116 protein-coding genes and 1 tRNA gene (2 of these 117 cut by a window edge) are annotated in these 115,343 nt (G+C 35.8%); 53 read left to right on the forward strand and 64 right to left on the reverse strand.

Annotated elements, in window-relative coordinates; translation table 11 throughout:
- From ACY2RT_RS04010 to ACY2RT_RS04085, 16 genes are all read right to left on the reverse strand, one after another.
- On the reverse strand, nt 1–157 hold the beginning of the coding sequence (locus ACY2RT_RS04010) for an ABC transporter substrate-binding protein (RefSeq protein ID WP_490154587.1). 551 nt of this gene lie to the left of the window's left edge; 157 of the gene's 708 nt are visible here — the first part of the coding sequence; the start codon lies at nt 155–157; the stop codon falls past the left edge of the window.
- A gap of 301 nt (nt 158–458) precedes the next feature.
- The gene (locus tag ACY2RT_RS04015) at nt 459–1,772 is read right to left on the reverse strand and encodes a serine hydrolase domain-containing protein (RefSeq protein WP_490154588.1); all 1,314 of its coding nucleotides are present in this window, start codon (nt 1,770–1,772) and stop codon (nt 459–461) included.
- A 1-nt stretch (nt 1,773) separates the two neighbouring features.
- Nucleotides 1,774–2,214: a MarR family winged helix-turn-helix transcriptional regulator gene (locus tag ACY2RT_RS04020; RefSeq protein WP_490154589.1), complete on the reverse strand. Its 441-nt coding sequence runs from the start codon at nt 2,212–2,214 to the stop codon at nt 1,774–1,776.
- 189 nt (nt 2,215–2,403) lie between these two features.
- On the reverse strand, nt 2,404–3,309 hold the full coding sequence (locus ACY2RT_RS04025) for an alpha/beta hydrolase family protein (protein WP_490154590.1): 906 nt from the start codon (nt 3,307–3,309) through the stop codon (nt 2,404–2,406).
- A gap of 103 nt (nt 3,310–3,412) precedes the next feature.
- Entirely contained in the window at nt 3,413–3,637 is a 225-nt protein-coding gene (locus ACY2RT_RS04030) for a hypothetical protein (RefSeq protein WP_490154591.1), read from the reverse strand.
- Between the two features lie 160 nt (nt 3,638–3,797).
- Nucleotides 3,798–4,619, reverse strand: coding sequence for an orotidine-5'-phosphate decarboxylase (pyrF, locus tag ACY2RT_RS04035; protein ID WP_490154592.1), 822 nt, complete (start codon nt 4,617–4,619; stop codon nt 3,798–3,800).
- Nucleotides 4,620–4,652: 33 nt separating this feature from the next.
- Nucleotides 4,653–5,729 carry a peptide chain release factor 1 gene (prfA, locus tag ACY2RT_RS04040; RefSeq protein WP_490154593.1) on the reverse strand — a complete coding sequence of 359 codons (1,077 nt, stop codon included), beginning with the start codon at nt 5,727–5,729 and terminating at the stop codon, nt 4,653–4,655.
- Nucleotides 5,730–5,795: 66 nt separating this feature from the next.
- Nucleotides 5,796–6,995 carry an AIR synthase related protein gene (locus tag ACY2RT_RS04045; RefSeq protein ID WP_490154594.1) on the reverse strand — a complete coding sequence of 400 codons (1,200 nt, stop codon included), beginning with the start codon at nt 6,993–6,995 and terminating at the stop codon, nt 5,796–5,798.
- An 83-nt stretch (nt 6,996–7,078) separates the two neighbouring features.
- On the reverse strand, nt 7,079–8,578 hold the full coding sequence (locus ACY2RT_RS04050) for a carboxypeptidase regulatory-like domain-containing protein (RefSeq protein ID WP_490154595.1): 1,500 nt from the start codon (nt 8,576–8,578) through the stop codon (nt 7,079–7,081).
- A 4-nt stretch (nt 8,579–8,582) separates the two neighbouring features.
- Nucleotides 8,583–9,995: a CsgG/HfaB family protein gene (locus ACY2RT_RS04055; protein WP_490154596.1), complete on the reverse strand. Its 1,413-nt coding sequence runs from the start codon at nt 9,993–9,995 to the stop codon at nt 8,583–8,585.
- 10 nt (nt 9,996–10,005) lie between these two features.
- Nucleotides 10,006–10,377 (reverse strand): curli assembly protein CsgF, encoded by a 372-nt coding sequence (locus ACY2RT_RS04060; RefSeq protein WP_490154597.1) that lies wholly within the window; start codon nt 10,375–10,377, stop codon nt 10,006–10,008.
- 9 nt (nt 10,378–10,386) lie between these two features.
- A complete protein-coding gene (locus tag ACY2RT_RS04065) occupies nt 10,387–11,130 on the reverse strand; it encodes a CsgE family curli-type amyloid fiber assembly protein (protein ID WP_490154598.1) in 744 nt (247 codons plus the stop codon).
- A 45-nt stretch (nt 11,131–11,175) separates the two neighbouring features.
- A complete protein-coding gene (locus ACY2RT_RS04070; protein WP_490154599.1) occupies nt 11,176–11,691 on the reverse strand; it encodes a hypothetical protein in 516 nt (171 codons plus the stop codon).
- A gap of 151 nt (nt 11,692–11,842) precedes the next feature.
- Complete coding sequence (locus ACY2RT_RS04075; protein ID WP_490154600.1) at nt 11,843–12,631, reverse strand: hypothetical protein; 789 nt, start codon at nt 12,629–12,631, stop codon at nt 11,843–11,845.
- Between the two features lie 617 nt (nt 12,632–13,248).
- Nucleotides 13,249–15,435: a glutamine synthetase III family protein gene (locus tag ACY2RT_RS04080; RefSeq protein ID WP_490154601.1), complete on the reverse strand. Its 2,187-nt coding sequence runs from the start codon at nt 15,433–15,435 to the stop codon at nt 13,249–13,251.
- Between the two features lie 204 nt (nt 15,436–15,639).
- Complete coding sequence (locus ACY2RT_RS04085; protein WP_490154602.1) at nt 15,640–16,590, reverse strand: calcium/sodium antiporter; 951 nt, start codon at nt 16,588–16,590, stop codon at nt 15,640–15,642.
- Nucleotides 16,591–16,726: 136 nt separating this feature from the next.
- On the opposite strand from ACY2RT_RS04085, the gene ACY2RT_RS04090 reads away from it, so the two are divergent.
- The 3 genes from ACY2RT_RS04090 (at nt 16,727) to ACY2RT_RS04100 (ending at nt 19,275) form a co-directional block, all read left to right on the forward strand.
- A complete protein-coding gene (locus tag ACY2RT_RS04090; protein ID WP_490154603.1) occupies nt 16,727–17,083 on the forward strand; it encodes a BlaI/MecI/CopY family transcriptional regulator in 357 nt (118 codons plus the stop codon).
- Nucleotide 17,084: 1 nt separating this feature from the next.
- The gene (locus ACY2RT_RS04095) at nt 17,085–19,052 is read left to right on the forward strand and encodes a M56 family metallopeptidase (RefSeq protein ID WP_490154604.1); all 1,968 of its coding nucleotides are present in this window, start codon (nt 17,085–17,087) and stop codon (nt 19,050–19,052) included.
- A 70-nt stretch (nt 19,053–19,122) separates the two neighbouring features.
- Nucleotides 19,123–19,275 carry an SsrA-binding protein gene (locus ACY2RT_RS04100; protein WP_490154605.1) on the forward strand — a complete coding sequence of 51 codons (153 nt, stop codon included), beginning with the start codon at nt 19,123–19,125 and terminating at the stop codon, nt 19,273–19,275.
- Here ACY2RT_RS04100 and ACY2RT_RS04105 read toward each other — a convergent pair.
- On the reverse strand, nt 19,272–19,787 hold the full coding sequence (locus ACY2RT_RS04105; RefSeq protein ID WP_490154606.1) for an adenine phosphoribosyltransferase: 516 nt from the start codon (nt 19,785–19,787) through the stop codon (nt 19,272–19,274). The genes ACY2RT_RS04100 and ACY2RT_RS04105 overlap by 4 nt on opposite strands.
- Before the next feature lie 132 nt (nt 19,788–19,919).
- Between ACY2RT_RS04105 and ACY2RT_RS04110 the strand changes: the two genes are divergently transcribed.
- Entirely contained in the window at nt 19,920–20,444 is a 525-nt protein-coding gene (locus tag ACY2RT_RS04110; protein ID WP_490154607.1) for a GNAT family N-acetyltransferase, read from the forward strand.
- A gap of 132 nt (nt 20,445–20,576) precedes the next feature.
- Here the strand turns inward: ACY2RT_RS04110 and ACY2RT_RS04115 are convergent, their stop codons facing one another.
- From ACY2RT_RS04115 to ACY2RT_RS04130, 4 genes are all read right to left on the reverse strand, one after another.
- A complete protein-coding gene (locus tag ACY2RT_RS04115) occupies nt 20,577–21,731 on the reverse strand; it encodes an alpha/beta hydrolase-fold protein (RefSeq protein ID WP_490154608.1) in 1,155 nt (384 codons plus the stop codon).
- 88 nt (nt 21,732–21,819) lie between these two features.
- The gene (locus ACY2RT_RS04120; RefSeq protein WP_490154609.1) at nt 21,820–23,352 is read right to left on the reverse strand and encodes a tetratricopeptide repeat protein; all 1,533 of its coding nucleotides are present in this window, start codon (nt 23,350–23,352) and stop codon (nt 21,820–21,822) included.
- Nucleotides 23,349–25,148 carry a serine hydrolase gene (locus ACY2RT_RS04125; protein WP_490154610.1) on the reverse strand — a complete coding sequence of 600 codons (1,800 nt, stop codon included), beginning with the start codon at nt 25,146–25,148 and terminating at the stop codon, nt 23,349–23,351. The genes ACY2RT_RS04120 and ACY2RT_RS04125 overlap by 4 nt, the downstream gene beginning before the upstream one ends.
- 76 nt (nt 25,149–25,224) lie before the next feature.
- The gene (locus ACY2RT_RS04130) at nt 25,225–26,118 is read right to left on the reverse strand and encodes a helix-turn-helix domain-containing protein (RefSeq protein WP_490154611.1); all 894 of its coding nucleotides are present in this window, start codon (nt 26,116–26,118) and stop codon (nt 25,225–25,227) included.
- Nucleotides 26,119–26,365: 247 nt separating this feature from the next.
- On the opposite strand from ACY2RT_RS04130, the gene ACY2RT_RS04135 reads away from it, so the two are divergent.
- The 3 genes from ACY2RT_RS04135 to ACY2RT_RS04145 are packed head-to-tail and all read left to right on the forward strand — an operon-like array spanning nt 26,366 to nt 28,659.
- Nucleotides 26,366–27,493 (forward strand): bactofilin family protein, encoded by a 1,128-nt coding sequence (locus ACY2RT_RS04135; RefSeq protein ID WP_490154612.1) that lies wholly within the window; start codon nt 26,366–26,368, stop codon nt 27,491–27,493.
- 4 nt (nt 27,494–27,497) lie between these two features.
- Nucleotides 27,498–27,884: a nuclear transport factor 2 family protein gene (locus ACY2RT_RS04140; RefSeq protein ID WP_490154613.1), complete on the forward strand. Its 387-nt coding sequence runs from the start codon at nt 27,498–27,500 to the stop codon at nt 27,882–27,884.
- A 13-nt stretch (nt 27,885–27,897) separates the two neighbouring features.
- Complete coding sequence (locus ACY2RT_RS04145; protein ID WP_490154614.1) at nt 27,898–28,659, forward strand: GNAT family N-acetyltransferase; 762 nt, start codon at nt 27,898–27,900, stop codon at nt 28,657–28,659.
- A gap of 320 nt (nt 28,660–28,979) precedes the next feature.
- Here ACY2RT_RS04145 and ACY2RT_RS04150 read toward each other — a convergent pair.
- From ACY2RT_RS04150 to ACY2RT_RS04180, 7 genes are all read right to left on the reverse strand, one after another.
- Nucleotides 28,980–29,053, reverse strand: a tRNA-Arg gene (locus ACY2RT_RS04150).
- Nucleotides 29,054–29,116: 63 nt separating this feature from the next.
- The gene (locus ACY2RT_RS04155; RefSeq protein ID WP_490154615.1) at nt 29,117–29,392 is read right to left on the reverse strand and encodes an ATP-dependent Clp protease adaptor ClpS; all 276 of its coding nucleotides are present in this window, start codon (nt 29,390–29,392) and stop codon (nt 29,117–29,119) included.
- Nucleotides 29,393–29,406: 14 nt separating this feature from the next.
- Complete coding sequence (gene prmA, locus ACY2RT_RS04160; RefSeq protein WP_490154616.1) at nt 29,407–30,240, reverse strand: 50S ribosomal protein L11 methyltransferase; 834 nt, start codon at nt 30,238–30,240, stop codon at nt 29,407–29,409.
- A complete protein-coding gene (gene tpiA / locus ACY2RT_RS04165) occupies nt 30,240–30,989 on the reverse strand; it encodes a triose-phosphate isomerase (protein ID WP_490154617.1) in 750 nt (249 codons plus the stop codon). Before tpiA ends, prmA begins: the two co-directional genes overlap by 1 nt.
- Nucleotides 30,990–30,998: 9 nt before the next feature.
- Nucleotides 30,999–32,072, reverse strand: coding sequence for an ABC transporter permease (locus tag ACY2RT_RS04170; protein WP_490154618.1), 1,074 nt, complete (start codon nt 32,070–32,072; stop codon nt 30,999–31,001).
- Between the two features lies 1 nt (nt 32,073).
- Nucleotides 32,074–33,171, reverse strand: a complete 1,098-nt coding sequence (locus ACY2RT_RS04175) for a BT_3928 family protein (protein ID WP_490154619.1) — start codon at nt 33,169–33,171, stop codon at nt 32,074–32,076.
- On the reverse strand, nt 33,168–33,710 hold the full coding sequence (locus ACY2RT_RS04180) for a DUF1599 domain-containing protein (protein WP_490154620.1): 543 nt from the start codon (nt 33,708–33,710) through the stop codon (nt 33,168–33,170). Before ACY2RT_RS04180 ends, ACY2RT_RS04175 begins: the two co-directional genes overlap by 4 nt.
- 53 nt (nt 33,711–33,763) lie before the next feature.
- Here ACY2RT_RS04180 and folP point away from each other — a divergent pair, with 53 nt between their 5' ends.
- Genes folP through ACY2RT_RS04195 form a run of 3 tightly spaced genes read left to right on the forward strand, consistent with a single transcriptional unit; the run spans nt 33,764 to nt 36,254 of the window.
- On the forward strand, nt 33,764–34,597 hold the full coding sequence (gene folP / locus ACY2RT_RS04185; RefSeq protein ID WP_490154621.1) for a dihydropteroate synthase: 834 nt from the start codon (nt 33,764–33,766) through the stop codon (nt 34,595–34,597).
- 43 nt (nt 34,598–34,640) lie between these two features.
- Nucleotides 34,641–35,426, forward strand: a complete 786-nt coding sequence (locus ACY2RT_RS04190) for a diadenylate cyclase (protein WP_490154622.1) — start codon at nt 34,641–34,643, stop codon at nt 35,424–35,426.
- A 3-nt stretch (nt 35,427–35,429) separates the two neighbouring features.
- The gene (locus ACY2RT_RS04195) at nt 35,430–36,254 is read left to right on the forward strand and encodes a DUF3667 domain-containing protein (protein ID WP_490154623.1); all 825 of its coding nucleotides are present in this window, start codon (nt 35,430–35,432) and stop codon (nt 36,252–36,254) included.
- Here the strand turns inward: ACY2RT_RS04195 and ACY2RT_RS04200 are convergent.
- The gene (locus ACY2RT_RS04200) at nt 36,218–37,981 is read right to left on the reverse strand and encodes an ABC transporter ATP-binding protein (RefSeq protein WP_490154624.1); all 1,764 of its coding nucleotides are present in this window, start codon (nt 37,979–37,981) and stop codon (nt 36,218–36,220) included. The genes ACY2RT_RS04195 and ACY2RT_RS04200 overlap by 37 nt on opposite strands.
- Nucleotides 37,982–38,725 (reverse strand): tRNA pseudouridine(38-40) synthase TruA, encoded by a 744-nt coding sequence (gene truA, locus ACY2RT_RS04205; protein WP_490154625.1) that lies wholly within the window; start codon nt 38,723–38,725, stop codon nt 37,982–37,984. It abuts the gene before it with no gap.
- 77 nt (nt 38,726–38,802) lie between these two features.
- On the opposite strand from truA, the gene ACY2RT_RS04210 reads away from it, so the two are divergent.
- Nucleotides 38,803–39,294 (forward strand): metallophosphoesterase family protein, encoded by a 492-nt coding sequence (locus tag ACY2RT_RS04210; RefSeq protein ID WP_490154626.1) that lies wholly within the window; start codon nt 38,803–38,805, stop codon nt 39,292–39,294.
- A gap of 57 nt (nt 39,295–39,351) precedes the next feature.
- On the opposite strand, the gene ACY2RT_RS04215 is transcribed toward ACY2RT_RS04210, so the two are convergent.
- Nucleotides 39,352–39,762, reverse strand: coding sequence for a DUF4293 domain-containing protein (locus tag ACY2RT_RS04215; protein ID WP_490154627.1), 411 nt, complete (start codon nt 39,760–39,762; stop codon nt 39,352–39,354).
- A 198-nt stretch (nt 39,763–39,960) separates the two neighbouring features.
- Here ACY2RT_RS04215 and rho point away from each other — a divergent pair, with 198 nt between their 5' ends.
- Complete coding sequence (gene rho / locus ACY2RT_RS04220) at nt 39,961–41,604, forward strand: transcription termination factor Rho (RefSeq protein ID WP_490154628.1); 1,644 nt, start codon at nt 39,961–39,963, stop codon at nt 41,602–41,604.
- Between the two features lie 93 nt (nt 41,605–41,697).
- On the opposite strand, the gene ACY2RT_RS04225 is transcribed toward rho, so the two are convergent.
- From ACY2RT_RS04225 to ACY2RT_RS04235, 3 genes are all read right to left on the reverse strand, one after another.
- On the reverse strand, nt 41,698–42,669 hold the full coding sequence (locus ACY2RT_RS04225) for a T9SS type A sorting domain-containing protein (RefSeq protein ID WP_490154629.1): 972 nt from the start codon (nt 42,667–42,669) through the stop codon (nt 41,698–41,700).
- Between the two features lie 182 nt (nt 42,670–42,851).
- The gene (locus ACY2RT_RS04230; RefSeq protein ID WP_490154630.1) at nt 42,852–43,781 is read right to left on the reverse strand and encodes a T9SS type A sorting domain-containing protein; all 930 of its coding nucleotides are present in this window, start codon (nt 43,779–43,781) and stop codon (nt 42,852–42,854) included.
- Between the two features lie 179 nt (nt 43,782–43,960).
- The gene (locus ACY2RT_RS04235) at nt 43,961–44,812 is read right to left on the reverse strand and encodes a T9SS type A sorting domain-containing protein (protein WP_490154631.1); all 852 of its coding nucleotides are present in this window, start codon (nt 44,810–44,812) and stop codon (nt 43,961–43,963) included.
- 149 nt (nt 44,813–44,961) lie between these two features.
- On the opposite strand from ACY2RT_RS04235, the gene ACY2RT_RS04240 reads away from it, so the two are divergent.
- A complete protein-coding gene (locus ACY2RT_RS04240; RefSeq protein WP_490154632.1) occupies nt 44,962–46,707 on the forward strand; it encodes a M14 family metallopeptidase in 1,746 nt (581 codons plus the stop codon).
- Here ACY2RT_RS04240 and ACY2RT_RS04245 read toward each other — a convergent pair.
- The gene (locus ACY2RT_RS04245; protein WP_490154633.1) at nt 46,669–47,298 is read right to left on the reverse strand and encodes an NUDIX hydrolase; all 630 of its coding nucleotides are present in this window, start codon (nt 47,296–47,298) and stop codon (nt 46,669–46,671) included. The genes ACY2RT_RS04240 and ACY2RT_RS04245 overlap by 39 nt on opposite strands.
- A 7-nt stretch (nt 47,299–47,305) precedes the next feature.
- Between ACY2RT_RS04245 and pyrE the strand changes: the two genes are divergently transcribed.
- Nucleotides 47,306–47,974 (forward strand): orotate phosphoribosyltransferase, encoded by a 669-nt coding sequence (gene pyrE / locus ACY2RT_RS04250; protein ID WP_490154634.1) that lies wholly within the window; start codon nt 47,306–47,308, stop codon nt 47,972–47,974.
- Nucleotides 47,975–48,013: 39 nt separating this feature from the next.
- Nucleotides 48,014–48,406, forward strand: a complete 393-nt coding sequence (locus ACY2RT_RS04255; protein ID WP_490154635.1) for an SRPBCC family protein — start codon at nt 48,014–48,016, stop codon at nt 48,404–48,406.
- On the opposite strand, the gene ACY2RT_RS04260 is transcribed toward ACY2RT_RS04255, so the two are convergent.
- The gene (locus ACY2RT_RS04260; protein ID WP_490154636.1) at nt 48,403–49,134 is read right to left on the reverse strand and encodes a biotin--[acetyl-CoA-carboxylase] ligase; all 732 of its coding nucleotides are present in this window, start codon (nt 49,132–49,134) and stop codon (nt 48,403–48,405) included. The two genes, ACY2RT_RS04255 and ACY2RT_RS04260, sit on opposite strands and share 4 nt — an antisense overlap.
- 85 nt (nt 49,135–49,219) lie before the next feature.
- On the opposite strand from ACY2RT_RS04260, the gene rsfS reads away from it, so the two are divergent.
- The 6 genes from rsfS to ACY2RT_RS04290 all read left to right on the forward strand — a co-directional run bounded on the left by rsfS (nt 49,220) and on the right by ACY2RT_RS04290 (nt 53,978).
- Nucleotides 49,220–49,591, forward strand: coding sequence for a ribosome silencing factor (gene rsfS / locus ACY2RT_RS04265; protein WP_490154637.1), 372 nt, complete (start codon nt 49,220–49,222; stop codon nt 49,589–49,591).
- Between the two features lie 15 nt (nt 49,592–49,606).
- Complete coding sequence (gene ftsH, locus ACY2RT_RS04270) at nt 49,607–51,550, forward strand: ATP-dependent zinc metalloprotease FtsH (RefSeq protein ID WP_490154638.1); 1,944 nt, start codon at nt 49,607–49,609, stop codon at nt 51,548–51,550.
- A 115-nt stretch (nt 51,551–51,665) separates the two neighbouring features.
- On the forward strand, nt 51,666–52,268 hold the full coding sequence (locus ACY2RT_RS04275) for an LUD domain-containing protein (protein ID WP_490154639.1): 603 nt from the start codon (nt 51,666–51,668) through the stop codon (nt 52,266–52,268).
- 3 nt (nt 52,269–52,271) lie between these two features.
- On the forward strand, nt 52,272–53,075 hold the full coding sequence (locus ACY2RT_RS04280) for a phosphatidate cytidylyltransferase (RefSeq protein WP_490154640.1): 804 nt from the start codon (nt 52,272–52,274) through the stop codon (nt 53,073–53,075).
- Complete coding sequence (locus ACY2RT_RS04285; protein ID WP_490154641.1) at nt 53,065–53,715, forward strand: phosphatidylserine decarboxylase family protein; 651 nt, start codon at nt 53,065–53,067, stop codon at nt 53,713–53,715. Before ACY2RT_RS04280 ends, ACY2RT_RS04285 begins: the two co-directional genes overlap by 11 nt.
- On the forward strand, nt 53,712–53,978 hold the full coding sequence (locus ACY2RT_RS04290) for an acyl-CoA-binding protein (protein ID WP_490154642.1): 267 nt from the start codon (nt 53,712–53,714) through the stop codon (nt 53,976–53,978). The genes ACY2RT_RS04285 and ACY2RT_RS04290 overlap by 4 nt, the downstream gene beginning before the upstream one ends.
- Nucleotides 53,979–53,981: 3 nt before the next feature.
- On the opposite strand, the gene ACY2RT_RS04295 is transcribed toward ACY2RT_RS04290, so the two are convergent.
- Nucleotides 53,982–56,612, reverse strand: a complete 2,631-nt coding sequence (locus ACY2RT_RS04295; protein WP_490154643.1) for a valine--tRNA ligase — start codon at nt 56,610–56,612, stop codon at nt 53,982–53,984.
- 126 nt (nt 56,613–56,738) lie between these two features.
- On the opposite strand from ACY2RT_RS04295, the gene ACY2RT_RS04300 reads away from it, so the two are divergent.
- On the forward strand, nt 56,739–57,134 hold the full coding sequence (locus tag ACY2RT_RS04300) for a DUF1573 domain-containing protein (protein ID WP_490154644.1): 396 nt from the start codon (nt 56,739–56,741) through the stop codon (nt 57,132–57,134).
- 47 nt (nt 57,135–57,181) lie between these two features.
- Here ACY2RT_RS04300 and ACY2RT_RS04305 read toward each other — a convergent pair whose 3' ends face one another.
- A complete protein-coding gene (locus tag ACY2RT_RS04305; protein ID WP_490154645.1) occupies nt 57,182–58,516 on the reverse strand; it encodes a pepsin/retropepsin-like aspartic protease family protein in 1,335 nt (444 codons plus the stop codon).
- 115 nt (nt 58,517–58,631) lie between these two features.
- Here ACY2RT_RS04305 and ACY2RT_RS04310 point away from each other — a divergent pair, with 115 nt between their 5' ends.
- Both ACY2RT_RS04310 and murB read left to right on the forward strand, forming a co-directional pair.
- Nucleotides 58,632–59,822: a pyridoxal phosphate-dependent aminotransferase gene (locus ACY2RT_RS04310; protein ID WP_490154646.1), complete on the forward strand. Its 1,191-nt coding sequence runs from the start codon at nt 58,632–58,634 to the stop codon at nt 59,820–59,822.
- The gene (murB, locus tag ACY2RT_RS04315; protein ID WP_490154647.1) at nt 59,822–60,835 is read left to right on the forward strand and encodes a UDP-N-acetylmuramate dehydrogenase; all 1,014 of its coding nucleotides are present in this window, start codon (nt 59,822–59,824) and stop codon (nt 60,833–60,835) included. Before ACY2RT_RS04310 ends, murB begins: the two co-directional genes overlap by 1 nt.
- On the opposite strand, the gene ACY2RT_RS04320 is transcribed toward murB, so the two are convergent.
- Complete coding sequence (locus ACY2RT_RS04320) at nt 60,832–61,443, reverse strand: fasciclin domain-containing protein (RefSeq protein ID WP_490154648.1); 612 nt, start codon at nt 61,441–61,443, stop codon at nt 60,832–60,834. The genes murB and ACY2RT_RS04320 overlap by 4 nt on opposite strands.
- 90 nt (nt 61,444–61,533) lie before the next feature.
- Here ACY2RT_RS04320 and ACY2RT_RS04325 point away from each other — a divergent pair, with 90 nt between their 5' ends.
- The 7 genes from ACY2RT_RS04325 to ACY2RT_RS04355 all read left to right on the forward strand — a co-directional run bounded on the left by ACY2RT_RS04325 (nt 61,534) and on the right by ACY2RT_RS04355 (nt 68,846).
- On the forward strand, nt 61,534–61,737 hold the full coding sequence (locus ACY2RT_RS04325; protein ID WP_490154649.1) for a membrane or secreted protein: 204 nt from the start codon (nt 61,534–61,536) through the stop codon (nt 61,735–61,737).
- A gap of 20 nt (nt 61,738–61,757) precedes the next feature.
- Nucleotides 61,758–62,852, forward strand: a complete 1,095-nt coding sequence (locus ACY2RT_RS04330) for a glycosyltransferase (RefSeq protein WP_490154650.1) — start codon at nt 61,758–61,760, stop codon at nt 62,850–62,852.
- Nucleotides 62,843–63,415 (forward strand): RNA polymerase sigma factor, encoded by a 573-nt coding sequence (locus tag ACY2RT_RS04335; protein ID WP_490154651.1) that lies wholly within the window; start codon nt 62,843–62,845, stop codon nt 63,413–63,415. The genes ACY2RT_RS04330 and ACY2RT_RS04335 overlap by 10 nt, the downstream gene beginning before the upstream one ends.
- Nucleotides 63,412–64,620: an Nramp family divalent metal transporter gene (locus tag ACY2RT_RS04340; RefSeq protein WP_490154652.1), complete on the forward strand. Its 1,209-nt coding sequence runs from the start codon at nt 63,412–63,414 to the stop codon at nt 64,618–64,620. The genes ACY2RT_RS04335 and ACY2RT_RS04340 overlap by 4 nt, the downstream gene beginning before the upstream one ends.
- Nucleotides 64,621–64,661: 41 nt before the next feature.
- The gene (gene lipA / locus ACY2RT_RS04345; protein WP_490154653.1) at nt 64,662–65,534 is read left to right on the forward strand and encodes a lipoyl synthase; all 873 of its coding nucleotides are present in this window, start codon (nt 64,662–64,664) and stop codon (nt 65,532–65,534) included.
- Nucleotides 65,535–65,543: 9 nt separating this feature from the next.
- Entirely contained in the window at nt 65,544–66,542 is a 999-nt protein-coding gene (gene gap / locus ACY2RT_RS04350) for a type I glyceraldehyde-3-phosphate dehydrogenase (RefSeq protein ID WP_490154654.1), read from the forward strand.
- A gap of 111 nt (nt 66,543–66,653) precedes the next feature.
- Nucleotides 66,654–68,846, forward strand: a complete 2,193-nt coding sequence (locus ACY2RT_RS04355) for a response regulator (protein ID WP_490154655.1) — start codon at nt 66,654–66,656, stop codon at nt 68,844–68,846.
- Here ACY2RT_RS04355 and lpxK read toward each other — a convergent pair.
- Nucleotides 68,843–69,856 (reverse strand): tetraacyldisaccharide 4'-kinase, encoded by a 1,014-nt coding sequence (gene lpxK / locus ACY2RT_RS04360; protein ID WP_490154656.1) that lies wholly within the window; start codon nt 69,854–69,856, stop codon nt 68,843–68,845. The two genes, ACY2RT_RS04355 and lpxK, sit on opposite strands and share 4 nt — an antisense overlap.
- A 44-nt stretch (nt 69,857–69,900) precedes the next feature.
- On the opposite strand from lpxK, the gene ACY2RT_RS04365 reads away from it, so the two are divergent.
- From ACY2RT_RS04365 to msrA, 3 genes are all read left to right on the forward strand, one after another.
- A complete protein-coding gene (locus tag ACY2RT_RS04365; protein WP_490154657.1) occupies nt 69,901–70,995 on the forward strand; it encodes a Nif3-like dinuclear metal center hexameric protein in 1,095 nt (364 codons plus the stop codon).
- A 3-nt stretch (nt 70,996–70,998) separates the two neighbouring features.
- Nucleotides 70,999–71,781, forward strand: a complete 783-nt coding sequence (locus tag ACY2RT_RS04370) for a zinc ribbon domain-containing protein (RefSeq protein WP_490154658.1) — start codon at nt 70,999–71,001, stop codon at nt 71,779–71,781.
- A gap of 106 nt (nt 71,782–71,887) precedes the next feature.
- Complete coding sequence (gene msrA, locus ACY2RT_RS04375; RefSeq protein ID WP_490154659.1) at nt 71,888–72,571, forward strand: peptide-methionine (S)-S-oxide reductase MsrA; 684 nt, start codon at nt 71,888–71,890, stop codon at nt 72,569–72,571.
- 6 nt (nt 72,572–72,577) lie between these two features.
- Here the strand turns inward: msrA and ACY2RT_RS04380 are convergent, their stop codons facing one another.
- Genes ACY2RT_RS04380 through ACY2RT_RS04390 form a run of 3 tightly spaced genes read right to left on the reverse strand, consistent with a single transcriptional unit; the run spans nt 72,578 to nt 74,097 of the window.
- On the reverse strand, nt 72,578–73,375 hold the full coding sequence (locus ACY2RT_RS04380) for a class I SAM-dependent methyltransferase (protein WP_490154660.1): 798 nt from the start codon (nt 73,373–73,375) through the stop codon (nt 72,578–72,580).
- Nucleotides 73,376–73,387: 12 nt separating this feature from the next.
- Complete coding sequence (locus ACY2RT_RS04385) at nt 73,388–73,678, reverse strand: GNAT family N-acetyltransferase (protein ID WP_490154661.1); 291 nt, start codon at nt 73,676–73,678, stop codon at nt 73,388–73,390.
- A gap of 2 nt (nt 73,679–73,680) precedes the next feature.
- A complete protein-coding gene (locus tag ACY2RT_RS04390; protein WP_490154662.1) occupies nt 73,681–74,097 on the reverse strand; it encodes a (4Fe-4S)-binding protein in 417 nt (138 codons plus the stop codon).
- A gap of 159 nt (nt 74,098–74,256) precedes the next feature.
- Here ACY2RT_RS04390 and ACY2RT_RS04395 point away from each other — a divergent pair, with 159 nt between their 5' ends.
- The gene (locus ACY2RT_RS04395) at nt 74,257–74,601 is read left to right on the forward strand and encodes a hypothetical protein (RefSeq protein WP_490154663.1); all 345 of its coding nucleotides are present in this window, start codon (nt 74,257–74,259) and stop codon (nt 74,599–74,601) included.
- 2 nt (nt 74,602–74,603) lie between these two features.
- On the opposite strand, the gene ACY2RT_RS04400 is transcribed toward ACY2RT_RS04395, so the two are convergent.
- Nucleotides 74,604–76,760 (reverse strand): T9SS type A sorting domain-containing protein, encoded by a 2,157-nt coding sequence (locus tag ACY2RT_RS04400; RefSeq protein ID WP_490154664.1) that lies wholly within the window; start codon nt 76,758–76,760, stop codon nt 74,604–74,606.
- A gap of 115 nt (nt 76,761–76,875) precedes the next feature.
- Between ACY2RT_RS04400 and kynU the strand changes: the two genes are divergently transcribed.
- From kynU to ACY2RT_RS04445, 9 genes are all read left to right on the forward strand, one after another.
- Complete coding sequence (kynU, locus tag ACY2RT_RS04405; protein ID WP_490154665.1) at nt 76,876–78,138, forward strand: kynureninase; 1,263 nt, start codon at nt 76,876–76,878, stop codon at nt 78,136–78,138.
- A 41-nt stretch (nt 78,139–78,179) separates the two neighbouring features.
- Nucleotides 78,180–79,580 (forward strand): FAD-dependent oxidoreductase, encoded by a 1,401-nt coding sequence (locus tag ACY2RT_RS04410; RefSeq protein ID WP_490154666.1) that lies wholly within the window; start codon nt 78,180–78,182, stop codon nt 79,578–79,580.
- 3 nt (nt 79,581–79,583) lie between these two features.
- A complete protein-coding gene (locus ACY2RT_RS04415; protein WP_490154667.1) occupies nt 79,584–80,000 on the forward strand; it encodes a RidA family protein in 417 nt (138 codons plus the stop codon).
- Between the two features lies 1 nt (nt 80,001).
- Nucleotides 80,002–81,447, forward strand: a complete 1,446-nt coding sequence (locus ACY2RT_RS04420) for an aldehyde dehydrogenase (RefSeq protein ID WP_490154668.1) — start codon at nt 80,002–80,004, stop codon at nt 81,445–81,447.
- Between the two features lie 16 nt (nt 81,448–81,463).
- Nucleotides 81,464–82,249 (forward strand): SDR family oxidoreductase, encoded by a 786-nt coding sequence (locus ACY2RT_RS04425; protein ID WP_490154669.1) that lies wholly within the window; start codon nt 81,464–81,466, stop codon nt 82,247–82,249.
- Nucleotides 82,250–82,258: 9 nt separating this feature from the next.
- Nucleotides 82,259–83,341: an amidohydrolase family protein gene (locus tag ACY2RT_RS04430; protein WP_490154670.1), complete on the forward strand. Its 1,083-nt coding sequence runs from the start codon at nt 82,259–82,261 to the stop codon at nt 83,339–83,341.
- Between the two features lies 1 nt (nt 83,342).
- Nucleotides 83,343–84,482: a hypothetical protein gene (locus ACY2RT_RS04435; protein WP_490154671.1), complete on the forward strand. Its 1,140-nt coding sequence runs from the start codon at nt 83,343–83,345 to the stop codon at nt 84,480–84,482.
- Nucleotides 84,483–84,593: 111 nt separating this feature from the next.
- Entirely contained in the window at nt 84,594–86,150 is a 1,557-nt protein-coding gene (locus ACY2RT_RS04440; RefSeq protein ID WP_490154672.1) for a peptide MFS transporter, read from the forward strand.
- 10 nt (nt 86,151–86,160) lie between these two features.
- Nucleotides 86,161–86,802: an O-methyltransferase gene (locus ACY2RT_RS04445; protein WP_490154673.1), complete on the forward strand. Its 642-nt coding sequence runs from the start codon at nt 86,161–86,163 to the stop codon at nt 86,800–86,802.
- Here the strand turns inward: ACY2RT_RS04445 and ACY2RT_RS04450 are convergent, their stop codons facing one another.
- From ACY2RT_RS04450 to ACY2RT_RS04465, 4 genes are read right to left on the reverse strand one after another with little or no spacing between them, the layout of a single operon-like run.
- Nucleotides 86,803–87,441 (reverse strand): response regulator, encoded by a 639-nt coding sequence (locus ACY2RT_RS04450; protein ID WP_490154674.1) that lies wholly within the window; start codon nt 87,439–87,441, stop codon nt 86,803–86,805.
- 2 nt (nt 87,442–87,443) lie between these two features.
- Nucleotides 87,444–88,208, reverse strand: a complete 765-nt coding sequence (locus tag ACY2RT_RS04455) for a sensor histidine kinase (RefSeq protein WP_490154675.1) — start codon at nt 88,206–88,208, stop codon at nt 87,444–87,446.
- The gene (locus tag ACY2RT_RS04460; RefSeq protein WP_490154676.1) at nt 88,178–88,819 is read right to left on the reverse strand and encodes a hypothetical protein; all 642 of its coding nucleotides are present in this window, start codon (nt 88,817–88,819) and stop codon (nt 88,178–88,180) included. The genes ACY2RT_RS04455 and ACY2RT_RS04460 overlap by 31 nt, the downstream gene beginning before the upstream one ends.
- An 8-nt stretch (nt 88,820–88,827) precedes the next feature.
- The gene (locus ACY2RT_RS04465; RefSeq protein WP_490154677.1) at nt 88,828–89,313 is read right to left on the reverse strand and encodes a hypothetical protein; all 486 of its coding nucleotides are present in this window, start codon (nt 89,311–89,313) and stop codon (nt 88,828–88,830) included.
- A gap of 366 nt (nt 89,314–89,679) precedes the next feature.
- On the opposite strand from ACY2RT_RS04465, the gene ACY2RT_RS04470 reads away from it, so the two are divergent.
- Both ACY2RT_RS04470 and ACY2RT_RS04475 read left to right on the forward strand, forming a co-directional pair.
- Nucleotides 89,680–90,174 (forward strand): T9SS type A sorting domain-containing protein, encoded by a 495-nt coding sequence (locus tag ACY2RT_RS04470; RefSeq protein ID WP_490154678.1) that lies wholly within the window; start codon nt 89,680–89,682, stop codon nt 90,172–90,174.
- A 12-nt stretch (nt 90,175–90,186) separates the two neighbouring features.
- A complete protein-coding gene (locus ACY2RT_RS04475) occupies nt 90,187–91,224 on the forward strand; it encodes a DUF8740 domain-containing protein (protein ID WP_490154679.1) in 1,038 nt (345 codons plus the stop codon).
- Nucleotides 91,225–91,355: 131 nt separating this feature from the next.
- Here the strand turns inward: ACY2RT_RS04475 and ACY2RT_RS04480 are convergent, their stop codons facing one another.
- The 5 genes from ACY2RT_RS04480 to ACY2RT_RS04500 form a co-directional block, all read right to left on the reverse strand.
- Nucleotides 91,356–91,910 carry a phosphatase PAP2 family protein gene (locus ACY2RT_RS04480; protein ID WP_490154680.1) on the reverse strand — a complete coding sequence of 185 codons (555 nt, stop codon included), beginning with the start codon at nt 91,908–91,910 and terminating at the stop codon, nt 91,356–91,358.
- Entirely contained in the window at nt 91,911–92,198 is a 288-nt protein-coding gene (locus tag ACY2RT_RS04485; RefSeq protein WP_490154681.1) for a Sec-independent protein translocase subunit TatA/TatB, read from the reverse strand. It lies immediately after the preceding gene.
- Nucleotides 92,199–92,280: 82 nt separating this feature from the next.
- Nucleotides 92,281–94,584, reverse strand: coding sequence for a M1 family metallopeptidase (locus ACY2RT_RS04490; RefSeq protein WP_490154682.1), 2,304 nt, complete (start codon nt 94,582–94,584; stop codon nt 92,281–92,283).
- Between the two features lie 58 nt (nt 94,585–94,642).
- Nucleotides 94,643–95,185: a DUF6702 family protein gene (locus ACY2RT_RS04495; protein WP_490154683.1), complete on the reverse strand. Its 543-nt coding sequence runs from the start codon at nt 95,183–95,185 to the stop codon at nt 94,643–94,645.
- A gap of 118 nt (nt 95,186–95,303) precedes the next feature.
- On the reverse strand, nt 95,304–96,113 hold the full coding sequence (locus ACY2RT_RS04500; RefSeq protein WP_490154684.1) for a carboxypeptidase-like regulatory domain-containing protein: 810 nt from the start codon (nt 96,111–96,113) through the stop codon (nt 95,304–95,306).
- Nucleotides 96,114–96,196: 83 nt separating this feature from the next.
- Between ACY2RT_RS04500 and pepE the strand changes: the two genes are divergently transcribed.
- Entirely contained in the window at nt 96,197–96,907 is a 711-nt protein-coding gene (gene pepE, locus ACY2RT_RS04505) for a dipeptidase PepE (RefSeq protein ID WP_490154685.1), read from the forward strand.
- Here pepE and ACY2RT_RS04510 read toward each other — a convergent pair.
- Nucleotides 96,904–97,329 (reverse strand): GNAT family N-acetyltransferase, encoded by a 426-nt coding sequence (locus ACY2RT_RS04510; RefSeq protein WP_490154686.1) that lies wholly within the window; start codon nt 97,327–97,329, stop codon nt 96,904–96,906. The genes pepE and ACY2RT_RS04510 overlap by 4 nt on opposite strands.
- A gap of 198 nt (nt 97,330–97,527) precedes the next feature.
- Here ACY2RT_RS04510 and ACY2RT_RS04515 point away from each other — a divergent pair, with 198 nt between their 5' ends.
- The 6 genes from ACY2RT_RS04515 (at nt 97,528) to ACY2RT_RS04540 (ending at nt 102,702) form a co-directional block, all read left to right on the forward strand.
- On the forward strand, nt 97,528–98,235 hold the full coding sequence (locus ACY2RT_RS04515; RefSeq protein ID WP_490154687.1) for a M15 family metallopeptidase: 708 nt from the start codon (nt 97,528–97,530) through the stop codon (nt 98,233–98,235).
- 26 nt (nt 98,236–98,261) lie between these two features.
- A complete protein-coding gene (locus ACY2RT_RS04520; RefSeq protein ID WP_490154688.1) occupies nt 98,262–99,026 on the forward strand; it encodes a M48 family metalloprotease in 765 nt (254 codons plus the stop codon).
- Nucleotides 99,027–99,088: 62 nt separating this feature from the next.
- Complete coding sequence (gene gpmI / locus ACY2RT_RS04525; protein ID WP_490154689.1) at nt 99,089–100,603, forward strand: 2,3-bisphosphoglycerate-independent phosphoglycerate mutase; 1,515 nt, start codon at nt 99,089–99,091, stop codon at nt 100,601–100,603.
- A 78-nt stretch (nt 100,604–100,681) separates the two neighbouring features.
- On the forward strand, nt 100,682–101,089 hold the full coding sequence (locus ACY2RT_RS04530; protein ID WP_490154690.1) for a BT0820 family HAD-type phosphatase: 408 nt from the start codon (nt 100,682–100,684) through the stop codon (nt 101,087–101,089).
- A gap of 9 nt (nt 101,090–101,098) precedes the next feature.
- The gene (map, locus tag ACY2RT_RS04535; protein ID WP_490154691.1) at nt 101,099–101,917 is read left to right on the forward strand and encodes a type I methionyl aminopeptidase; all 819 of its coding nucleotides are present in this window, start codon (nt 101,099–101,101) and stop codon (nt 101,915–101,917) included.
- An 11-nt stretch (nt 101,918–101,928) separates the two neighbouring features.
- Nucleotides 101,929–102,702, forward strand: coding sequence for a methyltransferase domain-containing protein (locus tag ACY2RT_RS04540; RefSeq protein WP_490154692.1), 774 nt, complete (start codon nt 101,929–101,931; stop codon nt 102,700–102,702).
- Here the strand turns inward: ACY2RT_RS04540 and ACY2RT_RS04545 are convergent.
- The 10 genes from ACY2RT_RS04545 to ACY2RT_RS04590 form a co-directional block, all read right to left on the reverse strand.
- Nucleotides 102,691–103,698 (reverse strand): FAD:protein FMN transferase, encoded by a 1,008-nt coding sequence (locus ACY2RT_RS04545; RefSeq protein WP_490154693.1) that lies wholly within the window; start codon nt 103,696–103,698, stop codon nt 102,691–102,693. The genes ACY2RT_RS04540 and ACY2RT_RS04545 overlap by 12 nt on opposite strands.
- A 39-nt stretch (nt 103,699–103,737) precedes the next feature.
- The gene (locus ACY2RT_RS04550) at nt 103,738–104,100 is read right to left on the reverse strand and encodes a DUF8840 domain-containing protein (RefSeq protein WP_490154694.1); all 363 of its coding nucleotides are present in this window, start codon (nt 104,098–104,100) and stop codon (nt 103,738–103,740) included.
- Complete coding sequence (locus tag ACY2RT_RS04555; protein WP_490154695.1) at nt 104,097–104,969, reverse strand: DUF4846 domain-containing protein; 873 nt, start codon at nt 104,967–104,969, stop codon at nt 104,097–104,099. Before ACY2RT_RS04555 ends, ACY2RT_RS04550 begins: the two co-directional genes overlap by 4 nt.
- 103 nt (nt 104,970–105,072) lie before the next feature.
- Nucleotides 105,073–109,800, reverse strand: coding sequence for a DUF8693 domain-containing protein (locus tag ACY2RT_RS04560; protein ID WP_490154696.1), 4,728 nt, complete (start codon nt 109,798–109,800; stop codon nt 105,073–105,075).
- 205 nt (nt 109,801–110,005) lie between these two features.
- Nucleotides 110,006–111,313 carry an NADH:ubiquinone reductase (Na(+)-transporting) subunit F gene (gene nqrF, locus ACY2RT_RS04565; protein WP_490154697.1) on the reverse strand — a complete coding sequence of 436 codons (1,308 nt, stop codon included), beginning with the start codon at nt 111,311–111,313 and terminating at the stop codon, nt 110,006–110,008.
- A gap of 1 nt (nt 111,314) precedes the next feature.
- A complete protein-coding gene (gene nqrE, locus ACY2RT_RS04570) occupies nt 111,315–112,052 on the reverse strand; it encodes an NADH:ubiquinone reductase (Na(+)-transporting) subunit E (protein WP_490154698.1) in 738 nt (245 codons plus the stop codon).
- Nucleotides 112,053–112,109: 57 nt separating this feature from the next.
- On the reverse strand, nt 112,110–112,757 hold the full coding sequence (locus ACY2RT_RS04575; protein ID WP_490154699.1) for an NADH:ubiquinone reductase (Na(+)-transporting) subunit D: 648 nt from the start codon (nt 112,755–112,757) through the stop codon (nt 112,110–112,112).
- A gap of 3 nt (nt 112,758–112,760) precedes the next feature.
- The gene (locus ACY2RT_RS04580) at nt 112,761–113,510 is read right to left on the reverse strand and encodes a Na(+)-translocating NADH-quinone reductase subunit C (protein ID WP_490154700.1); all 750 of its coding nucleotides are present in this window, start codon (nt 113,508–113,510) and stop codon (nt 112,761–112,763) included.
- A 4-nt stretch (nt 113,511–113,514) separates the two neighbouring features.
- The gene (locus ACY2RT_RS04585) at nt 113,515–114,723 is read right to left on the reverse strand and encodes an NADH:ubiquinone reductase (Na(+)-transporting) subunit B (RefSeq protein WP_490154701.1); all 1,209 of its coding nucleotides are present in this window, start codon (nt 114,721–114,723) and stop codon (nt 113,515–113,517) included.
- Between the two features lie 4 nt (nt 114,724–114,727).
- Nucleotides 114,728–115,343 carry the end of a Na(+)-translocating NADH-quinone reductase subunit A gene (locus tag ACY2RT_RS04590; RefSeq protein ID WP_490154702.1) on the reverse strand. The gene runs 737 nt beyond the window's last position, so 616 of the gene's 1,353 nt are visible here — the last part of the coding sequence; its start codon lies beyond the right edge, outside the window; the stop codon is at nt 114,728–114,730.

The following is a 115,343-nucleotide window of genomic DNA, read 5'->3' on the forward strand; positions in this document are numbered from 1 at the left end:
AAAGGGATTCAATTTTATTAAGATGTACTTGCTTGGTGCCTCCAACTACCTTAATTTCTTTTCGCAACTCTTTTGGGTGGACACAGAATTTTGTAATTCCGGAAATTTGGTCTCTTAAGCCCAGGTCAACAAGCAATTCAGTTTGGGACGGAACCAATGATACAATTCGTTCCGGTAGTTTTAAAAATTCTAATGTTCTATTTAACTGGTCCTTAATATGTTGAATAATAACTTTTAGTTTTGTTCAGTTCAATACCCAAATATATAGAGAAATTGTGAGTTCAAATTATACACAACGTGTTTATGTATGGTTAGTTGCGTGGTTAAGCAACTAATTTAACAAACAAATCACAGATAGGAAATTCCAGTGGAATTTTCGTAAGTAGCCCAGAGCTAGCAGCCCGCCTGAACGACGCAGTCGGGCAGGTTAATTATACATGGCGTTGTGCGTTCGTATTTTATATAGTTCTATTTTTTACTTCTCTTACCCCAGCCTTGGTGATAACAATTTGAACTACTTCTTCATTTTTGTTCCTTATAAATTCTATTGTCCTACTATTATTATCGGAACGGAAAAATTTAGTTTTAGATTCCGGAATCAATTCAATATCATCATTCATATAAAACAGTTTGTCATTTTTTTTGTAAATTTTAATTCCTTCGTAATCTCCCAGGTACTCATTATAAACTATAGGATCAACCTTTATCTTGATATGCTTATAAGGTAATTCCACAGGGATGCCTAAAACGATAGCTGAAAGACCATATGCTATCAAATATGAAGGAGAACCATTATTTGATAATACAGTTACGAAAACATCATCATCCATAAATTTATTTAAGGATGTTTGTACACCATAATAGCCACCATCATGAGCAATTAAATTATGACCATGATTATAGAATGGGTTTACCATGACACCATAGCCGAAGTTTTGATCGTTATAAGAAGTAAACATTAGCTTTTTTGATTTTTCAGACAATAATGTGGTAGTATCAAAAAGATGTTTGTTCCATAAGTTTAGATCCTCAACTGTAGAATACACACCATCCATCCCAATACCATACTTCCAGTTTAAATATGGATTTTGAATAAGGATATCATCTTTTTTATAATAAGCTTTTGACATTTTAGGAAATATAGAATCATTACTACTAACTCCAGAATTTTTCATTTTAGCAATGTTAAATATGTGTTCCTTTAAGTAGGCTGCGTAACTTTTTCCAGATGTTTTTTCAATCAATGTAGCAAGAATATAATATCCATCATTACTGTAGGAAGTTTGTGTGCCAGGTTCAAATAAAAGTGGTTTTTTCATAATGTATTTGACAACAGAATCACTTTCAAATGAGGTGTTTGACAAAAAGATTTCATCATTATCATCACTAATTCCTGCGTTATGAGACAATAGCATTTTAATTGAGATTTTATTTCCGTCTGGAAACGCAGGATAATATTTTGATAATTTCTCATCAAGAGAGAGTTTATTTTTCTCCGCAAGCTGTAAAATTGCGACAGCAGTAAACTGTTTTGAAACTGATGCAAGGCTATACTTTGTGTCTATTGTGGTATTTATATTCCACTCATAATCTGCAAGACCGTATGCTTTTTTTAGTAAGATTGAGTCATTTTTTGTTATCAAAACTGTTCCAGAAAAATTGTTGATGTCTGCTTCAGTATCCATATACTCCTCTAACTGAATCTTTAATTGATTTTGAGCACAACTGGATATTGCTATTGCAAACAATATTATACTTACTATTTTTTTCATTTTATTCTGTTTTACAATTTGAAATTATCATTTCAAGTATTATTCCCAATTGGTCAATCTCACTACTTGATATACCTTTTAAAGCATTCTGTCTATTTTCTTTGATTTTTGGAGTGAGTAATTCTAGAGCATTCTTTCCTTTTTTAGTTATCTCCAAATCGAATTTTCTTCTATCTGTTTGGTTTACACTTCTTATGAGGTAATCATTTTTCACCATTAACTCAATCATACGAGTAATAGAAGCATAATCTTTAAAAATTAAATTGGCAATTTCCTTTTGACTAAAGGTTGAGTTATCATTGAGTATTATTAATATAAGACATTGATCTATTGTGATGTCTGGAATAATTTGACTTATATTTTTCTGAGAAAACTTTCTATATTCTTTAATAGCTTGTTCTATTAAATAGAGTACAGTGCCTGTTGGGTTTTTAAAATCCATATAAATATATTTGATACAAATATAATTGATATATCAATTAAAAACAAAAAACATTCATTTTTAAGTCAATATGACGTACGACAGCCTTGTGTATGCTTAGTTGCATGGGTTAGCCTTTGGCGTAACAAGCAACCCGCCGGAACAACTCTGTCAGGCTGGTTACTTATAGCCATTGTTGTGTAGAGTTTTTTATTTCTCACTTATATTTTTAATTGCATCTGAAATAAATTCATCTGGTAAATAATGTCCAGATTCATAGAATTTCAATGATTTATCTTTTATGCTTATTTTGTCAAAAAAATCTTGAGCTTCTTCTTTAGTGTACCATCCATCTTTTGTTCCCATAAGTAAAGAAATAGGCGCTTTTTGTAATATCGCATAATTTTTCGGTGATATTGTTTCAAGTGTTTTTGCATTTTCATCATTCATTCCTATTCTTTTGGAAGCTTTTTGGATATCCAAAGGTGCTACGCAAACAACGACACGATTCAATCTGTCATCAACCGAATTTAAAAGAATGGTTATCATTCCGCCCATACTATAACCAATCACATCAAAAGTAGTCGATGTATTATCTGCATTAGATTGTATATAATCCATTATAATTCTAATATCCTTAACTGTAGTAGAAAATAAATTATATGCTTTTTGAGAATCTTGTGACGAAAAAAATGTCAAGGGTGAAGCAAAGTTCGCTTCATAACTTCTTTCTCCGTGATATTTAGCATCTGGGATTATTACAGAATACCCCACTGTTAGTAATGAATCTTTAAGTTTTACATATTTTTTGGAAAGACTGGTTGAAGGGATAGCCCAATTATCTTTATTACCAGTTATACCGTGAAGAAGTATTACAAATTTATCTTTTTTTCTATCTTTTGGTTTTATGATGTAAAATGGAATTTTAGAATCGAATCCATCAATTACTATTTTTTCTAAAGCAGTGCCACTTTCATCGGTATTACTTCCAACAATTTTATCGTTGAATTCTATTTTTGGGAAATAACCTAGATCACTATGGATTTCTTGCGCAGAAATAATAGTAGTAATGAGAATTAGCACAAATGCTAATATTAATGGTTTAAATTTTCTCATAATTATTATTGATTTAGTTTCTTAAATTCTACACAACGGTTGTGTATATAGTACGTTGCCATGTTGGCAACAGATATTTTACTTACTCAAGCTTATCAGGCTTCTAGAAAGTCAAGACATTTCCCCATTTTAAAAGAAACATTGTTATAAGTGTAAAGCCGGCACTATATAATATTAGGGCTTGCCAAAATGATAATCTCGTTGGCCAATGTTTCCACATTTTTGTACCATATTCTTTTTTGGCATCAACACCAATCAGCCTCCAAAAAAGAAAAGCGAATATTAAGAAAATCAAAATTGCTATTAATAACACCCAAATTTTTTCCATTTGTTAAACTTTTAGTTTTGTTCTTTATTGTTGCTAACGGTATGTGTATGAAGCGTAGTGGTGTTTAGCCGCTATATTTTTACACCTTGTTAGGCCCTTTTTATTTTACAATTTCCCTTCAATTAATTCAACTTTCTTTCCAGTCAGTTCTTCAATTTGGCTAAGAACGAGCATTCAAAACAGACTCCATTTGTCGTTGTAGTTTATCGGCTTCAGCAGCAGCCGCACTGGCAAAATCTTCTCCATTAGAAGCATATATAATTCCGCGGGAAGAATTAATTAACAGTCCGACGGTAGCATTCATTCCATATTTACATACCTCAGCAAGATCTCCTCCCTGGGCACCCACTCCGGGAACCAGCAAAAAGCTGTTTGGAACAATATTTCTAATTTCACCAAGATATTCGGCTTTTGTGGCACCCACCACATACATTAAATTATGGGCATTTTTCCAGCCCCTGGATGTTTCTAAAACTGTTTTATAGACTTCTTTTCCGTCTATATTTTTTGTTTGGAAGTCGAATGCTCCTTCATTTGAGGTCAATGCAAGTAAAATGGTATGCTTTTCTTCAAATGCTAAAAAAGGTTCAACAGAATCTTTTCCCATATACGGAGCCACCGTTACCGAATCAAATCCCAGATCATCAAAAAAAGCTTTGGCATACCTGCTGGAAGTATTGCCTATATCACCGCGTTTAGCATCTGCAATCGTGAAAATTTCCGGGTAATTAGTATTCAGGTAATCAATGGTTTTTTCCAGTGACCTCCATCCCTTTATTCCGTAGGCTTCATAAAAAGCGGTATTGGGTTTGTAAGCAACTGTGAGGTGGTGTGTAGCATCTATTATTGCTTTGTTAAAGGCAAAAATGGAATCTTCTTCAGCAAGTAAATGTTTAGGTATTTTGGTGAGATCGACATCCAATCCTATACAGAGAAAGGACTTTTTTATTTTTATTTGCTGAAGTAATTGGTCAGAGGTCATAGATGTTTGGCTATAGGTTTAAGTTACCAAGGCTTAGAATGTCTCTCCTGCTTCTTTCAATTTTTCGGTATTACTTACTAATTGAAGCTCATCAATTATTTTTTGAATGTCTCCATCGATGATATTACTTAAATCGTACAAAGTAAGATTGATTCTGTGATCGGTTACACGCCCTTGCGAATAATTATAGGTTCTAATTTTTGCACTTCTGTCTCCACTCGTTACCATAGAGCCCCTTTTTTCAGCATCTTCGGCCTGTTTTTTGGCAAGTTCCAGATCATACAAACGAGAACGTAATACTTTAAAGGCCTTCTCCTTGTTCTTATGCTGTGATTTTTGATCCTGGCACTGAGCCACCAAACCTGTAGGTTCATGTGTTAGACGTACTGCCGAGTATGTTGTATTCACTGATTGTCCTCCGGGCCCCGAAGAGCAGAAATAATCTATACGAACATCTTTTGGGTCAATCTCTACATCAAATTCTTCAGCTTCAGGAAATACCATTACTGTAGCAGCACTGGTATGCACCCTTCCCTGGGTTTCGGTTTGAGGTACTCGTTGCACACGATGTACACCTGCTTCAAATTTTAGAGTTCCATATACATCAGCTCCTTCAATTTCAAACTGAATTTCTTTAAATCCACCACTCGTGCCTTCACTAAAATCTACTACGTTTGTTTTCCAACCTTTACTTTCACAGTATTTAGAATACATTCTATAAAGGTCTCCTGCAAAGATACTGGCTTCGTCACCTCCGGTTCCGGCACGAATCTCCATTACTGCATTTTTAGCATCTTCCGGGTCTTTGGGAACTAATAGAAATTTGATCTCTTCTTCGAGTTGCGGAATCCTCTCCTTAGCTTCGTCCAACTGCATTTTTGCCATTTCCAGCATTTCGGTATCGCTTCCGTCTGCTATGATTTCTTCTGCCTCATTAATGTTATTGGTAAGACTTACATACTCTTCTCTTTTATCCATTAATAAACGCAGGTCCTTATATTCTTTATTAAGCTGAATATATTGTTTTTGGTCACTAATAATATCCGGTTGAATGATCAAGTCACTTACCTCATCAAAGCGTTGTTTTACTATTTGCAGTTTCTCTAACATATTTCTTTATAATCGTGCAAATTTAAGTTAAATAAGGTTTACTTATAAAAGAAACCTTAGTGAGTTTTAATATAAGAATTCTCCAAATTCAGATCTAATGGTAAGTGCTTTTTTTTCGGCCTCGCCTTCTGACGGCTCTAAAGCTTCAACACGTCCAATAATTTTTGCATCCACATTGAAGGATCTTGAAATTGCAATAAGATCATCTGCTATTTCCTTCGGAACGTACAACTCCATTCTATGCCCCATATTAAAGACCTGATACATTTCCTTCCAGTCTGTCTTACTTTCTTGCTGAACTAATTTAAAAAGCGGTGGAACTTCGAAGAGATTATCTTTTACAATATGCAGATTCTCTACAAAGTGTAATATTTTGGTTTGTGCGCCTCCGCTGCAATGCACCATTCCGTGAATTTCTTTATTACTGAACTTTGAAAGAATCTCTTTTATAACAGGTGCATAGGTTCTGGTGGGTGAAAGTACTAGTTTTCCAGCATTTACCGGGCTATTACTAACCTCATCGGTTAGTTTTTTTGAACCTGAGTATACTAATTCCTCAGGAACCGAATGATCAAAACTTTCTGGATATTTTGAAGCCAAGTATTTATGAAAAACATCATGGCGAGCTGAAGTTAAACCATTGCTTCCCATTCCTCCATTATATTCGGTTTCATAGGTCGCCTGCCCATATGAAGCTAATCCAAGGATCACATCTCCTGCTTTAATATTTGCATTGTCAATAACATCACTACGCTTCATTCTGGCCGTTACTGTAGAATCAACTATAATGGTTCGCACCAGGTCTCCAACATCTGCAGTTTCACCACCGGTAGAATGAATTTTTACTCCAAATTTTGATAGGTCATTGATAAGTTCTTCAGTCCCATTAATAATTGCTGAAATAACTTCGCCGGGAATTAAGTTTTTATTTCGTCCAATGGTAGATGACAACATAATATTGTCAACTGCGCCCACACAAAGTAAATCGTCCACATTCATAATTAGGGCATCTTGTGCAATACCCTTCCATACGGAAACATCTCCGGTCTCTTTCCAGTACATATATGCCAATGAGGATTTTGTTCCGGCACCGTCCGCATGCATTACCAAACAATAGTTGCTATCTCCTGTAAGGTAATCGGGAACTATTTTACAAAATGCCTGGGGGAATAAACCCTTATCAACATTTTTTATGGCATTATGAACATCTTCTTTTGCAGCAGAAACGCCGCGTTGTGCATATCGTTTGGAAATTTCCTGACTCATGGAAAAAATTTAGACTACAAAAGTACACATTAAAAAAAAGCTCACAAAGGTGAGCTTTTCAGTATTTATAAAAAATTTATCAATTATTCCCAGTCTGGCATAAAAGCATCGCTGTATAACAGAGTTCTTGAATCTTCGATTCCTATTTCAATACTATAAACATTTCTCTGTGAAATACCATCATTAGAAGTATTTGTAAAGATCGCAAAGGCCTCATTAGGTGAGAATATAGGTTCCAGATCATTCGTTCCACTTGCTTTATTATCTGAAATATCAGTAGCAGTGTCTGTAACAAGATCATAGACAAACATTCTGACATCCAATCTTCTATAATTGGCTCCTTCAAAACCTGAAACGTCATAAGAATATATTACCTTTTGATTTGTTACTGAAAGATTTAGTCCACTTGTTGCACCTGGCATACCTGTATGAATGGTATCTAACACATTACCACTAAAATCAATAGTATAAATTGAAACATTGTAACCTTGTAAATTATTGGTTTTTAATGCAATAATTTCTGCTGTTTCACTAACATCCACTTCAGAAATTAAAGAATCATCCGGGGTTTGGTATATCAAGCTTGTTCCTTGGCCATTAGTATTAACTCTGTATAGTTTATTTAACTGGGGGAAATATATTTTATCACTATTTGGTGGCCAGGAAAAATTTATTTCATTAAGATTAAAACCAGTAGGTTTTATTTCAGAACGGGTAACTAATTGCTTGTCCGAACCATCTCTCCTCATAGTATAAATATTTACAACAGCTCCATCATTTTGTAAAAATGCAATTCTATCTGCTGTTACATTTCTTCTTGGGCGGTAACTATTCAGCTTTTCAGAAGTAAGTTGGAATTCGCTTCCGTCTTCATCTGCAGAGAAAATAACATTGTTATTACCAATCTTTCTGGTAAACAAGAACCTGTTATCGATAGGTGCACTAATCACATCAAAGGTTCCTACGGTACTTAAGACTGCAGCATTGATCCCATCAGTAGCAGAAACCTGCCAAAAATATTGGGCTCCTAAAATTAATGGGGAGTGTGTATAAGTAGTTTCTGTAATGTCTTCAAATAACATCACATCATCATTTTGATCATTTCTTAATTCTATAGTATATGTAAGAGCGTCTCCTTCAGGGTCTGTAGAAGTCCACTCAAATACCGCTTCAATACTCTGTAAAACTTCATTCTCAGTTGGTGCAACTAATTGGGGAGCACTAGGTGGTCTATTATTTGTTGTTGATACTTCCAGCTCAAAAACCACATTTACAGATGCATTAGCTACAACATTTGTGGGTTCAAAATCTGTAATATAATTTTCTATTCTGGCTTCAACTGCATATTCTCCTACCGGTGCATTCTCAATTGTAAATTTTCCATCACTATCTGTAAAAACAGTACTGGTAATAGGCTGTGTTGATATTCTCACATTTTCAAGAGGCGTATTATTACCTGCGGCAACTACACTCCCTTTTATAGTTCCATAATCATTTTCACCAATTTTATCTTCATTACAAGAAAATAAAAGAATCAAGAGTACTCCTATCAATTTAAAATATGTTCTACTTCCTTTCATCATTTTATTATTGGTTAATTTTTAATTTCGTTTTTTTAGATCCAAAATGATAGTTTAATCCAAGTCCAACACCGAAATAAAAATCATCTCTTCTTCCGTTAATCTGGTTGTCAATTTTGTCAGAGAATGTATGATTAAATTCTCCATTCAATACAAAAGAAATCCGGTCTGAAACCGCATATTCCACTCCGGCACCAAATTTCAGTTTAAAGAATGCATCCCATCTTTGAAGGTAGAGTTCCGGGGAATCATCTGCAAATAATAATATTCCGGGTCCTGCAAATACATAGGGAGACAGTTTATCATGAGGTAATATATTGTATTCAAGATTAACACTTTCTGCTATCCACCAATGATCTGTGGCCGGAGTAGAATTTAGTCTGATGATCTGAAAATCTGTACCTAAACTCAACCCAGGTAAAAAACGATATTTATATCCTAATTCTGCTTTAAAGTCTGGCAATCCCGAATCAAAATCACCATCAATCTGCACCAGCCCCATTGTTACATTAGCGGTATGTCTAAAATCATGCTTTAGATATTTTCTTTCGTATAATGCTGTAGATTCTTCCAGTTGTTGCTCCAGCAGATATTGATCTACAATTTCCCTGTCTTTTTCTTCTCCTTCTTTGGTAGACCACAATTTGTCTTTAATTCCTTCAACAATTAATAGTTCAACGGCTTTTTCAATGGCTTCTTGTACTGCTAATTGTGTGGGTTCATTTTTTGTAAAACCGGTTTCTACCTCCAGTAATTTTTGAAAATTCACATATCTGAAAATTCCAACATCTACTGATTGAGAGAGAATCGTTTTGGAAACGTTTACTGTTTTGAGTACCTCTCCTGTAGAAGTAGAGACAGCTCTAAGATATACAGTGATCCTGTCCTGACGATATTGAGTGGAACCTCCAATTCCAAAATATCTTGCTCCGGCACCTCCTGTTAATAAGTTAGAATCATAAGAAATAACGCCTCCTTCTAACAATATGCCTGCAAATAATAATGGATTCAGTTTTTGTGGCGGTTCGGTAGGGGATTTTCTATATTCATCTCTTGTGGTTCTAATGATGTTACGTTCATTTAACAGGTTCCCAAGGTTTTCACGTTCAATGGGTCTGAACCACTTTGAATCCTCAAGGGCTTTTATCAGGATCGTCGTAGCCCCTTGAGTAACAGCAGTACTAAATGTACTTCCGTTTTCAATATTTTTATACTGTCCCGTTTGGTCTTTAAAGTTGTAGACCCCTACAACAATTGGACTTGAGGGAAGTGGCAAGTCTATTAATTTTTCGGTTTGATCTGTAGTTTCTCCAATTCTAGCTTCCTGTGGCCCTAAAGGTTGATTAAAATAAGCACCACACCCCCCCAGAAAAATTGGCAGTAATAATAGTAATAATATTTTTTTAAAAAAATTTACCATACTAGCTGTTCTAATTAGGAATAATTATTTGACTTTGTTCTCCAGTGGTAATATCTAAAACATTTATTACCAAACCTTCATTAGATTCATATACTTCATATTGAAGGTTTCCATCTGTAGAAGTGCCTAATGGAGGTGTGTTATTACTATCGAATCCTCCTCCGGTTAATTGATTATTTAAACTATTATTTAAAGCATCCAAATTATCTAAGCCTGACAATGAATCATCGCTAAAAGGATTTTGAGCATTTGCGGAATTCAATAACCACGTATAATTAAATGGGTCTCCTCCAAAAGCAGGATTTTTGGGAGTATATACTAATTGTTGCCCAAAACTATAGGATGTTGCAGCTAAAAACAGAAGTAGAATAATAGATCTCATAATGTATAGTTAATAGTGTTGTACCTTATTTTTTTCTTGCTTTATTTTTTGAAGTTGTATATAAACTCTTTTAATAGCTTCTTGTGACATTGTTTTGAGGTAATCATTTTGAGGCCGTACAAAAAACTCTAATACTATACTATCATCAACTAATACTTCAATTTTAGTATTATTTGCCAAGGCCAGAGTCTCTTTTATTGTCACTATTTTTTCGCCATTAATATTATTACCTGTGTAAAGGGAATAGAACATTTTATAAAAGTCTCTACCGGGTTTTGTCTTAGTTTGCTCAATTACAATTCCTCTTAGTATCACTCCATCATCCTTCTCATGTGTTGCATCTGGAGATATGGATTCTTTTTGAAGTAATTCTTTTTCTGCTATGGCTTTATCTTCAGAAGTGCCATTAAGAATAACTCTGTCTTTCCCAAGTAGTACATCTTCCGTATCATATACCAATAAAAGAATGATTATTCTATCGGTATCATTTGCATTAATAGTGGTTTTGGATAAATTCTGTTTTTGACCGGAGGTCAATACTAATCGACCGCTTTGATCATTTTTCGATCTGTTGGAGTTTTGGGGATTATTTTTTATTACAGAAAGTACGTAACGAATATTTTGGTTAATATTGGTTTTATTAAATGCCGAGCCTGTAACTTCAATAAATTCTGTATTACTTTCTAAATTTATTTTTGCTTCAATCTTTGTATTATATATTTGAGAAACGCCACTTATTGTAACAAGCAGCAAAAAAAGAAGTAGAATTATATGTCGGTTTGCTTTAAACAATATAAATCACCTTTTTATATTCCGAATTATAATGGTTTGGTTTTTTCCTTTCATTGTAACTCGCATTTTTTCAGAAATGGAATTTGTACCATACCAAATGAGGTTTTGGTTACTTCCACTTTGATATATAGTTGCTCCATGAAAGAGTGTTGCTTTCGAGCTTAAATCGAAAAAGCTATGATTGTTACCATTTTGAAACACATTTTCATTAATGAGTCCCGAGGTTATATCAAGAACTATATCATTATTACTACCTCTTTGAAATAGATTTACATTGCTATACACAGAACGTGTATTGGAGATTGCATTGTTATTGTTACCTATTTGCTGAATATAGATCTTATTGCTAACAGAAGTAGTTGCAGCTGTACTTATTGGAGTGGACTGAGAAGCTAAAAAACTAAGTTGAGCCGCCTGGCTCTGTGTATTATCAACACCTGTATTACTATATGTTTGTGCCAACATAAAGCTGCTAGCCAACAAAAATAAAAGTGTATAATATGTTTTAGCTATCGTCTTCATTTTGATCACTATTCAATATTATTCAAGTTAAGTAAAGATAAGGGGAATTCAATTAAAAAAAGCAAAAAACTTTTTTCTTCTTAAATAGTAATGTATAAGAGCAAACTGATTGCTCTCATACATTACTGTAAATATAGAATTTTAAATTCTATTATAGATTATGCTGATTTACAACAGAAGAGTTTCCTCCACCAAATTGAGTAACAGTACTCATATGGCCAAGACCATGTTGGTGAACATAACTATCATTAAAGAATCCTACTTGAAGAACATCAGAATCATTTAATCTTCCATACTGCTCAGTCCACTGACCGTTTCCAATACCAGCCTGTAATACATCAGAGTCATTACGACGTCCGTGCTGATCTGTATAACTCCAGTTTCCTAGACCGAACTGAAGGCTAGTTGATGTGTTACGTCTTCCTAATTCATGTACGTAAGCATAGTTATGTGCTCCTATTTGTAAAGCATATGCATCGTTACGTCTTCCCATTTGGTCAATGTCAGAAGTGTTACCATATCCTAATTGAACCGCATCAGCGTCATTACGTCTTCCTATTTGAGTAATGTCTGATTCGTTCATAATTCCTCTTTGGTATACATTAGCATCGTTACGTCTTCCTCTTTGATAATTGTCAGAATCGTTACCATATCCCATTTGGTCTACGTTAGATACGTTACGTCTTCCTCTTTGGTCAACTTCAGAATAGTTACTTTCTCCAACTTGTAATACATCAGATTCGTTCATAATTCCTCTTTGATCAACATCAGACATGTTATCGATGCCGTATTGGTCAACATCAGAATCGTTACCATACCCTAATTGAAATACATCAGAGTCGTTGATGGCACCAACTTGGTTAACGTCAGAGGTATTCAAAACACCTACCTGAAGGACATCACTGTCATTAAATTGTGCAAACCCAACTGTTGCAACCATTAGTGCTAAAGCACTTAAAACTACTTTTTTCATAATTTAAAAAGATTTAAAGATTAATATTGGTTAATAAAAATTGTTTGTCAAATTTGATATTTGGAAAGCTCGCTTTCCTTAGTTACCTTTATTATTACTAATTTTAGGTAACATTAATTTTGTGACTTACATACGCACAACATTCAAATTGAGTTTTAAATTTTAAACCCAATTTTTTCATTCAAAAATTCACTTTAATAATGTCAAAAAACGTCCATACCATATAGCCATATATATGACCAAAACAGCATAATTAAATAGGATAAAAAATGAGGAGTATAATTAAGAATTATGTATATCTCAACCTTAATTACAAATCAAATATCTAAAATAAATCGATACAAAAACATACGTGCTTACACGTATATTATTAATATTCAGTATTTTGTAGGAAAAATCGTGTTAATATTCATAGTAGGAATCGACCTACATACAAAAAAGGCCGTTAAATGACTTAAATATTAGCTTTTTATCGAAATGTTAAAATTATGTTAAAATAATTTATGTAAGAAAATATTTCAATTTTGCACAAAAAAGCCGGTTTTTAATCAAAAACCGGCCTCTCATTTTGTGCAAATAGTTTCTTATTTTGTAAATAATAATTCACGATATTTAGTTAATGGCCAAATCTCATCATCTACCAAGAGTTCTAATTTATCACAATGGTAACGTATTTCTTCAAAATAAGGTTTCACTTTATCGCAATAAGCAGCAGCACGTTTTTCTACATCTGTAATTGTGTTTGCCTTTTTACGTTCATTAATCATATCGGTTATTCCCTTATTAATCTTCGCGATGTGTTCAGAAATTTGTTCGATCAAAGCCATTTGCTCTCTGGCAAGTTTTTTAAAGTCCTTTCCGTATATATCTTTTATCCCCTGTACATTTTCAATCAATATGTTTTGGTACCGAATTGCCGTAGGAATTACATGATTTCTTGCAATATCCCCTAATACACGCCCTTCAATTTGTATGCGTAGTGCATATTCCTCAACTTCAATCTCATGACGAGCTTCAATCTCTACCTTGCTCATAATATCCAGATCTTCGTAAAGGGCAATGGTCCTTTTAGATACTTGTGCTTTTAAAGCTGTAGGCGTTGTTTTATTATTACTTAGGCCTCGCTTCTTCGCTTCTTTCTCCCAAGCCTCTCCATAACCGTCTCCTTCAAAACGTATACGCTTGGAGTCTTTAATATATTCTCTAAGTATATTGAAGATAGCATCATCTTTCTTCATTTTCTTTTCAGCAATTAACGTATCTACCTGTTCTTTAAATTCATTCAACTGTCTGGCAACAATAGCATTTAGTACTGTCATTGGTTTTGCACAGTTTGCAGTAGATCCTACAGCGCGAAATTCAAACTTGTTACCGGTAAAGGCAAATGGAGATGTACGGTTACGGTCAGTATTGTCCAATAAAATCTCCGGAATTTTACCTACAACATTTAGTTTGAGGTCTGTTTTTTCTTCCGGTGACAATTTTCCATCTGTAACTTTTTCAAGTTCATCCAATACTTGTGTTAGCTGCGAACCTATAAATACCGAAATAATGGCCGGAGGTGCTTCATTAGCACCTAAACGATGGTCATTACTTGCACTTGCAATAGCTGCCCTGAGCAATTCTTCATAATCATTTACAGCTTTAATGGTATTGATAAAGAACGTCAGGAATTGTAGATTCTTCATAGGGGTACTACCAGGTCCTAATAGGTTTACCCCTGTATTTGTTGCTAATGACCAATTATTATGTTTTCCACTTCCGTTGATTCCTGCAAAAGGTTTTTCATGAAATAGTACTATAAAGTCATGACGGTCTGCAATTTTACTCATTACATCCATTAATAAGGAGTTATGATCTACAGCCAGATTGGTCTCTTCAAAAATTGGTGCCAACTCAAATTGGTTTGGAGCTACCTCATTGTGACGCGTTTTTACAGGAATACCCAAATACATACATTCGGTTTCCAGATCACGCATATAATTAAGTACCCGTGTAGGAATAGATCCAAAATAGTGATCATCTAATTGTTGGCCTTTTGCTGAAGCATGACCTAATAGAGTTCTCCCTGCCAATGAAATATCGGGGCGAGATTTTGCCAAAGCCTTATCAATTAAAAAATATTCTTGTTCCCATCCTAGTGTTGGGTTTACTTTAGTAACGCTCTTATCAAAATATTTAGCTACTGCTGTCGCAGCATGGTCAATACTTTGAAGTGCACGAAGTAATGGGGTTTTATTATCTAATGCCTCTCCGGTATATGAAACAAAAACAGTTGGAATACATAAAGTGGTGCCAAAAATGAATGCCGGAGAAGTAGGGTCCCACGCAGTATAGCCGCGAGCTTCAAAAGTGTTTCTAATTCCCCCGTTAGGAAAACTAGAGGCATCTGGTTCTTGTTGTACCAGTTGTCCTCCTCCAAATTTTTCGATAGATCCACCATCTCCTGTTGTCTCAAAGAATGCATCGTGTTTTTCAGCAGTCGAACCTGTTAAAGGTTGAAACCAGTGTGTATAATGCGTTGCTCCTTTAGATATTGCCCATTCTTTCATACCTGTAGAAATATGGTCAGCTACATCACGATCAATTTTAGACCCATTTTCAATAGCATCCATAACGCTTTTGTAAGAGTCCTTAGTTAAGTATTGTCGCATTGCTGTTTCGTTAAAGACATTTTTACCAAAGATAGACGATCGTCTTTCGGGTTCATTTACCTCTTTTACAGGCCTGTTAAATGAATCTTTTATTGCATGAAATCTTAATGTGGACATAGTATTGTACTATTTTATGGATTAATTTGTTTTTACTGCACAAAAATATATATATATTTAAAACTACCCCCTATTTTTTTTAGTTAAGTTATCAATAAATCATATTTTAATGTTGATAACCCCCTATTTTTACATAGGTATATATAAAAAACACATATAGTAATCTAAATAACCCCTAATATTAATATAAAAAAGAGAAGAAGTTTAGCTTAAAAAAGCCAGGCCTATAAAGGTTGCATAAGCAATAAAGATGAACAGTCCTTTAATGCGTCCAATTTCAAATCTTTTTGGAAGAAAAGCTAATGGAATAAGTATAGCTGCAAAACCCAACATCCAAAAAATATCACTGGTAAGTACTTTTTGACTTTTTAGTACAATAGGTTGAATAATCGCCGTGATCCCTAAAACCGAAGCTATATTAAAAATATTGGACCCTATTAAATTTCCCAGAGAGATCGCTTTCTCTTTTTTCAAAGCTGCTATTACCGAAGCAGCTAATTCAGGGACACTGGTACCAATTGCTATCATTGTAACAGCTATAACGCGTTCGCTTACACCTAATGCAGTAGCAAGGTCAACTGCTCCTTTAACCAATAATTCGCTTCCACCCCATAAAGCAACGCCTCCAATAAGTAGCCAGATAATAATTTTAAAATTTGATACCCTGGAAAGTGCATCGTCTACTCCTTCTAAAGATTTTGTTTCGGCAGCTTGCTTGGCGCGGCGCAACAAAAGAAATAGGTACAAAACCAGCAATGCAATCAAAGCCAATCCTTCCAACCTATCAATTTGTTCTCCACTCTTCAGTAAAAAATAGAGTGCAACCGATAGAAACATCATGACCGGCCAGTTGAACTTATAAAAGTCTTTATCTATTGCCAAGGGAGTAATCACAGCAGTAATCCCCAAAACCAAACCAATATTCGCAATATTTGAGCCTATAACATTCCCCAAAGAAATATCACTAAAACCATCAAGTGCAGCTTGTACACTTACCAGCAATTCCGGAGCAGACGTAGCGAAAGACACTACCGTTAAACCTATCACCATTTTTGAAAGGCGTAATTTAAAAGACAATGCTACCGAAGATCGTACCAGAAACTCCCCGCCTACAACCAACAATACCAACCCTAAGAAAATATAAAGTATGCTCATGGACAAATTTAAGTTGCGAAGATACTATAACATTTAGGTATTCTAAAATTGTACCGAAACAATAAAAAACTAAAAAAACAGTTAATTAACTAAATATATAGTTGTATAACTATAAAAATAGTTTTAGATTTGTTCTATGGAGCAATTAACAAATAAAGAAGAAGAAGTAATGCAAGCATTATGGGGGCTGGAAAAAGCCTTCGTTAAAGAAATTGTGGCAAGCTTGCCTAGTGATAATCATTACAATACCGTTTCTACCATTGTGAGAAATCTGGAAGAAAAAAAGTATGTGTCTCATACTGCATATGGAAAAACCCATCAATATTTTCCTCTGGTTAGTAAAGAAGAGTACACCAAAAGGTTTATGAATCTGGCAATGAAACGTTACTTTGACAACAACTACAAAAGCATGGTTTCTTTTTTTGCCAAAGAAGAAAAAATCAGTGCTAAAGAGTTGAGAGAGATCCTGGATATTATCGAAAAGAAAAAATAATATGGAGTTACTTATATATTTAGGCAAGTCTGCGATTGTTCTGGCATTATTTTATGTGGTATATTTTTTATTATTACGAAAGGACACTTTATTTAATGCCAAACGTCAATTTTTGATAGTAGGTAGTATTTCTTCAGTGTTGCTACCTATGGTTGAATTTACAAAAGTGACATATCTTGAGATTCCGGAGATCGTCTCTTTGACAGTTAGTGAAACTGTTCCGGCTACGCATGTCATTCAGCAAAATGAAGCAGTAGTAATCTATTGGTGGCAAATCATTGCTATTCTTTACTTTACAGGCCTCTCCTTAATGACTTTTCGATTTCTTAGGCAGCTATTTTCACTTTTAAGAATTATTACAACTTCTGCTTCTGAAAAAATTAACGGTTGTAATCATATAAATGTAAACACGAATGTTTCTCCTTTTTCATTCTTTAATTATGTTGTTTATAATCCATCACTGCACAGTAAAGAAGAACTAAAAATGATCTTGCAGCATGAGCGAGTACATACCTCACAATGGCATACACTGGATATTTTATTGGCAAACCTCATTCTTATATTTCAATGGATGAATCCCTTTGCATGGTTATATAAAAGTGGTATCGAGGAAAACCTGGAATTTATTGCAGACAATGAAACTGCGCAACACGTTGCCTCAAAAAGAGCATATCAACTGGCATTAGTTAAGGCTTCATCAACCTTTACTGCTCCGTTGCCAGTTAATAATTTTTATCAATCATTCATCAAAAAACGAATTATCATGTTAAACAAAAGCACATCTAAAAAAGTAAATGTTTGGAAACTCAGTATTATTCTGCCATTGCTGGCCGTATTCCTTTGGAGTTTCAATGTAAAAGAAATAGTAGAATATAAAACTGCTCCATCAGAAATAAGTTCTTCTGAAAAAGTTGAAACATTGGAAAATGACAATCCGAATGTTTCAGAAATAATTGAAAAAAAAGGATCTGAAAAAGAATCCAACTCTCCGGTCATTTCTAAATCAAAAGATATTAACACTCCTTCCCTGCCTTCAGAAATTGAAAAAAAGGAAGTCGTTGCCTCTGCTGATACAATATTACAAGGAGATGAAGTATATATTTTGATTACCAAAAATACTACCGAAGAAGATCTGAGAATTCATAAAAAGAATTTGAAAGAAGAACATAATATTGATTTCGAATACAGCAACCTCAAATACAATAGCAGTGGTGAAATTATATCCATCGCAGTTAAATTTAGTGACAACAAAGGGGCTAATGGAAATTATCATGTATCTGAAGATGGCCCGATAAAGGACTTTTATTTTTACCTTTCTGAAGACGGACTTGTTGGCTTTGGTTCTGAAGCTATGGAAGAAAGACGTATAGAAAGAGAAAAAAGAAATGTGGAAAGAATGGAAAATCGCGTGAAAATACTTGAGAAAATGAAGGAAGAAAGACGTGTTGAAAGAGAAAAGAGAAGAAAAGATATATCCAAACGTTTAGAAAGTAAGCAGGTAAGGTTAAAAGAAATACAAAAACGCAATAAAGAAAAGGCAGAAGAAATAGAAAACAGAGTGTATGCCATTACCAATAGTGGTGATCGTGTTGATGAAGATGATGTATATGTAGTAGAGGATGGAGAAGTATATGTTATCAGTGATGAAGATGTTGATGAAGATGTGGTTTTTGTTGATAGTGTTAGAAGTGATGATGATGATGTCAATGTAGTTTTTATGGATGATCTAAAAGGCCATAGAAAAAGTTTAATAATCACTAAAGATATGACAGATGCTGAGCTAGATGATCTGAAAAGAGATCTAGCTGCTAATGGTATTAAATTTACTTATAGAAATGTGAAGCGAAATAATAATGGGAAGATCACAGGAATTAAATTTAAACTAAATAATAACAATGGGTCTGAGTCTGTTTCAAATATTAAATCCAACGGCAAACCTATATCTCCTATTCATTTAAGTATTGATTAGCCAATCTATGTTACTTTGAATTGTAAAAAGACCCACTTCTAGTGGGGCTTTTTATTTGTATTTTTATAAAATGAAAAAAATATTTTTTAAAGCTCTTGCAAAGATCAATAAAGTAATCCTCCCCAGTTTTACAAAAAGAAGGGTGGATCTGGCTAAGGCTTCAAAGTTCCAATTGGCTTTATTTGGTTACAGGTTATGGGTTACAAAAAATGCATTGGATTAGTAGGTTAACAAGGACCTAATTTCATATTGATCTATCTTTTTTGCTCCTTTTAGAAAGGCCAATTCAATTAAAAAATTGCATTGTACAATTTCTCCTCCTAGTTTTTCAATAAGTTTACATGCAGCTTTTGCCGTACCTCCGGTGGCTAAAACATCATCATGCAGTAAGACTCTATCACCTTTGCTTATAGCATCTTCATGAATTTCAATAGAATCCATTCCGTATTCTAATGCATAAGGTTGTTTTAGGGTTGTATACGGAAGTTTTCCCGACTTTCTAATGGGTACAAAACCGGCATTCAGCTCTTTTGCCAGTAAGGTTGCAAAAAAGAAACCTCGAGATTCAATACCAACCACCTTGTCAATTGGCTGTGTCTCAACCAGTTTCAATAATTCTGAAAGACAAAATGATGTGGCTTCCGGATTTGCCAATAAAGGAGTGATGTCCTTAAAAAGAATTCCCTGTTTAGGAAAATCATTAATATCGCGGATATATTTTTCAATTTCAAACATTTTGAAAGTTAGCTAATAAAAAAATCCAAACAAAATTGTTTGTGCTTTTTGTGAATTTGTATAAATTCCATTGACCAAAATTCGTTTACATTGAAAAAAAGCAGGGTCAAAAAATAATGTATCTAAAAATATATGAAGTATCAAGAATATGTTGTCAGAAATGCAAAACCCAATGAGTTTAGTGAGATTGGAAAGTTAATGGTCCGGGTATATTCACAATTAGAAGGTTTTCCAAACAAAACTGAACAACCTAAGTATTATGAAATGCTTGCCAACATAGGAGAATTAACAAAGAATCCTGAAACGCAGTTACTGGTAGCAGTTTCGCAGGATGGGGAAATTGCCGGTGGGGTTGTTTACTTTAATGATATGAAATACTACGGGTCCGGAGGTACGGCAACCAAAGAGTTAAATGCTGCCGGGTTTAGGTTATTGGCAGTCAATCATTCTGCAAGGGGAAAAGGTATTGGAAAACTTTTAACGATGGAATGTATTGAGAGAGCCAAGTCCCAAAAACTTGATCAAATAATCATTCATTCCACAAGGTCTATGAAAGTAGCCTGGAAAATGTATGAGAAGCTTGGTTTTAAAAGATCCGAAGGTCTGGATTTTATGCAGGGAGAATTGCCTGTGTTTGGGTTTCGGTTGATGCTTTGATAGAGAAACTGCAATGAAGTAATTAAATATCAAATTAGTCTGTGTAACCTTTTTGTAATTTTTACCATATTTGTTTTCAAACAAATAGACCAACCTATAAGCAGCAGTAGTACTTTTCAAATACTATTGATTTTAATTCTCTTCTTTTTCCTTAAGTGTTCTCTCTAACCTTTCTAAACTCTTCGTGTAAGGAGACACATCTTCATTGTTTTTTCTGGCTATAGCAACTGCAAGTTCATACAGCCTTCTGGACTCCTTATAATTGCCCTGTTTTTCAAAAAACTCTCCATAGCTGTCAAAAGCATTAGGAGAATTAGGAAAGTGTTCTATATTGTATTTAAATAAACTTTCTGCAGATTCATTTTTTCCCTCTCTCAGGTTATTATATGCTATTCTATTAATCAAACTTTCAGGGATCTCAATTGAATAGCCATATTGTTCATTCAACATCTTATAGTGTTCCTTCAAACCAACAATTCCTCTATCGCGTTGATAAAAAGGTACAAACCACGATTCGTGCAGTTTTCTTAATCCGTCATTTAAACCTACAAGTTTTGTGGATTCATGTGTCTCTTCATCGTAATACTCATAGTTCCACCTAATATTAGCTTTAGCCGCTTTACTTTTAAACAACTTAATGGTATTGTTGAAATTTAAACGCATTTCTGTCCAAGATTCATCTGCTAATGACAAAAAAACAAATTTATTGTCATGTTTAGCTCGGTTAAAATATTCAACTGCATGATCAAATACCAGCCCGTTATCATGAAATAGACTTGGACTTATAGCAATGTAATTATCAAAATGATCTGGATGATTAAATAAAGTGTATAAAGCGAAAAGGCCTCCATAAGATGCTCCATATAGTGTTTTGTGAGGTTTGGTTTTATACTTTTTTTCTATTGCAGGCATTAACTCTTTCGTTAAAAAGGATAAAAAGTTTTCTGCTCCGCCTCCCGTTGGAGAGTAATCATCTTTTGTAGGGGTTAGATCTCTGTCTCTGTCTTTACCATTATTAATCCCTACAACTATGGTTTGGGGCATAAAGCCCCTATTCGAAAAATAACGTACTGCCGAAGCAGCCATCCAAAAGTATTCATCTCCATCCAGCACATAGAGTACAGGGTAAGAACTCACATTATCATATCCTTCGGGAGTATAGACATAATATTCTCTATCTTGATTTAAGATTTTTGAAGTAATTGTATAACTTTTTCCAATTTCAATCGGCTGACCTATAGTTAAATTTGACAGAAGAATACCAACTATTATGACTATTTTTTTCAAGATAAATTGATTTATGATTAAGCCTGCTAATTATAAAGTATCCGAATTAAATAGAATATTCAAATATTGCTAATGTGAACCAATAATTTTAATTTGTGATCTTTTCTATAACCTTTTTAACATTTTCATTATCCGGATCTAGTTCCAAAGATTTTTTATACACTTTCAAGCTTGCTTTTGTATCACCTTTTTTAAGTAAAAATTCTCCGTAAGTATCATATAGATTTGCATTTTCAGGAAATGCTTTTAATGCCATTTCAACGAGCCTTATAGCGTCATTTATTCTATTGTTCCCGGCATATTTGTAAGCAATAGCATTGATATAGTTAGCACTAAACAGTTCTTTATTTGCATATTCCGGATTTGCTACATAGGCTTCTTCATATACTTGAATGGCACTGTCTGCCCCATTTACTTCCAAAGCAAATCCAAAGTCTTCATAGTTAGGAAGTAGCTTCTCTGTTGCTTTTTTTGAACTAAAGGTATATTCATTCGATGGTGCTACTGTCCAATCGATATCCTTCGTTTTTTTATTATGAAAATCTAAAAACTCTCCAACGTGCATTATATTATCTAAATATCCTGCTATTAGATCGTTAGCCGTTTTATCATCAATTCCTTTATTCAATAAATAATGATTTAAAAGATAGTAGCTTGAAAAAGCAGTGTGTCTCATTTCGTTATACTCAACAGTATAGGCAGGTGCATATTTTACATTTTCAAAATAATTGACTCTGTCAATTGGTGTAGCGTTTTCAGACCTCTTCTTTCCAACTGCCAGGAAAATTGGTCGGTATACAAATTCTCCTGTCGGATATTCAGAATCTTTCATTAGTTCAATAGCATTGTAACTTAAAGTGCCATCTAAGCTAGTTATGGAACTAGTGACTTCTTTGTTTCTTATTGAAAAGACCAATGCAGCAATAGCTCCCCAACTTCTACCTATTAGGTTAATTTTATTAGTATCTATAAAGTCCAGTTTATCGGCTTCAGCCATCATAAACTCCATATCTCTTGTTTGAGATTCTACTCCGGACCATCTGGCATTCATAGTCGGAACTCTAAGTCCTCTGGATTTTGAAGACATGACCACATATCCTTTACTCGCTAAAAACTCAAATAGTAAAAAATTATCATAAAAAACTGCTGAAGATCCCGGTGCGAATAGTACCAACGGGAATTTACCATGTAAGGGGTTAGAATTTAAATGAGCAGAAATGGGAATGTTTAGAATTTCGCCTGCTTTTTCTTTATTAATATGGGATGCATTTAAAAATTCTGAAATAAGACTATTTTCTAAAGAATCGTTTTTGGTCAATGATTCGGACCTTGAAGTAAACTTTATATAATCACTTAAACTTAGCTTTGGATCATTGCTTTTCTCTGACGGGTACCACACCCCTATTTGCATAGGTCTTGTTCTTTTACCCGATTCATTATTGTACTGATATATTCTACTAGCATCAAATACTTCAACCAATTTAAAGCCAACATCATACGTATCGGTCTTAAAATTTTCAAACAACTGTTTTGCCTCCTGACCAATACCATATAGCGGCAGAACCATTAAATTAATAGTGACAATTTTTTTGAATATGTTCATAATTGCTTTTTTTTTCATTCTTCATTCATTTTTTCAATCATCTTAATTGCATTGGTGTTTTCAGGGTTCAATTCTAAAGATTTCTTATAGAATTTAATTGCTCTTTCCCTATCACTTGAAAGCATATAGGCCTCCCCTAAACTATCATAGGTATTTGCGCTATCGGGGTACAACTCTGTATTAATTTTGAAAATTGTAATGGCTGCTTCATAGTTATTGTTGCCTAATTGTTCATATCCAAAGCTATTAATGGTAGATTCTTGTACCATATTATGAGAAGGGTTTTCTCCTTTTAGCTTTTTATAGGCCAATAAAGCTTCTTCATACTTATTTTCTTCAGCTAATTCAAAAGGTAGTTTTCCTATTACTTTACGAAAAACAGGCTCATATTCTTCAAAATCGTTCCACACATTGAATATCTCGGTCTTTTTGTCTGATCTTGGATTGAACTTAAGCTTTCTGGAAAATTCATCCAGCGTAAATGTGTTGTCACCTATATAAAATAATTCTTTTTCCTTACCCCATGTAAAAAATAATGTCTTGTTTTTTTCTTCCACCTTCACAATACCACCCCATATTAAGTCTTCATATCTGCCAGTGATTTTAGTTATTAGCGATTCCGGAACTTCTTTCACACCACTTTTATCTAATGGTTTTTTCCATCCGTGGGTTCTTATAATATTATCTCTTAATTTATCAAGTATGGGTATTCGTATATCATTAGGGCCATTACCAAAAAACACGATGCCTTTACCTGCTTCCATAGTAGCATAGACATGACCTCCAACCCCGGTATTGGCTCCTCCATGTGAAAACCAATCCAAATTTCCAAAACCATGCATTCTTTCCCAGCCCAGACTCCAGCCACCTAAAACTTTTCTGGTTACAACATCAGTAATTCTTTGGGCTGCCTTTTCAGAAAAAACAATTGAGCCCTTTCCATTTAAAGCTTTTTGGATCTCAATAACCAAAACAGACATGTCTGTTGGATTAGACCATAATCCTGAAGCAGATACCTGTGGTGTTATCGGAATTCCTGTTCTAATCACTTCTCTTCTAGAGTTATGAGCTTTCGCGATATTAGTTAAAAACCCAACCTCATTAGGTTGTTTCATAGTAATGTTCTTTAGTTTTAGAGGATCAAAGATGTACTCCTGAGCTAAATCCGCCAGAGATTTTCCAAGGTGATCTTCTACCGCCATCATAGCAATGGTATAGCCTCCTCCACTGTATTTCCAGTTAGTACCGGGTTTAAAGGTAATTTCAATTTCCGTATGATATCTCGGTAATTTACCTTGAACAGATTCTAAAATAGTAGGGGTTTTATCTCCTTCATAGAAGTCTGTAAAACCATGTTGAGTAGTTCCTGCCGTATGACTTAACAAATGCTCTAAGGTGGTAGGTGTATCTATATTGAATTCATTTTGAGGAATCTTCCATCTTTTAAGATAGCTATTCACAGGAACTGTCAGATCTATCAATCCTTTTTCTTCTAAAATGACAAATAAGGTAGCTGTTATCGCTTTAGAAATAGATGCTGTGGAAAAAGCCGTATTTATATCCAGAGGAATTGAATCATATTTCATACCCCAACTATCAGCCCAAACAATTTTGTAGTCCTCAAAAACAGTAACACTTAATCCTTTAAGTCCGCTTTTTCTCATCAGGTCCCGGATGGATAGCGTGTCTCCACTTTCAGAAGGTATTTTGGAAATTGCAGTTTCTTTCTTTAATGCAAAATTTTCCTGATCTTCAGTTTTACAACTTGAAAAAGCAAGCACCGATAAAATAAGGATATAGAATAGGTTTTTCATTTTGAATTTGTTTTTCTTAAAACAAATAAATTCAAAATGAACTTAGTATTCAGATATTGCTTTTTTAAAGCATATATCAGAGATGAGCTTTTTTAAGCTGGCTGGGCGCGAAACCGTAAATTCGTTTAAACTGCTTATAAAAAAGAATATAATTTGAAAAGCCAAAATCTATCGCAATTTCATTTAAGTTGCCCGGATTATCATCATTTTTTATATAAGAAACTGCTTTCTTTAGCTTTCTGTCTAAATAATATCTATTTGGCGTAATTCCATAAACCTCTTTGAATAATCTTATGAAGTGATATTTGGAAAGGCAGGATATTTTTGAAACTTCGTCCAGGTTAAAAGGTTGATAAAGGGTAGCATCAAGATATTCTTTCGCTTTTTCTAAACGCCTGAATGTTTCCCTTCTTGTTGTTATTTTTTTACTGCTAATTTTGTTGATCTGGTGCTGTAATCTATTTTGAGATAGTAATATCTTTTCAGAAAGTTCATAAAAAAAATCAACACACAATTGCATCTCTGCATTTTTTGAAATCCTGTCAAAATAATATTTTAATTGATAATCGATATTTTGAACCTCTTCATAAAAGGTAATGTGTTCTTTGGTATTACTAAATGGTTCTTCCAAAAACTTATCATTGTTATTTATGCCATCCAGGCAATCATTAAATATTTGAGGATTAATAAATATGGAAAGAGCATTGGCATTGGCAGAAATTAATGAAGAATCACTTTTATCATTAACAATTAACATTTTGCCACTTGTAATTTTCTTATGCTTACCGTTTATTTGATAATTCTCTTCCCCTTTTTCAATATATTTAATTGAAAAGTTAGAAACATAATTAATCACATCTTGGTCCGGATCCGTTTTTCCCGAAGATTTATATATTTCGTTTTCAAATCTTTCGGGAAATATGGTCTTTACATCATTCCGCAACAAAAAAATATTTTCTCTTACCAACATTGAAGGTCATCTTATGAAGTAAAGACACTAAAATAGCATTAAATATTACAGGAAACTAACAAGTTTTTGATTTTCTTAAAAATGAAGACTGAATTTTTACAAGGCTTTTTGTTTACAATAAATTCACAAGAGTATATTGAAATTCTGTAATTAATTTTAATATTAAAAGTAAGTCAATGACTTATATCATTGTTTAAATATCTGATATACAGTAGCTTTAAAATTCAATCCTAAAAACTTAGAAGTCATGAAAGGAATAACATTTTTATTTCTTGTACTCTTTTCTGCACTGTCTTTTGGTCAGTCTGAGAACAAGGAAAATATCTTAATTAACAAAGTACAACAGGACGATACATATCGTGCAGGAGAAACCATTAAGGTAAATGCCGCGATACAAGGAGACTTAGTCATAGCTGGAGGAAATCTTATTGTTAATGATAGTATTAACGGAGACTTGACGGCAGCTGGAGGTGAATTATTTCTCAACAATTATGTAGCAGATGATGTGCGTATAGCAGTAGGAAGGGTAACTATTGATTCTGAAATAGGTGATGACCTGGTTGTTTTTGGTGGGGAAGTTATCCTCACTGAGAATGCCAAAATACATGGAAACCTTAAATGTTTTGCCGGAAACATTGAAATAAATGGCGATGTAATTGGAAAACTAGACATTAAAGGGGCCGATGTTCTTATTGATGGAACTATAAATGAAACCTCAAAAATAATAGGGGAAGATATCATCATCGGGTCAAATGCAAAATTTCACAAAGAAGTTCAGTACTGGAATAGCGATGGAGAAATAGATTTTGAAAACTCCCTGGTCAATACTGAAGCTCAATTCAATGAAGATCTTGGTAAAGAAAAATCGCAATTATCTTTAACTAGCTTTGGAACAGCTTCCTTTGCATTATGGATATTCTATGTATTGTCTGCATTTCTGGTGATTCTAGTCTTACACGCTCTCTTTAAAAACGCATTTTCAAATGCTGCTATAGGTTTAGAAAATAATATGCTCAAAAGCTTTGGCTTTGGGTTGATTTATCTAATAGGGATTCCAGTACTGATTATCCTTGCTTTGCTAATTCTTATTGGAATTCCACTTGGCCTCTTCGTAACCGTTGTATTTATATTTAGTCTTCTGTTTGGTCATTTGATCGCTGCTTTGCTCCTGGTTTATCATTTAAAACATAAAAATGGAAAGAATTGGGGCTTTTGGAGTATTACATTCCTGGCATTATTTTTTGCTATCATATTGCGCATACTCACAATGATACCATTTGTAGGCATAGTACTTTCAGCAATCATTCTATCAATTACCTATGGTGCGTTGACTTTAAAGGTACTTCACGCTAAAAAACAACTGGTTAAAAATTAATATCATGAATAAAGAACATCCTAATATCAGTATTTTAAAGAGGTTCAATCCTGCAAATCCGAATACTGTGGCTGAGGTGTTGGCCGAAGATTTCGTTTGGCATTATATTAATCCTAAGCTACCCGAGATAGAAGGAGACTATTTCGGCCTCTCTGGTTTGAAAGACTTCTTCAAAAGAATCGCTGGTCGTACCAGTGGTTCCTTTCAGGTAAATCCCATATCCATAACACCTATGGGAGATGAACTAATCATCACACATGTTAAAGACACAATGTTACTAGAAGGTAAACAAATGAAAATTGACGCTGTTGTTGTATGGTGTATTATTGATGGTAAGATCAAAGAAGCCTGGGATATCCCTGTGATACATACAGCTACATTTCTAGAATGATAAAACAGAAACTATGAAAATAATAGAAGTGACACCGGAAAATGCAATAAAAGAAACATTCTTCTGCATCAAAGACACAAAAAAGCAAGGGTTTAAAGATAAACTCAAGTGGTTTAAAAAGCGTTACAAAGAAGGCTTAAAAATAAAAATCCTTAAAAATGATGAAGACAAAATGATTGGATTTATGGAGTATGTCCCGGCTAAATATGCATGGCGACCCATAGATGCCGATAATTATATGTTTATTCATTGTACATATATATACTCTAAAAAAGAGAGAAACATGGGCTATGGCTCTATGCTTATTGAAGATGCCGAAAAGGAAGCAAAAACCAAAGGAATGGATGGTTTATGTGTAATGACAAGTAAAGGTGGGTGGCTGGCCAATAAAACCCTTTTTGAAAAAAATGGTTTCGAACAAATTGAAATAAAAGACAGGTTTGAACTTTTATCAAAAACATGGAACAGCGATACTCAAAATCCTAAATTCCACAACTGGACAAAGCAACAAAAAAAGTATAAAGGCTGGCATCTACTTTACGCAGACCAGTGCCCCTGGAATGAAAAATCTGTAGCAGCAATTCTGAATGTTGCGATGGATCATGGTGTAGATCTGAAAGTATCTAAAATAAACACCGTAAAAGAAGCAAAAATGGCACCTTCCGGCTTTGGTGTTTTTAATCTTTTGTATGATGGCAAATTGTTAGACGACCATTATTTAAGCGCAACACGATTTAGAAATATTTTAAAAAAAGAACTCAATATTACTAAGTAGATTAGAATTTTGAATTAACGTTGTTTATCTGTGAACCCGGTAGGATTGGCTAGCGCCCTTCCCCACAAAGCTCCGCTTTGAAAATCAAAAAGCCACAAAATCAAAAAAGCAAGCTTTATGATTTTGCTTGCTTTTTGATTTATTCGTGACCTCGGCAGGATTACCTGAGGTGATCCTGAATAAATTCACTCCCGCAAATAGAAAGTCCAATTACTGGCGTAATTGTTTTTTATTTCACTCCAAACTTCTGAAGCTACGCTTCAGGTTCTTTGTAAAATAAAAAATCCATCACTTTTAAGTGATGGATTTTCTGCTTGATGTGACCTCGGCAGGATTCAAACCTGCAACCTTCTGAGCCGTAATCAGATGCGCTATTCAGTTGCGCCACGAGGCCGTAACGGGGTGCAAATATAAAATATTATTATGCATTAACCATAAAGGAATCTAAAAAAATAATCTAAACGATCTCTGCGCTTAAACCTGCTTCCAATAGCATCGTGCATCTGGGTTTTAATTCGTCAAAAGAACCCGTTTTAACATCGCATTTTCCTTTATAGTGAACAATGATCGAACATTGTTCGGCTTGCTCCGGAGTGTGGTCACAAGCATAGATTAACGTATTAATTACATGATCAAATGTATTTACATCGTCATTGTAAAGTACAATGGTATTTTCTTTATTGACTTTTTCAGCAAATAATACATCTTCCTGTATTTTTTCTTTGGTACTCATAACAAAACATTACTCTAAATTACAAATTTTGTTGCAATCCAGTTATTTTTCTTTTTGTTATCAACGATGGTAAATCCCAACTTATTGCAACATTGTGTAATGATTGGCAGATCTTCTTCATAAAACCCACTAAGGTAGAGTGTACCGCTGGAGAGCAAGCTGTTCTTATAGGCCTCCATATCTTTCAATAAAATGTTACGATTGATGTTTGCAATTACAACATTGTATTTATTTTTTGGAATGCTGCCGGCATCTCCTAATTGTACAGAAATTGCTTTACAATTATTGCGCACTATGTTTTCTTTAGAATTTTCAACACACCATTCATCAATGTCAATAGCATCAATAGTTGAAGCTCCTCGCATAGAAGCTAAGATTGCCAATACTGCCGTTCCACAACCCATATCTAAAACCGTTTTTCCTTCAAAATCATTCTCCAGAATGTATTGGAGCATCATAAAAGTAGTTTCGTGATGCCCCGTTCCAAAGGACATTTTTGGTTCTATGACAATTTCATAAGGCACGTTTGTTTCAGGATGAAAAGGTGCACGGACCACACATGTATCATTCACTTCTATAGCATTGAAATTCTTTTCCCATTCCTCATTCCAGTTCATCTGTTCTATTTCTGAAAATGTATACACAATGGAAAATTCTTGTGAATCTAAGACCTGAACCTCTTTCAGGATCGAATCGTTCCATTCATTCTTCTGAATATAAGCAGTAACACCTTCTTCGGTTTCCACAAAGCTTTCGAAACCCGCGTAGCCTAATTCTGCTATTAAGATATCGGTTCCTGGTTGAAGTGGTTGAACCTTGAATTTATATTCAATATAATTTTGAAACATCAAAAAGCATTTACAATTGCCATAAAGTCGTCGGTATTCAATGCAGCGCCACCAATAAGTCCGCCATCCACATCCGGCTTGCTAAAAATTTCTTTTGCATTATTTGGCTTAACACTACCCCCATAGAGGATAGAAACATTTTCTGCCAGTTCATTAGTATATCTTTTTGAAATTGCATTCCTAATAAATTGATGCATTTCCTGTGCTTGTTGCGGAGACGCTGTCACACCTGTTCCAATGGCCCAAACCGGCTCATAGGCCAGCACCACATTCTTCCAGGCTGGTTCAAAAAGTGTAAAAACTCCAGTATCTAATTGTTCTTTTACCACATCAAAATGAGAACCGGACTGGCGGTCTTTCAACTCTTCTCCAAAGCAAAATATCACTGTCATTCCATTATTAACTGCCGCCTGTACTTTCTTAGCTATAATAGTATTGGTTTCGCCAAATATCGATCTTCTCTCGCTATGCCCCAGAATTACAGTATCAACTCCAATGCCTTTGAGCATTGACATAGAAACTTCTCCTGTAAACGCCCCTTTTTCTTTAAAATACATATTCTGTGCAGCAACTTTTATTTCAGTCCCTTCCAGCAATTGTGTAGCAGCATGTAAATTAACAAAAGTAGGAGCTACCATTACAGAGACATCACCAGGAATAGCCTTACTCTTTAATTGTTTTAATAGTATTTCGGTTTCTGAAAGGTCATTATTCATCTTCCAGTTTCCCGCTACAATTTTCTTTCTCATATTTAGTTTTTAGGTTCTAATTTTTGGATCGAGCCATCCGTAGATAACATCCACAAAAATATTGATTAAAATAAATAAAGTAGCAATTACAATTACGGCTCCCATAATTACAGGAAGGTCTAAAGTATTTAAGGCATCTACAATTTCTTTTCCCAAACCGTTCCAGCCAAAAATATATTCCACAAAAACAGCGCCTGCCAACATTGATGCAAACCATCCTGAAATAGCCGTAACAACAGGGTTTAGTGAATTTTTTAAAGCATGCCTCTTTATAATGGTATAAAACGACAATCCCTTTGCCTTTGCAGTACGAATGTAGTCCTGGTTTAAAACTTCAAGCAAAGAGTTTCTCATTAATTGACTTACCACTGCTAAGGGACGAATCCCTAATACTATTGCCGGAAGAATTAAATTCTTCCATTGAATATAAGTCCCTTCTCCAAAATCATCCACTGCATATAAACTGCCTGTCATATTCAGGTTAGTATATTCATTGAGTAAAAACCCAAAGACCCAGGCAAAGATGATCGCGCTAAAAAAAGAGGGGACGCTCATTCCAAAAGTACTTATAAGTTGTATTGCTTTATCGATCCATCCGTCCTTAAACACAACCGAGATAATTCCTAAAAAAACACCTAATAGCATCGCTATTGTAATTGCAGAAACGGCCAACACAAAAGTATTGGGTAATGTTTCAGCAATAACGGCACTTACTTTTTTTCCGTTTTTCTGAAAAGATTCCCGCAAATAAGGTGTTTTTACTACTACAGTAGTTTCTGCAACGGTAAACAGTTTCGCAGCCTGGTATTTGTCTTTAGAAAGATGGGTGTAATCTTCGGTATTTGTACTGTGAAAAGACAGTGGAGACAGGTCATTTATATAATATAGATATTGAAGCCCTATCGGTTTATCAAATCCATACTTCTTTTTAACAACTGCTATCTGTTCGGCATTTTCATTTTGCCCTAACATCATTCTTGCAGGGTCACCGGGAAGTATAGTAAACAATAAAAAGATAACTGTAACTACTCCAAATAAAGTAAGCAAAGCATAGCCAAATTTTTGAAGTACATACCCGGTCACTCTAGTCTAGTTTTAACTTTTTTGCATCGTTATAATGCAATTTTTGCAATATGGTTCCTTTATCAAGTTCTAAAATTCCGGGATTGCTACGAACAATGGTTTTTAATGTTGTTTCATCACAAAAATAGAAGTTGAAGTTTAGCTCGTAGTCCTTGGTCATTTGGTCCATTACAGCTTGTGATGAAGCAGACCATCCTATTACTTTGTATCCTTTTTTAATTGCTTCATTAGTAAGTTTACGAACAGAAGCAAAGCCTTCTTTTTCAGAATTGGTTAGATTATAAACAACAATAACTATAAGTTTTTCTTCATTCAAGAATTGAGTAGTATAATCTTCTCCGTCGCGCTCAATACTAAAATCATGTATAGGAGGTTCATATCCAGCCTGTATTTCTTTCGTTTCAACACCTATAAACTCTCCTTCTTGTTGAGGATAATCGCCGTTAGTAGTAATAATCTTTTTTTCTCCATTGACATTAAATTCCCAATTATATTCAAAAATTGGTTTAGGAGCACCTTCGGGAACAATCATTCCTTCGGTTATATTAGCTCCTATTTTATAAGGTCGAAAGTCTATAATTGGTAAATGCTGAAGGACATAATATGTGATAGCCAAACAGCCTATAAAACTGGCAAATACAATAATACTTTGTGTGCCACGTGCAAAAAATGGCTGAATATATTTCCTTCCAAAGAACAAAATAAGGATTAGTACAAGTAATACTATGTCCTTGGTGAAGGATTCCCAGGGTGTTAATTTCAGTGCATCTCCAAAACAACCACAATCTGTCACTTTATTAAAATATGCCGAATAGAATGTTAGGAAGGTAAAGAATACGATCATTAACAATAAACTCCAGAGTGTAAACTTTTTAGCATACCCTAGAATAATCATAATACCCAGAAGTACTTCATAGATCACTACAAAAATTGCTATGAGTAATGCGTAGGGTACTAAAAAATCCAGATTTAAGACATCTGGTGCAAAATAATCTTTCAGCTTAAAGGAAAAACCAACAGGGTCATTCAATTTTATTAAACCACTGATGATAAATAAAATTCCGACGAATATTCTTGAAATTCCAACTAGTACTTTCATTCTTTTTGTTTTAAATGTATCAAGGCAAATACCGCATAATTGATCATGTCCTGATAGTTCGCATCTATGCCTTCGCTTACTAAAGTAATGCCTTGATTGTCTTCAATTTGTTTTACGCGCAATAATTTCTGAAGGATCAGATCTGTCAATGAACTCACTCGCATATCCCGCCAGGCCTCACCATAATCGTGGTTTTTGTCGAGCATGAGCTGTTTAGTTATCTCAACCTTTTCATCGTATAGCTCAATGGCTTCTTTTAACGATAAATCCGGCTGTTCCACTACCCCTTTCTCCAACTGGATCAATGCCATTATGGAATAATTGATAATACCAATAAATTCACTTGCCTCGCCTTCATTTACTTTGCGCTGTTTATTTTGCTGAAGGCTTCTTATGCGTTGTGCTTTTATAAAAATCTGATCGGTTAAAGACGGTAGTCGCAGTATTCGCCAGGCACTTCCGTAGTCTTTCATTTTATTTGTAAACAGTGCTTTGCATGTTTCAATTATCTCATTGTATTGTTTTGAAGTATCCGGCATTTTGGTGTCTAATATTTTGCGTAAATTTCGCTTAAATAAATCAATTTTAAAAATTGCAAACGCTCAATTGTAAAGGTACACTTATAGATCTTTCTGTCCCAAAGATAATGGGGATTATTAACGTTACTCCGGATTCTTTTTATGATGGCGGAAAAACCACAAACGAAAAAGAAATTCTGAAACAAACTGAAAAAATGCTGTCCGAAGGAGCCTCCTTCCTTGATATTGGCGGTTACAGTTCGCGCCCCGGTGCCGGCTCTGTTTCTGAAAAAGAAGAACTACAACGTGTACTTCCCGCTATTGAAGCAATTACAAAAAAATTTCCTGAGGCTCTCATTTCCATAGATACTTTCAGAAGTACTGTTGCCCAAAAAGCTGTAAATACCGGAGCAGCAATCGTAAATGATATTTCCGGCGGAAGTATGGATCCGGAAATGTTTCTAACAGTTTCCGCATTGCAAGTACCATACATTATAATGCATATGCGAGGTACGCCTCAAACGATGACACAACTAACCGATTACAACAATATCACCCAAGATGTTCTTAGTTTTTTCTCAAAAAGAATTGCACAGGCACAGGTTACCGGAATTAATGACATAGTAGCAGATCCGGGTTTTGGCTTTGCCAAAACCCGGTCTCAGAATTTTGAATTATTAAACAATCTGGAACTTTTCAATAGACTTGATGTACCTTATTTAGTAGGTATTTCCCGTAAATCTATGATATATAAAACGCTCAAAACTACTCCGGAAAACGCTTTAAACGGAACTACGACCTTACATACTATTGCTCTTTTAAAAGGAGCTTCTATCCTACGGGTACATGATGTAAAAGAAGCGATAGAATGTATTCATTTGGTCCAAAACCTAAAAAGCAATTCTTAATTTTTTAAAATTTTAACCTACTTTTACAAAAAGCCGATATCCTTTGGAACTTTTAGATTTTGCAGAAATTAAGATTATAGATGTTATTGATGTAGTACTTGTCGCTTTCCTAATGTACTACATATACAGGCTCGTTAAAGGAACCGTTGCCATTAATATTTTTGTTGGAATAGTGATCATCTATGCTATTTGGAAACTTACTGAATTACTGGAAATGGAACTTTTCAGTAAAATTTTAGGGGGCTTCTTAGGTGTTGGAATGTTTGCTCTTATTGTTGTTTTTCAACAAGAGATCCGTAAATTCTTATTGATGTTGGGATCGACAAATTTTGGCGCACGGCGTAAGCTTTTGAAACAATTTAAAATCCTCTCCAGTGAAGCCGGTACAGCTACTAACGTTAAGGCAATTCTTGATGCATGTAAAAAAATGGGGGCTACACATACAGGAGCTATTATTGTATTGAAACGTAATAACAGTCTTGATTTTGTGAAGAACTCCGGGGACGAGATGCGTATGGAGGTAAATCAGCCCATTATTGAGAGTATCTTTTTTAAGAATAGTCCTTTACACGATGGCGCTATCATCATTGAAGAAAATATCATTACAGCAACGCGAGTAATTTTACCGGTTTCAAATGACCGAAGTATCCCTCAACGCTTTGGATTACGCCACAGAGCAGCTGTTGGAATTACCGAAAAAACAGATGCTGTATGTTTAGTGGTTTCTGAAGAAAATGGACAAATTTCCTATTTAAGGGATGGAGATTTTGTTTTGTTCGAGACTCAGGATGAACTTTATCTACAGCTTGAGAAAGACCTGACCTATTAAAAAATGGAGTGTAAAAACTGTCAAACTTCCCTTCAAAAGGATGATAACTTTTGTAACATTTGCGGTGCAAAAGTAATTAGAAACAGATTGACTATTAGGAATGTTCTCAATGACTTCAGTGAGCAATTTTTAAATTATGACAACAAATTTTTAAGAACCTTTATAGGGCTTTTCAGAAATCCCGAAGAGGTTATAGGTGGATACCTCTGGGGTACCAGAAAAAAATATGTCAATGTTATAAGTTATTTTGCAATTGCACTTACCTTTTCCGGGCTTCAAATATTCATATTGAACAAGTTCTTTCCTGAGATTTTGGACCTTTCTGCAGTTACAGTAGAAGGGACCGAAGAGTTTTCAAAAAAGAATCTGGATTTTATCAATGAATACCAATCCATCGTAATGATGTTTTACGTTCCAATCTATGCATTTTTAGCAAAGCTGGTTTTTCTGAAGAAGAAAAATTTTAACTATACCGAACTCCTGGTAATATTCGCATATATCCTTTCCCAAATCTCTATTATTACCAGTGTGCTAACAATTATTGCCGCATTTTTTGGTATCTCTTTAGGATTTTTGGTTTTTATATTTATGCTGCTTCAAATTCTATATTCGGCATATTGTTTAAAGCATTTATACCATTTAAGTATGGGAGGTATTATTTTAAGAACTCTCTTGTTTCTATTAATATTAAGTATCTTTTTTGTTATAATCACCATAATAGTTACTATCATCGTGCGTTATACGGTTGGTTTTGAAGAACTAATACAGGTCAAAAAGACTAATGAGGTTTCCTATATGATCTCCTCCGCCATAAACTGCACCTCATAGAGGTTGCGGTAGTAACCGTCCTCCTTCTTAAGTAATTCTTTATGGGTTCCTATTTCTACAATCTTCCCGGCATCCATTACCAGAATCTTATCTGCTTTTTTAACAGTCGCCAATCGATGTGCAATAACAATGGAAGTTCTTCCTTTGGTGATCTTGTCTGTGGCAGTTTGTATCATTTCTTCGGAATAAGTGTCCACCGAAGAAGTTGCTTCATCCAATACTAAAATGCTGGGCTTACTTACATATGCTCTTAAAAAAGCTATTAATTGACGCTGTCCCGAAGATAACATCGCACCGCGTTCTTTCACATTATATTGATATCCCTCCGGAAGTGATTCTATAAATTTATGAACCCCAATCTCTTTAGCTGCCGTAATTACTTCTTCTTCGGTAATATCTGTGTTCTGTAATGTGATATTATTCAAAATGGTATCTGCGAATAAAAACACATCTTGTAAAACGATGGCAATATGGCTTCGCAATGAATTAAGTTTATAATCTTTAATTTCTATTCCGTCAATAAAAATAGCGCCACTATTAATTTCATAAAAACGATTCAGTAAATTGATGATTGTTGATTTTCCTGCACCCGTTGCACCAACAATGGCAACGGTTTCTCCCGGTTGCACTTCAAAAGAGATGTCTCTAATAACTTCTTCATCCTCATTATATCCAAAACGAACATTCTTAAACTCAATAGATCCACTCGTTTGGTGCAATTCTGTGAGGCCCTCGTCTGCGATATGTGATTGGGTATCTAAAATCCCAAAGACACGGTTCGCAGCAACCATACCCATTTGAAGCGTATTAAATTTATCTGCTATTTGCCGAAGCGGTCTAAATAGCATTTGTGACAATTCTACAAAAGCAACAATAAGCCCTAAGGTAATTACACCACCTTCCGCTGCATTAAGTCCACCATACCATACCAATAATCCTATGGCTACAGATGAAGACATTTCGGCAATTGGAAAAAATATAGAATTATACCATACTGTTTTTACCCACGCCTTTTTATGTTTTTCATTGATATTCTTAAATTGCCTGAATTCGGTTTCTTCGCGTGTAAAGATTTGCACGATCTTCATTCCGGTAATACGCTCTTGTACAAACGAATTTAAATTAGCTACCTGATTTCTAACCTCCTCAAATGCAACTTTCATTGCCCGTTGAAACACTCGTGTCGCATATAAGATAATAGGCAAAATAGCAAAGACAATCAATGACAATCGCCAGCTTTGATAGATCATAAACCCGGCAATAACGACCATTTTTAAAAGATCACTTATAATCATGAACAGTCCTTGACTAAAAATAGACGAGATAGTTTCAATGTCATTTACAGCACGGGTTGTGAGTCGCCCTACAGCACTTTTATCGAAGTATTCCATCTTAAAGCTCGTCATAAGTTTGAAAAGCTTTATACGAATATCTTTGATGACACTCTGTCCCAACCAGTTAGCATAAAAGATAAAAGCAAATTGAAAGATCACCTCCAATACCAGTACGACAACCATTAAAGAGATAAAGTAAATTAAGCTTTCTCCATCTTTAGGAACCACAGATTCATCTATGGTTCGTCTCAATAGATATGGTCTTAATATTGCCAGTCCGGACATTGCTATCGCTGCAAAGGCTACAAAATAGAATATCCACCGATAGGCGTTCGTAAACGCTAACAATCGTCTAAATAACTTAAAATCGAATGCCTTACCTGAGTCTGCCATTTACTGTTTTATTGTTTCAGGGTATATCACTTTTGTAAGGTACAACCCATGCGCGGGAGCTGAAGCTCCAGCTCTGCTCCTATCTTTGCTTTTAATTATGTTTTGGAATTCCGTAAGTGAAATTTTTTCATAGCCAACATCTAAAAGGGTCCCTACGATAGCACGCACCATATTTCGCAAAAAACGGTCTGCTGCAATTGTAAAAATTATCTGTGAATCTTTTTTGGTCCACACCGCTTTTTGAATACTACAATAATACGTTTTTACATCGGTTTTTGAACGCGAAAAGCATTGAAAATCGTTATAGTTCAATAACACGTTTGCGGCTTCATTCATTAAAGCCAGCTTTGGTTTTTGATGGATCAAATAAGCAAAGTCTTCCAAAAAAGGGTCTTTTTGAAGTGTTATTACATATTTATATTCGCGCTCTATCGCATCAAAACGGGCATGTACTTCTTCTTTAACTCTAAAAATATTTTTTGCAGAAATATCCTTCGGAAGGAAAGAATTCAATCTGAATATCAACTGTGGAATATCTTCAATCTCTTCAAGATCAAAATGTGCAAAAAGCTGTTTTGCATGAACACCGGTATCGGTTCTACCAGCTCCGGTTACTTTTATTTCTTTCCGAAACAATGTAGAAAGTGTACGCTCCAAAACTTCTTGTACACTTATAGCGTCCGGTTGTATTTGCCAGCCATGATAATTTTTTCCGTTGTAAGTTATTTCAATAAAATATCGCAAGGAATCTGTACTTTTGAGACAAAGTCAAAGATACATAAACTGAAATGCACAAAAGGTATATCCTTTTCATAAAATAAATGAAAAAAATCTTATTGCTTAGTGATACACATAGCTACATAGACGATAAAATTCTAAGTCATGTACAAAAAGTCGATGAAGTTTGGCATGCAGGCGATATTGGAGACCTAAGGGTTACAGATGCCATAAAAAAACTAAGGCCTTTACGTGCTGTATATGGAAATATCGATGATGCCAAAGCAAGGACCGAATTTCCCCTACACAATCGCTTCCTATGTGAAGCAGTAGACGTTTGGATTACACATATTGGTGGCTATCCCGGAAAGTATAATCCAAAAATCCGAGAAGATATCTATAACAATCCGCCCAGATTATTTATTGCCGGGCATTCACACATTCTGAAAGTAATGAATGATAAAAAAACCGGATTGCTTTACATGAATCCCGGAGCTGTTGGAAAACATGGGTTTCAAACTGTACGAACGATGCTTCGCTTTGAAGTAGATGGTGAAAAAATTCAGAATTTGGAAGTAATAGAATTTACAAGATAAAACCCCCAAAGATGGCATTCTTTGAGGGTTTTGCACTAAAATATACTAAGATGTAGTTTAGCGTAGTCGGTCAACAGATTTTACGAGATCCTCGTCCCTTTTGATGGCTTTATTGGCCAACACTAAAAAAACGATAGAAATGATGGGAAATAGCACCCCAATACCCTTCTCAGAGACCAATGTCTCTCCGGATAAGCTTAGCGACCTGTATACGAAAACTCCCAGTAATACAAAGTTTAATATGATATTTAAACGGTTCAGTACAAATTGTAATTGCCGTTTTTTAAAACTCAAAATTGAAATAACAACCAAGGCAATCGATGCAAAAATAAGCCCAAATACTAAGGGTTCGCTTCGCTCGATTACTACTACTCCCGCTTCATCCTGTACCATAGGAAACCATATATATAACGCTCCCGTTATTAAAGCAGAAACAATAAGATATACCGTTTGTATGCGTTGTAACATAATATTAAGTTGTAACAGAATGCAAAAATAGTGTTTCTTTTTAAAAAATTTAAATGCTAAATTTAATTTATTGTTGTATACTTGCAGTATCAATTCGTAACCACTTCAACAACGGTTACTTATGTCTTCGATAAAATTTTCAACTAATTACCTACACAAGAATTACATAATATCAACTTAAACTTATACATTTTTTAAATGTTAGAAATTTCAGAATTAAAAGCAAAAAAGTTGCCTGAACTTCAGGAACTTGCTAACGCATTAGGTGTTCCCAAATACCGAAGCTTAAAAAAGTTAGACTTAGTATATCAGATACTTGATTATCAAGCTACCAATCCAAAAGCAGTAAAAGTGGTCGTAGCAGAAGAGCCTTCGGCAAAAGAACCCGAGAAAAAGCCTGAGAAAAAGCCTGAGAAAAAAGAGGTCAGTTCCGAAAAGAAGCCACAACAAAGGGATAACCGCAATCGGCAACAGCGAAATGATCAACGTAATGACAATCGTACCGACAACAGAAATCAAAAAAGTCATCAAAAAGGTCAAGATTCTAAAAAACAAAATGATGACAAACGTACTAACAATGACCAAGTAAGTACTGGAAATGATGCAAAACCAAAGCATCAAAAAGAAAATAAACGAAAAGACGGAAATCAGCAGAGTAATCCAAAAGATAACCGAAATAACGGGAACAAGGATAACCGCAATAGATATAAAGAACCTGATTTTGAATTTGACAGTATCATTGAGAGTGAAGGCGTGTTAGACATTATGCAGGATGGGTACGGATTTTTACGTTCCAGTGATTATAACTACTTATCGTCTCCAGATGATATCTATGTGTCACAGTCTCAAATACGTTTGTTTGGACTTAAAACCGGAGATACCGTTTTAGGGGAGGTTCGTCCTCCAAAGGAAGGTGAGAAATACTTCCCACTGATAAAAGTGAATAAAATAAACGGGCTAAACCCAAATGTGGTTCGTGACCGTGTTTCTTTTGAGCATTTAACACCTCTCTTCCCTCAGGAAAAGTTTAATATAGCAGATAAACAAAGTACCATTTCAACGCGTATTATAGATTTGTTTGCTCCTATAGGTAAAGGACAACGTGGAATGATAGTTTCGCAGCCCAAAACCGGTAAAACAATGTTATTAAAAGATATTGCAAATGCCATTGCTGCTAATCATCCGGAAGTATATCAAATAATTCTTTTGATCGATGAAAGACCGGAAGAGGTTACAGATATGCAACGTAATGTGAGTGGTGAAGTGGTAGCTTCTACTTTCGATAAAGAAGCTACAGAACACGTGAGAGTAGCTAATCTTGTTATTGATAAAGCAAAGCGATTGGTAGAATGTGGCCACGATGTTGTCATTCTTTTAGACTCGATTACACGTCTGGCAAGAGCGTATAACACAGTACAACCAGCCAGTGGGAAAATATTGAGTGGTGGTGTAGATGCTAACGCTTTACACAAACCTAAGCGATTCTTTGGAGCGGCTCGAAATATTGAAAATGGAGGGTCTTTAAGTATTATAGCTACAGCACTTACGGAAACAGGTTCGAAAATGGATGAAGTGATTTTTGAAGAATTTAAAGGAACCGGTAATATGGAGCTTCAGTTAGATAGAAAAATTTCTAACCGAAGAATATTCCCTGCTATCGATCTTACATCATCCAGTACACGTAGAGATGATCTACTGTTAGATGAGAAGACTATTCAACGTATGTGGGTAATGCGTAAGTATCTGGCAGATATGAATCCGGTGGAAGCAATGGAATTTATAAACGAACGCTTTAAACAAACCCGAAACAATGAAGAGTTCTTGATCTCTATGAATGGATAATATTTATAATATTAATTTTTTAGAAAGAACCATAACAAAAAAAGCCTCGCAAATGCGAGGCTTTTTTTGTTGATTTTATGAATTCGTACGCTATTATTGCTTAACAACTTTTTGTACAAACTTACCTGCAGAAGTATCTAAGTTCAACATATAGATTCCTCTTGCAAGATTAGAAGTATTCATGGTACCATTAACCAACTTTACTCCTGTATCTTTACCTAGAATATCGTATAAAACAGCATTTTTGATTTCAAGAACAGAAGGTGTCTTAATGTTTAACACTTCTGAAGCAGGGTTAGGGTAAATTGAAATTTTTGACAATGCATTTTCGCCAACTCCTAAAAGTGGATTACAGTCTCCGCTTAAAAGATAATATCCTTCACCTTCGTCTTCGTCTCCATTTCCAGTACCAAAATCTACGTAGCCCCAAGTACCCGTACCTGAATCAAATTGTACTAGTGGTCTACCTACAAGCACATTGGAGGGATCAGTTTGGTCTTCACGCATTTCAAAAAAAGTAGTATTGGTCGAAACAGTGTTTGTAACCTGTATACCTACCCAATAAGAAGTCTCACTTCCTTGTTGTCCATCAAATTGGAAAGGAGTTACAGTAAATTCAATTTCGTGAACATCTGCAACAGGGTTTGTCCAAGGCGCAGTGGAATTAACCGTTATAGGGATATTAAATTCTGAACCTATTTCGGCACCTGGAAAACCGCTACCATCATCTTCATAATAAGTTAAAAAAGCAAAATCAGGAACAGTAGCATCTCCATTAAGAGTTAAAAAGTTCGTTAAAACACCTTCTAAAGTAAAAGACTCACCATCCGGTACTAATATGTCAATCGCGGATATAAAACCACTACCAATATTAGAACCTGCCGCACCAAGAATATCTCCGGTAGTATTACCTTGATCACAAGGTGCTCTATTCTCATCATAATTCTGAGTAGTTGGTACAGGCACATCTAAGCCTACAGCTCTATCAGAAATTGTAGCATTGTTTTGAGCATTAACGGCAACTAAAGTGAAAGCAGCCATAAATGATAGCATAATTTTTTTCATAATTATTTCTGTATTAAAAAGTTAGTAATTAGTCAAATATATAAAACCATTTAACAAAATTAGTCGTTATACAAAATTTTTACTAATATTTTCTATTCTGTATTAAGGTCATTTGTATCCTTATAAAAGCAAAAAGCCTTGTGTTTACAAGGCTTTTCATATATTTTGAAACAGACAGACTCTTACTGCTTAACAACTTTTTGTATAAATCTACCTGCGGAAGTATTTAAGTTCAACATATAGATGCCTCTTGTAAGATTAGAAGTATTCATAGTACCATTTACTAATCTTACTCCTGTATCTTTACCTAATACATCGTAAAGAACAGCACCCTTAATTTCTAGAGCAGATGGTGCGCTGATGTTTAACACTTCTGAAGCGGGGTTAGGATATACAGATACTTTAGAAAGTAAATAATCATTTACTGATAACTGTGTGCAATCTCCACCAAATTGAAAATTACCAAATAATTCTCCACTTTCATTTTCACCTTGTATTTCAATTTTAGTTACAACTTCATCAGAAATGAAGCCAAAGAATGTTTGACTATCAATAGGTGTAATTACTGTAAATGTATCGATAAGAGCTCCTCCTGCACCATAGATTCTAACTTCAGTACTAGGGTCAACATTTTCCCATATATCCATAGTAACTGCATAAACATCAACAGAGAAGTTTATAATTGTATACTCAGGCCATGACATAGCACCTGCCAATGCGTCAACATTACCAATAGCTGCCGGTGGAATAGAAACAACGCTCGTTGCATTGGAAGCTTCTACGGAAAATCCATCTTCCAATTCACCCGCTGCCCAGCACCCATCTCCGGCACTACTCACAAGAGGACCACAATCTGTAATACCTCCAGGTCCTCCACCAAAATCTTCCGAAGTTAAAGTTCCCGAACAATTTGCAGCAAAAGCGATATCAAAATCAACTAAACTATTATAGGTACCTATAATAGGTTGTCTGTTATTATCAACTCTTGTTATAATAGCTGGAGTGTTTGACTGACTTGCCTGTTGTATACCAACACCTCCAAGATCGGCATAAGACTGTTGTCCAATTGCTGTCATAGCAAAAAGGCAAAATAAAAGGGTAATTTTTTTCATAATTGAATAGTATATTAAATTAGTTTTATAATCAAATATATGAAACCATTTGGGAAAACTAGTTGTTATATAAAATATTATCTCCTGTTTTTTATTCTACATTGAAGCCATTTGTATTTTCACAAAAACAAAAAAGCCTTGCAAATACAAGGCTTTTCATATATTTTGAGAACAGTATCTTACTGCTTAACAACTTTGTGTATAAGTGTACCAACTGAGGTTTTTATATTCAATAAATATACTCCTCTGGCGAGATTAGATGTGTTAACAACGTCATCTATCAATTTCAAGCCAGTATCTTTACCTGTAACATCGAACACAGAAGAACTAACTAACTCTACATTAGATGGTAATTTAACATTTAAAATATCACTTGTAGGGTTTGGATAAATAGAAGTAGCCTCAGCTAAGTTGTCATTGGTCCCTAATACAACATTATCACCAATAAGGTTTAAGATAATATCACTATCAAAACCTGCTCCAATATCCGCCATAAGAGTTGGTACATCAATACTACAGTCAGTAGCAGATAACCAAGAAGGAGCTGATTCACCTAAAGTATTTTGCCCAATTCTAAAGGCTACAGTATCGTCATCCAATCCAATTAGTTCAACTACAACCTCATCTCCTGGTGCAACTACAGCAGGAGTATCTAAGTCCGCAACAATTAAAGTTCCTACATCTGCAGCAGTAACTACAGTAGTTGCATTAGTCCCTATTAAAGTTAGATTCCCTAATGGAAAAGGAGCGTCTGTAGTATAAACATTTACTATCAAACTCGCACTTGGAGCAAAATCAACCTGACCAATACCAAATTCAACGCTTCTAATTTCAAAATCCATTGTTACTGCAGGGAAATCTGGAAGGTAATAAGATCTCCACCAGTTATTTTGAGCAGTAGGACCATCTTGAACCCCACAAGCAACACCAGATTCAATAGTTGCTACATCAGTTGAATGCGACAAGGTTATCTGTGCACTCATAAAAGTTGTTGCCAGTAAAGCAACAAAAAGTAGTGTAATTTTTTTCATAATTAATTATTTTAAAGTTTAATATTGAGTAACAAAGATATAAAAGCAATTAGTATAAATCTTCCATTGCGTGTTAAATCTTTTGGCTTTAGACTTCTCTTAAATACTATAAATAGTACAATTGTTAAATATTTTGTTATTTTGTTCTCATGAAAAAAATCACTTTCCTCATTTGCATAATTTGCATTGCTTCCTGTTCATCGAAGAAGAAAAAAAATAACTTCGATTTTACTACTGTTTTTGAAAAATCAAAAGGTATGGAAACTGCTACTTATCATGAAACCATAACTTTTTACGAAAATCTTTCAGAACAACATACTTCTATAGCGATGTATACAATGGGGAAAACTGATAGTGGCAATCCTTTACATTTAATAACTTTTAACCCGGACAGAACCTTTGAATCTGAGTTTTCTAACGATGAAAACAAAAACATCCTTTTGATCAACAATGGTATTCATCCCGGTGAAAGTGACGGGATTGATGCATCCATGTTATTATTAAGGGATCTTGCTGAAGGAAAAATTAACGCTCCCAAAAACACTATTATAGCTGTAATCCCCATATACAATATCGGTGGCTCACTAAACCGAAACAATTCAACCCGAACCAACCAAAATGGGCCTGTTTCTTATGGTTTTAGAGGTAATGCCCGCAATTATGACCTTAACAGGGACTTTATAAAGGCAGATACCAAAAATGCACGTGCTTTTATAGATATTTTCAGAACTGTAAACCCAGATCTATTTATTGATAACCATGTGAGTAATGGAGCTGATTATCAGTACATCCTAACACATTTATTTACACAACATAATAAACTGGGAGGTGAATTGGGTACTTATATACATACTTCTTTAATGCCGAAATTAGAAGATTCGCTGAAACAAAAAGAGTGGGATATTACACCCTATGTAAATATTTTTAATCGTATCCCTGAGAGTGGTTTTTCACAGTTCATGGATAATCCAAGATATTCGACCGGATACACCACTTTGTACAATACTATTGGGATGATGGTGGAAACACATATGCTTAAACCCTATAAACAACGTGTAGAAGGCACTTACGAGTTAATGAAAAGTTTTATTGAAATAGCCGATAAAGATGCAGAGGTAATTAAAGAACTTCGTAAAAATGCTGTTACCAATTATAAAACCGGAAATATGTACCCCCTTTCCTGGAAAATAGACAGTTCAAAAACAACTACACTCTCATTTAAAGGCTACGAAGGAGAAATGAATCCTAGTAATATAACCAATGCAAATCGTTTAAAATATGATCGTAGCAAACCGTTTACAAAAGGAGTTACCTATTATAATCATTTTATCCCTAACCAAACAGTTACAATCCCTTCTGCCTATATTATACCACAAGGATGGTGGAATCTTATTGACCTTTTAAAGTTAAATAATATAAGAATGAAAAGAGTGCAAAAAGATACTGTTATCACTGCAGAAGTCTATAGAATTAAGAATTATGAAACTGTTCGAAATCCTTATGAAGGACATTATTTACATTACAATACACAAACCGAAACCAAAGTTGAAGAAGTCTCTGTTAAAAAAGGAGATTATACAATAGATACTCAACAAAGCGGTGTTCGTTATTTACTGGAAACCTTAGAGCCTTCTGCTCCTGATTCATTCTTTAATTGGAACTTTTTTGATACTATACTACAGCAAAAGGAAGGTTTTTCTCCATATGTTTGGGAAGATAAGGCTGAAGCTTTTTTAAATGAAAATCCAATAATAAAGGCTCAATTTGAAGCTAAGAAAGCTGGTGACCTTAATTTTGCTAATAACTGGTATGCACAATTGGACTGGATACATAAACAATCACCAAATTATGAAAAATCACACTTGCGATATCCTATCGTTAGGGTGGGTGGTTAAATACTCTTTTGGGAATAGAAGTTTAATATTTTCATAAGAATCTTGTAATGCTTTTTGCGTTTTTTCAAAATTCTTCCAACGTACCTTTTTAATCCCTTCTTCAGGTTCGGGAATTAAAGGGCCATTGTAATTTGTATACATTTCATACCAATAGGTCACTTTTAGTTTGAACTTATCATTGCGCTTAAAAACATGATATGTTTTGGTAATAAATCTTTTCACTTCAAGATCTTTTACACCTGTTTCTTCTATAGTTTCTCGTAAAGCGGCAGCTTCATACGTTTCACCTTTCTCAACTTTCCCTTTGGGTAAATCCCATTTCTTGTTTCGGCGTATAAAAAGGATTTCTTTTTTATCATTAAATACCATACTTCCGCCAGCTTCAACCACCGGGAGTTTTTTCCGAAGAAATTTTTCCAGTTTTTCCGGGTTTTTGTGATAAAGATTCACGTATAGTAATTCACCATTATTGATCTTTTTTATTAATTTTTTGAACTTGGCTAGCTTTAAAGGAATGGAGGTATACTGTTTTCCTATTTTTTTCTCAGTAGAGAGAATTATAGGAATATCATTGACAAAAACTTTATACATTTGCATTATGATTTTAAGCAAAGAAACAGCACAAAAAACGGCTGAATTACTATTGCAAATTAATGCAATTAAATTACAACCACAAAACCCCTTTATCTGGGCATCAGGATGGAAGTCTCCTATATATTGTGATAATCGTATAACTCTTTCATACCCTGCAATCCGTAACTTTTTACGAGAACATATGGCAGCACAAATTGAAGATATTTATGGAAAACCGGATGTAATTGCCGGTGTTGCAACTGGTGCAATTGGTATAGGTGCCTTAGTGGCAGACTACCTCAATCTTCCTTTTTGCTATATTCGCCCGGAAGCAAAAAAGCATGGGCGTCAAAATAAAATCGAGGGGCATGTGGAAGCCAACCAAACTGTTGTTGTTGTGGAAGACCTTATTAGTACCGGCAAAAGTAGTTTGCTCGCTGTAGAAGCACTTAGAGAGGCCAATGTCAATGTAAAAGGGATGGTAGCTATTTTTTCTTACGGATTTGAGGTTGCTGAAAACAATTTTAAAAAAGCAGCTGTTCTCCTTCATACCCTAAGCAACTATGAAAACCTTTTACAACAAGCTGAAAAATCTAATTATATTTCTGCAGAAGAAGCAAAACTTTTAGGTCAGTGGCGCAAAGACCCCGGGAATTGGAACCCCAAATCCAAGATCAATGTAGAAAAGGCATAATTATTGCCTATTAGCAACTTAAAAAAGCACACCTTATCTATGGAATTGAACAGTAAAAAAATAACCGTACAAAAATCTGCTGAAGAGCTATGTGATTTTCTCAGTGATGTAAAGAATTTTGAACAACTAATGCCGGAGAACATTAGTAAATTTGAAGTAATTAATGAAAAAGCCTTTGTATTTGCATTAAAAGGAATGCCGGAAATTGCATTGGAAGTGAAGGAGGTTAACGCCCCAAACAAAGTAGTTTTGGGAGCAATGAGTGATAAAATTCCGTTTACATTAATTGGTGATATCGAAGCTGTAAGTGATAGTTCATCTCAAGCTGAACTGCAATTTCAAGGAGATTTTAACCCCATGATGGCTATGATGATCAAAGGGCCCATCACTAAATTTCTGGACACCCTAAGTACTAATTTGGAACAGGTTTAAAAAAGTAATTTAATTTCTTTTAACTGATATTTATAAGATTTCTGGTCTTCTTTCTCAACTAGTAATTCTCCAGTTTCTGCTATACCTTTAATTATTCCATTGAATTGCTTCCCCATAGTGTCTTCAAATGTGGATACCTTATTTTTTCTAAAAAGTGTGGCTTCATATTCCTTTTTTAAAACTTCAAAATTTGATATGGAAATACGTTCCAGTTGGGAGAGTATTGCTTCACAGACCAACTTCAGTATAACATCTAGATCGTATTTTTTATTTGTTACCAAAAAAAGAGAGGTGGCATTTGGTAATCCCTCAAATTCAGATTCATTTACATTGAGTCCTACTCCAATAACTGAAGCTTCCAACTTTGTCCCTTTCACCTGATTTTCAATTAAAATCCCCGCAACTTTTTTTTGGTATGACATTATGTCGTTAGGCCATTTAATAGAAACTGAAGGAATTTTAAGTTTTTCCAATGCCGTTTGAACTCCTAAAGAAACAGCAAAAGCTATATAAGGCTGATGAAGTGCAGATACGCTGTTAAATCTCTTAAAGACACTAAATGCAATGCTTTCACCTTCTTTAGATCTCCATCCTGAACCCATTTGACCCTTCCCCTTTGTTTGCTTTTTAGCAACCACAACAAGGGCATCTTCCAACATTGTATCTTTACTTAAATTCCTGAGGTAGGTGTTGGTAGAATCAATGGCATTAAGTTTGATTATTTTCACAAGGTAAAAGATTGTGTTAATGTTACGCTTACAAAGCGTTTCAAGAAACAAAAAAGTAATAACTTTGTGCAAATAAATTCCATTAATGTCAAAAAAAGAAATAGGAACAGATCAACTTGTAACAAAAATAATAGCAGGAATTGAAGAAGTTAAGGGGCAGAATATTGAAATTCTGGACCTTAGGGATATAGAAAACACAGTATGTGACTATTTCATTATCTGTGACGGCACCTCAAATACTCAAGTAAATGCAATTGTAAATTCAGTTCAGAAAATAGTAAGCAAAGCTGCTCAAGAAAAGCCTTGGCATGTTGAAGGAAGTGATAATGCAGAGTGGGTCTTAATGGATTATGTTAATGTCGTAGTACATATTTTTCAAAAACATATCCGCGAATTTTATGATATTGAAGGATTATGGGGCGATGCCAAATCTGTAAAAATAGAAACAACTTATTAAAACTAATTAAGCCATATGGCCGAAGAAAATAAAAAACCCGAAATAAAAAAACCAAAATTCAATGCCTATTGGATTTATGCCGCTATCATTTTAGTGTTTTTAGGTATTCAATTTTTTGGTGGAAGTAGTTGGTCTCAACCTGAAAAAACTACTCAAGCCGATTTTCAAAGATATTTGGAAGAAGGTGATGTTGAAAAAATTGAAATCATCAATAAAAAAATTGCAAAGGTCTATCTTACACCTGAAGCAAAAAATAAAGAAGTGCATTCAAAAAAGAAAGGATCTACCTTTTTGCAAAGTGCAAGTGATGCATCATATCAATTTGAATTTGGAGATCTTCAAAATTTTGAGAACAATATCAACCAGATAAAGGAACGTAATAACCTAAATACTAAAATAGTCTGGAATACAGACAGCAATATGTGGGGGGAACTTCTGCTTACACTACTCCCTTTCATTGTAATTATTGGTATATGGATCTTTATTATGCGCCGAATGTCATCCGGTGCCGGAGGTGGTGCAGGGGGACAGATTTTCAATATTGGGAAATCCAAGGCCAAACTGTTTGATGAAAAGACCGATGTTAAAACATCTTTCAAAGACGTTGCAGGTTTAGAAGGTGCTAAGGAAGAAGTTCAGGAAATTGTAGATTTCTTGAAATATCCTTCAAAATATACCGCTCTTGGTGGTAAAATTCCTAAAGGAGCTTTGTTAGTAGGCCCTCCCGGAACCGGTAAAACCTTATTGGCAAAAGCCGTTGCCGGTGAAGCAAAAGTACCTTTCTTTTCCTTGTCAGGTTCAGATTTTGTTGAAATGTTTGTTGGTGTAGGTGCTTCACGTGTACGTGACCTCTTTAAGCAAGCAAAGGAAAAATCTCCTTCAATTATTTTCATTGATGAGATAGATGCCATTGGTCGTGCCAGAGGGAAAAATAATTTTTCAGGTTCTAACGACGAACGTGAAAATACCCTCAATCAACTATTAACTGAAATGGACGGTTTTGGCACCAATACTAACGTAATCGTTCTGGCTGCTACGAACCGTGCTGATGTTTTGGATAAAGCTTTGATGCGTGCAGGGCGTTTTGACAGGCAAATTTATGTTGACCTTCCGGATGTTCGTGAACGTAAAGAAATTTTTGAAGTACACCTTCGGCCTATTAAAATAGATGATTCTCTCGATACAGATTTTCTTTCCAAACAAACCCCAGGTTTTTCGGGGGCAGATATTGCAAATGTATGTAACGAAGCTGCTTTGATTGCTGCAAGACAAGAAAAGAAATCTGTTGGCAAACAAGATTTCCTTGATGCAGTGGATCGTATTGTTGGTGGACTGGAGAAGAAAAATAAGATTATTACTCCAGATGAAAAGAAAGCGATTGCTTTCCACGAAGCTGGACATGCTACAGTGAGCTGGATGCTGGAACATGCAGCTCCGCTCGTAAAGGTTACTATAGTACCGCGAGGACAATCCTTAGGTGCTGCTTGGTACTTACCAGAGGAAAGGCTTATTGTACGGCCTGAGCAAATGCTTGATGAAATGTGTGCTACTATGGGAGGACGTGCCGCTGAAAAAGTTATTTTTGACAAAATTTCTACCGGTGCCTTAAGTGACCTTGAGAAAGTGACCAAACAAGCCCGTGCTATGGTAACAGTTTATGGCCTTAATGAGACTATAGGAAATTTGACCTATTACGACTCTTCCAGCCAGAATGAATACGGTTTCACAAAACCTTATAGTGAAAAAACTGCCGAGATGATCGACAAAGAAATTTCAAAAATCATTGAAGAACAGTACCAACGAGCAATTGATTTACTTAGAAAGAATAAAGATAAACTTACTTTATTAGCCAACGAATTACTGGAAAAAGAGGTTATATTTAAGGATAACCTTCAAAGAATATTTGGCGACAGACCTTTCGAAAAAACCGAAGAAGAAGAAAAAGTGGCGACCACATAAGGTTGCCCTTTTTTGTTTACCTATATAAACTTTAGTTTTAAGGTAACAAAACTTCAGTATAGATTTTATATATTTGAAGAATAACGACGTATAAGAACTCCTCAAATTGCTATAAATGAGTCTCTTTAAAAGACTTTTAAATCCTAATTATAAGTCAGAAGAAAAAGCCAAAAAATCTGACCACGGTAAATATTACCCTGAGGACAAGCTACCTACAGATGAGAAGTTTACATATAATTTTAATAAGAATGGCGGGAAATTTCTCTATTGTGAAAATCTAGAAGAAGTTCTGGAAGCGTTTGATAATATTCTGTTGGAAAATGACTGGTACGAACGTGATGTATTTTGTATTAATGAGCAATTAACTGAAAGATTTTCTGGATACAATCTAAATTTTATAAAAAAACCAAATGCTACTTTTTTTCTATCTACTTGTGAATCTTTAGTGGCAAACAACGGTTCTATTTTGCTTTGTTCTAATCAAATAAAAGAAAAAAAGCTAAAAGAGCTCCCTGCAAATTTTGTGATCTTTGCCACTACAAGTCAATTAGTAGATAGTATTAGCGAAGGGCTTCGTAATATAAAAAACCAAAGCAAAAGGCATATTCCCAGTAATATAACAACTATTCAAGACTTTGAAACAGAAAAAGAAAAGGATTTTATGAGTTATGGAAGTAGCACAAAAAACCTATATTTGCTGCTTTTGGAAGACCTGTAATTTATGAAAGAACTTATCGTGCGATCCATATCGGGTGTTTTATACATTTCGATAATAATCTTCTCAATGTTTGCATCGCGCGAATGGTTTATGGGGCTTTTCTTTATTCTTGGGCTTATTACTCTTAACGAATTTTTGCGATTGGTACATTTAAAAAGTTACATTGCTTACGTACTATTGGCAGCAGGGATGTATTTTTTAAGTTATTCGGTATTTGATGCCAATGCAGTAAGTTTATTCTTGATCCTCTCTGTGTTCATTAACCTGTTTTTATTGAAAGATGTATTATGGGTGAACAAAATTCCCATGTTCGAAAAGAAAAAATACATTACAATAATTTTCTATTTAATAAGTGGTTTTGTTTTCTTGACACTAATTCCTTTCAGAAATGAAAAATTTGTTCCGGAAATAATTATTGGAGTTTTTATATTAATTTGGGCTAATGATACATTCGCGTATCTCATTGGTAAAAACCTGGGGAAACGTAAACTATTGGAACGTATATCCCCTAAAAAAACAGTCGAAGGATTTTTGGGAGGATTGGTAGGTTCTATTTGCGCAGCATTTTTTATCTTTAAGTACGTACAACTTTTTAGTTTAAGTATTTGGATAACATTGGCTGTTATTGTTACTTTATTTGGAACGGTGGGGGATTTAATTCAGTCAAAGTTTAAGCGTCAGGCAAACGTAAAAGATAGTGGTATACTAATGCCGGGACACGGAGGATTATATGATAGACTCGATAGTGTTATTTATGCCAGCCCCTTTGTATACACCTTTTTAGAAATTGTAGACTATGTTTCATAAGGAAGGACATAAAATAATTTTCATCGCGCTTTTTATTTGTATAATATTAAGTCTTATTACTGATTTCTTTATTGAAAACAAGTTTCTCAAGGGTAGCATTATTGTGTTATTGATGATCCTTTTGGTCTTAGTACTTCAATTCTTCAGAAATCCAAAAAGAAATTTTGTATTCAGTGAAAGACAGATCCTTTCTCCTGTAGATGGTAAAGTGGTTGTGATTGAAGAAGTATTTGAAAAAGAGTACTTCAATGAAAAACGTATACAGGTCTCCGTATTTATGTCTCCCTTAAATGTTCACGTTACCCGTTATCCTGTTGGTGGAAAAATAGTATACAGTAAATACCATCCGGGAAAATATTTGGTAGCCTGGCATCCTAAGTCCAGTGAAGAAAATGAGCGTACTACTGTCGTGTTAGATACACCGGTCTTTGGTGATGTATTGTTCCGCCAGATTGCAGGGGCTTTGGCAAAAAGGATCGTAAATTATGCAAAGGAAGGACAAGAGGTCAAACAAACAGAGGACAGTGGGTTTATAAAATTTGGTTCTCGGGTAGATGTTTTTCTACCAATAGAGGCTAAGATAGATGTAAAACTGAATCAAAAAGTAAAAGGAGGTATTACCGCCATTGCATCAAAATGACACCGGAAGAATTAGATATTGCTTTTAAAAATGCTGTGGAAAGCATCAACAGACATACAGACCCTTTTCCTGCTGATGTTTTATTGAAATTATATGCTTATTATAAACGTGCCACTAATTCTCATGATACGTCTACCGGAACCAAGCCTTTAATTAGTGCTTTTAAAACCAATGCCCTGTTTCAGACAAGGCATTTAAGCTCTGATGAAGCAAAAGAACTCTACATTGAAGCAGTAAATCAATATTTTTTATATAGAAAATAGTAATTACTGTAAACTCGCTAAACTTGCTTTAATAGTTTCAATTTTAGCAAGTGCATCTGCTTCTTTTTGTTTTTCTATCATCACTACTTTTTCCGGTGCACCACTAACAAAACGTTCATTCTTCAGTTTTCCCTGAACGCTCTTCAAAAAACCTTCCGTATATTTTAATTCTTCAGTAAGCTTTACAATTTCTTCTTCGACATCGATATTCCCTGCAATAGGTACAAAATATTCGTTTGATTTTACCCGGAATGTCAATGCACCCTCTATCTTTTCAGAAATATAATTTAGGTCCGAAATATTTCCGAGCTTACATATCACAGTATCAAATGTACTCAAAGCACCGGTATTATTTATAACTGAAAGGTTTATAGCTTCTTTAAAAGAAATATTCTTCTCTTTCCTGATAGTCCGTATTCCCGATACCACTTCTGAAGCAAACTCAAATTCTTTTATCAACTCTAAATCGAAAGATTGTGCTTCCGGCCAGTCAGCAATTATTAAAGCTTCTTGTGGGGTGCGTTCTGTTATATGCTGCCATATCTCTTCAGAAACAAATGGAACAAAAGGATGCAATATTTTCAAATTATTCTCTAAAACCGAGATCACCTTTTTATAAGTTTCAGCAGAAATAGGCTCACCGTATCCGGGTTTCACCATTTCCAGCAACCAGGAACAAAAATCATCCCACACCAATTTATATGTTGCCATTAGCGCATCACTAATGCGGTATTTGCTATAATGATCTTCGATCTCTGCTAACGTCTTTTGAAATTTATTCAGGTACCATTTTAGGGCAATAGCTGCTGTTTCGGTCTCTTCTTTTTCTTCAGAAACTTCCCAGCCATCGATCAATCTATATGCATTCCAAATTTTATTTATAAAACCGCTTCCCTGCTTACAAAGGTCTTCATCGAACATTAAATCGTTTCCGGCAGGTGAACTTAACAACATTCCCACGCGCACACCGTCAGCACCATATTTTTTCATTAATTCAATTGGGTCCGGAGAATTTCCCAACGACTTACTCATTTTTCTTCGTTGCTTGTCACGAACTATTCCTGTGAGATACACATTTGTAAATGGTTTCTCTTTCCGGTATTCATATCCATAAATAATCATTCTTGCTACCCAAAAGAATAAGATCTCTGGTGCGGTAACTAAATCGTTTGTAGGATAGTAATAATCAATTTCCTTGTTGTCAGGCTCTAGAATTCCGTTAAAAACTGTTATTGGCCAAAGTCCGGAAGAAAACCAGGTATCCAATACATCCGAATCCTGTCTAAGATCTAAAGCAGACAGTGTGTCCTTTCCGGTTCTTTTTCTGGCTTCAACAATAGCTTCATCCAAGGTTTCGGCAACTACAAAATCTTCTTTACCATCACCAAAATAAAAGGCTGGAATCTGTTGCCCCCACCAAAGTTGACGAGATATATTCCAATCCCGGACATTTTCCATCCAATGACGGTATGTGTTTATAAATTTTTCAGGAACAAGGCTTACGTCCTTTTCAAGAACAGCATCTAAAGCCGGTTGTGCCAACTCTTTCATTTTCAAGAACCATTGGTCACTTAATTTAGGTTCAATAACTGCTCCTGTTCGTTCACTGGTTCCTACTTTGTTGGTATGTTGTTCAATTTTTGTAACAACTCCCATCTCCTCCAGTTCTTTTACAATTTCTTTACGGGCTACAAAACGATCTTTGCCTTCATAATGTAATCCATAACTATTCAAACTTGCATCATCATTCAGGATATCAATAACTTCCAAACCGTGCTTGTCTCCTAATACTTTATCATTTTCATCGTGTGCAGGCGTTACTTTTAAACAGCCCGTACCAAACTCCATCGTTACATATTCATCTTCGATAATTGGGATAACACGGTTGCATATAGGAACAATGGCCTTTTTTCCTTTTAAATGAGTAAAGCGTTCATCATCTGGATTAATACAGATTGCGGTATCACCGAGAATTGTTTCGGGGCGAGTAGTAGCAATTGTTACATGGTCATTACTACCTTCTATCTTATAGTTTAAATAGTATAGGTTTCCTTGCTTTTCTTCATAGATCACTTCTTCGTCAGACAGTGTTGTTTTTGCTTGCGGGTCCCAATTAACCATACGATAACCACGATATATGTTTCCTTTTCTATATAAATCCACAAAAACTTTGATTACAGATGCAGACATATCGTCATCCATAGTAAATTTAGTGCGTTCCCAGTCACAGGAAGCACCTAATTTCTTTAACTGTTCAAGGATAATCCCCCCATGTTTGTGTGTCCATTCCCAGGCATGTTCCAGAAAAGCTTCACGTGAGAGATCTGTTTTTTGAATACCCTCTTCTTTTAATTTTGCCACAACTTTGGCTTCAGTAGCAATTGAAGCATGGTCTGTTCCTGGCACCCAGCAGGCATTAAAGCCTTTTAAGCGTGCACGACGAATTAGTACATCCTGTAGCGTATTATTTAACATATGCCCCATATGTAGCACTCCTGTTACATTTGGTGGTGGAATAACAATAGTGTATGGTTCTCTTTCATCTACTTCACTGTGAAAATAATTATGTTCCATCCAGTAGCTATACCACTTATCTTCAACATTTTGAGCATTATATTTTGCTTCTAGGGCCATGTTTGGTCTAATTTTTGAATTGTAATGTGCAAAAGTAGTTATATCTGTAAGATTATAAAAGTGAATAACTTATTTTGCAGTTTGTAAGAAAGATACTTACATTAGCTACTCAAAAATTTAAAAACTATGAAAAAATTAGTAATTATAGCAGTAGTAGCATTAGTTAGTTTTGCTGCTAATGCACAAGCGAAAATTAGTTTTAAAGCTGAAACAATAAATTATGGGCAAGTTGCAAAAGGCAGTGATGGTGTTCGTGTTTTTGAATTTACAAATACTGGTAATGCTCCTTTAATTATTAGTGATGTAAAATCAAGTTGTGGCTGTACAGTCCCTAAAAAACCGGATGGTCCTATTGCTCCTGGTGCAAGCAGTACTATAGAAGTAAAGTATGATACAAACCGAGTTGGGCCTATAAGAAAGACCGTTACTGTATATTCAAATGCAGACGAGCCCATTAAAGCATTAAAAATTAAAGGTGAAGTACTTGCGGAAGGTAAAAGTGTTTTAGAAAAAACAAGATAACATTACTTAATATTATTATTTAAAAACCGCCTAAAAAGGCGGTTTTTTTATATTACTTTTTTAAGGCTAAACCTAACTTTAGACTGCACTCCATTTCGTTCAATAACCATTGAAATTGTCCTACCCACTTTAGAGCTAAATAACGCAACCAATTCGTATAGTTTATAGCGGTAGGAAAGCTTATTGTTGATACTAATGATCTCATCCCCTTTTTCAATTCCTGCTAATGCTGCCGGCGAATTACTTCTCACATCGGCTACCACAAATTTAGGGGCCAGAAAAAAACTATATACCTTCTGTGTTAAAATAGTCACCGCGCCACTAGTCTCGTTAACTTCATTTGTTCCATTTAATGCACCCTCAAGAATTTCTTTCTCATCTTTTACTACCACTAATCCGTCATGTTCAATGGTTAGGCCACTCATATTATAATAGAACGGGTCATTAAAATTACCATTCTTTCTAAGGATCATTCTTTTACCCGGATAATCCATTATAATTGTAAAGCGTTTAAGAATATCCCCACCAATGCTTCCGTCCCGTTCTTCATAAAAATTAATGTTATCTAAAGCCTTTTCACTTGGAAAAGCAACATTTATATCTTTTAATGTATATTTTCCCAAACTTGCTTCAGTTAATCTTGAACGTTTCCCAAAAATATTACCGCTTAACCCCAAACCTAAAAAGTCATCAAAATAGTTTTGGGGAGATTCTGTTATTCCCATAGCTTCATCAAAAAGCCAGAGAGCATCACTGGAACCACTATCTAAAAGTAAAGTAACTTCTTTCGAGACATTAAAGGATGTAATGTTAAGGTCTAAATAGGGTTTATTTTCATGGAACCTAAGATCAAAAACCTCACAGGACCTACACACTTTTGGAGTAAATTGAAGTGGGTCATAAAAGGTTATTCGCTTCTTTAAATAATCAGTTTTAACAATAAATTTTTTAAAAAATTCATAGCCTATTATGCCATGTACAGGAAGCCCCATACGAGGAGAAAGGTTAAGAGATTGCTCAAAGATTACATAAATTGTATGATCTTCATCTGTAGCATCTCCAATAGTGACCGAATTGTTCCTACTTCTAAGCGCTTCGATACTGCCCCCTTCTCCCAGGCCACGAAGCCTTAAGGGTCTTGCATTTCTTAATTCCAGAGAATCTTCTTGTGAAACACCAAAGAGAATAGTAGAATTAACACCTGTGTCCAGTAAAAAAGAAAGCTCGGTACCATTTATAGTTACCGGAATTATTACAAGGTTGTTTACTAATTCAAAGCGGACCTTATCTTTTTTAACATCCTCTGGTAATGAAAATCCTCTTTGAGAAAAACCGGTAACATATACCCCTAAAAAAACCCCTAAAAAAAGGGCTAAATGCATTATTTTTTGAGTTGTTTTCAATAAAATTGAAGATATAAAAATTTACTGAAAGTAGCACAATACTGTATGGATTTATAAAATATATTTCGCAACTTTGCCTTTAAATAACAAAGCTATGCCTTCTATTTCTGTCAAGGGTCAAAATATGCCGGAATCACCTATAAGAAAATTGGTTCCTTATGCCGAAAAAGCATATAAAGAAAATAAAACTGTTTACCATTTAAATATAGGACAGCCGGATATTAAAACACCACAAATTGCTATGAATGCTGTTGCTTCTCATAGTTTAGAGGTATTGGCTTACTCTCGTTCTGAAGGATCTGAAGCATACCGTGAAAAAATAGCCCGGTACTATAAAAAAAACCATATTGATGTTGATGCAGATGACATCATCGTAACAACGGGAGGAAGTGAAGCTTTATTATTTGCAATGGGAAGTATAGCAGACGCCGGTGATGAAATTATTATACCCGAACCTTTCTATGCTAATTACAACGGTTTTGCAACAGCTTCCGGAGTAAAAATAGTTCCGGTTATTTCAAAGATCGAAGATAATTTTGCATTGCCTCCAATTTCAGAATTTGAACGACTTATTACTCCAAAGACCAAAGCCATACTTATTTGCAATCCCGGAAACCCTACCGGTTACCTGTATTCCAAAGAAGAAATTCAAACACTCGCTTCTATAGTAAAAAAACACGACCTGTTCTTAGTGGCAGATGAAGTATATCGTGAATTCACATATGATGGTTTTGAACACTATTCCATTCTACAAGAAGAAAACATGTCCGAAAACGGTATCATAATTGATTCTGTTTCAAAGCGATATAGTATGTGTGGTGCACGAATTGGATGTCTGGTTTCTAAGAATAAAAATGTTATTAAAACAGCTTTGAAGTTTGCTCAGGCCAGGTTGAGCCCACCAACTTTTGCTCAAATTGCCAGTGAGGCTGCGTTACAAACTCCCAAAAGTTATTTTGACAATGTCATTAATGAATATGTAGACCGCCGAAATACATTAATACAGCATTTACAAGAAATTCCGGGTGTAAAAGTAGGAATGCCAAAAGGAGCTTTTTATTGTATCGTCGAACTTCCGGTAAAAAACAGCGATGCATTTGCTCAATGGCTTTTGGAGGAATTTGATTATAACGGTGAAACTGTTATGGTAGCACCGGCAGCCGGTTTTTATTCCAGTCCGGGTGTAGGATTAAATCAGGTGCGGATAGCTTATGTACTTAATAAAGAAAGCCTTATTAAAGCCGTAAAAATCTTAAAAGTCGCATTAGAACAATACCGTGATTAATGCAACTAAAAAAAAATAAATCGCTAAAAAAGTTAAACACCTTCGGGATTGATGTTAAAGCACGTTATCTTATTGAAGTTGCAACGATCACTGAACTAAAAGAAGCTCTTACCTCCTATTCCGAAGAAAAGCTTTTTATTTTAGGAGGAGGAAGTAATATGTTACTTACCCAGGATATCGATGCACTTGTATTGTATATAAACCTAAAAGGAATTGATGTTCTTTCTGAAGACGAAAATCATGTAATTCTAAAAGTTATGGCCGGTGAAAACTGGCATGAATTTGTAACCCATTGTGTTAAGAATAATTATGGCGGAATCGAAAACTTATCTCTTATCCCGGGAAATGTAGGTACTGCCCCTATTCAGAACATTGGCGCATATGGTGTAGAATTAAAAGATGTCTTTGAAAGCTGCAGTGCGATAGATATTGCTACTCAAACCGAAAAGACATTTAATAAAAAAGAATGCGAGTTTGGATATCGAAATTCTATCTTTAAAAATAAAGTGAAAGGCAAATATATTATTACAGACGTTACACTTAAACTAACAAAACGTGATCATACCTTAAGTACATCTTATGGTGCCATTCAGGAAAATTTAGCTGCTAAAAATATAGAAAGCCCTACTATTAAAGACATTTCAGAGGCGGTAATCGCTATTCGCCAATCCAAACTACCGGACCCAAAGGAGTTGGGAAACAGTGGTAGTTTTTTTAAGAACCCTGTCCTGGACTCAGATACTTTCAGAACTTTCAGATTGAATTTCCCGGAGGCTCCTTTTTATGAAGTTTCTCCTACAGAATTTAAGGTTCCGGCTGGTTGGTTAATTGAGCAGGCAGGCTTTAAAGGAAAGCGTTTTGGAAACGCAGGGGTACATAAAAACCAAGCGTTGGTATTGGTAAATCATGGCAATGCTACCGGAAATGAAATTTGGCAATTAGCTTTAAATATTCAGAAATCGGTAAAAGAAAAATTTGGGATCTATATTGAACCTGAAGTAAATGTTTTCTAATCTAATAATAGCAATGCATCTATGGTGTGAACTACTCCATTTGAACCATTGATGTCACTCTTTTTGATGACCCCCTTACTACCCTTGGCATTTTTTATAGCTATATCATCTCCTTTTTTTGAAACGGTCAAAGTTTCACCAGAAATCGTTTTTAGAGTATATGTTCCGCCACCATTCCTTATATTCTGAATTAGAGAAACGGAATCGTGATTCCCTTCCACAATATGGCATTTCAATAGTGCTATCAAATTCTCTTTGTTCTCAGGTCTTAAAAAACTCTCTCTCTTTTCCGCATCCAATTTTCCGAAAGATCCATCCTCAGGTGCCAGTACTGTATAAGGTCCTTTTTGTTCTATAAGAATATCGGCCAATTCTGCAGAAACCATATAACTTGCATACATTTTTAGCTCTGGCGTAACCATAACTTTACTGAAAACACTATTTGCCAGTGCTTTTTCTTCTTCGGTCAGGGGTTTCTTTTCCTTTTTTACAACAACATTTTCCTTTACTGGCTCATCAATCTTCGTAGTCTCTTTGGTTTCCTCCTTACAGGCAATTAAAGTTATTGAAAAAGCAAAAACCCAAAGAGAGCGATAAATAAATTTCATAGTTAGATTATTCAAAATTCAAGCTAAAAATAATGAAATTACATGCACATCACCAAGAAAGATTGTATTTTTGTTTTTCAAAAGAATAGTATGGAAATTTTTATAATCACTTTTGTATTATTACTACTTGCTTTTGCCGGTATCGCTATAAAAATATGGGGTAAAAAAGATGGTAAATTTGCAGGAACCTGTGCCAGTCAAAGTCCTTTTTTAAATAAAGATGGGGAAGCTTGTGGTTTCTGTGGAAAAACCCCGGACAAGTTTGATACTTGTAACGAAACATCCCACAAATAGTATAAATTCTTCAGCAGCTTATGATACTACTTTATGTTTTTGCTGCAGTAGTTTTTATAAACTGTTTGTACTTCTTTCTTTTTTCAAAATTTTCCTTTATTAAAGCTTCTGAAAAAATTACTTCGAAAAAATACCCTGTTTCTCTGCTTGTTTGTGCAAAAAATGAAGCCGAAAACCTTAAAAAGTATATTCCTCTGTGGCAAAAATTGGACTACCCGGATTTTGAAATTATTTTGATAAATGATGCATCTATAGACAATACATTGGAGGTGATGGAATACTTTGGCAAAAAAGACTCTCGTATTAAAATTGTCAATGTTGAAAATAATGAAGCTTTTTGGGCCAGTAAAAAATATGCTTTAACCCTTGGTATTAAAAAAGCAAAGAATAAAAGAATGCTTTTTACAGATGCAGATTGCCGGCCTTCCAGTGATCAATGGTTAAAAGAAATGGCATCACATTTTTCTGAAAGAAAACAACTAATTATAGGCTATGGCGCTTACGAAAAAGCTCCTACATTTTTAAATAAGCTCATTCGGTTTGAAACATTGATGACTGCTTTACAATATTTCTCCTATGCAAAAGTTGGAATGCCCTATATGGGCGTAGGGCGTAATCTGGCGTATACCAGTAATCTTTACTATAGCATCAATGGTTTTATGTCTCATATGAAAATTGCTTCAGGAGATGATGACCTGTTCGTTAATGAAGTTGCAACTAAGGAGAATACAGCAATTTGTTTCGCCGAAAACGCATTTACCTATTCAATTCCAAAAAAAGCATGGAAATCCTGGATACTTCAGAAAAAAAGACATCTTACAACTGCTAGATTGTATAAGTTCAAGCATCGGCTTTTGTTAAGTTCCTATTATATTTTCAATTTTTTGTTTTGGGTATTGGCAATTATCAATCTAGTAGTTTTGGATTGGAAGATTCCTGCTATACTAATTATTTTCAGGCTTTTAGTTCAGTGGATAGTTGTTGGCAGCTCTGCTGTGAAGCTTAAAGAAAAAAGCCTTATACCCTTCCTTCCTTTTTTCGAATTCTTTTTAGTATTCGTTCAAATGAGTATCTTTATTTCTAATAGTATTTCAAAACCAGCTAAGTGGAAATAACGAAAGCATATATCTTACATCAAATTCAAAAAGCAAAAAAAGGAAAGCAAAGTGCATTCAATTTTTTGTTAGATTATTTTTGGAATAAAGTGTATGGCTTTCAAATTAAAAGAGTAAAAGATGAGTATGAGGCAGAAGATATTACCATTGAGACCTTTTCAAAAGCATTTGACAAAATAGAAACGTTTAACGAAAAATATGCTTTTGGTACTTGGTTGGTAACTATTTCAAAAAATATACAGATAGATAAGACCCGAAAAAAGAATGCTTCAATCCATATACACACAACCGATGCCAGCGACGAACACGTCAAAAAAATAGCAGATCTCAATCCCACTCCCGAAGATAAATTAATTACAGAGCAGAATCTGGCAGAATTGCTTCAATTCATAAAGGAACTAAAACCTCATTACCAAGAGATTATTAATCTTCGATATTTTCAGGAAATGAGCTATAATGAAATTTCTGAAACTTTGGAAGAACCTCTCAATAATGTAAAGATAAGATTATTACGAGCCCGAAAATTATTAGCTGAAATTATTACACAAAACCACAACAATTGAGATTTTCACTTAAAAAACTGGGACCCGGTTTTCTATTTGCCGGGGCAGCTATTGGCGTTTCACATCTGGTACAATCAACCCGGGCAGGTGCAGATTTTGGTTTTGGATTGTTATGGGCCTTACTATTGATAAATGCCGTAAAGTATCCTTTTTTTGAATTTGGTCCTCGTTATGCATCAGCAACCGGAGAAAGTCTTTTAGCAGGATACAGAAAATTGGGTAAAGGTGTTTTAATAGCTTACTTTGTGATCACCTTTGCAACAATGTTCACTATTCAAACTGCAGTAACTATTGTAACAGCAGGAATTGCATCTTCCTTATTTGTAAGTGGATCAGTGGTGTTTTGGACCGCTGTTGTTACCGGAATTTGTTTTACCATACTAATTATCGGAAGGTTTAAGATCTTGGATTCATTGATGAAGATTATTATTCTTTGCCTAACTATAAGTACTATTATTGCTGTAGGTCTTGCCATAAAGCCCGAAACCTCTATAAGTATATCTCAGGTAATTCCAAAAGAAGCAGCATCAATTGCCTTTTTAATTGCCTTTATGGGCTGGATGCCGGCACCATTGGATATTTCTATTTGGCACTCCATTTGGACCGTTGAAAAGAAGAAATTAAACCCCTCGATCACTCCAAAACAATCTCGCTTCGATTTCAATATAGGTTATATCACTACCACAATTCTGGCAATTGGGTTTTTATCCCTTGGTGCCTTAGTATTATTTGGTACCGGGGAGAGTTTTTCTCCAAAAGGAGGAGAATTTGCAAATCAATTGATATCAATGTATACTTCTAGTTTAGGTGATGGAGCTAAAATAATTATAGGTATTGCAGCATTAACAACCATGTTTAGTACAACCCTGACCACTTTAGATGCATCCCCAAGAGTCATGAACAGCACTGCCAAAATTTTAAGCGGAAAACCATTAAAAAATGGTTATTTAATCTGGCTTTTAATTTTAGTAAGTGGAACGCTTGCTATCTTTTTCTTTTTTATTTCTGAAATGGGGCTCCTCATAAAAATTGCCACTATTCTATCGTTTTTAACGGCTCCATTCTATGCTATAGTTAATTACAGGCTGCTTACGGGGAAACACACGCCAAAAGAGGCACAACCTTCTAACTTTTTAAAGCTATACAGTATCATTTCCATATTCGTTTTAATTGCGTTTAGTATATGGTATCTCACCACATTGTAATACTGTTTTTATAGGTATTCTTTGTACCTTTGTAGCTTCTTATGAGTACAGATACAATTAATGCCCAAAAACCTGCACCAAAGCCAAAATGGCTTCGGGTGAAGTTGCCCACGGGTAAGAAATATACCGAATTACGTGGCTTGGTCGATAAATATAATTTACACACCATTTGCACCTCCGGAAGTTGCCCAAATATGGGTGAATGTTGGACAGAAGGTACAGCTACCTTTATGATCTTAGGAAATATTTGTACACGTTCCTGTGGTTTTTGTGGTGTAAAAACCGGAAGGCCAGAAACGGTGGACTGGGACGAGCCTGAAAAAGTAGCTCGTTCTATTAAACTTATGAATATTAAACATGCGGTAGTCACCTCTGTAGACCGTGATGATTTAAAAGATATGGGGTCTATTATCTGGGCTGAGACTGTAAAGGCCATTCGCCGCATGAACCCTGAAACAACTCTTGAAACATTAATTCCGGATTTCCAGGGTGTTACCAGGAATATTGATCGGATTATTGCAGTAAAACCGGAAGTTGTCTCACATAATATGGAAACCGTAAAAAGATTAACGCGTGAAGTACGTATACAAGCCAAATATGAGCGTAGTTTAGAAGTTTTGAGGTATTTAAAGGAACAAGGCATTGAACGAACAAAAAGCGGCATTATGTTGGGTCTGGGCGAAACCGAAACCGAAGTTCTCCAGACTATGGAGGATCTTCGCAATGTTGGGCTCGATATTGTAACCCTTGGACAATACCTGCAGCCCTCCAAAAAGCATCTGCCGGTTAAAGAGTTTATAGTTCCTGAGCAATTTGAAAAATATGAAAAAATTGGATTGGAAATGGGATTCCGTCATGTGGAAAGCGGAGCTTTAGTACGCTCTTCTTACAAAGCCCAAAAACACCTTACGTAGCTGTAATTCATGGAGAGAACTATCAAAATAGGAATTAACGGTTTTGGCCGTATAGGGAGAAGTCTTTTTAGGCTATTAATTCATCATCCTAGTATAGAAGTAGTTGCTGTGAATGATATTTCAGACACAAAAACGCTTAGCCATTTACTGAAATATGACAGTATTCATGGAGTTTTACAAGAAGATATCGACTATTCAGAAAAAAAAATAACAGTTGCCGGAAAAGCAATTTGTTTTTCTTCTGAAAAGGATATTAAAGCAATTCAATGGGGAGGTGTAGACTTTGTAATAGAATGCTCGGGAAAATTCAAAAGTCGTGAAGAATTAGAAAACCACCTGAAAAATGGAGCCAAAAAAGTAATTTTATCTGTACCTCCCGTAGAAGATGATATAAAAACAGTTGTTTGTGGCGTTAACGAGCATATTTTAAGTTCTCAGGACAATATTGTATCAAATGCATCGTGTACTACCAACAATGCTGCTCCAATGCTAAAAATCATCAATGAGCTATGTGGTATTGAACAAGCCTATATCACAACTGTACATTCTTACACAACAGACCAGAGCTTGCACGATCAGCCTCATAGGGATCTACGCAGGGCTAGGGCTGCAGGGCAATCCATTGTCCCTACAACTACAGGGGCTGCCAAAGCATTAACCAAGATTTTTCCCGAACTGGCTTCGGCTATCGGGGGCTGCGGCATACGGGTTCCGGTTCCAAACGGATCATTAACAGATATTACCTTAAACGTTAAGGAGGTAGTTTCCATCGAAACTGTCAATGCTGCATTTAAAAGGGCTTCAGAGAATGAGTTAAAAGGAATACTTCAATATACCGAAGACCCCATTGTATCTATTGATATCGTTGGAAATGCACATTCTTGCATCTTTGATGCCGGAATGACCTCAGTTATCGGTAAAATGGTCAAAATCATTGGTTGGTACGACAATGAAATAGGGTATTCTTCAAGAATTGTCGATTTAATCCTACAATTTTCTAATAAATAACCCTCATTATCGAGGAAATGACTATATTTATCGCCGAAGTACATAAGATAGATGAATAGTATTCCCCTAAAATACAAGATATTATTCCCCGTTTTGTTCTGTTTTTTTTTCTTGTCCACTATAAATGCGCAAGGAAAAAAACAGGATACTATTGCCCTCATAAAAAGTTATCAGATTGAGGCCGGGCAAGCTATTATAGTACATAATTTTGAACTTGCCATTACTAATTTAGCGAAAGCTAACAAATTAGTATCCAATATCGATGATCACTTACTAAAAGCAGATCTTCAACTAAATGGAGCAGAATTATACTATTATATTGAAAATTATGAAAAAGCTGCTTCCGAAATACGGAAAGCTATTCCAACCATAAAACAATCCAATGACAAAAGTGAATTAGCCAAAGCTTACAATCTTTTTGGACTGATTCTTACAAAGACAGGGGATTTTGAAGAAGCCGAAAGATATTTTAAAAGTGCAGATTCGATTTTCACACAACAAAATGATGAAAAAAATCAGGCAAATGTCATTTTGGGGAGGGGAATTCTAGAATTGAAAAGGGGAAATCTAAAAAATTCAGTAAATTATCTCGATGCCGGGATACCACTATTTATAAGTAACGGCCTTTCTTATCAGGAAGCACTTTCATACCTCAAGAAGGCTTCCGCATTATTGGATATTGAAGAAGGAGAGGTAAAAAATAATCTTGAACTCGCTAAAGCATCATTAGCAAAAGCTCTGGTGATCATTAACTCAAATTCTTATACAAAACTTAAGATTGAAAGCTATAAGATTTCTTCCCGAATTGCACTAAAAGAAAACAGAACCCCTGAAGCGGAAAACTACTTAATCCTATACTCTGAAAAAAAGGACTCAATTAATCAGATATTCTTTTCTGCATTATCAAAAGGGGTCGAAACAGAAGCAAATGTCGGTGACCTGAATGAGATCATTGCTACGCAGCAGGACGATCTGGATAAACAGCAAAAATCTATTAACTTTGGTAAAATGACTACCGGTTTAAGTATTGCATTAATTGTGATCTTATCCCTTTTAACATTGTCATTATATAAAAACAATAATCTGCGTGCCAAGGCAAATGAATTATTACAGGACAAAAACAACGAATTATTATTAGCTAAGGAAAAAGCAGAAAAAGCATCTCTCGCCAAAGCTCAGTTTCTTTCTACCATTACCCATGAATTGCGTACTCCGTTATATGCTGTAACAGGACTTACTCATTTGTTATTGGAAGAAGATCCCAGACCACATCAAAAAGAGCATCTAAACTCCCTAAAATTTTCTGGGGAATACTTATTGTCTCTTATCAATAACATCCTTGACCTGAACAAACTGGAAGCCAATAAGGTTGAGATTGAAAAAACAACTTTCTCCATCAAAAAGCGTATCAATGATGTGTTAATCGCTTTGAAAAAATCTGCCGATGACAGGAAGAACAATATACATTTTGAATTCGATGAAAATATTCCGGATAAGCTTGTTGGAGATCCATTAAAGCTTTCGCAGGTATTAATCAACCTGGTGGGTAATTCAGTGAAATTTACTCAAAATGGAGATGTCTTTGTACGAGTTAGCAAATTGGACCAAACAGATAGTAAAGTCTCTCTCCACTTTGAGATCGAAGATAATGGAGTAGGAATTTCAAAGAAAAAACAAAAAAGTATTTTTGAAACTTTTTCTCAAGCTTCGCTTCAAATCAATAGAAAATTTGGAGGTACCGGCCTTGGGCTTTCCATTGTTAAAAACCTTCTGGAACTTATGGGGAGCAAAATCCATTTGGAAAGTCAGCTGGGAAAAGGATCTAAGTTTTGGTTCAATATTAATTTCAATATTGCTGAAGAATTAAGAGAAGACACAAATCCTAATAACATTATCTACGATGTAGATTATGTTGCATTGGAGAATAGAAGGGTCTTGGTTGTTGAAGACAACAAAATAAACCAAATGATCACGAAAAAGATCCTTGAAAAGAACAAGATGAATTGTATGGTGGCTGACAATGGAATAGATGCCATAAAACTGATAAAAGAAAATACGTTTGATGTAATTTTAATGGATATCCATATGCCGGGAATTAGTGGTATTGAAGCAACGCAGAGAATTAGAAAGTTTGATAAAAACCTTCCAATTATAGCGCTAACTGCAGTAACCATTGATGAAAATTTAGACGATTTTTATCGTGCTGGTTTCAATGAAATTATTCCAAAGCCTTTCAAAACCGAAGAGTTCTTCGAAAAAATCTATCGTACACTTGAAGGCAGGAAATTTCCTGTAGGCAGTTAATTTCTTGTATGGTATTCAATTTTATTTAAGATGGTTTCCTGAAAGAATTCCTCCTGTTCATTTAAAATCAACACTTTTATTGGCAGATAGTACAATGCAAACTTTTCAAGTTTTGGCTGTAAGCGCATATAGTCCTTTTCTGTAGTTAGAATGATTTCCTTTTGTTTCAATTTTTTTATGTCTGAAGTACTAAAATTGTGATGATCCGGAAACTTTTCATGGATAAATCTGAATTGTTTTCTTTTAAGAAATGCAATCAGGGGTTCCGGGTTTGCAATTCCGGTAACCAGTGTAAATGATTTATCTTGTAGATAGTGAATTGATAACGTTTCAGAGACGCCATAAATTAGAGCATCATACCCAATTTTTGAAAAGTATATTTTTTGATGAGGCAGTAGATTCAATCGAAATTGAATTTCCTGCATTTTTGCATAGGGAGCTCCTTCCGGGCATTTAGTCACTAGAACGATATCGGCTCGTTTTGAACCACTTCTCGCTTCTCGTAAATTACCAGTTGGAAGCATATAATCTTCAATATACAAGTCATTATAAGAGCTTAGGAGGATATTAGTGGAAGCTTTTACCTTTCTATGCTGAAATGCATCATCCAACAATATAACATTTGCTTTGGATTTTAGTCTCTCAATTCCTTCCCTCCTGTCTGCACAGACAGCTACAGTGACTTTTGGAAAATTCTGCTTAAACTGAAGAGGCTCATCCCCTACTTCTTCAACAGTGCTATCAATTAAAACTTCACGAAAACCCTTTGTTTTTCTTTTATAGCCCCTGCTTAAAATAGCAAGCTCGTAATCCTCTTTCAGAAAAGAAACCAGATATTGGATCATTGGAGATTTTCCTGTACCACCTGTAGTTAAATTACCTACACAAATAATTGGGATATCATAAGTTCGACTTTTCAACAATCCCTTATCATAAAAATAGTTTCGTAGCCTCGTTATACCTCCATACAATATTGAAAAGGGAAAAAGTATTTTTCTAAGCAAGTTCATATAACGAAAGTAACTTTTTTATCTTTACCGTAAAATACAAAACGATGAAGGTAAAAGAAGTTGTACAATTGTTTGAGGAGGTTGCCCCCCAAAGCTATGCAGAAGGTTTTGACAATACCGGGCTTTTGGTAGGTAATGCAAATACTACTGTAACGGGAGTATTAGTTACACTTGATACTCTGGAAAGTGTCGTTGATGAAGCTCTTGAGAATAATTGCAACCTCATTGTTAGTTTTCACCCCATTGTATTCTCCGGACTCAAAAAACTGACAGGAAAAACCTATGTGGAGCGTGTCGTGCAAAAAGCAATCAAACACGATATTGCCATTTTTGCCATTCATACCGCATTAGATAATGCTTGGAATGGTGTAAATGCAATGATCTGTGAAAAACTCAATTTAAAAAATCGAAAGGTATTAATCCCCCAAAAGGAAACCATCAAAAAACTCATCACTTTTGTGCCAACTGCTGAAGCAAATAAAGTCCGCGAAGCATTATTTGCAGTAGGAGCCGGTGAAATTGGCAATTACTCCAATTGTAGTTTCAATGTTATTGGACAAGGAAGTTTTAATGGTAATGAAGAGTCTAATCCAACGGTCGGTATTCAAGGCGAAACTCATTTTGAAGAAGAAGTTCAAATTGGAGTAACTTTTCAAAAACATTTAGAAGCTTCGGTTTTAAAAGCATTGTTCAATGCTCATCCCTATGAAGAAATCGCTTATGAAATCACTACTCTGGAAAATACTAATCAACGTATTGGTATGGGAATGATTGGCGAGCTGGCATCACCTGTTTCAGAAAAAGAATTTTTGCAAAACTTGAAGGCAACTATGAGAGCTGAATGTGTAAGACATTCTGTTTTACTCAATACACCTATTAAAAAAGTTGCTGTCTTGGGCGGAAGCGGTAGTTTCGCCATTGAAGCAGCTAAGAAAGCAGGAGCAGATGTGTTTGTGAGTGCCGATTTTAAATACCACGACTTTTTTAAAGCAGAAAAGTCCATTCTTTTAGCAGATATAGGGCATTATGAGAGCGAACAATTCACAAAAGACCTTTTAGTTGTTGAGCTTAACAAAAAAATCACTAATTTTGCAGTCGTTTTATCGCAAATAAACACCAATCCTATTAGTTATTTTTAAAATATGGCAGCAAAAGCAGAACATACTATAGAAGAGAAGTTAAGAGCTTTATTCGATTTACAACTAATTGATTCTCGTATTGATGAAATCCGCAATGTACGTGGAGAACTTCCTTTAGAAGTTGAAGATCTGGAAGATGAAGTAGCCGGAATGAATACTCGTCTTGAAAAATTAAATACCGATCTTGAGGTAATTGAAGATGACATCAAAGGAAAGAAAAACCTGATTGAAGAGGCAAAAGCTTTAATTAAAAAATATACAACCCAACAGGATAATGTTCGTAATAACCGTGAATATAATTCTTTGAGTAAGGAGATTGAATTTCAGGAACTGGAAATTCAATTGGCAGAAAAGCACATTAAAGAATTTAAAGCGCAAATTGAACAAAAGAAGCAGGTTATTGAAGAAACGAAAGAACGATTAAAAGAACGTGAAGAGCACTTAAAGCACAAGCAGGGTGAGCTAAATGAGATTCTTTCAGAAACTGAAAAGGAAGAAAAAGCGCTGATCAAAAAGTCTGAATCCTTTGAAAAACAAATTGAAGAGCGTTTAGTAAAAGCTTATAAAAGAATTCGCACCAATGTAAAAAATGGTCTGGCTGTGGTACCAGTTGAGCGTGGTGCTTCAGGAGGTTCTTTCTTTACCATTCCTCCACAAGTACAAATGGAAATTGCATCTCGTAAAAAGATCATTACAGATGAGCATAGTGGAAGAATCCTGGTAGATCCGGAACTTGCAAACGAAGAAAAAGAAAAAATGGAAAAGTTGTTTGCTAAAGTAAAATAAACATTCCCAATTAAACTATAATAAAGCCTTCACAAAATGTGAGGGCTTTTTTATTACATTTCGTGAAAGGATTATAAATACAATCCGACCTTTTAAAAAAATTGCTATGAAAAAATATATTCTTTTAGCTGCAACCACCATACTAGTTGCTTTTACAGGAGCTTGTAAGCCTTCTAACGAAAAAAATAAAGAAGCAGAAACTATTGCTCAAAAGGAGCTCGTTCCTGTGCAAGTAGAAATAGTGAATGGTATGAAACGTGCCTACTTTGCCAGTGGCTGCTTTTGGTGTGTGGAAGCTATTTACGAAAGTGTAAAAGGGGTAAAAGAATCGATCTCCGGCTATAGTGGCGGACATACTAAAAATCCAACTTACGAATCAAGCAATACCGGACGTACAGGACACGCAGAAGCGGTTGAAATTATTTACGACCCAAAAATAGTAAGTTTTGCCACTTTGGTAGATGTCTACTTTGGTTCTCAAAATATTACGCAGGTAAATGGCCAAGGGCCGGACAGAGGTTCTCAATACAGGTCTATCCTATTTTATCAGAATGAGGAAGAAAAGAAGATCATTGATGAAAAAATTGCTGCCCTAAACGCAACATTAGGAGATCAAAAAGTAGCAGCACAAGTACTCCCTTTCCAAAAATTCTGGGACGCAGAAAACTATCATCAAAACTATGAAAAACTACACCCTAACAATCCCTACATTCAAAACGTGTCCATTCCCAGATTGAAAAGGTTTCAGGAGAAGTTTCCTCACTTACTGAAAGAAGAAGCAAAACATTAGGCCTTTTTAATCTTTAACAGCTTTCACTTCAAAAACCAAAGGGTATAATTTATTAGGCAACTCATACAATCCTTTGTTATTTTTTTTCAGTCCGGGAAAGATATCATAAGGAGAACCTTCGTGTTCTTTTAAATAATCGATACGCAGTCCTGCATTGGAAAGAGAGGTAATCACCTCTCCCAAACTATGGTTCCAACCGTATTCCTTACTCACCATTTTTGAGTTTCCGTCTGCGTAGGTTCCTTCATATTCTTCATATATCACCTCTTTTTGCTGGTAACCATATCTTAATTGAGGTGGTGATACTGTATAATCATACATCCATGCTATGGGGTGAAATTCCACAATATAAAAGATCCCTCCCGGTTTCAACCGTTCCGAGATCATCTGTGCCCAGGGGCGGAGATCAGGCAACCAGCCAATCGTTCCATAGCTGGTGAATACTATATCAAAGGTTTCAGAAATATGTTGTGAAGTATCCAATACATTACAGCACACAAATTTTGCGTCAAGCTGTAATTCCTCGTTTAAATTACGGGCCAGTTGAATGGCTTCTTCTGAAATATCTACTCCGGTGCATTTGGCTCCCATCCTACTCCAACTTAAGGTATCTTGCCCAAAATGACATTGCAAATGAAGCAGTGATCTCCCTAAAACATTACCTAAAGCATCTAACTCATAATTGTTTAAAGAGCTTCCACCTTTCTTAAAATTTTCCAGGTCATAAAAATCACTGGCTGCATGAATAGCAACTTTTTTATTCCACGTCTCTCTATTTGTTTCAAAAGCTTTTTGAAGATTCATTGCATCAAATAATTATACATTATAGCCTTTCGCTAAGATTTCTTTCCATTCGGGATGCCTTTTAAGGTACACAGCTATAAAAGGGCAAAGAGGCACTAATTTAAGCCCTTCCTCTTTTATTTGCTGCAACACCTGCTTTGCCATGGCAGATGCAACTCCTTTACCTTCAAACTCTCTTGGAACTTCTGTGTGCGTGAGGTACATTTTATCTTCTGCCCTAATGTATTCTATGATTACCGTTTTCCCTTCAAAATTAGTTTCAAAACGTTTTCTTTCCTTGTTCTCTGAAATAGTTACTTCCATTACTAATTTTTATGCGATCCATCACAAAAGGGTTTATTACCACTATGGCCACACCTGCAAAAAGCAGTGGCACGAGATTTTTGTTCCTGGCGGCCATCATCATGGGTTACTGCCAGATTTCCGTAGACCATCAACGGACCATCTTGAAGAACTTCAACTTTTATATTTTCCGATACGGTTTCAGAAGAATCAACAACCTTTCCGGTTGCATTCATATAAAAACCTAAAGCACCACTTGGGCATCCTTTTACAGCATTTATAATAGCATCGGTATTTGAGTTTTCAACTTGTACCCAAGGCCTCTCTTTAGGCTTAAAAACTTCCGGCAGGTTCCCAACACATTTAGCCGAGTGAATACAATTTTTCGGTTTCCAGACAACCGTAACTTCATTATTTGTATATTCTATTATCTTTTCCATAGTTTAAATTTACAAAAATTATTATAGCAACTCGGCTTTCTGTATTCTTACTGAAAACCTGTTACATTATAAAGAAATGTTGAGGAAGTTGTAGAAGAAAAAGAAATCATTGGTAATTTTATACTATATTTTTCAGATATTTCGATAAAATAAGATTGCATGGAAACAGCATTATTTACATTAGCAGGTACAATTGTTGGGGGATTAATTACTTATTTTTTGCAACATCAGCGTTTTAAGCATGAGCTGAAGATACTTCAGCAGGAGCACAAAACCGAGTTCATTGCTGAGTCTACCGCAAAGCATTTTCTGAATCATAAATCCTATACAGACCGATCATTCCAAACTTTAAAAAAGCACCTGGGTGGTTTCGACGATAATGAACTTCGAAAAATTTTAGTTCGTGCAGGGGCTATTCGCACCTATAGAGATGATGGTAGTGAATGGTGGCGATTACTTTCCAGAATGGACGAGTTTATTGAAAAGAAACAAGCAAACCAATAATATTATTTTTTGATTAGTTTCTTAACCATAGTGTTTTTTTCATCTTCCTGAAGCACCACAAAATACATCCCTTCGCTCAAAGAAGAAACATCGATAGTAAAACGATCATCTGTATCAAAATTGGCCGGAGTTGCCATTACTATTCTTCGCAATATATCATAAACATATAATTGAGCCGGCTCCTTTACATCATAATAGATCGTCACCAGATCGTTGGTTGGATTAGGATACAGAATACCATCTATTGCAAGCTTTTTTGTAAAATAAGCCTCTGCAAATGAAAAAGCTTCAATACCAATTTTCTTGCCTATTATACGTCCCGGAATATCATCAATTGGAGGATGTATTCCTCCCCAGATTCGTGACAAACTGGTTTGGTCACTGGCATCTCTATAGGTGGCCCATTGTAGTTGCATATCCATAGATGGCCCTCTCTCAAATTTTAAAAACTCATCTTTGGTAATATTAAAAGTTCCCATTCCTCCGGGAAAATATTCATCTCCTGTTAAAAGGGTCAAAATTTCGGAAGCGGCTCTTGAATAGGTAGAATGTCCGGAAACATAACCTGCAAAAGGTGGTGTAACAAAGGAAGGGCGTTGATAAGGAAACCATTCCTCGGCAAGTATCCAATCTACTCCTGCTACATCAATGTTAGGATCAATGATCCAATCCGGGCCACGCCAGGTAAACAATTTCATCTTACCAACATTTTCATCGAAAGCTCCTGCCAAAGGATCTCCATAATCAACAATCTCTATAAAACCAGGTATAAGTGGTAATCCATGTGGGTCATAACTTGGAAGCGAAGGATCTGTAGATTGCCCTCTATCACCCATATAGCGTATAGCACTAATAGGGCGTACATAATCATAGTAGCCTTTAATTCCCCAAGCACTCACGGCCACATCATGCATAGCGCCTCCTAAGATAAAATAGGACTTTATATCCCATTCCAAATCGTCTAATACTGCGCCATCTCCTTTAAACTTCTTTTGTAGCAGTGGATGGTCACTTACATAGTTTAAGATCGCAAACCAGTGACCCGGAGGTGTTTCACTATCGGGGCCATCAGCCCAAAATTCAGCCAGAACCCTTCCATAGTCACCTCTTTTCACCATTTGTGTTTCATATGGTAATCCCGTTACCGGATTGGTGCTCCTTCCTAAACTTGGATCTCCACCATTGTCAAAATTGTAAAAGCTTTTAAATTCTGAAAACGTTTTGGGATAGGATTCAAAAGGTACATTTCCAAGGCTCTTTGGAGAGATATCAATTAAAGTAGGATCTTCGGGGTCTAAATGAGAGCCCCATGCTGCTACTAAAGCAAAACCCCACTTATAAGGGTCATCTATTCCCATCCCCTCTAGAATATAAGAAGGATCTCCGGGATCATGATATACTTGATAATCAAATCCCGAAGCAGAATAAGTTGTCCTATCTTCTTCAGTAAGAGAAAAAGGCGTCACTGCTCCCCATTCCGGACTTAAAAACGGAGGCTGCCCTCCGGGGATTACATTACCACTCTGGTCTACATAATTTTCAACCTTTAAAGGCTGCCAATTATTTGGGTGTGTCATGGTTATATTTCCGCTAATATCTGTATTCAAAGGCTCATTGAGTGGTTCATAAAATTGATTTTCATAATCGTTTGCCTCATTAGCACCATCCTGCAATCCAAAAGCGATCATTTGCTGTGCGGCATAATTACCCAAAGCAGCCGGATCACCACTTTCATAATTTGTAGTTGTATTAGATGTATTATATCCCAACTCATCCATTAGGTGTTCAATGGACTGCATGATGTCCTCTCTCCCTGGAGATTTATCAAAACGATGCTTCATCAACCGGTATATCGCATAGCTCATTGCCTTTTTTTGAGCTTCAGAAGTAGCTTCGGTAGTTTCAAAACCATTGAAAGGGCAAGTATAATCGCCTACTTTTTTTCCCAAAAAGAAGGTATCAGCTTCATCATCAAAAAGAGCCCACATGTCATATAGTAAAACTGAAGAATGAAATAAATTACGGGCATGTACCGTAGGACGAGCAAAGTCATTGCGTATTCCATTTAGCATTTCCTCATTCCAATGCCTTGCAACAGATTGCGAAAAAGCTGTTACTGAAACAACTAAAAACAAAATCAGGAGTAGGTATTTTTTCATTTTTACGTTTTTTCAAAGATAGCAAGAACCTTCTATTAATAGCAAACTTCGATTTATCAAAACTTCAAATATTAATTCCTATTTTTGCTAAGCGCTCATAAACGAACCAATACCTATGTTCCAAAACAATCTAGAATTTGCTAAAAAATGTGATACCGAAGACAGCTTGTCACATTTTAGAGATCAGTTTCATATCCCTAAAAATTCAGTAGGTGAAGAACTTGTTTACCTTTGTGGAAACTCACTTGGGCTACAACCAAAGATTACTTCAGAATACATAAAAAAGGAACTGGAAGATTGGGCAAATTTAGGTGTTGAAGGACATACCGAAGCAGAACATCCCTGGCTGCCCTATCACGAATTTCTTACCCAAAGTATGGCAAAACTGGTAGGTGCAAAACCAAATGAAGTTGTGATCATGAATACCCTCACGACCAATCTGCACTTAATGATGGTTTCTTTTTACCAACCTACTAAAACAAAATTTAAGATCGTTGTGGAAAGTGATGCTTTTCCTAGCGATAAGTACGCAGTTGAAAGTCAGTTAAAGTTTCATGGGTTTGACCCAAAAGAAGGACTTGTTTTATGGAAACCACCCAAAGGGGAAGAACTTTGTCGTATAGAAGACCTGGAAGAGATCATGAAAAAACAAGGTGATGAGATAGCCTTGTTGATGATTGGGAATACTAATTATTACAGTGGCCAATCCTTTCCTCTTAAAAAAATTACCGAGCTTGGACATAAACATGGCTGTATGGTTGGTTTTGACCTGGCACACGGAGCAGGAAACATTGAACCGAATTTGCACGAAACCGGAGCCGATTTTGCTGTTTGGTGTAGTTATAAATACCTCAACAGCGGCCCGGGAAGCCTGGGAGGTTGTTTTGTGAATGAGCGCCATGCTCATAATAAAGAACTTAAACGTTTTACAGGCTGGTGGGGGCATAACAAGCAAACACGTTTTAATATGCGCCATGAGTTTGATGTCTTACCGGGCGCCGAAGGTTGGCAGCTAAGTAATCCCCCCATTTTATCAATGGCAGCAATTCGCGCATCCTTAGATACTTTTGAAAAAGCAGGATTTGAAAATCTTCGGAAAAAATCTGTAAAACTTACAGGCTATCTTGAGTTTTTGGTAGATAACCTGAACGATGACAGAATTAATATCATTACACCCCGAAACCCAGAAGAAAGAGGTTGTCAATTATCAATACAGGTAATAAGTGCAGACAAAAGTTTACACACTAAATTAACAGAAGCCGGAGTAATAAGTGATTGGCGTGAACCCGATGTAATTCGGATAGCCCCTGTCCCACTTTATAATAGTTTTGAAGATGTATATCATTTTGCAGAGCGGTTAAAAGAAGTTTTAAATTGAAATAATTGTCTTTCTGAACTTATTTCAGAATATATAAGCATATGAATAATAAAGAAAATATACTCATTATAGGTGCTGGCCTCTGTGGAAGCCTACTCGCCTTACGTTTAGCACAACGTGGTTATCAGATAACATTAGTGGAAAAGCGTCCCGATCTTCGAAAGGTTACCCAGGATGCCGGACGTTCAATTAACTTAGCACTTAGCGACCGTGGCCTTCGGGGGCTGCGATTGGGAGGCGTAGAAGAAGAAGCTAAAAAGCTTTGTATTCCAATGTACGGCAGGATGATCCATGATAAAGAAGGAAACACCTTTTTGAGTAAATATAGTGGACGGGACAACGAATACATTAATTCCATTTCACGTCCCGGATTGAATATTCTTTTGCTGAATGCTGCCGAAGCAATGCCTAATGTTACCATTCACTTTAATCAGGGCTGTAAAAAGGTGGATCTGGAAAATGCAACAGCAATTTTCAAAGATTATACTTCCAGAGCCGAAACTACTTTAAGCGGAGATATTATTCTGGGGACAGATGGTGCAGGTTCTGCAGTTCGCAAGAGTATGTTCCGACATAAAAAATTCTTATTCAGTTTTTCACAACAATGGCTCACCCATGGATATAAAGAACTGGAAATTCCTCCGGCAGAAGGAGGCGGTTATCGCACCGATAAAGGAGCTTTACATATTTGGCCACGCGGTAAAGATATGCTGATCGCATTACCTAATCTGGACGGCAGTTTTACAGTAACACTTTTCGCGCCTTACGATGATGATAGTGATTATTGTTTTAATAATCTTACAACAAAAGAAAAGGTTATGGAATACTTTGCCAAAGAGTTTCCCGATGCCGTGGCACTAATGCCTTCTCTTGCTGAAGAATTTTTTGAAAATCCTACCGGGCCTCTCGGTACTATTAAATGTTCTCCCTGGAATTGTTACGGAAAAACGTTATTGTTAGGAGATGCTGCTCATGCTGTTGTTCCGTTTTACGGACAGGGAATGAACGCTTCCTTTGAAGATGTAATAGTATTAGATGAAACCCTTGATAAGTTTGAAGGTGATTGGAAGATAGTTTTTAAAGAATACGAAAAAGCCCGTAAAAAAAATACCGATGCTATTGCAGACCTTGCTGTGGACAATTTCTACGAAATGAAAGAGCATACTGCAAGCCCATTATTTCAGCAAAAAAGAAAATTGGAAACAGCTTTTGAAGCTGAGTTCCCAAACGAATACTTTTCAAAGTATTCTTTGGTTACTTTTAACGAAAATATATCTTATGAAGAAGCTATGAAAAGAGGGCGTGCACAGGACAAAGCCATTCTAAATCTAATTAATGATGGCAATATTTCCGAATCCATGAGCTTACGTGATACACTTGAATTAGTAAAAACCGAAACCGAAGCTATTCTACATGATGATTCGGTCGTAAAAAATTTATAGCAGATGAAAAGTAGATTAGTTGAAGGAAAAGCAACACCAAGAGGAGCATATCCGCATGTGAAGCGTGCCGGTGATTTCATATTTGTAAGTGGGACAAGTTCTCGTTTACCGGATAATACTTTTGCCGGTGTGCATCAGGTAGATGAAATGGGTACAATGCATTTAGATGTTAGGGAACAAACTAGAGCCGTCCTGGAAAATATTAAAGACTATCTCGCTACAGAAGGTGCAACCATGGAAGATATAGTCGATGTTACCAGTTTTTTAGTGAATATGAATGACTTTGCAGGCTATAATGAAGTGTATTCTGAATTCTTTGATAAAGAAACCGGGCCGGCACGAACTACCGTTGCAGTACACCAATTACCACATCCTAACTTGGTAGTGGAAATTAAGGTTATGGCCTACAAACCAGTTTAAAATGCAAAAAATTCTAAATTATATTAACGGTGAATATTGTGAGCCTCATTCTGGAGAATGGTTAGACAATTACAATCCAAGCAATGGAGAAGTTTACTCACAGATTGCAAATTCTAATGCTACGGATATTTCCAGTGCATATGAAGCTGCAAAAGCTGCTTTTCCAGGCTGGTCCAATACTACAATTGAAGAACGCAGCAGGATACTTCTAAAAATTGCTGCAATTATTGAAAATAACTTAGACCGTCTTGCCGAAGCAGAAGCCAAAGACAATGGCAAACCTTTGAGTCTGGCAAAAGTGGTCGATATCCCAAGGGCATCGAGTAATTTTCGGTTCTTTGGCAATGCTATCACTCAATTCTCAAGTGATGCCCATGAAAGTGTAGGTTTAAATACTATGAACTACACACTACGTCAACCCATAGGTGTCGTAGGCTGTATCTCACCATGGAACCTTCCTCTCTACCTATTTTCCTGGAAAATTGCCCCTGCCCTGGCAGCAGGAAATACAGTTGTGGCCAAGCCTAGTGAAGTAACTCCTATGACCGCTTATTTATTGGGTGAAATTTGTACTGAAGCTGGCTTGCCTAAAGGTGTTTTGAATATTGTTCACGGCACAGGTCCTTCCGCAGGACAAGCAATTGTGGAGCATCCGGGAATCAAGGCAATTTCATTTACCGGAGGTACTAAAACTGGGGAACATCTTGCACGTACTGCGGCCCCAATGTTTAAAAAATTATCGTTGGAACTGGGCGGAAAAAATCCCAATCTCATTTTTGCCGATTGCGACTACGATAAAATGTTGGCAGTAACAGTAAAATCCTCTTTTGCCAATCAAGGACAGATCTGCCTTTGTGGAAGTAGAATTTTTGTTGAAAGATCTATTTACGAGAAATTTAAAAAAGATTTTGTCGCCAAAGTACAGCAGTTAAAAGTTGGAAACCCTTTTGAAGCTGATACTAATCTGGGTGCTTTAGTATCCAAACCCCATTTGGAGAAAGTACGATCTTATATTGCTATTGCTGAAGAAGAAGGTGGTAAAATTCTATGCGGTGGTAAAACTGTAACCATAAAAGGTTCGGAAAACGGATATTATTTAGAACCAACTGTTATTGAAGTATACGACGATCAATGTCGCGTAAACCAGGAAGAGATCTTTGGCCCGGTAGTAACTATCATGCCTTTCGATACGGAAGAAGAAGCTCTGCAAATGGCCAACGGTGTAAAATATGGACTATCTTCCACATTATGGACAAGTGACCTTAACCGTACCATGCGAATTTCAAAAAGCCTGGAAGCAGGAATTGTTTGGGTAAATACCTGGTTGAACCGTGATCTAAGGACTCCCTTTGGAGGTGTTAAAGATAGTGGTGTAGGCCGTGAAGGTGGTTTTGAAGCACTCCGGTTTTTTACGGAAGCTAAGAACATATGTATAAAATATGAATAGAAATAACCTAATTTAAATGAATTTATATCTAAAAAATAAAAATGCACTGATCTGTGGGAGTACTGCCGGTATCGGAAGAGCTTCGGCAATACAATTAGCAGAGATGGGGGCAACTGTTACACTTGTTGCCAGAGATGAAGAAAAATTAAAAAAAACATTATTGGAACTGCCTTTTCAGGATGGACAAAAACATAATTACCTGGTGGCAGACTTCAGTGACCCTGAATCACTTCGTAAAAAAGTAAACAAAGCTGTTGAAAATAAGTCCTTCCACATTTTACTGAATAATACCGGAGGCCCAAAAGGAGGCCCAATATTTTCAGCAGATGTTTCAGAATTTACAAATGCTTTTTCCCAGCATCTGGTTTGTAATCAGATCTTGGTACAGGCAGTAGTACCGGGAATGAAAAATGCTGATTTCGGAAGGATCATCAATATTATTTCCACTTCAGTAAAACAACCTATTGATGGTTTGGGCGTGAGTAATACCATTCGAGGTGCAGTGGCAAGTTGGAGTAAGACACTGGCAAACGAACTGGGGCAATTTGGCATAACCGTAAACAATGTTCTTCCCGGTTTTACAGCAACAGACCGCTTGGATGATATTGTTGCTAACGCTGCTAAGAAATTGGATAAAACTGAAGCTGAAGCCGGTGCATTTATGAAAAATTTAGTTCCTGCAAAACGTTTTGCTCAGCCGGGAGAAATTGCAAATGCTGTTGCATTTCTAGCCAGTGAGGCAGCGAGTTACATTAATGGAATAAACCTTCCTGTGGATGGCGGGCGTACAAAATCTTTGTAACTTTAGGCTATGAAACGAAAACTTCGCATTAACGGTCATTCACATTTGCTTCCTTACCCGGAAGAAATTCCTCAATTTATGAAAGACAAAGGAATTTTTTGGGTAGATAAAGATCGCAAGTTTATGCTTCAAAAAGATTGGAGTCGCCCTGTGACCGATTCCAGTTTTTTCCTCAATGAAAAACTGGAATGGATGGAGCGTTTCAAGATCGATCACGCTGTGGTTTTGAATCTTTCGCAATTGTATGGAAATGGTTTACGAGTTGAAGAAATGAAACAGGCCCTCCGTTTTCAGAATGATTTTAATGCGAATGTACAACATAACAATCCGTCAAAATTTACTTGTGGTTTTGTTGTACATCCCGGTTTTGTTCGTGGTGCTCTTTGGGAAATTGAACGTTGTGTTGAAGAACTAGGACTTCAGTTATTGTGCTTACCAACACATTATATGGATACCATTGGAACTTGGCGTTGTATTTTTGATGAAGAGAACGAGCCTATTTTTGAACTTGCCAGTAAATATAATCTGGCAGTGGAGGTTCATCCTTATGACGGAGAGAAATTTATTAAATTAGAAAATACTGCCTGGCGTTTTCACCTTATATGGATGTTGGCACAATGTGCAGATGCCTATCATTTTCTCACATTGAATGGCTATGCAGATAAATACCCAAATATGCGTACCTGTTTTGCCCATGGTGGGCAATTAGCTCAAATAAACCTAGGGAGACGTATTCAGGGGTTTGATGGCCGCCCGGACCTTTTTGAAGGAAAAGAACATCCACGAAAATCTGTAGGACATAAAAATATATTCTTCGATACATTAGTACACGATACAGGATCTTTAAAATTAGTTGTGGAAAATCAAACCTCAAAACAAGTGGTTATGGGATTAGACGATCCTTATCCGTTAGGCGAAATGGAAAGTGAATCTCAGTCATCATACCCCGGAAAGATCCTGGATCTTGCTATGGAGCGAAACATTTTGACGAAAGAAGAATGTGATGATATTTGGGAAGATAATGTGATACAATGGTTATGTGGCGATGATGAAGCAGCCAAACAAAAATTGATCAAACGAATCCTTAGCTAAAATGACTGAAGTTGCTAAGTTTTATATCTTTTCACATATTTTCATTTCTTTCATTGGAGCCGTACTACTATTGGCTATATGGTATCACATCAGAAATCGATTTAAACAACTTCTGGAAGAAAATGATTCTCAAAAACGTGTAGATAAAGGTTTATTATATCTAAGTTTTGCTATGTTTATCTGGGTAATTGCCGGATGTTGGACCTATATCGGAACTGCTTTTTCATTTACAAATTCTCAAGGCTTTCAATTAGGTTTAAGTTTACTTTCAATAGTGAACAATATGTTTTTATTATTGGCACTTTTCTATTTCTATTATGCCCCTAAATTCATTTATAACAACGAAAAAAACATCAAAAAAATAGTAGTCGTAATTATCGTTACTTCGCTACTGGCTTTTATTATCACGCCTCTTTTAAGAGAAAACAATGTTATTTATAATGTAAAAATAAGTAACATTCCTGAGTTGATTTTATCTGGTTTCCTGTGTTATCTTTTAGGAATTTCATTTTATAGGACGTTTGCCTATAGAGGCCTAAAAACAATTGGTATTATCTCGGTTGTGGTTATTATACTTACTTTTATTTCGCAACTTTCAGAAGTATTTTTAAGCTTTGGAGACGATTTTACCAATAATTTTATTAGGATTTGTGCCAAGACATCTTTGGTCTCTATCTTTCTGGTTCTTGCTACAACCTGGGTTATCAGATTGGCAAGTATGCCTAAACCCAATGAAATGTCAATTTCTTTTTTGGATTGGGGTTTGATCAAAATAAATATCCCTGCAAAAAGTATTTTTGACCAAGCAATAGATTTTGGGTCTAAAACAACCCAATATAAAAACTTATTAAAGCTTGCTATCCGCCGTAAGTTTGGAGAAGGGGTTTCACAAAGTATTCTTGTGAATCTGGGTGGGGAAATTAAGAATCAGACCTATTTAACCCGAATCATTGAAAATATAAATGATATTCTGAATCTGGATGATTCTCAAAAACTGGAACGAAGAGATCTCTTTACCTTTATTGGAGAAAGCAGATATCGTTTAAGAATAGTAGCTGAAAATATTACCATTGATAAAAATTTATTGGAAGAATTCTCTGAAAATATTGATAATGAAGAATATATGTCTATTTGTAATTAATTGTAACTACTCTAACAAATAGGCACTTTATGTTATTTTTTGTTATAATTTAAAACAGAGGTTCTACAGCTCATCTCCTGCACATACCTTGCTCAAAAAAGTTATATACTTATGAGCATATCAAATTCTAAAACTCCATCTACCGAAGTTTTTGGACACCCTAAGGGTTTACTTTATCTATTCTTTGCCGAATTATGGGAGCGTTTTTCCTTTTATGGAATGCGTGCTTTGTTGGTGCTTTATATGACTAAGCACCTCTTATTTGATGATGACATGGCATTTGGGGTTTATGCTGCATATATGTCTTTAGTATACGTAACACCTACAATAGGTGGTATGCTGGCAGACAAAGTTCTTGGATTTAGAAAAGCAATTCTACTGGGTGGTGTTTTAATGGCATTGGGGCATTTTTTTCTAACTATAGAACTGCCTGTATTCTTTTATGGTTCTTTAGCTTTAATAATAGTTGGAAATGGTTTTTTTAAACCTAACATCTCGTCGTTTGTAGGTGAATTGTACAAACAAGGTGACTCCAGGCGAGATTCCGGGTTTACTATTTTTTATCTGGGAATAAATCTGGGAGCTGCAATTGCACCATTAGCTTGTGCCTGGTTTGCTGAAACCTATGGATGGCACTATGGCTTTGTTTTAGCAGGAATTGGCATGCTAATAGGGTTAATTGTATTTAAGAAGGGATTAAAAAGTAATGTATTTGAAGCAAAAGGGCTCATTCCTAATTCTGAATTATATCATCAAAAAACAATAGGACTAAATAAAGGTCAACTTGCAATACTTGGGGCATTTTTAGCAGTCCCTATCTTTGCTACAATTGTGAGGTTCAATGAATTTGAACATTACCTGGTTTGGATTGTTTCTACCTTTTTAATTGGCTACATACTATATATTCTTACAAAAGTAAGTTCAATTGAAAAGAAACGTTTATTAGTTGCGGTTTATTTCACTGTTCTATATACTTTATTCTCCGCAATATTTGAGCAGGCCGGTAGTTCATTAACCTTATTTGCAGACAGAAATGTAAATCTGGTAGGGATGGATGCTGCAGGAACCAATAGTATCAACGCAGGGTTTATTATTTTACTTGCAATCCCTTTTTCGATGCTATGGACATTCCTGAGTAAGAAAAAAAGGAATCCAAACTCAGCTATTAAATTTGGTTTAGGGTTACTTTTTTTAGGGTTAGGGTTCATTATTTTTGCTTTATCTGCCCATAGTGTAGATTCGTTCGCAAGGACTTCTATGATGTATTTGGTACTTGGGTATTTGGTACTAACGGTAGGTGAACTATTCTTATCTCCCATTGGACTTTCTAAAATGACCGAACTATCTCCATTGAAATATGTTGCTTTTATTATGGGAGTATGGTTTTCGGCCAATTTTTATGGTCACTTCTTTGCAGGTAAAATAGCAAAATTAACAACCGTTTCTGAAGGGGAGGCCAATATCTTTTCAACTGGGGTTTTTGGAGATATTGTACTATTTATTACCGGCTTAACACCAGATACCGTTGTTCAAGGAAGTGAATCATTTCAGCAATTATTCTCATATGTTTCTGTGTATGCAAGTTTTGGAGTAATAAGTTTAATTGTAGGTATATTTGCAATACTTATTTCTCCGGTTATTAAAAAGATGATGACTGGTATCCATTAATACAAATTATATGAATTTCATTTCAGATAAGTTAGATGACTACGTAGTTACTCATTCGCAGCCCGAACCTGAATTATTACAAGAATTAAATAGAGAAACCTGGCAAAAGATTCTTGCTCCTCGTATGCTAAGCGGCCATTTTCAAGGAAGGGTGCTTAGCATGATCTCTAAGCTGATCCAGCCAAAATACATTCTTGAAATAGGGACCTATACAGGTTATTCGGCTTTATGTTTAGCAGAAGGAATGGACCCCGAAGGTCAATTACACACCATAGATATTAATGAAGAATTACACGACCTGCAACGAAAATACTTTGATAAATCCGGGTATGGTTCAAAGATCTTTCAACATACCGGAAATGCATTGGAGATTATCCCAAAGTTAGACGTATTTTTTGACTTGGTTTTTATAGATGCAGATAAAAACAATTATCCTAACTACTTGGAAATGATACTTCCTAAATTATCTAAAGGAGCTGTTATTTTAAGCGATAATGTACTGTGGAGTGGTAAGGTAATCGAACCAATTGACAAAGACGATTTAGATACCAAAGCTTTGGTTGTTTACAACAAATTGCTCAACGAGCATCCAATGTTAGAGACGGTTTTACTACCCATAAGAGATGGACTGACAATTTCCAGAGTAAAATAATTAAGGGACAAATATTTTATTCTTTATAGCATAAATAACCAGTCCGGTTCTGTTTCTTAAGTTCAATTTTTCAAATAATACATTCCTGTAACCTTCAATAGTCTTATAGCTAAGACACATATCATCTGCTATTTCTTTGTATGTCTTTTCGGTGCAAGCGTGTTTTATAAATTCAATTTCACGTTCTTTTAAAGAAGAAACTGTCGTTTCCTTCTGTGCTAACGAGCCAACCAGAATTTTAGCTACTGTATTTGTATGGTAATAACCTTTCTTAAGAACTTCTAATAATGCATTCTCAAGTTCAGTCTTTTTAACATCTTTCATTAAATACCCTTTGGCACCGGCGCGAAGCATTTTAAGGATTGTATTTTCATCTTCTTCGATGGAAAGTGCCAATACATTTACCTGAGGAAAATGCTGTCTTAAGTGATCGGTCGTTTCAATACCATTTAGAATTGGCATATTAACGTCCATTAATACAATATCGGGGATATTTCTTGGGTTTTTGAATTTTTCAATTAATTCCTGACCATTATTACACAGATATAAAACTCTAAATTGTTCAAAATCTTCAATTAAACTACCTATGGCCTGCGAAAGTAAATTATGATCATCTACAACAACAACTGAATACTTCATAATTAATCAATTTTATATATGAGGGAAAACTGAGTGCCTTTATTTTTTTCAGATGTGATCTGGACTTTAGCACCAATTAACTTAGCTCTGTTCTTTATATTACTTAATCCAATCCCCTTTTTTGTGTTTACTTTGGAGGTATCAAACCCCACTCCGTTATCTTCAGCAGTAATCTTTAAAATATTATTGCTGAAATCTACATTTACAAAGAGTTTTGATGCTTTTGAGTGCTTTACCGTATTTGTAAAAAACTCTTGAAGCATCCTAAAGATAATAATCTCTTTCTTATTATCTATAAAGAAAGGAGCTTTAGTATATTGTATGGACGCTTCTAAGTATTTCAACCTATTAAAGCGTTCCACCTCTTGTTGTAAAGCTTCTACCAATGACAGATTGTTTAGCGAGCTTGGATTAATAAGTTTGGATAAACTCCTTAATTCATTTAAACTAGTGCCTATAGTATTTATAGCTTCTTCAATAGCTTCAGGGCTACCTTTTGCATTCTGTAATTGAATTTTTGCTAATGTTAATAACTGTCCTATATTATCATGTAGCTCCCAACTCACATTACGCAAGGTGTCTTCCTTAATCTCAATTTGTGTTTCAATTATTTCTTCTTTAAATCTACTCTCTGCTTCCTGCTGTTCTTTAACCAGTTTATTTTTTCTTTTCTGAAATAAGGCAAAAAGAAGGATAACGGTAAGTGCTAAAGACAAAGCAATGACCGAAAAAATAATTAAAAACGATTGTACTTCTTTTTCGTCCATATAAATCCAATAATATAACAGCCATATAAAATAATGTTCAGGCTTAACAGAATCAATAAATAACTTAAACCTCTAAATTTTATATACCCGGATAAAGAGAGTAATGGTATTATTCCCATATAAAAAAGAAGTAGCGCAGTAGATATCCAAAAACTCAATTTGTATTTTACAATGAGAACTTCATCGCTATTCAACAATTGATAAAAATGAAATAAGGTGAGTACTAATACAAACAAAGCTCCGGTGATTAGGGTATACATATGATATTCTAACCAGCTTTGATACACCAAACTTGTAATCGCTATACCTAAGAAAAATATTGAAAAAACAATGACTATTTTTTTAAATATCTTTCGTTTTAGTATGGTATGATACCAATAAAAATAAAAAAGAAAGCTTGTTATTGTAAAAGCATTATACAACCAGATATTTTTAACCTCAAAGACATATCCTAAAATTGCTCCGGTAACTTCGAGAACAAAAGTGTACCATAAAAAATACAGAAAAAATTTTTCGGTAGAAAAACTATATTTTTTAAAGTGAACTGTTGCAATAATAGCTGCCAAAAGTTCCAGTCCTAAAGGAATTAAAGATAGTGGTTGTATTTCCATTTAAAATATTAATAGCCTATTGGCGGCTGCCCTCCCTGCGAATAATTTAGAGCTTTAAGCCCATCAATATTTTCATTTTCAGGCAATACCGGTAAAAATCCTTGTCGCAACGAAGAAGTCTCCTTCTGAGTTGTTGGAACCAAAAATACAGTAGAATAACCTGCATCCCTATAATTGCTGTTTTTAGGGTAAGCCGCAAAATAAACGCGCATTCCCAAATTTTTGAGATCTTGCTTTTTTGCTTCATATTCAACGTATTCAATGTACTTTTTTAATGAATCCAGCGAGAACCAAAATTCTCTGGTATCATCATACCCGAGAGCATCATTGATAACTCTATATCTTGTTGCTATGTAATCCTCTTCCAGTGTATTAGCTTCTTCATAGCTAATCACTTGTTGGGGAGGAGTCACCTGTGGGTCACAAGAAACATTGAAAAGAAGTAGTAGTATAACTACACAAAATACTAAAGATGATACAATTTTTGATTTCATAATACATTGGTTTTAAGGTTTGTGTAAAATTAAGTATTAAATGTTTACAAAAAGAATCTTATATTTGTTAAGCAGCAAAATCTAATTTTAAACAATTGGTTTATAATTAGTTAAGCAATCTACTTAAAAAATAATAAGGCATTTTCCTTATATACACTAGGGGTTTTTCCCTTTATTGTTTTAGGGTATATCCTATAAAGCTCCGGAATCTACACCAAAAAAAAAGGAGGTTTTACAATAGCTAAAAATAGCTTTTTAACTCTAGTATCATTTTATATTGAACCCCATCTTTGTACCAGTTATTTCGAAATGCTGAATCAATTTTTGCAACGGTAAAAACAATTTTAATCATTTAAAAAAACAATTATGAACAAATCAATTTACATCGCACTCTTTGCCTGCCTTACTATAAGTATAGGGTATGCACAGAGTTTAAGCCAAACAGTGATGGCGAATTCCGGAGCAACCATAACTGGAGCATCAAATACTTTGAGCTTTACTGTAGGAGAAACTGTTATAGGTAATATAAGCAGTAGTTCTTCTCTAGGACAGGGCTTTTGGTTAGGTGCAATCGTGGAATTGACCTTAGACAACGAAGATTTTACTTTTGAAGTAGAAGCTACCGTCTATCCAAATCCGGTAACCGACTATTTAAATCTTTATTTTAAAGATATGGCCGGAGACGATTTTAAGGCTGTTGTACACGACCTTAACGGAAGGCAGGTATTGTATAAAGAGTTACTTAAAAGCTCTACAAATGAACTACTCAATTTTAGCACATTTAGCTCAGGTGTCTATCTTTTAACAATTGAACAGAGCGCAACTAAAAAATCAAAAACTTTTAAAATTATCAAACAATAAAAACTAACTATTATGAAAACTAAAATAACTTATTTTGTAATTGCTTCATTATTGATGACTTTATCAACTACATTTGCACAAAATGGAGAAGGTATTACAGCTAATTCCGATTATGCTAACCAAAGAGCATTAGATGAGGCCAAGAAGGTAGAAACTACCTCTCAAACAATTATTAAGAAAACTGAAACGACCAATACAGCTACAAGATTAGTAGCTGCAGAACTTATCAACTACCAGGCTGTTGCAAGAGATGCCGGTGGAAATTTAATGACCAATGCCAATGTTACTATCGATTTTGAAATAAGAGATGGTGCCGGTGGAGCTGCCGTTTTCAATGAAACTCAAAACCTTGTGACAGATGCTAACGGTGTCTTTTCTGCCCAAATAGGTAGTGTGAGTCCTTTAGACGCTGTAAACTGGTTGGATATTGATGCTTATCTTGATGTAACTATGGATGGAACCAATGTAGGTGAAACTCAAATTGGGAGTGTTCCTACTGCTTTACACAGCAGAGAAAGTGGACAAGTGATGATTTACGGATCTGGAACTACAAACGCCGATAAAATGATCGCGCAACACTCTCCTGCATTTCCTGGATGGGGAATTGGATATAGTGATACCGGAGATGATGTAAATTTTATGGCCGGAGGCGGAACAAATCTAAGTATTGATCTTGCAACAGGTAATATGACTACTGACGGAAATATAGAAGTCACTCAGACTACGACCAGCCCTGCTATAAATACTATTTACGGAAACTCTGTCCCAATTGCTTTTGGAAGTATAGATTCTGTTGGAGGAATTTCAACAGGGTATGGTATTACATCTGTTACTAATTCAGCAGTAGGTGTGTATGAAGTCGTTTTAGACCTGGATTCAAATCCAGCTAACACTGTTGTTACCATTACTCCATTTACAATTGGGTTTGGTGTACCTGAAATTTGTGGTTACGAATCAACCGGTGCTAACACATTTACTGTAAGAATACAGGATGCTACAGGAACAGCCAGAGATAGTGCTTTTACTTTCGTAGTTTACGGAAACCAATAATATACTTAAAGCCCTCTTCAAGACGTAAGCAGCTTTGGGGAGGGTTTAGTTTTAAAATATAATTTTTTCATATGTACATGATTGCGGTGTACAAAAAAGGTTCAAGAGTATTTTCTCCTGAACCTTTTCCATTATATTCTTTTTAAGACCAGTTTAGAGATCTTATAAAATAGAATAGCAAAGAGGACACCTACTAAGGCTCCAACTAAAATATCACTTGGATAATGGACTCCTGTATAAATTCGGCTCATTACAAAAATGAGTGGCCACAGGTAAGCAAACCAAATCCACTTATTGAATTTACGCAATGCCAAAACTACAAAAGTTGTAATAGCAAAGCTTGAAGAAGCATGGCCAGAAAAAAAACTATATGTAGTAGGTTCTTGTAGAACCCTGATAAGATCTGCGATCGCTTCTACATTATTAGGCCGCAATCGGGCTACCAGTTCTTTTGTGGTATTAGTTGCTATAAATGTAATTGTGAAAGTAAGTAACACAAAACCAAAAACTACAGCTCCTTTTCTACCCTTGTAATAGTAGAAAACCAAGAGGGTTAAAAAAACAAACAGCGGTATCCATGATTCTATTTGAGTCGCAAAGACCCAAAAACCATCATATGTTTCGACCCCAAGATTATTTAGAAAAATGAATAATTGACGATCCCATTCTTTAAGTACTTCAAACATTTAGAATTTTCTTTTGATAGGCCCACTAATGTCGTCTACATCTTCTTTTAATTTGTCAATTTCTTTGCGTACGTCTTTTGTAATATCCACATCAATTCCCTGCTTCTCGGTACTTTTGGTGATCTCACTCTTAATATCATTGGTAGCATCCTTAATCTGGCGCATCCCCTTCCCCAATCCACGTGCTATTTCCGGAACTTTATCTGCCCCAAACACCATTAGAATAATGAAGACAATAAAAGCAATCTCCGCTCCACTAATAAATAAAGAATAAGTGTTTGCTATCATACTGCAAATATAAGGAAGTTTATATCCATAATTAAAAAAGCCCCGTTAAAGTAACGGGGCTATCATTATAAATTAAGGAGTATTATTGCCCTTTTACATTTTCTTTAAACTTATCAAACTCACCAAGCTCTTTACTTTTTGGCCAATTGTTATTGGAAGTATCAATATCGGCAGTTTCTTCATCCGGATCTACCACAATTTTGGTGATCTCTTTATCTGAAGCAATTACTTTACCGACAAATTGATCATTCTTTCTCCAAATTTGAGCAGGATAGGTAATTCTTTCTGTAGTTCCATCACTGTAGGTATATTCAGCAATGATAGGCATTGGAATTCCTCCCGGTTTTTCGAAAGTTACTTCATAAAAATATTTTGGGTTTTTAAGCTTGGATCTTTCGTCAGCTGGAACGTTATCCATTAGATATTCCTGAAGTGTTGTTACATCGGCCAGTGTTGAAGTTCGCATACTTTCTTCAAAATCTTCACTTCCTTCTTCTACAAGGTATACCAAAGGAGGTAAATCACTTTCAGTCATTCCACGTTCTTTCAGCATCTCGCGAACTTCCTTGTTCATCTTTGAAGTTACATAGAATTTTTTCACATTCTTTACACCAATATCTGTGTAGTCTGTTGTGTAGAACCAAGCTCTCCAAAACCAATCCAAATCTACCGCTGATGCATCTTCCATGCTACGGAAAAAGTCTTCCGGAGTTGGATGCTTAAACATCCAGCGTTGTGAATAGGTTCTAAAAGCATAGTCAAAAAGGTCGCGTCCCATAATAGTTTCGCGAAGAATATTTAATCCGGTTGCCGGCTTGGAATAAGCATTAGCCCCAAAGTTATAAGTATTTAGCCCTTTGGTCATAATAGGTGCCAAAGAACTTTGGTCTCCAGCCATATAATCAATTATTTTATTTGCTGGTCCGCGACGCGACGGGTATTTCTTGTTAGGTGCGATTGCATCCGGATACCATTCTCCAAAATCCTGTTCCGCAACATATTGTACAAATGTATTTAAACCTTCATCCATCCACGTCCATTGACGTTCGTCGCTGTTCACGATCATAGGGAAATAGTTGTGCCCTACTTCGTGAATGATCACACTCATCATTCCATACTTGGTACGTTCACTGTAAGTACCATCTTTCTCTGGCCTACCATAGTTCCAGCATATCATAGGGTATTCCATTCCCTGGTTCTTGGCATGTACTGAGATAGCTTTGTGGTACGGGTAATCAAATGCCATTCTTGAATAGGTCTTCAATGTACTGGCGACTACTAAAGTCGAATAGTCTTCCCAAAGAGGGTTTCCTTCCGGAGGATAAACAGATACTGCCATTACATCTTTGTTCCCTATTTTTACGGCCATCATATCCCAAATGTATCTTCGGGAAGTTGCAAATCCGTAATCACGTACATTCTCTGCTCTAAATTTCCACGTTTTCTTTTGGGTTGAAAATCCTTTTGAAGCAGCTTCGGCTTCTTCTTGTGTTACAATAAGAACAGGCTTATCATAAGATTTCTTAGCCTGATCGTAGCGTTTCATCATATCTTTAGAAAAGACCTCTTTCCGGTTTAAGAGAACACCTGTCGCATCCAAAGTATGATCTGCAGGAACTGTGATATTCACATCAAAATTTCCGAAAGGTAATGCAAACTCATCACGTCCCCAGAATTGACTATTTTGCCAGCCTTCCACATCGTTATAGACAGCCATACGAGGATAGAATTGCGCGATCACATAACCACGGTTGCCATCTTCAAAAGTTTCATAGCCACTTCGCGCGCGGTCAACGGTATGCTCCGGAATATTGTACCACCATTTTATAGAAAAGGTAAATTTCTCACCGGGCTTTAAATCCTTAGGCATCTCTACGCGCATCATGGTTCGGTTGATAGTATAAGGAAGGCTTCCTCCTTTGGTGTTTTTAACCTCTTGAATGTTAAAACCTCCTTCAAAAGGAGCATCCATATAATCTCCTACGAAACCACTTACTCTTCTTGCAGGATTAGCACCGCCTCCATCAATCAAAGGAGACTTTGAGTCCTTAGAACGTACATTTTGATCCAACTGTACCCAAAGATATTCCAGTACATCCGGAGAATTATTGGTATACGTTATGGTTTCATTACCATAAAGCTTTGCATTTTTGTCATCCAACTCAATGTCCATCACATAGTCCGCCTGTTGCTGGTAGTATTGAGGTCCCGGAGCGCCACTTGCCGTTCTAAATACATTAGGAGTTGAGAACTCTTCGTATAGTTGTTTAAAACGATTACTGTTGTAATGTCCAGGTTCGCGTTCTGTTGTTTCTTTTTCCTGCGCAAAACTCATTCCTGCTGTCAGAAATAATATTGCTAAGGAAAGGTACTTCACTAGTTTCATAATACTAATTTTGATTGATTAAGGTTCTAAAAATAGTTTTTTATTGTCTTTATTTTACTCATCCACCGAAGTTTAACAATCCTTTAGGATTATCTTTGTCCAAAACAAGGCTTCTTCTGTTTTCAGGAGTTTTTAAATGAATAATATTCTGTTGTTCATCGAACATATCTAGTAAAAGTTTATTCTCAATCTCCAAGGTCTTTAGATCTGTTATTCCTGTAATTTCAAGATAGACTTTCAAAACATCATTTTCATACTCTATACCAACAAAAGTGAAAGTTTCCGGCTCACCATTTACGTTTATTTGTAACTTCTGAAATATATATTTCTTTAGATATGCGACATCTGTAGCTGTTTCATTTTTGGTACCTAATGAAATATTTGGATTGTACCTTTCCTGAAGTGCATCTTCAATATCATCTGTAAAAATCTTTGTAATTATCTGAAGAGATTCCTTCTCTTTTACGTATTCAATTTTAGTAATACTCACATAAAATTTATGAGCTGTAGCAGCAGTTAGCAAAGAAAAAAGCAGTAGTAGAGATGCTATTTTAAAAAACTTCATAAATAAAATCGATTCAAAATGTATAAGACGTCCCATTTTGAGAAATGTTACATATTTTATTTGTCTTCTTCAGAAACTCTTAGAACATACACACTGCTCTTATCTTTAAAAATTTGTAAAACCTTTGCGTAATTTTCTTTTTTAAAATCTGTTTTTAATTTCCTTCAATCTGTTTTTTATAGATGGCACTTTGATAGGTAATAAAATCTAAAAGGAGTAGCTCATTTTCTATTTTTAACAAGTCACTGTCAATATTGGCTTCTTCCATGAAGTAAATAAAATCGTTCACTCTGTTCTCAGGAATTCCAAATGTTTTGGTAAGATAATCATTGCTAAAACGTTGCCGCATAGCATTGACAAGTACTGCCTTATCAACAGGTTTTTCTACCGGATATTTTTTCTTCTTCTTAAAAAGCAACCCTGCCAACCCAATAAAATTCAAAGAAGCTTGTTTCTGCCCATTATAAAAAGCTTCTTCTGCTTTGTTACCGTCAATAGAACTATACTGATCGTCTGAGAATTCGTAACCAAATTCCAGGGTCTCATAGGACAGATCCCATTGTGGGTTCATATTTGCTGTTTTAATTCTCTTAAGGTCCGCAATAATATTTCCCGAAAGATCGTATGGACTTACCACCACTTCTTCCAACTGATTCACAGTAGGATTCAAATAGATCGCCATGCGCTTTCTATCAATAACTCCCTTATCGACTATGATCGTAAAGCTCTGAAACTGTATAGCAGTAACCTGTATACGGTCATTTTCGGCGACATCCAGTTCAAAATCACCTGTTACATTTGTTATAGTACCTTTCTGTGAAGAAATATTATACACATTCACGCTTTCCACATCTTCGCCTTGAGGAGCAGTGATCTTTCCCTGAATTTTCACACGTTCAATGTTCTGGGCAAAAGCATACATTGGAAAAGAAAAAAACAATATAACTAATAGGAATCTTTGCATTGTTTAAAAATACTGTTTGTTTTCTTAGTAAAATCTTAAGGTTATACTTCTATTTGTTAAATTTACACTTTATACATCTTTCTATGAAGAACCTCATTGTTGCCAGTACCTCTACCGTCTATGGAGGGAGTTATCTCGATTATTTATTAGAAGAAATTTCACATTTGTTTTCTAATACCGAAGAAGTTCTATTCATTCCTTATGCTCGCCCCGGTGGAATTTCACACGACACTTATACCGAAAAAGCAGCCGAAGCCTTTTCTGAAATAGGTAAAAAACTTGTGGGAATTCATACATTCGATAATGCCGAAACTGCGGTGAAAAATGCTAAAGGAATTTTTACGGGAGGCGGAAATACATTTGTACTGGTTTCACAATTATACCAAAATAACGTAATGCAGCCTTTGCAGAGTGCCATATTTAATGGGCTTCCTTATCTGGGTACCAGTGCCGGAAGTAATATTTGTGGTTTGACAATACAAACCACCAATGATATGCCCATTGTGTATCCTCCATCTTTTAAAACATTGGGTGCGATCCCTTTTAATATCAACCCACATTATCTCGACCCTGACCCCTCAAGTACACATATGGGTGAGACCCGGGAAACCCGAATTAAAGAATACCACACACAAAATGACATCCCGGTGGCAGGACTTAGGGAAGGCAGTTGGTTGCAAGTAAGCGGAGATACAGTTATTTTAAAAGGAAAGCATTCTGCCAGAATCTTCCAACAGAACAAAGAACCCTTTGAGGTAGCATCAAATACAGACCTAAGCGTACTTCTTAGTTAGAGTTTCTTTATAAAATGATAGCCACGCGCTATAAATCCCTGATTTGCATAAAATTTATGAGAAGGATAGTTATCTACATAAGTATTTAGCTCTACCCAATTGCAATTTCTTTTTTTGGCGTAGTCATATACAAATTCCATCAAACGATTACCAATGCCTTTTCCTCTATGAGTATCATCGATGATCACATGGTCTACCTCCAGGCTCTTCCCAGCATAATGCCTGGTCTGAAACCACAATCCACAAATTCCAATTAATTTTTCAGTATCATAAATCCCTATACATTCATAATTCTGTTGTGACATTTCCAAAACACGCTCTTTTAAAAGTGCTTCGGAAATACTATCATTCCCAAGTTTTTGAAGTAATGGAACAATAATTAAAATATCCTTAGGAGGGATGATGAGAAATTCAATGGACATAGCTACTACTTTGATATTCTTACATTTGGGTTCAAATTTATTTTGAAATTTTATTCATCTCAAAAATAGGGCAAAAAACTCATTTAAATTGAATAGCAATAGTTACATTGAAATATAGTATCTTGATTGTCATAATTTTTTCTATTACTGAATTTTAGAACATAAATGACCCGAGATACTTTCATAAAAATTACAAGCATGGCAACCGTTGGGGTTGGTATTCTTCCACAGATATCGTTTATGACATTTCAGGAAAATTTTACACGAGAACAACTCATAGGTAAAGGGAATCCGGACATTACCGGAGATTCTTATACTTCCACCATGCATAAAGAAGTGAAGACAGCATTTCAAAAAATGAAAGCAGCAGCAGCTAAAGAAAATATCAATATTGAAATTGTTTCAGCCTACAGAAGCTTTAGTAGACAAAAAGAAATTTTTGAAGAAAAATACCGGCGTTTTACCGGAGAAGGCCTAGCTCCTTTGCAAGCCATCGAAAAGATTATCGAATATTCAACCATTCCGGGAACTTCCCGCCACCATTGGGGGACCGACATCGACATTATTGATGCAAACGCACCCCGTCCCGAAAGTGTATTGCAGGCGAAACACTTTCATGGTAACGGGCCTTTTTGCAAATTGAAAGATTGGTTGAATGAAAATGCCAATTCCTTTGGCTTTTATGAAGTATATACCAACAACGCCAATCGAAAAGGTTTTAAGTATGAACCCTGGCACTTTAGTTATGCACCTGTTTCGAAACCAATGCTGCAAGCTTATAAAAAATTGAACTTGAGACAAATTCTTTTGGAAGAAAAAATCATGGGTGCCGAACATTTTTCAGAAGCATTTATTTCAAAATACCTTACAGAAAATATTTTAGATATTAATCCCAAATTACTTTAGTAACTTTAAGTCATTAAATTTTAACTATGAGAAGAGGTAGCTGGAAAATAAGAATCTTTATAGGCCTTGCCATTGTAGCTTTTGCCTTTTTTAAAAAATGCTCAAATACCGAAGAAAACCCATATACAGGAAAGGAACAAGCAATATCATTAACCACTGAAGAAGAGATCGCAATTGGACTGCAAAGTGCTCCACAAATGGCACAGGAATATGGTGGTTTACATTCTGACGAACGTATGCAGGCCTATGTTGATATGGTAGGAAATAAGCTAGTGAATAATAGTGTGGCAAGGGACACTCCTTATCAATATGATTTTCATTTACTGGCAGACCAAAATACCGTCAATGCCTTTGCATTGCCTGGTGGGCAAATATTTATCACCTATGCCCTTCTTTCAAAATTGGAAAATGAAGATCAGTTAGCTGGTGTATTGGGTCATGAGATCGGACATGTTCTGGGTCGTCATTCAGCCGAAAGAATAGCAAATAGCGATTTTTGGCAAACTCTTGCTCAGGGAGCTTCAGTTGGTGCCGATGCCGGTGGGTTGGTTTCGGGCATCGGGCAAAATGTATTGTTAGGCAATGGCCGGGGTGATGAATTGGAAAGTGACGATCTGGGAGTTCGGTTTATGATCAAGGCCGGGTACGAACCCCGGGAAATGATCGATGTGATGGAGATCTTAAAAGCTGCCAGTGGTTCAAACCGTGTACCCGAATTTCAAAGTACGCACCCAGACCCGGATAACCGCATTGAAAAAATAAAAGAATCCATTGAAAAATATGGGGGATAAAATAATCCTTAAATCAGTGTTCAAATCCCGCTTAGGCGGGATTTTGTTTTTATCTTTGCAGGATGAATAAAAAAGTCCTTTTACTAATACTAGATGGTTGGGGAATTACTCAGGACCCGGCTGTTTCTGCCATTTCACAAGCCAATACCTCTTTTATAGATTCCTTGTACTCCAACTACCCTAATGCCCAATTATTAACACATGGAATGAATGTAGGATTACCTGAAGGACAGATGGGAAACAGTGAAGTAGGACATATGAATTTAGGTGCCGGACGTATCGTTTATCAGGACCTTGCAAAAGTAAATCTGGCGGTTGAAAACAATACCTTAAAAGATGAGCCGGTTTTAAAGCAAGCCTTTGCATATGCCAAAAAATATAATAAAAGCATTCACTTCCTGGGGTTGGTTTCAGATGGAGGTGTGCATTCACATATTGGCCATTTAAAAGGGTTATTGACTGCTGCAAATGATGAGGGTCTTAAAAATGTATTTGTACACGCCTTTACCGACGGCAGGGATGTCGACCCAAGATCGGGAGTCGGGCATATAAAGGAGCTGCAGGAACACCTTTCAAAAACCACCGGAAAATTGGCTTCGGTAATTGGCAGGTATTATGCAATGGATCGTGATAAACGTTGGGAGCGGGTGAAGAAAGCGTACGATCTGTTGGTCTTCGGAAAAGGAAAAAATTCAGAAAATGCTATTCAAAGTATCAATGAAAGTTATTCCGAAGGAATTACCGATGAATTTATTGAACCTATTGTTCTTACTGAAAATAACAAACCTGTTGCAACCATTTCAGAAAATGATGTTATTATCTTTTTCAATTTCCGCACAGACCGGGGCCGTCAATTGACCGAAGTCCTAACACAACGAGATCACAATGATTTTGGAATGAAAAAGCTTCCCTTGTATTATGTGACACTTACCAATTACGATGATTCGTACAAAGATGTTAAAACTGTTTACAACAAAGAAAATATACAAGATACCCTGGGCGAAGTGTTAGAACAAAATGGAAAAACTCAAATACGTATTTCCGAGACCGAAAAATATCCTCATGTTACCTTCTTCTTTAACGGAGGGCGTGAAGAACCTTTTGAAAGAGAAAAGCGTATTCTTTGCCCTTCACCTAAAGTAGCTACATATGATATGCAACCTGAAATGAGTGCTTATGAAGTAAGAGATAAGATTCTTCCAGAGATTCGTTCGAAAGCAGCCGATTTTATCTGCCTGAATTTTGCTAATCCAGACATGGTAGGACACACCGGGGTTTTTGAAGCAGCAGTAAAAGCATGTGAAACTGTGGATGAGTGTGCCAAAGAAGTAGTTAATGCTGCCAGCGAAAATGGATATGCAACTATCATTTTAGCAGATCACGGGAATAGTGAAACAATGCGCAATCCGGACGGTTCGCCCCATACGGCGCATACAACAAATCCGGTTCCAATAATTGTTGTAGATCACGATGTTGCAATGGTGAAAGAAGGTATTTTAGGCGATATTGCACCCACTGTTTTGAAACTAATGGGTATAGAAAAGCCTGATGCAATGACCCGGGAATCTTTGGTTTAGTTGATATGCCCTTTCTCTCGTAAGATTATACTTTAAAAATGACAATATTCTTCGTATTTTTGCAGTTTTAAAACACGTATGGTTCACGAAACGTATACAATAGCAGTAGATTTTGACGGAACAATTGTCGAAGATGAATATCCAAGAATAGGCAAACCTATGCTCTTCGCTTTTGACACTATGAAAAAGCTTCAGGAAAAAGGACATAGATTGATTCTTTGGACTTATAGAAATGGCAAAGCTTTGGATGATGCAGTTCAGTTTTGTGGGGAAAATGGAATTACTTTTTATGCAGTAAATAAAAGTTTTCCTGAAGAAGAATTTGACCCCAAATACAGCCGAAAAATTAATGCCGATCTTTTTATTGATGATAGAAATATTGGGGGATTAAAAAGCTGGGGGGAAATATATCAAATTTTGATTAGTGAGGAAAAACCTGCCGGTTCAGAATATAAAAAAAGAAAAAAAGGATGGTTTTCCTTTTAAACAAATAGTATGATCATACCAAAGACCAGTGAAGAAATAGAATTAATGCGAGAAGCTGCTTTGATAGTTTCCAAAACATTGGGAATATTAGCCAAAGAAGTAAAACCCGGTGTTACAACGCTTCATTTGGATAAATTGGCTGAAGAATTTATTCGTGACCATGGTGCAGTTCCCGGCTTTTTGGGATTATACGATTTTCCCAATACACTTTGCATGAGCCCCAATGCGCAAGTAGTTCACGGGATTCCAAACAACACACCTTTACAAGAAGGAGATATTATTTCTATTGATTGTGGTGCCGTTAAGAATGATTTTTATGGTGACCATGCTTACACATTTAAAGTGGGTGAGGTTTCTCCTGAAGTGGAAAAACTTCTTAAAGTTACCAAGGAATCGTTGTATATAGGTATTAGAGAATTTAAAGCCGGAAACAGAACGGGAGATGTGGGTTATGCCATTCAGCAATACTGTGAAAGTCACGGTTATGGTGTCGTTCGTGAATTGGTAGGTCATGGTTTGGGAAGAAAAATGCACGAAGACCCTGAAATGCCCAACTATGGAAGACGTGGAAAAGGTAAAAAATTTATAGAAGGAATGACCGTAGCCATTGAACCTATGATCAATTTGAGTACTCGTAGAATTGAGCAACTTCAGGATGGTTGGACCATTCTCACCTTGGACCGAAAACCAAGTGCGCACTTTGAACATAATGTCGCCCTGGTGAATGGAAAACCTGAGTTACTTTCCACATTTGCATATATCTACGAAGCTCTTGGAATTGAAAGTGATGAAGAAAAAGAATTCCGGCAGCAAGAATTGGTATTGTAACTTACCACACAATGCAGAAACTTTTTAAATTTTTTCTGAATTTACTTCCGCGAACTTTACTGATACGAATCAGCTTTGCGGTTCGCCCTATTGTAGCATTCTTTTTAAGAGGAACCAAATATACCGATCCCATTGACGGAAGATCTTTCAGGAAGTTTTTACCGTATGGTTATGAAAAAGTACGGGAAAATGTATTATCTCCCAGCACATTCTCCTTGGAACGTCACAGATTGTTTTGGCTATACTTAAAGAATGAAACTTCTTTCTTTTCAGAAAAACAAAAAGTGCTTCATTTTGCTCCGGAACAAGCATTTTACAAACGTTTTCGTAAAATGAAAAATCTGGAATATACCACAACGGATCTCAACTCACCTATCGCCGATGTAAAAGCAGATATTTGTGATCTCCCCTTTGAGAACAATCTATATGATTTTATTATATGCAATCATGTGCTGGAACATATTCCGGATGACACTAAAGCCATGCAGGAGCTATATCGTGTATTGGCTCCGGGAGGGACTGCAATTTTACAGGTTCCGTATGAGGAGAGTAGAAAAATCACTTTTGAAGATAATAGTATCACAGACCCAAAAGAACGCGCCAGAATATTTGGGCAATACGATCATGTACGTGTCTACGGAATGGATTATTTTGAAAAATTAGAAAGTATTGGATTTAATGTTGAAGCAGTTAATTATACTGAAAACTTTTCGGAAGAAGAAATCGATACATATCGCTTAGCCAAAGGAGAACTACTTCCTGTTTGCAAAAAGTCAGTCAACTAATAGTTTTTCAAAATCTTCTGTCATAAAAACCTGCGCATTATTGAGGGAATCATTATATGTGAGGTATGCATTGATTCCGGAGGTTACTTCCAATAACTGTTTTGACCTTTCAAGTCCCAAAGCCATTAAGACAGTTGCATAAGCATCTGCTTCTCCACATGTATTTGCCACTACAGTTGCGCTTGTAACATCACTTTGCTCTGCAGAACCGGTAAGGGGGTTTAGTGTGTGTACATATTTTTTTCCGGTTAGGGAATCGATTCTGTATTTACGATAATTCCCCGAAGAAGCCATTGCTTTATCTTTCAAAACAATAGTAGCCTGATAGTTTCGGTTTTCCAATTGAGAATCTACTGTTTCAATCCCAACGATCCAAGGCTTCTCTTTTGAAAGGTTCTTTCCCTTAGCTAAAATTTCCCCTCCCAATTCAATTAGATAATCAGTGATTCCCTGTTCCTCCAAATAGCGCCCCAGGCAATCGATTCCGTAACCTTTTGCCACTGCATTAAAATCAAAGTAAATCTCGGGATGCTCTTTCATGATCTTTCCGGAACCCAAAATAGTTACCTTGTTGAAACCTACATATTGCATTAACGAGTCGAGTATTTGCGTATCGATTTCCTTTATGGGTTTTATATCTCCAAATCCGTAAGCATTACGCAATACTCCAATAGTAGGGTCAAAATAACCATGAGAATTTTTATGTATAGTTTCAGAAATACGATATACTTCCTTAAAAATAGCATCTACAACAACCGTAGTATCTCCACGGTTTATTTTTGAAATATCACTATTAGGCATATAAGTACTAACCGATCTATTGACTGTATAAATAACGGAGTCTATACCTTTTTCAGCTTCAAATATTTCAGAGGTATAATACTGAATCGAATACGTAGTTCCAAAAGCATCACCTTGTAATACAATAGCTTGTGGAGTTTCTTCTTTACAAGAAAAAAATAAAATCAGGACGGGAATGAAGTATCGTATTTTCATCTATTTAAAAATTTTCTGCTTAGATCAACCATTGTGCTTTCATAAAATTTCTTGTAAACCATTATATACCATTGTATAGGCTTCATTCTTAATGACTGGTTTTGCGTAATCACTACCATGCCCTAATCCTACTCCTGCATAGTACATTTTTGCTTCAAATTTTAATGCATGTTGTTTGATGGTTTGTATAAAGACCGGGTCGTACACATTGGCATCCTCCGGATATGAAATAGCACGAACAATTACAAAATGTAAGTTCTTATCTTTTAAAGCTACAAACTGTGGATCTTTCTTCAGCTTAGAATTTACCCCCAAAAACTCATATCCTTTTTCTTCTAAATCCTTACCTACAATATTCATAGCCAGATTATGCAATTCCTGTTCAGTAAGCTCTTCTTTCATATATCTTTGAATCGAATAAACTTTGTTTCATTAAAATAATAAGTCGGAATTTCAAGATACGAACCCAACTCCAGTTTGTACCATGGGCTGATTCCGGAATCATTCAAATTCTTTAGAATATGAACGCTTTGTGCCGGTGTATTTCCCTGGGCTAAAATAAACAATTTTTCGCCTTCAGAATTGGTAGCTTTATCTACCACCATTACAACATGCCCTGGACTACCCGGGTAGATCAACATATCCCCAATCTCAACAGCATTTATAGTATTAACAGATGGTAATTCGTTAAATAAGGATTGAGTGCCTGCATACATGTATATAAGGTCTAGATAATTGTAAAAGTTTTCTTTTGAAGAATTTGCCCCGGCTGTTTTCTGAAAAGAAACTTTATTGCCATTAATCTTAGGGCGATACCCTTCAGCATACTTTTTCCAGGAACAATAATGTCCTGAAGTAAAATTAAAGCCGATCTTATCTTTTTCATCATTATCCCAGAGGTATTCTGCCCGTATTCTTATCAATGCATCTGCACATTGTTGCAGCCCATTTTTGGGTACTGGAATTTCCAGAATTCCTACGTGGCCACCTTGGTATATATATGCATTACCATCATAATTAATGATCTTTGCATCAAAAGGTTTTAATGGATATTTCTGAATTGAATTTTGAAAAGTTCCCTCAGCATATATTTCTCGTATGTACCCTTCAGGAACATTAATTCTTTCCAAAATAGTAGTTCCTTTCTCATTTATATAATTAGGAGTAACTACATAACTCAAAGCAATATTTTTAGCTTTCTTTCCTTTTTTTGAAAAGAAGAAAAAACCAATTCCTAAAGCAATTACAACAAATACAATAACTCTCTTCATACCCAAATAACAACTTAAAATGAATTGTTTTATTTTAAGTACGAAATAAAAAACGCCTTCCGGAAATCCTGAAGGCGTTTATGATTTTGAAAAAAATAAGAAGTTAATGCTTCACAACTCTCTTTGTAATCGAACCGTTCTCGGTATGTATTTTTACAAAATAAATCGCTGTTTCTAATGCTGAAACATCTATCTGATAGCTTCCTTCTTTATTAACGGCAGCCCGGTTCACTACTCTGCCTCTAACATCATATACTTCGATATCAGTGATTGGTATTTGTGGAGATACAATGTTCAAAATATTTTTCGTAGGGTTTGGAAAAACAACTATACTTTTCAGATTATTATCAACGTTACCCAAGACTACCTCATCTTCAAACATCAAAGTAAACCTTTGATTGAAAACTCCTTTACCACTTTTAAATTCATAATTACCATTACTTAAGTTATGGATCACATTTTCTTGATTATCTACTAAGAATACAGTTGTGTTGCTTAGATTAATTCCCTCTATTTCAGCAATAGAAATAATATAAAAAGTTTCCGCATCCACCTGGCTAGCAAAGCCCATTGAAATCTTTGTACTACTGTCAAAAACTTCTCTACTTTGAATTCCAAGTTGCTTTGTTTCATTTTCTAAATGTGAGTATAATGAAATCGTCGTAGCTAAACGTTCTGCATCATATTTTGAATCCAGTCCTGAAGTTGCCAACGGGTTAAATGCAACCAATGTATAACTTCCAATACCATAGTGTTCGTTTCGTACTTTCAATAGTATTTTTTCTATATCCACAGAATTTCTTAGGGTAGTATTCCCGGTCGTCAAACGCATACTATTTTTAAAAGTAACTGCAGAGGTAAGGTTTGAAGTAATCTTTACTCCAAAACCCTGTCCTGTAGCAATAACTCCATTAGGAGTTGTTGTTGCTGTTCCATCATTAGCTGCCGGTAAGGCACCTCCGTCTATGTACATGGAAATATCATCCATAGAGAAATTGATGCTCCCGGCTCCCGGGGTACTAGGATTGGGAGGGGTTAAATGTTCCCAGAAATAAACTCTATCTACCAAAGCATTATCGCTTATGAATTGAGAGGCAGAAATCGCTGAAGGATATGGATTGGCTAATGCATTTGGTGTACCGTCTGGATTAGTCCCAGCTCCATTATAAACGACCGTTCTCGTTACATCTCCATTATTTAAGGTGCCTTGGGTATAGGTCATATCAAAGGTGGTATTAGCGGGATCTGTGTATCCGGATTGAGGCCGAACAATATATCCTTCCCCCACATTGATGGGTCCACTGGCAAAAGAGTTCCAGAAATCATTATTATCATCCGCAAAATTGGTTCCTCCGGCAGGGACTCCAGGATGGGGTAAAAAGTTAGCAGGAGTATGCTCTAATACCAAGAAGGCACTGTTGTATACATCGGTGCGGGTTTCAGCACTCATCGGGCTTCCCAGTACCATAAAGTCACGGGTCTGTAATACGGGAGTAGTTAGTTCTACATTAATCGTAGCACTAGCTCCTTTTGTAACCATTGCATTAGAATTAGTTTGTACCACACTGCCTTGATGTTCAACCACTAAGTTTCCATTAACAGTAATATTTCCATATATATCTATGAAACTATTAGCTGGAATGGTAAGGGTTGCTCCCAGGTTAATGGTAAGGTCACAGGCAACAATGTCTCCATCCGTATCAGTATCGTAAGGTCCTGCAATCACTACGGAATTTGAGATATCTGGTACTCCTGTTGGACTCCAAGAAGAACCATTCCAGGTCTTAACACTTCCCGGACAAGAAACAAATGCGCCTGCCGGGCCAAATAAATAGGTTCCTTCCAATCCGGTAAAAGTTCCGGTTAAAGTAACATTAGAAGCAAAAGAGCCGATCGTTAATGTCGATGTTTCGTTTAACGCTCCTCCAATATACCTTCCGGAAGTTAAAAGGTTTCTAGATAAACCAGTTGCTGCTTCCCATCCTGCAATTTCAGCTTCCGTAAAATAAAACGTAATTCCTGTACTTCCCGACCCGGTTACAAATGTGGGAGTAATATCGAATGTCTTATCCATTGCTAAATTAGGAGAAGAAGTTCCGTTGTTAGATTGAGCCCCTGTTCCTGCTCTGGATACTGAAACATCTACACAACCAAAATCATGTGTATTGCTGTTAGTAATATCCAGCATTACATCGCCCGAAGCACTATCTGAAGTATACATGGTTCCTGTACCCGGCATATCAATCAGATCATTTGTAGTTCCAGTGTTTACAGCAGTTTGCACAGGGCTTTCAATAGTTACTGTAATGTCAAGGGCATCAAAAAACAGAAGTCCGTTATTAGCAGAAGAATTATAATGCCTGATCACAAAGTAACCTGTTTGCCCGGCTAGCGTGGTATTATTAACTGTTCTGACATCTCCAACATTTGCAGTTGCGTTGCGTTCTTCAAGTATGGTTCCCGTATCAATTGTTGCATATGATGAGATATCTGTTGTCCATTGAAGCCTGTAATGCTCTATATCATTATATCCGGCTACGGAAAAAGTAAATGCAGTATTGATAGCACCAGCCGGTATAGTCATTTGCGGACTAACAAGATAATTATTGGCATTTGCAGAACCTGACCCTCCTAATACTGTAAGGTCCGTTTCCGATGCAGCAAACTGTCCTGAAAATCCTGTTAAACCTCCGGAGGTAAAAGAAATTGACTTCCATGCGTCTCCATCTCCATCCCTGTCCAAATTTAACCAACCGGTCCAATCTTCAAAATCTTCGGTCAATAAGGTAATATCTTGTGTACTTGCCGGAGCAACATCATCATCATTAATAGTGATCTTCAACGAATCTGCGCTTGTATTTGCCGTAGCATCTCCGCCATTGGCATTGACTGTAAAGTCAATAATTATCGTTTCCGGGATTTCAACAAAACCGTCATGATATACACGCACTGTAATATTTTGGGCTGCTGTCTGACCTTGCAAAAAAGTAACAGAGCTTGTCATAAGATCAAAATCAACTCCATTAGTTGCTGTTCCACCAGCTACTGTAAAAGTGACATCTGCATTTTGAGATGGAGCCATAGCAATATTAACAGGCATAATTACATCCGTGAAACTACAATCGGTCTGCTCGGTAGTAATTGTTGTAATGGAATTATAAGAGATCTCCGGGGAAGTAACTGAAATAATTCCTCCGGTTACTATCAGTGAAAAGTCCTGTGATCCTCCCGAGAGTGTTCCTTTATGTGTTACAGTAAGAGTATATTGACCTGAAGCACTACTAATATCAATTCTTTCATAAGGATCCACATTATTATCTCCGGTTCCATTAGTAGTAACTCCTGTTAGCCTCCAGGGAGTAAAAGAAGTTCCATTATCCAATCTAATATCTAAGTCGTTTACTAATGCCGGAGTATTACTATTTGTACCATTATTAATTGTTCCGGCTGGATCTGTCCAGGAAATGGAAGCCAATAAAGGATTCACACCATCTGCCTGAATAGTTACCTGATAGGTCTGTCCTTGAGAAAGTGTTAACTCGGAAATAATCGCACTGGTTGGTGCTGCTGCAATTGTTTCGGCAGCTGCTTTTGCATTTAGTAAACCCCATCCATTTTGCGCATCAGGCCCTGCCGGAGATACATCATCTGCAGTGTGCAATGCCAAGCCTTTAAGCGTAGCGGCTCTCATAAATGCGCCATGAATATCAAAATAATAATCCTGAAGCAATAAAAGTGTTCCTGTCACATTAGGAGCAGACATCGATGTCCCAGATATGGTCCCATATGCACTATCACTTCCATCAAAAGTTGATGTTAGTAAAGTCCCATTCCCCATAATATCAGGCTTAATACGGTAATCATCTGTTGGGCCTTCACTACTACCTGGGTTCCTTGTTACCGACACCAGGTTTCCACTTCCATCTATACTTGCATCCTCACCATTGGCAATTACTAAATTGTTTTTTGCTGTAGAGGTTCCACTTAATTTATCATAGGCAGACTGTCCATCTAATGGTAATGCATTAGATGAATTATCCTCTCCATCATTACCTGCAGAATTTACCATCAAATAATACGGTGCATTGTACATTAAGTTATCCCACTCCTGAGCATCAGAACCATATTGACCAAACCATGAATCGTTAATCAATGATGCCCTAAAGCCATATGAGTGATTTGATAAAAGCATCCCGGATGAGGCTTCTGCAGTTGCTTCCGAAAGGTCACTGTTCCAATCGTGGGTTAAAGCATCTGCTTTCCATGCCATTCCTTTGGCTGCTGCCGAAAACCCTGACGCTACTATAGTACCTGTAACGTGTTGCGCATGAAAGCTGTTAGAATTGAGCGTTGTAACCCCATCATTGATAGTTACCCGGTTCGTCCCTCCCGCACCGTCAAATTCCTGATGCGAAGGCCTTGTTGGCCCACCATCCCACACATAGGCAGTTAGGCCGTCACCGTCTATTGTTAAACCAAGACCTCCCCCGGTATTTAGATAATTAGTACGTGTGGAAACTGAAGCATCTGCATTATCAAGGGTATAATAAACAGGTGTGCCATATGCCGTTATGCGCTGAAGTTCATCAAAAGAACCATCATCGTTATATTTTTTTACTGGTATATTGTTAATCAATGCATAGGCAACAGCAGCTTCCTTTTCTTCTGTTTGTCTTACGCTATACTGATCATATAATTCAGCTAATTTAATTTGATTGTAGCTATCAACAATTGCTTGGATTTGTTCTGAATACTTTGTAGCATCTTCTTTTATTTGGGCAGTGCCCATAAAAAAAGATAGTAGAAACAAGGATAAAATAATTTTTTTCATAAGATTAAAGAGTATTGGGGGGCTTTACTATTATATCATAAATACTATATAACTTGGTCAAAAATAGTATTTTATCGGAAAAATGCAACATTTAATCGATGAAAATATCATTTTACCGATTAAAAACATGTTCTTTATAAAAGTACTGAATAAAAAAGCCGTTTCAAAGTATTGAAACGGCTTTAATTATCTTATAGTTAGCTAATTATCCTCCAAAATCATCAAAACGTATATTTTCATCAGGGATACCGAAATCTTCTCCCATTTTCTGAACTGCCTGATTCATTAACGGTGGGCCACAGAAATACAATTCTATATCTTCTGGAGATTCATGATGGTTTAAATAGTTGTCTATCACTACTTGGTGGATGAAACCAACAAAGCCATCCCCTTCATCATTGATATCGTTCTTCACTTTCCAGTTATCTTCTTCCATAGGTTCAGAAAGTGCCATATAGAATTTAAAATTTGGAAAGTCTTTCTCCAAATTACGGAAATGATCTATGTAAAATAACTCTCTTTTGGAACGTCCCCCATACCAATAGGTTACTTTACGTCCCGTTTTCAAAGTTCTGAATAAGTGGTACAAATGCGAACGCATAGGTGCCATTCCGGCTCCTCCTCCAACATACAACATCTCTGAATCTGATGGATTGATAAAAAATTCTCCGTAAGGTCCTGAAATGATTACTTTATCTCCTTTTTTACAGTTGAAGATATAAGAAGATGCAATACCCGGATTTACACTCATCCATTGATTTTTTGCACGATCCCAAGGTGGAGTTGCAACACGTACGTTCAACATAATCTCACGACCTTCTGCAGGGTAAGATGCCATAGAATAGGCTCTCTCTACCGTTTCTGTATTTTTCATCACCAATGGCCAAAGTCCAAATTTGTCCCATTCGGCTTTAAACTTATCCGGTGTATCATGTTCTTCAGGATGCGCTGTGATGTCCATATCTTCAAACTTCACTTCACACGGAGGAATTTCTATTTGAATGTAGCCTCCAGCTTTGTAATTCATATCCTCAGGAATTTCAACTACAAACTCTTTAATAAATGATGCTACGTTGTAGTTTCTCACTACAGTCGCTTCCCACTTTTTAATTCCGAAGACTTCTTCAGGAATATGAATATTCATATCCTGTTTAACTTTTACCTGACACGATAAACGTGCTCCATCTTTTAACTCTTTACGTGTAAAGTGAGGTGTTTCTGTAGGTAGGGCCTCTCCCCCTCCTTCCAAAACATGGCATTCACATTGAATACATGTTCCACCACCTCCACAAGCAGATGGGAGAAATATCTTTTGATTTCCTAAAGTTGAAAGCAATGTCCCGCCGGATTCCACCTCAATTACTTTTTCATCATTAATGGTAATTTTCACAGGGCCCGAAGGTGATAATTTTTGTTTTGTAAAAAGTAATAGCGCAACTAAAAGCAAGGTTAAAACCAAAAAGGCCAGTACTGTTGCAATTATGACGCCAAATGTGCTTGCTGCTAAAAACATATTATTCTTGTGTTATTTCTGAAACTTGGACTGTTTCGTTTGATGCAATATTTTCTGTATTACTTTCTGAAGAATTTTTCACCTGTGCAGTTTTTACTTCAGAAACCTTAGCTTCTTCGTCTCCTCCGGTTAGCATTCCACCAAAGCTCATAAATCCAATTGCCATTAAACCGGTAATAATAAAAGTAATCCCTAAACCACGTAAAGGTGGCGGAACATTACTATATCTAATTTTCTCACGTATCGCTGCAATAGCTACAATTGCTAGAAACCACCCTATTCCAGAACTAAAGCCATAATTAAGTGCCAAGGTGAAACTTTCAATATCTCTGGACTGCATAAAGAGTGAACCTCCTAAAATTGCACAGTTTACAGCAATTAACGGAAGAAAGATTCCTAATGAGTTGTATAATGCCGGTGAAAATTTCTCTACAATAATCTCTACCAATTGTACCATTGTTGCAATGGTTGCAATAAATAGAATAAAGGATAAGAAACTAAGGTCATAATCTGCATAACCTTCACCCAACCATACTAATGCGCCTTCTCGCAATATGTATTGATCCAACAACCAGTTTAACGGTACTGTTACCGTTAATACGAAGATCACCGCAGCTCCTAAACCAACTGCAGTACTTACTTTTTTGGAAACAGCCAGATAAGAACACATTCCCAGGAAATATGCAAATACCATGTTATCTACAAAAACCGATTTAAAAAATAATTCTAAATGCTCCATATATTTTTAGTATTTAGTATTCAGTTACTTCTGCTAACTGAAAGCTGCCAACTGCTATTAGTTCTCTTCAATTAAATCTTTATTTTTACTACGTTGTGCCCAGATAATTAACCCTACTACGATCAAAGCCATAGGAGGCAATACCATAAATCCATTGTTCTCATAACCAATTGCATACAGGCCGGATTTTTCAACAGGGTCTCCTAATACTTTAAACCCGAATAAAGTTCCTGAGCCTAACAACTCTCTAAAAAAGCCTACAATTATCAATATGACTCCATACCCGGCTGCATTTCCAATTCCGTCTAAGAACGATTTCCACGGTCCATTACCTAACGCAAAGGCTTCAAAACGTCCCATAATGATACAGTTTGTGATAATCAAACCAATAAATACAGAGAGCTCTTTACTTAATTCATACGCAAAAGCTTTCAGTACCTGATCCACAATAATAACCAAGGTTGCCACTACGATCAATTGAACGATAATCCTAATTTTTGAAGGGATGATATTCCGCATAAGGGAAATAACCACATTCCCAACTCCCAGAACAAACACTACCGAGATCGCCATTACTATAGATGGCTTTAGTTGTGCTGTAATAGCCAAAGCTGAACAAATCCCTAATACCTGAATAGTAATTGGGTTGTTATCTGCTAAAGGGTCTAATATTAATTTACTGTCTTTCTTTGATAATAGTCCCATAGCTTATTGGTTTAATTTTTTAAAGTAAGGCACGTACATTCTAATATCTTTTTTGAGCATTGCCGAAACTCCATCACCAGTAATAGTGGCTCCGGCTAAAGCATCTACTTCATTATCACTTGTATCTGTATTTTTGGGATCGTTATTACCTTTGGCAACTTTAATACCTACAAAGGTATTTTCATCCAAGAATTTTTCCCCGGAAAAGTCGTCCATAAAATAACGTTGTTTGATCTCGGCTCCCAGTCCTGGGGTCTCTCCTTTATGATCAAAGTAGACACCTTGGATCGTCATGGTTTTATCTACTGCAACAAATCCCCAAATAGCATCCCAAAGTCCTTTTCCTCTAACGGGAATGACATATACTTCTTTCCCATCTTTCTTTCCTACAAATAAGGGTAACCTTCTGGTATAATTTGGATCCTTCGCTTTCGTCGTTTCTTTTTTGAGGTCAATTAAAAAAGCCTGATCATCTTCAGAAACTTTATCACCTTCAATAACTAATTGTTTTGTGATGTATTTTTTAAACTCATCTTCAACTCTATTTGTAGGTATAAAGTTAACATCATTAGGCCCTTCATTATCGTTGACACCCATTGCATACAAGATATTTTGTTGCTTTTCGTATCGCTCATTTGCTTTTATCAAAGGTTTCAACCCACTGGCAAATCCTGCCAATAGTGAACCTACAACTATAACCATAATGATGGCGAAGATGATAGTGTAGCTATTTTTATCTGTGTTAATTGCCATTGTATTAAGCTGTTTTAACTTTTAGACGTTTCATTCTTCTTTTAATGTTTCCTTGCAACACATAATGATCTATGGTTGGTGCAAATACATTCATTAATAATATCGCAAGCATAACCCCTTCCGGATATGCAGGATTAAAGACTCTAATGAGAATTGATATAAAGCCTATTAAAAATCCATAGATCCACTTTCCTCTGTTGGTTTGTGATGCTGTAACAGGATCTGTGGCCATATACACAATTCCAAATGCCATACCTCCAATGAGAAGATGTTGCCAGAACTCCATATTCATTAAACTGAAGAACTTACTACTTTCAGAAATCCAACCTGCATCAGCAACACCGTTAAAAATAAGTCCCATTACCAAAGCACCTATGATAGACGAAAGCATAATACGCCAACTTCCTATTTTGGTAAATATTAAAAACAGTCCTCCTAACAGGATCAACAAAGTTGATGTCTCTCCAATAGAACCCGGAATAAAGCCATAGAACATGTCCATCACATCAAAACCTGCAGGATTCCCTTGGGCAAGACTACCTAAAATTGTTTCTCCGGAAATTGCGTCTGGTTGTCCTGTTGTTTCAACTGCTCCGTGTACCCACACCTTGTCACCACTCATCCAGGTTGGATAGGCAAAGAATAAAAAGGCACGAATCGTTAAAGCAGGGTTTAAGATATTCATTCCGGTACCACCGAATACTTCTTTTCCTATAACAACACCAAATATCACTGCAACCGTTAACATCCAAAGTGGAATATCAATAGGTACTATCAAAGGCACCAACATCCCTGTTACCAGATAACCTTCTTCTACTTCATGGCCTTTAATTACCGCAAATAAAAATTCTATTCCAAGACCAACTCCGTAAGAAATAAGTACAATAGGCAACACTTTCCAGGCACCTGTAGCAAAATTATCCCAGCTCCAGAATTCAGGGCTGAAAAATCCGGCACTTACCGCTTGAATATCTCCTGCACCCAAATGATGCTGGTAACCGGCATTGAATATCCCAAATATCAAACACGGAACCAAAGCCATGATCACCGTATTCATCGTACGTTTTAGATCGTCCGCTACTCGTACGTGACTGCCGGAATGTGTTATTTCATTTGGCAAGTATAAAAAGGTGTGTATCGCGTTAAACGCAGGTGACATCTTTTTACCTTTGTATTTCTCTTTTAGCGTATGTAATTTTTGTTTCAATCCCATAGCATTATCCTATTTCTTTATACATTAAATCAAGGCCCTTTCTAATGATTTCCTGGTGGGGCTGTTTTGATACACAAATAAACTCGGTGAGTGCAAAATCTTCTGGCGCGACCTCATACATCCCCAACACTTCCATTTGATCCAGATCCTGGACCATACAAGCTTTTAAAATTTGTAAAGGATAGATATCCATTGGGAATACTTCTTCGTAGTTCCCGGTAACTACAAATGCTCTATGCTCACCATTGGTATTTGTAGTCAAATTAAATTTCTTCTTCGGAAACATCCACGATAAAGTCATCGCTCTGGATACAGATATCTTATTGGCGATAGGTTTCATCCAACCCATGAAATCATAATCATCTCCTTCCGGAATGACACTTACAGTACTGCTATAATATCCCAAATGACCTTTTACCGATATCTTTTTCCCGGTTAATACATCTCCACTTATTGCTCGTTCATTTTCTCCGTTCAAACCGGAATCGTAAATAAATGTTGCAACCTCAGCTCCAATTTTTGTAGTATAATATTTTGGTGTTTTTACAGAAGATCCGGACAAAGCGATAACTCTTTCAGCATTAAACCTTCCTGTTGTGAATAGTTCACCTATAATCACT

It is taken from the genome of Ulvibacter sp. 2210JD10-4 (assembly GCF_058148525.1).

Bases quoted from the DNA above. Each gene is read 5' to 3' on its own strand.
- ACY2RT_RS04015 (WP_490154588.1), bottom strand. From the start codon at position 1,772: ATGAAAAAAATAGTAAGTATAATATTGTTTGCAATAGCAATATCCAGT.
- ACY2RT_RS04020 (WP_490154589.1), bottom strand. From the start codon at position 2,214: ATGGATTTTAAAAACCCAACAGGCACTGTACTCTATTTAATAGAACAA.
- ACY2RT_RS04025 (WP_490154590.1), bottom strand. From the start codon at position 3,309: ATGAGAAAATTTAAACCATTAATATTAGCATTTGTGCTAATTCTCATT.
- ACY2RT_RS04030 (WP_490154591.1), bottom strand. From the start codon at position 3,637: ATGGAAAAAATTTGGGTGTTATTAATAGCAATTTTGATTTTCTTAATA.
- pyrF (WP_490154592.1), bottom strand. From the start codon at position 4,619: ATGACCTCTGACCAATTACTTCAGCAAATAAAAATAAAAAAGTCCTTT.
- prfA (WP_490154593.1), bottom strand. From the start codon at position 5,729: ATGTTAGAGAAACTGCAAATAGTAAAACAACGCTTTGATGAGGTAAGT.
- ACY2RT_RS04045 (WP_490154594.1), bottom strand. From the start codon at position 6,995: ATGAGTCAGGAAATTTCCAAACGATATGCACAACGCGGCGTTTCTGCT.
- ACY2RT_RS04050 (WP_490154595.1), bottom strand. From the start codon at position 8,578: ATGATGAAAGGAAGTAGAACATATTTTAAATTGATAGGAGTACTCTTG.
- ACY2RT_RS04055 (WP_490154596.1), bottom strand. From the start codon at position 9,995: ATGGTAAATTTTTTTAAAAAAATATTATTACTATTATTACTGCCAATT.
- ACY2RT_RS04060 (WP_490154597.1), bottom strand. From the start codon at position 10,377: ATGAGATCTATTATTCTACTTCTGTTTTTAGCTGCAACATCCTATAGT.
- ACY2RT_RS04070 (WP_490154599.1), bottom strand. From the start codon at position 11,691: ATGAAGACGATAGCTAAAACATATTATACACTTTTATTTTTGTTGGCT.
- ACY2RT_RS04075 (WP_490154600.1), bottom strand. From the start codon at position 12,631: ATGGTTGCAACAGTTGGGTTTGCACAATTTAATGACAGTGATGTCCTT.
- ACY2RT_RS04080 (WP_490154601.1), bottom strand. From the start codon at position 15,435: ATGTCCACATTAAGATTTCATGCAATAAAAGATTCATTTAACAGGCCT.
- ACY2RT_RS04085 (WP_490154602.1), bottom strand. From the start codon at position 16,590: ATGAGCATACTTTATATTTTCTTAGGGTTGGTATTGTTGGTTGTAGGC.
- ACY2RT_RS04090 (WP_490154603.1), top strand. From the start codon at position 16,727: ATGGAGCAATTAACAAATAAAGAAGAAGAAGTAATGCAAGCATTATGG.
- ACY2RT_RS04095 (WP_490154604.1), top strand. From the start codon at position 17,085: ATGGAGTTACTTATATATTTAGGCAAGTCTGCGATTGTTCTGGCATTA.
- ACY2RT_RS04100 (WP_490154605.1), top strand. From the start codon at position 19,123: ATGAAAAAAATATTTTTTAAAGCTCTTGCAAAGATCAATAAAGTAATC.
- ACY2RT_RS04105 (WP_490154606.1), bottom strand. From the start codon at position 19,787: ATGTTTGAAATTGAAAAATATATCCGCGATATTAATGATTTTCCTAAA.
- ACY2RT_RS04110 (WP_490154607.1), top strand. From the start codon at position 19,920: ATGAAGTATCAAGAATATGTTGTCAGAAATGCAAAACCCAATGAGTTT.
- ACY2RT_RS04120 (WP_490154609.1), bottom strand. From the start codon at position 23,352: ATGAAAAAAAAAGCAATTATGAACATATTCAAAAAAATTGTCACTATT.
- ACY2RT_RS04125 (WP_490154610.1), bottom strand. From the start codon at position 25,148: ATGAAAAACCTATTCTATATCCTTATTTTATCGGTGCTTGCTTTTTCA.
- ACY2RT_RS04130 (WP_490154611.1), bottom strand. From the start codon at position 26,118: ATGTTGGTAAGAGAAAATATTTTTTTGTTGCGGAATGATGTAAAGACC.
- ACY2RT_RS04135 (WP_490154612.1), top strand. From the start codon at position 26,366: ATGAAAGGAATAACATTTTTATTTCTTGTACTCTTTTCTGCACTGTCT.
- ACY2RT_RS04140 (WP_490154613.1), top strand. From the start codon at position 27,498: ATGAATAAAGAACATCCTAATATCAGTATTTTAAAGAGGTTCAATCCT.
- ACY2RT_RS04145 (WP_490154614.1), top strand. From the start codon at position 27,898: ATGAAAATAATAGAAGTGACACCGGAAAATGCAATAAAAGAAACATTC.
- ACY2RT_RS04155 (WP_490154615.1), bottom strand. From the start codon at position 29,392: ATGAGTACCAAAGAAAAAATACAGGAAGATGTATTATTTGCTGAAAAA.
- prmA (WP_490154616.1), bottom strand. From the start codon at position 30,240: ATGTTTCAAAATTATATTGAATATAAATTCAAGGTTCAACCACTTCAA.
- tpiA (WP_490154617.1), bottom strand. From the start codon at position 30,989: ATGAGAAAGAAAATTGTAGCGGGAAACTGGAAGATGAATAATGACCTT.
- ACY2RT_RS04175 (WP_490154619.1), bottom strand. From the start codon at position 33,171: ATGAAAGTACTAGTTGGAATTTCAAGAATATTCGTCGGAATTTTATTT.
- ACY2RT_RS04180 (WP_490154620.1), bottom strand. From the start codon at position 33,710: ATGCCGGATACTTCAAAACAATACAATGAGATAATTGAAACATGCAAA.
- ACY2RT_RS04195 (WP_490154623.1), top strand. From the start codon at position 35,430: ATGGAGTGTAAAAACTGTCAAACTTCCCTTCAAAAGGATGATAACTTT.
- ACY2RT_RS04200 (WP_490154624.1), bottom strand. From the start codon at position 37,981: ATGGCAGACTCAGGTAAGGCATTCGATTTTAAGTTATTTAGACGATTG.
- ACY2RT_RS04210 (WP_490154626.1), top strand. From the start codon at position 38,803: ATGAAAAAAATCTTATTGCTTAGTGATACACATAGCTACATAGACGAT.
- ACY2RT_RS04215 (WP_490154627.1), bottom strand. From the start codon at position 39,762: ATGTTACAACGCATACAAACGGTATATCTTATTGTTTCTGCTTTAATA.
- rho (WP_490154628.1), top strand. From the start codon at position 39,961: ATGTTAGAAATTTCAGAATTAAAAGCAAAAAAGTTGCCTGAACTTCAG.
- ACY2RT_RS04225 (WP_490154629.1), bottom strand. From the start codon at position 42,669: ATGAAAAAAATTATGCTATCATTTATGGCTGCTTTCACTTTAGTTGCC.
- ACY2RT_RS04230 (WP_490154630.1), bottom strand. From the start codon at position 43,781: ATGAAAAAAATTACCCTTTTATTTTGCCTTTTTGCTATGACAGCAATT.
- ACY2RT_RS04235 (WP_490154631.1), bottom strand. From the start codon at position 44,812: ATGAAAAAAATTACACTACTTTTTGTTGCTTTACTGGCAACAACTTTT.
- ACY2RT_RS04240 (WP_490154632.1), top strand. From the start codon at position 44,962: ATGAAAAAAATCACTTTCCTCATTTGCATAATTTGCATTGCTTCCTGT.
- ACY2RT_RS04245 (WP_490154633.1), bottom strand. From the start codon at position 47,298: ATGTATAAAGTTTTTGTCAATGATATTCCTATAATTCTCTCTACTGAG.
- pyrE (WP_490154634.1), top strand. From the start codon at position 47,306: ATGATTTTAAGCAAAGAAACAGCACAAAAAACGGCTGAATTACTATTG.
- ACY2RT_RS04255 (WP_490154635.1), top strand. From the start codon at position 48,014: ATGGAATTGAACAGTAAAAAAATAACCGTACAAAAATCTGCTGAAGAG.
- rsfS (WP_490154637.1), top strand. From the start codon at position 49,220: ATGTCAAAAAAAGAAATAGGAACAGATCAACTTGTAACAAAAATAATA.
- ftsH (WP_490154638.1), top strand. From the start codon at position 49,607: ATGGCCGAAGAAAATAAAAAACCCGAAATAAAAAAACCAAAATTCAAT.
- ACY2RT_RS04275 (WP_490154639.1), top strand. From the start codon at position 51,666: ATGAGTCTCTTTAAAAGACTTTTAAATCCTAATTATAAGTCAGAAGAA.
- ACY2RT_RS04280 (WP_490154640.1), top strand. From the start codon at position 52,272: ATGAAAGAACTTATCGTGCGATCCATATCGGGTGTTTTATACATTTCG.
- ACY2RT_RS04285 (WP_490154641.1), top strand. From the start codon at position 53,065: ATGTTTCATAAGGAAGGACATAAAATAATTTTCATCGCGCTTTTTATT.
- ACY2RT_RS04290 (WP_490154642.1), top strand. From the start codon at position 53,712: ATGACACCGGAAGAATTAGATATTGCTTTTAAAAATGCTGTGGAAAGC.
- ACY2RT_RS04295 (WP_490154643.1), bottom strand. From the start codon at position 56,612: ATGGCCCTAGAAGCAAAATATAATGCTCAAAATGTTGAAGATAAGTGG.
- ACY2RT_RS04300 (WP_490154644.1), top strand. From the start codon at position 56,739: ATGAAAAAATTAGTAATTATAGCAGTAGTAGCATTAGTTAGTTTTGCT.
- ACY2RT_RS04305 (WP_490154645.1), bottom strand. From the start codon at position 58,516: ATGCATTTAGCCCTTTTTTTAGGGGTTTTTTTAGGGGTATATGTTACC.
- ACY2RT_RS04310 (WP_490154646.1), top strand. From the start codon at position 58,632: ATGCCTTCTATTTCTGTCAAGGGTCAAAATATGCCGGAATCACCTATA.
- murB (WP_490154647.1), top strand. From the start codon at position 59,822: ATGCAACTAAAAAAAAATAAATCGCTAAAAAAGTTAAACACCTTCGGG.
- ACY2RT_RS04320 (WP_490154648.1), bottom strand. From the start codon at position 61,443: ATGAAATTTATTTATCGCTCTCTTTGGGTTTTTGCTTTTTCAATAACT.
- ACY2RT_RS04325 (WP_490154649.1), top strand. From the start codon at position 61,534: ATGGAAATTTTTATAATCACTTTTGTATTATTACTACTTGCTTTTGCC.
- ACY2RT_RS04330 (WP_490154650.1), top strand. From the start codon at position 61,758: ATGATACTACTTTATGTTTTTGCTGCAGTAGTTTTTATAAACTGTTTG.
- lipA (WP_490154653.1), top strand. From the start codon at position 64,662: ATGAGTACAGATACAATTAATGCCCAAAAACCTGCACCAAAGCCAAAA.
- gap (WP_490154654.1), top strand. From the start codon at position 65,544: ATGGAGAGAACTATCAAAATAGGAATTAACGGTTTTGGCCGTATAGGG.
- lpxK (WP_490154656.1), bottom strand. From the start codon at position 69,856: ATGAACTTGCTTAGAAAAATACTTTTTCCCTTTTCAATATTGTATGGA.
- ACY2RT_RS04365 (WP_490154657.1), top strand. From the start codon at position 69,901: ATGAAGGTAAAAGAAGTTGTACAATTGTTTGAGGAGGTTGCCCCCCAA.
- ACY2RT_RS04370 (WP_490154658.1), top strand. From the start codon at position 70,999: ATGGCAGCAAAAGCAGAACATACTATAGAAGAGAAGTTAAGAGCTTTA.
- msrA (WP_490154659.1), top strand. From the start codon at position 71,888: ATGAAAAAATATATTCTTTTAGCTGCAACCACCATACTAGTTGCTTTT.
- ACY2RT_RS04380 (WP_490154660.1), bottom strand. From the start codon at position 73,375: ATGAATCTTCAAAAAGCTTTTGAAACAAATAGAGAGACGTGGAATAAA.
- ACY2RT_RS04385 (WP_490154661.1), bottom strand. From the start codon at position 73,678: ATGGAAGTAACTATTTCAGAGAACAAGGAAAGAAAACGTTTTGAAACT.
- ACY2RT_RS04390 (WP_490154662.1), bottom strand. From the start codon at position 74,097: ATGGAAAAGATAATAGAATATACAAATAATGAAGTTACGGTTGTCTGG.
- ACY2RT_RS04395 (WP_490154663.1), top strand. From the start codon at position 74,257: ATGGAAACAGCATTATTTACATTAGCAGGTACAATTGTTGGGGGATTA.
- ACY2RT_RS04400 (WP_490154664.1), bottom strand. From the start codon at position 76,760: ATGAAAAAATACCTACTCCTGATTTTGTTTTTAGTTGTTTCAGTAACA.
- kynU (WP_490154665.1), top strand. From the start codon at position 76,876: ATGTTCCAAAACAATCTAGAATTTGCTAAAAAATGTGATACCGAAGAC.
- ACY2RT_RS04410 (WP_490154666.1), top strand. From the start codon at position 78,180: ATGAATAATAAAGAAAATATACTCATTATAGGTGCTGGCCTCTGTGGA.
- ACY2RT_RS04415 (WP_490154667.1), top strand. From the start codon at position 79,584: ATGAAAAGTAGATTAGTTGAAGGAAAAGCAACACCAAGAGGAGCATAT.
- ACY2RT_RS04420 (WP_490154668.1), top strand. From the start codon at position 80,002: ATGCAAAAAATTCTAAATTATATTAACGGTGAATATTGTGAGCCTCAT.
- ACY2RT_RS04425 (WP_490154669.1), top strand. From the start codon at position 81,464: ATGAATTTATATCTAAAAAATAAAAATGCACTGATCTGTGGGAGTACT.
- ACY2RT_RS04430 (WP_490154670.1), top strand. From the start codon at position 82,259: ATGAAACGAAAACTTCGCATTAACGGTCATTCACATTTGCTTCCTTAC.
- ACY2RT_RS04435 (WP_490154671.1), top strand. From the start codon at position 83,343: ATGACTGAAGTTGCTAAGTTTTATATCTTTTCACATATTTTCATTTCT.
- ACY2RT_RS04440 (WP_490154672.1), top strand. From the start codon at position 84,594: ATGAGCATATCAAATTCTAAAACTCCATCTACCGAAGTTTTTGGACAC.
- ACY2RT_RS04445 (WP_490154673.1), top strand. From the start codon at position 86,161: ATGAATTTCATTTCAGATAAGTTAGATGACTACGTAGTTACTCATTCG.
- ACY2RT_RS04450 (WP_490154674.1), bottom strand. From the start codon at position 87,441: ATGAAGTATTCAGTTGTTGTTGTAGATGATCATAATTTACTTTCGCAG.
- ACY2RT_RS04455 (WP_490154675.1), bottom strand. From the start codon at position 88,208: ATGGACGAAAAAGAAGTACAATCGTTTTTAATTATTTTTTCGGTCATT.
- ACY2RT_RS04460 (WP_490154676.1), bottom strand. From the start codon at position 88,819: ATGGAAATACAACCACTATCTTTAATTCCTTTAGGACTGGAACTTTTG.
- ACY2RT_RS04465 (WP_490154677.1), bottom strand. From the start codon at position 89,313: ATGAAATCAAAAATTGTATCATCTTTAGTATTTTGTGTAGTTATACTA.
- ACY2RT_RS04470 (WP_490154678.1), top strand. From the start codon at position 89,680: ATGAACAAATCAATTTACATCGCACTCTTTGCCTGCCTTACTATAAGT.
- ACY2RT_RS04475 (WP_490154679.1), top strand. From the start codon at position 90,187: ATGAAAACTAAAATAACTTATTTTGTAATTGCTTCATTATTGATGACT.
- ACY2RT_RS04480 (WP_490154680.1), bottom strand. From the start codon at position 91,910: ATGTTTGAAGTACTTAAAGAATGGGATCGTCAATTATTCATTTTTCTA.
- ACY2RT_RS04485 (WP_490154681.1), bottom strand. From the start codon at position 92,198: ATGATAGCAAACACTTATTCTTTATTTATTAGTGGAGCGGAGATTGCT.
- ACY2RT_RS04490 (WP_490154682.1), bottom strand. From the start codon at position 94,584: ATGAAACTAGTGAAGTACCTTTCCTTAGCAATATTATTTCTGACAGCA.
- ACY2RT_RS04495 (WP_490154683.1), bottom strand. From the start codon at position 95,185: ATGGGACGTCTTATACATTTTGAATCGATTTTATTTATGAAGTTTTTT.
- ACY2RT_RS04500 (WP_490154684.1), bottom strand. From the start codon at position 96,113: ATGCAAAGATTCCTATTAGTTATATTGTTTTTTTCTTTTCCAATGTAT.
- pepE (WP_490154685.1), top strand. From the start codon at position 96,197: ATGAAGAACCTCATTGTTGCCAGTACCTCTACCGTCTATGGAGGGAGT.
- ACY2RT_RS04510 (WP_490154686.1), bottom strand. From the start codon at position 97,329: ATGTCCATTGAATTTCTCATCATCCCTCCTAAGGATATTTTAATTATT.
- ACY2RT_RS04515 (WP_490154687.1), top strand. From the start codon at position 97,528: ATGGCAACCGTTGGGGTTGGTATTCTTCCACAGATATCGTTTATGACA.
- ACY2RT_RS04520 (WP_490154688.1), top strand. From the start codon at position 98,262: ATGAGAAGAGGTAGCTGGAAAATAAGAATCTTTATAGGCCTTGCCATT.
- gpmI (WP_490154689.1), top strand. From the start codon at position 99,089: ATGAATAAAAAAGTCCTTTTACTAATACTAGATGGTTGGGGAATTACT.
- ACY2RT_RS04530 (WP_490154690.1), top strand. From the start codon at position 100,682: ATGGTTCACGAAACGTATACAATAGCAGTAGATTTTGACGGAACAATT.
- map (WP_490154691.1), top strand. From the start codon at position 101,099: ATGATCATACCAAAGACCAGTGAAGAAATAGAATTAATGCGAGAAGCT.
- ACY2RT_RS04540 (WP_490154692.1), top strand. From the start codon at position 101,929: ATGCAGAAACTTTTTAAATTTTTTCTGAATTTACTTCCGCGAACTTTA.
- ACY2RT_RS04545 (WP_490154693.1), bottom strand. From the start codon at position 103,698: ATGAAAATACGATACTTCATTCCCGTCCTGATTTTATTTTTTTCTTGT.
- ACY2RT_RS04550 (WP_490154694.1), bottom strand. From the start codon at position 104,100: ATGAAAGAAGAGCTTACTGAACAGGAATTGCATAATCTGGCTATGAAT.
- ACY2RT_RS04555 (WP_490154695.1), bottom strand. From the start codon at position 104,969: ATGAAGAGAGTTATTGTATTTGTTGTAATTGCTTTAGGAATTGGTTTT.
- ACY2RT_RS04560 (WP_490154696.1), bottom strand. From the start codon at position 109,800: ATGAAAAAAATTATTTTATCCTTGTTTCTACTATCTTTTTTTATGGGC.
- nqrF (WP_490154697.1), bottom strand. From the start codon at position 111,313: ATGTTTTTAGCAGCAAGCACATTTGGCGTCATAATTGCAACAGTACTG.
- nqrE (WP_490154698.1), bottom strand. From the start codon at position 112,052: ATGGAGCATTTAGAATTATTTTTTAAATCGGTTTTTGTAGATAACATG.
- ACY2RT_RS04575 (WP_490154699.1), bottom strand. From the start codon at position 112,757: ATGGGACTATTATCAAAGAAAGACAGTAAATTAATATTAGACCCTTTA.
- ACY2RT_RS04580 (WP_490154700.1), bottom strand. From the start codon at position 113,510: ATGGCAATTAACACAGATAAAAATAGCTACACTATCATCTTCGCCATC.
- ACY2RT_RS04585 (WP_490154701.1), bottom strand. From the start codon at position 114,723: ATGGGATTGAAACAAAAATTACATACGCTAAAAGAGAAATACAAAGGT.